122 protein-coding genes and 1 tRNA gene (2 of these 123 only partly in view) are annotated in these 108,916 nt (G+C 63.1%); 48 read left to right on the top strand and 75 right to left on the bottom strand.

Features of this window, described 5'->3' with window-relative positions:
* Positions 1 to 322 carry the 3' portion of a large conductance mechanosensitive channel protein MscL gene (gene mscL / locus M1D51_RS00830; RefSeq protein WP_172325968.1) on the top strand. Its footprint begins 137 nt before the window's first position, so only the last 322 of its 459 coding nucleotides appear in the window; its start codon lies off the left edge, out of view; its stop codon occupies positions 320 to 322.
* Positions 323 to 473: 151 nt separating this feature from the next.
* Positions 474 to 1,388, top strand: coding sequence for an amino acid-binding protein (locus M1D51_RS00825; RefSeq protein WP_458108154.1), 915 nt, complete (start codon positions 474 to 476; stop codon positions 1,386 to 1,388).
* 28 nt (positions 1,389 to 1,416) lie between these two features.
* On the opposite strand, the gene M1D51_RS00820 is transcribed toward M1D51_RS00825, so the two are convergent.
* From M1D51_RS00820 to M1D51_RS00805, 4 genes are all read right to left on the bottom strand, one after another.
* Positions 1,417 to 1,671, bottom strand: a complete 255-nt coding sequence (locus M1D51_RS00820) for a hypothetical protein (RefSeq protein ID WP_172325358.1) — start codon at positions 1,669 to 1,671, stop codon at positions 1,417 to 1,419.
* Positions 1,672 to 1,755: 84 nt separating this feature from the next.
* On the bottom strand, positions 1,756 to 3,129 hold the full coding sequence (locus tag M1D51_RS00815) for an NAD(P)(+) transhydrogenase (Re/Si-specific) subunit beta (RefSeq protein WP_458108153.1): 1,374 nt from the start codon (positions 3,127 to 3,129) through the stop codon (positions 1,756 to 1,758).
* Positions 3,126 to 3,542 carry an NAD(P) transhydrogenase subunit alpha gene (locus M1D51_RS00810; protein ID WP_458108152.1) on the bottom strand — a complete coding sequence of 139 codons (417 nt, stop codon included), beginning with the start codon at positions 3,540 to 3,542 and terminating at the stop codon, positions 3,126 to 3,128. The genes M1D51_RS00815 and M1D51_RS00810 overlap by 4 nt, the downstream gene beginning before the upstream one ends.
* Positions 3,542 to 4,738, bottom strand: a complete 1,197-nt coding sequence (locus M1D51_RS00805; protein WP_458108151.1) for a Re/Si-specific NAD(P)(+) transhydrogenase subunit alpha — start codon at positions 4,736 to 4,738, stop codon at positions 3,542 to 3,544. The genes M1D51_RS00810 and M1D51_RS00805 overlap by 1 nt, the downstream gene beginning before the upstream one ends.
* 198 nt (positions 4,739 to 4,936) lie before the next feature.
* Here M1D51_RS00805 and M1D51_RS00800 point away from each other — a divergent pair, with 198 nt between their 5' ends.
* On the top strand, positions 4,937 to 5,548 hold the full coding sequence (locus M1D51_RS00800; RefSeq protein ID WP_458108150.1) for an NADPH-dependent FMN reductase: 612 nt from the start codon (positions 4,937 to 4,939) through the stop codon (positions 5,546 to 5,548).
* Between the two features lie 124 nt (positions 5,549 to 5,672).
* Positions 5,673 to 6,122 (top strand): hypothetical protein, encoded by a 450-nt coding sequence (locus tag M1D51_RS00795; RefSeq protein ID WP_458108149.1) that lies wholly within the window; start codon positions 5,673 to 5,675, stop codon positions 6,120 to 6,122.
* Positions 6,123 to 6,291: 169 nt separating this feature from the next.
* Here the strand turns inward: M1D51_RS00795 and M1D51_RS00790 are convergent, their stop codons facing one another.
* Both M1D51_RS00790 and M1D51_RS00785 read right to left on the bottom strand, forming a co-directional pair.
* Positions 6,292 to 6,990 carry an HAD family hydrolase gene (locus M1D51_RS00790; RefSeq protein ID WP_458108148.1) on the bottom strand — a complete coding sequence of 233 codons (699 nt, stop codon included), beginning with the start codon at positions 6,988 to 6,990 and terminating at the stop codon, positions 6,292 to 6,294.
* Positions 6,980 to 7,261, bottom strand: coding sequence for a hypothetical protein (locus M1D51_RS00785; RefSeq protein WP_253951649.1), 282 nt, complete (start codon positions 7,259 to 7,261; stop codon positions 6,980 to 6,982). Before M1D51_RS00785 ends, M1D51_RS00790 begins: the two co-directional genes overlap by 11 nt.
* A gap of 114 nt (positions 7,262 to 7,375) precedes the next feature.
* Between M1D51_RS00785 and M1D51_RS00780 the strand changes: the two genes are divergently transcribed.
* Together M1D51_RS00780 and M1D51_RS00775 are read left to right on the top strand one after the other, a co-directional pair.
* Positions 7,376 to 8,017 carry an NADPH-dependent F420 reductase gene (locus tag M1D51_RS00780; protein ID WP_458108147.1) on the top strand — a complete coding sequence of 214 codons (642 nt, stop codon included), beginning with the start codon at positions 7,376 to 7,378 and terminating at the stop codon, positions 8,015 to 8,017.
* A gap of 211 nt (positions 8,018 to 8,228) precedes the next feature.
* A complete protein-coding gene (locus M1D51_RS00775; RefSeq protein WP_458108146.1) occupies positions 8,229 to 9,011 on the top strand; it encodes a VOC family protein in 783 nt (260 codons plus the stop codon).
* Here the strand turns inward: M1D51_RS00775 and M1D51_RS00770 are convergent, their stop codons facing one another.
* Positions 9,012 to 9,896 carry a PaaX family transcriptional regulator gene (locus M1D51_RS00770; RefSeq protein WP_458108145.1) on the bottom strand — a complete coding sequence of 295 codons (885 nt, stop codon included), beginning with the start codon at positions 9,894 to 9,896 and terminating at the stop codon, positions 9,012 to 9,014. It abuts the gene before it with no gap.
* 143 nt (positions 9,897 to 10,039) lie between these two features.
* Positions 10,040 to 10,420 (bottom strand): hypothetical protein, encoded by a 381-nt coding sequence (locus tag M1D51_RS00765; RefSeq protein WP_458108144.1) that lies wholly within the window; start codon positions 10,418 to 10,420, stop codon positions 10,040 to 10,042.
* Positions 10,421 to 10,613: 193 nt separating this feature from the next.
* On the opposite strand from M1D51_RS00765, the gene M1D51_RS00760 reads away from it, so the two are divergent.
* Positions 10,614 to 11,147, top strand: coding sequence for a hypothetical protein (locus M1D51_RS00760; RefSeq protein ID WP_458108143.1), 534 nt, complete (start codon positions 10,614 to 10,616; stop codon positions 11,145 to 11,147).
* A 79-nt stretch (positions 11,148 to 11,226) separates the two neighbouring features.
* Here the strand turns inward: M1D51_RS00760 and M1D51_RS00755 are convergent, their stop codons facing one another.
* The 7 genes from M1D51_RS00755 to M1D51_RS00725 are packed head-to-tail and all read right to left on the bottom strand — an operon-like array spanning position 11,227 to position 19,400.
* Positions 11,227 to 11,631, bottom strand: coding sequence for an acyl-CoA thioesterase (locus M1D51_RS00755; RefSeq protein WP_458108142.1), 405 nt, complete (start codon positions 11,629 to 11,631; stop codon positions 11,227 to 11,229).
* 8 nt (positions 11,632 to 11,639) lie between these two features.
* Complete coding sequence (locus tag M1D51_RS00750) at positions 11,640 to 12,998, bottom strand: MFS transporter (RefSeq protein WP_458108141.1); 1,359 nt, start codon at positions 12,996 to 12,998, stop codon at positions 11,640 to 11,642.
* Between the two features lie 2 nt (positions 12,999 to 13,000).
* Complete coding sequence (locus tag M1D51_RS00745) at positions 13,001 to 15,391, bottom strand: bifunctional salicylyl-CoA 5-hydroxylase/oxidoreductase (RefSeq protein WP_458108140.1); 2,391 nt, start codon at positions 15,389 to 15,391, stop codon at positions 13,001 to 13,003.
* 14 nt (positions 15,392 to 15,405) lie between these two features.
* Entirely contained in the window at positions 15,406 to 17,100 is a 1,695-nt protein-coding gene (locus tag M1D51_RS00740) for an AMP-binding protein (protein WP_172324179.1), read from the bottom strand.
* 58 nt (positions 17,101 to 17,158) lie between these two features.
* Positions 17,159 to 18,031: an acyl-CoA thioesterase gene (locus M1D51_RS00735; RefSeq protein ID WP_458108139.1), complete on the bottom strand. Its 873-nt coding sequence runs from the start codon at positions 18,029 to 18,031 to the stop codon at positions 17,159 to 17,161.
* A gap of 3 nt (positions 18,032 to 18,034) precedes the next feature.
* The gene (locus M1D51_RS00730) at positions 18,035 to 18,517 is read right to left on the bottom strand and encodes a cupin domain-containing protein (protein WP_026541145.1); all 483 of its coding nucleotides are present in this window, start codon (positions 18,515 to 18,517) and stop codon (positions 18,035 to 18,037) included.
* Positions 18,518 to 18,545: 28 nt separating this feature from the next.
* Positions 18,546 to 19,400, bottom strand: a complete 855-nt coding sequence (locus M1D51_RS00725; protein WP_458108138.1) for a fumarylacetoacetate hydrolase family protein — start codon at positions 19,398 to 19,400, stop codon at positions 18,546 to 18,548.
* 134 nt (positions 19,401 to 19,534) lie between these two features.
* Between M1D51_RS00725 and M1D51_RS00720 the strand changes: the two genes are divergently transcribed.
* Positions 19,535 to 19,933 (top strand): RidA family protein, encoded by a 399-nt coding sequence (locus M1D51_RS00720; RefSeq protein ID WP_024818696.1) that lies wholly within the window; start codon positions 19,535 to 19,537, stop codon positions 19,931 to 19,933.
* Positions 19,934 to 20,010: 77 nt separating this feature from the next.
* Positions 20,011 to 20,373 carry an iron chaperone gene (locus tag M1D51_RS00715; protein WP_458108137.1) on the top strand — a complete coding sequence of 121 codons (363 nt, stop codon included), beginning with the start codon at positions 20,011 to 20,013 and terminating at the stop codon, positions 20,371 to 20,373.
* A 4-nt stretch (positions 20,374 to 20,377) separates the two neighbouring features.
* On the opposite strand, the gene M1D51_RS00710 is transcribed toward M1D51_RS00715, so the two are convergent.
* The 12 genes from M1D51_RS00710 to M1D51_RS00655 all read right to left on the bottom strand — a co-directional run bounded on the left by M1D51_RS00710 (position 20,378) and on the right by M1D51_RS00655 (position 32,081).
* Entirely contained in the window at positions 20,378 to 21,181 is an 804-nt protein-coding gene (locus M1D51_RS00710) for an IclR family transcriptional regulator domain-containing protein (protein WP_458108136.1), read from the bottom strand.
* A gap of 194 nt (positions 21,182 to 21,375) precedes the next feature.
* Positions 21,376 to 22,044, bottom strand: coding sequence for a 3-oxoacid CoA-transferase subunit B (locus M1D51_RS00705; protein ID WP_458108135.1), 669 nt, complete (start codon positions 22,042 to 22,044; stop codon positions 21,376 to 21,378).
* Positions 22,045 to 22,046: 2 nt separating this feature from the next.
* Positions 22,047 to 22,730, bottom strand: a complete 684-nt coding sequence (locus tag M1D51_RS00700; RefSeq protein WP_458108134.1) for a 3-oxoacid CoA-transferase subunit A — start codon at positions 22,728 to 22,730, stop codon at positions 22,047 to 22,049.
* A 14-nt stretch (positions 22,731 to 22,744) separates the two neighbouring features.
* Positions 22,745 to 23,959, bottom strand: coding sequence for a thiolase family protein (locus M1D51_RS00695; protein ID WP_458108133.1), 1,215 nt, complete (start codon positions 23,957 to 23,959; stop codon positions 22,745 to 22,747).
* A 99-nt stretch (positions 23,960 to 24,058) separates the two neighbouring features.
* Positions 24,059 to 24,505: a 4-carboxymuconolactone decarboxylase gene (pcaC, locus tag M1D51_RS00690; protein ID WP_458108132.1), complete on the bottom strand. Its 447-nt coding sequence runs from the start codon at positions 24,503 to 24,505 to the stop codon at positions 24,059 to 24,061.
* Positions 24,502 to 25,305, bottom strand: a complete 804-nt coding sequence (locus M1D51_RS00685; protein WP_458108131.1) for an alpha/beta fold hydrolase — start codon at positions 25,303 to 25,305, stop codon at positions 24,502 to 24,504. The genes pcaC and M1D51_RS00685 overlap by 4 nt, the downstream gene beginning before the upstream one ends.
* Positions 25,298 to 26,719 (bottom strand): lyase family protein, encoded by a 1,422-nt coding sequence (locus tag M1D51_RS00680; protein WP_458108130.1) that lies wholly within the window; start codon positions 26,717 to 26,719, stop codon positions 25,298 to 25,300. The genes M1D51_RS00685 and M1D51_RS00680 overlap by 8 nt, the downstream gene beginning before the upstream one ends.
* On the bottom strand, positions 26,716 to 27,309 hold the full coding sequence (gene pcaG / locus M1D51_RS00675) for a protocatechuate 3,4-dioxygenase subunit alpha (protein ID WP_458108129.1): 594 nt from the start codon (positions 27,307 to 27,309) through the stop codon (positions 26,716 to 26,718). The genes M1D51_RS00680 and pcaG overlap by 4 nt, the downstream gene beginning before the upstream one ends.
* Before the next feature lie 4 nt (positions 27,310 to 27,313).
* Positions 27,314 to 28,183 carry a protocatechuate 3,4-dioxygenase subunit beta gene (pcaH, locus tag M1D51_RS00670; RefSeq protein ID WP_458108128.1) on the bottom strand — a complete coding sequence of 290 codons (870 nt, stop codon included), beginning with the start codon at positions 28,181 to 28,183 and terminating at the stop codon, positions 27,314 to 27,316.
* 53 nt (positions 28,184 to 28,236) lie between these two features.
* Entirely contained in the window at positions 28,237 to 30,111 is a 1,875-nt protein-coding gene (locus tag M1D51_RS00665) for a bifunctional sugar phosphate isomerase/epimerase/4-hydroxyphenylpyruvate dioxygenase family protein (protein WP_458108127.1), read from the bottom strand.
* Positions 30,111 to 31,016, bottom strand: coding sequence for a shikimate dehydrogenase (locus tag M1D51_RS00660; RefSeq protein WP_458108126.1), 906 nt, complete (start codon positions 31,014 to 31,016; stop codon positions 30,111 to 30,113). The genes M1D51_RS00665 and M1D51_RS00660 overlap by 1 nt, the downstream gene beginning before the upstream one ends.
* Before the next feature lie 294 nt (positions 31,017 to 31,310).
* A complete protein-coding gene (locus tag M1D51_RS00655) occupies positions 31,311 to 32,081 on the bottom strand; it encodes an IclR family transcriptional regulator (protein WP_172324571.1) in 771 nt (256 codons plus the stop codon).
* 205 nt (positions 32,082 to 32,286) lie between these two features.
* On the opposite strand from M1D51_RS00655, the gene M1D51_RS00650 reads away from it, so the two are divergent.
* Positions 32,287 to 33,624, top strand: coding sequence for an MFS transporter (locus tag M1D51_RS00650; protein WP_172324572.1), 1,338 nt, complete (start codon positions 32,287 to 32,289; stop codon positions 33,622 to 33,624).
* 132 nt (positions 33,625 to 33,756) lie between these two features.
* Here M1D51_RS00650 and M1D51_RS00645 read toward each other — a convergent pair whose 3' ends face one another.
* Positions 33,757 to 36,471: an FG-GAP-like repeat-containing protein gene (locus tag M1D51_RS00645; protein ID WP_458108125.1), complete on the bottom strand. Its 2,715-nt coding sequence runs from the start codon at positions 36,469 to 36,471 to the stop codon at positions 33,757 to 33,759.
* Positions 36,472 to 36,698: 227 nt separating this feature from the next.
* Here M1D51_RS00645 and M1D51_RS00640 point away from each other — a divergent pair, with 227 nt between their 5' ends.
* A complete protein-coding gene (locus M1D51_RS00640; protein ID WP_172324574.1) occupies positions 36,699 to 36,935 on the top strand; it encodes a hypothetical protein in 237 nt (78 codons plus the stop codon).
* A 23-nt stretch (positions 36,936 to 36,958) separates the two neighbouring features.
* Here the strand turns inward: M1D51_RS00640 and M1D51_RS00635 are convergent, their stop codons facing one another.
* Together M1D51_RS00635 and M1D51_RS00630 are read right to left on the bottom strand one after the other, a co-directional pair.
* On the bottom strand, positions 36,959 to 37,246 hold the full coding sequence (locus M1D51_RS00635) for a MoaD/ThiS family protein (protein ID WP_458108124.1): 288 nt from the start codon (positions 37,244 to 37,246) through the stop codon (positions 36,959 to 36,961).
* A gap of 7 nt (positions 37,247 to 37,253) precedes the next feature.
* Positions 37,254 to 38,501, bottom strand: coding sequence for a WD40/YVTN/BNR-like repeat-containing protein (locus M1D51_RS00630; RefSeq protein ID WP_458108123.1), 1,248 nt, complete (start codon positions 38,499 to 38,501; stop codon positions 37,254 to 37,256).
* Positions 38,502 to 38,858: 357 nt separating this feature from the next.
* On the opposite strand from M1D51_RS00630, the gene M1D51_RS00625 reads away from it, so the two are divergent.
* On the top strand, positions 38,859 to 40,067 hold the full coding sequence (locus tag M1D51_RS00625; protein ID WP_458108122.1) for a GGDEF domain-containing protein: 1,209 nt from the start codon (positions 38,859 to 38,861) through the stop codon (positions 40,065 to 40,067).
* 122 nt (positions 40,068 to 40,189) lie between these two features.
* Positions 40,190 to 40,969 (top strand): isocitrate lyase/PEP mutase family protein, encoded by a 780-nt coding sequence (locus tag M1D51_RS00620; RefSeq protein WP_172325433.1) that lies wholly within the window; start codon positions 40,190 to 40,192, stop codon positions 40,967 to 40,969.
* A 43-nt stretch (positions 40,970 to 41,012) separates the two neighbouring features.
* On the opposite strand, the gene M1D51_RS00615 is transcribed toward M1D51_RS00620, so the two are convergent.
* Positions 41,013 to 41,936, bottom strand: coding sequence for a LysR family transcriptional regulator (locus tag M1D51_RS00615; RefSeq protein WP_458108121.1), 924 nt, complete (start codon positions 41,934 to 41,936; stop codon positions 41,013 to 41,015).
* A gap of 181 nt (positions 41,937 to 42,117) precedes the next feature.
* On the opposite strand from M1D51_RS00615, the gene M1D51_RS00610 reads away from it, so the two are divergent.
* Both M1D51_RS00610 and M1D51_RS00605 read left to right on the top strand, forming a co-directional pair.
* Positions 42,118 to 42,474, top strand: coding sequence for a CBU_0592 family membrane protein (locus M1D51_RS00610; RefSeq protein WP_172325435.1), 357 nt, complete (start codon positions 42,118 to 42,120; stop codon positions 42,472 to 42,474).
* A gap of 135 nt (positions 42,475 to 42,609) precedes the next feature.
* The gene (locus tag M1D51_RS00605) at positions 42,610 to 43,641 is read left to right on the top strand and encodes an LLM class flavin-dependent oxidoreductase (RefSeq protein WP_458108120.1); all 1,032 of its coding nucleotides are present in this window, start codon (positions 42,610 to 42,612) and stop codon (positions 43,639 to 43,641) included.
* A gap of 6 nt (positions 43,642 to 43,647) precedes the next feature.
* Here the strand turns inward: M1D51_RS00605 and M1D51_RS00600 are convergent, their stop codons facing one another.
* Positions 43,648 to 43,848, bottom strand: a complete 201-nt coding sequence (locus tag M1D51_RS00600; protein ID WP_458108119.1) for a hypothetical protein — start codon at positions 43,846 to 43,848, stop codon at positions 43,648 to 43,650.
* Between the two features lie 191 nt (positions 43,849 to 44,039).
* Here M1D51_RS00600 and M1D51_RS00595 point away from each other — a divergent pair, with 191 nt between their 5' ends.
* Genes M1D51_RS00595 through M1D51_RS00585 form a run of 3 tightly spaced genes read left to right on the top strand, consistent with a single transcriptional unit; the run spans position 44,040 to position 47,551 of the window.
* On the top strand, positions 44,040 to 46,649 hold the full coding sequence (locus M1D51_RS00595; protein ID WP_458108118.1) for a CHAT domain-containing protein: 2,610 nt from the start codon (positions 44,040 to 44,042) through the stop codon (positions 46,647 to 46,649).
* Positions 46,646 to 46,987, top strand: coding sequence for a CU044_2847 family protein (locus M1D51_RS00590; RefSeq protein WP_172325439.1), 342 nt, complete (start codon positions 46,646 to 46,648; stop codon positions 46,985 to 46,987). Before M1D51_RS00595 ends, M1D51_RS00590 begins: the two co-directional genes overlap by 4 nt.
* Positions 46,988 to 47,044: 57 nt before the next feature.
* Positions 47,045 to 47,551, top strand: a complete 507-nt coding sequence (locus M1D51_RS00585) for a universal stress protein (RefSeq protein WP_458108117.1) — start codon at positions 47,045 to 47,047, stop codon at positions 47,549 to 47,551.
* A gap of 339 nt (positions 47,552 to 47,890) precedes the next feature.
* Here the strand turns inward: M1D51_RS00585 and M1D51_RS00580 are convergent, their stop codons facing one another.
* Complete coding sequence (locus M1D51_RS00580; RefSeq protein WP_458108116.1) at positions 47,891 to 49,192, bottom strand: LssY C-terminal domain-containing protein; 1,302 nt, start codon at positions 49,190 to 49,192, stop codon at positions 47,891 to 47,893.
* A gap of 55 nt (positions 49,193 to 49,247) precedes the next feature.
* Complete coding sequence (locus tag M1D51_RS00575) at positions 49,248 to 50,237, bottom strand: NAD-dependent epimerase/dehydratase family protein (protein WP_458108115.1); 990 nt, start codon at positions 50,235 to 50,237, stop codon at positions 49,248 to 49,250.
* Between the two features lie 286 nt (positions 50,238 to 50,523).
* On the opposite strand from M1D51_RS00575, the gene treS reads away from it, so the two are divergent.
* The gene (treS, locus tag M1D51_RS00570) at positions 50,524 to 52,815 is read left to right on the top strand and encodes a maltose alpha-D-glucosyltransferase (protein WP_172324984.1); all 2,292 of its coding nucleotides are present in this window, start codon (positions 50,524 to 50,526) and stop codon (positions 52,813 to 52,815) included.
* A 68-nt stretch (positions 52,816 to 52,883) separates the two neighbouring features.
* Here treS and M1D51_RS00565 read toward each other — a convergent pair whose 3' ends face one another.
* The 7 genes from M1D51_RS00565 to M1D51_RS00535 all read right to left on the bottom strand — a co-directional run bounded on the left by M1D51_RS00565 (position 52,884) and on the right by M1D51_RS00535 (position 57,840).
* Positions 52,884 to 53,609: a hypothetical protein gene (locus M1D51_RS00565; protein WP_458108114.1), complete on the bottom strand. Its 726-nt coding sequence runs from the start codon at positions 53,607 to 53,609 to the stop codon at positions 52,884 to 52,886.
* On the bottom strand, positions 53,602 to 54,132 hold the full coding sequence (locus M1D51_RS00560; protein ID WP_458108113.1) for an RNA polymerase sigma factor: 531 nt from the start codon (positions 54,130 to 54,132) through the stop codon (positions 53,602 to 53,604). Before M1D51_RS00560 ends, M1D51_RS00565 begins: the two co-directional genes overlap by 8 nt.
* Before the next feature lie 60 nt (positions 54,133 to 54,192).
* A complete protein-coding gene (ppk2, locus tag M1D51_RS00555) occupies positions 54,193 to 55,128 on the bottom strand; it encodes a polyphosphate kinase 2 (RefSeq protein WP_172324978.1) in 936 nt (311 codons plus the stop codon).
* 80 nt (positions 55,129 to 55,208) lie between these two features.
* Entirely contained in the window at positions 55,209 to 55,886 is a 678-nt protein-coding gene (locus tag M1D51_RS00550) for a hypothetical protein (protein WP_458108112.1), read from the bottom strand.
* A complete protein-coding gene (locus tag M1D51_RS00545) occupies positions 55,883 to 56,341 on the bottom strand; it encodes a hypothetical protein (RefSeq protein WP_458108111.1) in 459 nt (152 codons plus the stop codon). Before M1D51_RS00545 ends, M1D51_RS00550 begins: the two co-directional genes overlap by 4 nt.
* Positions 56,338 to 56,928, bottom strand: a complete 591-nt coding sequence (locus M1D51_RS00540; RefSeq protein ID WP_458108110.1) for a GNAT family N-acetyltransferase — start codon at positions 56,926 to 56,928, stop codon at positions 56,338 to 56,340. The genes M1D51_RS00545 and M1D51_RS00540 overlap by 4 nt, the downstream gene beginning before the upstream one ends.
* Positions 56,929 to 56,937: 9 nt before the next feature.
* On the bottom strand, positions 56,938 to 57,840 hold the full coding sequence (locus M1D51_RS00535; RefSeq protein ID WP_458108109.1) for a MurR/RpiR family transcriptional regulator: 903 nt from the start codon (positions 57,838 to 57,840) through the stop codon (positions 56,938 to 56,940).
* 173 nt (positions 57,841 to 58,013) lie between these two features.
* Here M1D51_RS00535 and M1D51_RS00530 point away from each other — a divergent pair, with 173 nt between their 5' ends.
* Together M1D51_RS00530 and M1D51_RS00525 are read left to right on the top strand one after the other, a co-directional pair.
* Positions 58,014 to 59,306: an exo-beta-N-acetylmuramidase NamZ family protein gene (locus M1D51_RS00530; RefSeq protein WP_458108108.1), complete on the top strand. Its 1,293-nt coding sequence runs from the start codon at positions 58,014 to 58,016 to the stop codon at positions 59,304 to 59,306.
* 59 nt (positions 59,307 to 59,365) lie between these two features.
* A complete protein-coding gene (locus M1D51_RS00525; protein ID WP_458108107.1) occupies positions 59,366 to 61,378 on the top strand; it encodes a glycoside hydrolase family 3 protein in 2,013 nt (670 codons plus the stop codon).
* A gap of 6 nt (positions 61,379 to 61,384) precedes the next feature.
* Here M1D51_RS00525 and M1D51_RS00520 read toward each other — a convergent pair whose 3' ends face one another.
* The 3 genes from M1D51_RS00520 to M1D51_RS00510 form a co-directional block, all read right to left on the bottom strand.
* Positions 61,385 to 62,395, bottom strand: coding sequence for a YdcF family protein (locus tag M1D51_RS00520; RefSeq protein WP_458108106.1), 1,011 nt, complete (start codon positions 62,393 to 62,395; stop codon positions 61,385 to 61,387).
* A 218-nt stretch (positions 62,396 to 62,613) separates the two neighbouring features.
* On the bottom strand, positions 62,614 to 62,937 hold the full coding sequence (locus M1D51_RS00515; RefSeq protein WP_458108105.1) for a prevent-host-death protein: 324 nt from the start codon (positions 62,935 to 62,937) through the stop codon (positions 62,614 to 62,616).
* Between the two features lie 235 nt (positions 62,938 to 63,172).
* Positions 63,173 to 63,829 (bottom strand): alpha/beta fold hydrolase, encoded by a 657-nt coding sequence (locus tag M1D51_RS00510; protein WP_458108104.1) that lies wholly within the window; start codon positions 63,827 to 63,829, stop codon positions 63,173 to 63,175.
* Positions 63,830 to 64,001: 172 nt separating this feature from the next.
* Here M1D51_RS00510 and M1D51_RS00505 point away from each other — a divergent pair, with 172 nt between their 5' ends.
* From M1D51_RS00505 to M1D51_RS00495, 3 genes are read left to right on the top strand one after another with little or no spacing between them, the layout of a single operon-like run.
* Positions 64,002 to 64,367 (top strand): metal-sensitive transcriptional regulator, encoded by a 366-nt coding sequence (locus tag M1D51_RS00505; RefSeq protein ID WP_458108103.1) that lies wholly within the window; start codon positions 64,002 to 64,004, stop codon positions 64,365 to 64,367.
* Between the two features lie 49 nt (positions 64,368 to 64,416).
* Positions 64,417 to 64,650, top strand: coding sequence for a heavy-metal-associated domain-containing protein (locus M1D51_RS00500; protein WP_026541102.1), 234 nt, complete (start codon positions 64,417 to 64,419; stop codon positions 64,648 to 64,650).
* 8 nt (positions 64,651 to 64,658) lie between these two features.
* Positions 64,659 to 66,992 carry a heavy metal translocating P-type ATPase gene (locus M1D51_RS00495; RefSeq protein ID WP_458108102.1) on the top strand — a complete coding sequence of 778 codons (2,334 nt, stop codon included), beginning with the start codon at positions 64,659 to 64,661 and terminating at the stop codon, positions 66,990 to 66,992.
* A gap of 25 nt (positions 66,993 to 67,017) precedes the next feature.
* On the opposite strand, the gene M1D51_RS00490 is transcribed toward M1D51_RS00495, so the two are convergent.
* Positions 67,018 to 67,290: a DUF2277 domain-containing protein gene (locus tag M1D51_RS00490; protein WP_026541100.1), complete on the bottom strand. Its 273-nt coding sequence runs from the start codon at positions 67,288 to 67,290 to the stop codon at positions 67,018 to 67,020.
* Positions 67,291 to 67,448: 158 nt separating this feature from the next.
* Between M1D51_RS00490 and M1D51_RS00485 the strand changes: the two genes are divergently transcribed.
* On the top strand, positions 67,449 to 67,712 hold the full coding sequence (locus M1D51_RS00485) for a WXG100 family type VII secretion target (protein WP_011776688.1): 264 nt from the start codon (positions 67,449 to 67,451) through the stop codon (positions 67,710 to 67,712).
* Positions 67,713 to 67,844: 132 nt separating this feature from the next.
* Here M1D51_RS00485 and M1D51_RS00480 read toward each other — a convergent pair whose 3' ends face one another.
* Complete coding sequence (locus M1D51_RS00480) at positions 67,845 to 68,864, bottom strand: EamA family transporter (protein WP_458108101.1); 1,020 nt, start codon at positions 68,862 to 68,864, stop codon at positions 67,845 to 67,847.
* 71 nt (positions 68,865 to 68,935) lie between these two features.
* Between M1D51_RS00480 and M1D51_RS00475 the strand changes: the two genes are divergently transcribed.
* Entirely contained in the window at positions 68,936 to 69,484 is a 549-nt protein-coding gene (locus M1D51_RS00475; RefSeq protein ID WP_458108100.1) for a CGNR zinc finger domain-containing protein, read from the top strand.
* 91 nt (positions 69,485 to 69,575) lie between these two features.
* Here M1D51_RS00475 and M1D51_RS00470 read toward each other — a convergent pair whose 3' ends face one another.
* The 3 genes from M1D51_RS00470 to M1D51_RS00460 form a co-directional block, all read right to left on the bottom strand.
* Complete coding sequence (locus M1D51_RS00470) at positions 69,576 to 69,920, bottom strand: hypothetical protein (RefSeq protein WP_172323457.1); 345 nt, start codon at positions 69,918 to 69,920, stop codon at positions 69,576 to 69,578.
* Positions 69,921 to 69,988: 68 nt separating this feature from the next.
* Positions 69,989 to 70,570: a DUF308 domain-containing protein gene (locus M1D51_RS00465; RefSeq protein WP_458108099.1), complete on the bottom strand. Its 582-nt coding sequence runs from the start codon at positions 70,568 to 70,570 to the stop codon at positions 69,989 to 69,991.
* Between the two features lie 9 nt (positions 70,571 to 70,579).
* Positions 70,580 to 71,920, bottom strand: a complete 1,341-nt coding sequence (locus M1D51_RS00460) for an MATE family efflux transporter (protein WP_458108098.1) — start codon at positions 71,918 to 71,920, stop codon at positions 70,580 to 70,582.
* Between the two features lie 41 nt (positions 71,921 to 71,961).
* On the opposite strand from M1D51_RS00460, the gene M1D51_RS00455 reads away from it, so the two are divergent.
* From M1D51_RS00455 to M1D51_RS00430, 6 genes are all read left to right on the top strand, one after another.
* The gene (locus M1D51_RS00455; protein WP_458108097.1) at positions 71,962 to 72,561 is read left to right on the top strand and encodes an antibiotic biosynthesis monooxygenase; all 600 of its coding nucleotides are present in this window, start codon (positions 71,962 to 71,964) and stop codon (positions 72,559 to 72,561) included.
* Complete coding sequence (locus tag M1D51_RS00450; protein ID WP_458108096.1) at positions 72,558 to 72,968, top strand: GNAT family N-acetyltransferase; 411 nt, start codon at positions 72,558 to 72,560, stop codon at positions 72,966 to 72,968. The genes M1D51_RS00455 and M1D51_RS00450 overlap by 4 nt, the downstream gene beginning before the upstream one ends.
* Before the next feature lie 68 nt (positions 72,969 to 73,036).
* A complete protein-coding gene (locus tag M1D51_RS00445; RefSeq protein WP_458108095.1) occupies positions 73,037 to 73,471 on the top strand; it encodes a DoxX family protein in 435 nt (144 codons plus the stop codon).
* A gap of 153 nt (positions 73,472 to 73,624) precedes the next feature.
* Positions 73,625 to 73,957, top strand: a complete 333-nt coding sequence (locus M1D51_RS00440; protein WP_458108094.1) for a PEP-utilizing enzyme — start codon at positions 73,625 to 73,627, stop codon at positions 73,955 to 73,957.
* A complete protein-coding gene (locus tag M1D51_RS00435) occupies positions 73,954 to 74,526 on the top strand; it encodes a hypothetical protein (RefSeq protein WP_458108093.1) in 573 nt (190 codons plus the stop codon). Before M1D51_RS00440 ends, M1D51_RS00435 begins: the two co-directional genes overlap by 4 nt.
* Before the next feature lie 62 nt (positions 74,527 to 74,588).
* Positions 74,589 to 75,563 carry an acyl-CoA thioesterase gene (locus M1D51_RS00430; protein WP_458108092.1) on the top strand — a complete coding sequence of 325 codons (975 nt, stop codon included), beginning with the start codon at positions 74,589 to 74,591 and terminating at the stop codon, positions 75,561 to 75,563.
* A 71-nt stretch (positions 75,564 to 75,634) separates the two neighbouring features.
* On the opposite strand, the gene M1D51_RS00425 is transcribed toward M1D51_RS00430, so the two are convergent.
* Positions 75,635 to 76,372: a VOC family protein gene (locus M1D51_RS00425; RefSeq protein ID WP_458108091.1), complete on the bottom strand. Its 738-nt coding sequence runs from the start codon at positions 76,370 to 76,372 to the stop codon at positions 75,635 to 75,637.
* A 99-nt stretch (positions 76,373 to 76,471) separates the two neighbouring features.
* Between M1D51_RS00425 and M1D51_RS00420 the strand changes: the two genes are divergently transcribed.
* A complete protein-coding gene (locus tag M1D51_RS00420) occupies positions 76,472 to 76,852 on the top strand; it encodes a DUF1304 family protein (RefSeq protein WP_458108090.1) in 381 nt (126 codons plus the stop codon).
* 221 nt (positions 76,853 to 77,073) lie between these two features.
* On the opposite strand, the gene M1D51_RS00415 is transcribed toward M1D51_RS00420, so the two are convergent.
* Positions 77,074 to 77,805, bottom strand: coding sequence for a hypothetical protein (locus M1D51_RS00415; RefSeq protein WP_172323442.1), 732 nt, complete (start codon positions 77,803 to 77,805; stop codon positions 77,074 to 77,076).
* A 95-nt stretch (positions 77,806 to 77,900) separates the two neighbouring features.
* The gene (dnaB, locus tag M1D51_RS00410) at positions 77,901 to 79,289 is read right to left on the bottom strand and encodes a replicative DNA helicase (RefSeq protein ID WP_089597011.1); all 1,389 of its coding nucleotides are present in this window, start codon (positions 79,287 to 79,289) and stop codon (positions 77,901 to 77,903) included.
* Between the two features lie 591 nt (positions 79,290 to 79,880).
* Here dnaB and M1D51_RS00405 point away from each other — a divergent pair.
* Both M1D51_RS00405 and M1D51_RS00400 read left to right on the top strand, forming a co-directional pair.
* The gene (locus M1D51_RS00405; protein ID WP_172323472.1) at positions 79,881 to 80,354 is read left to right on the top strand and encodes a hypothetical protein; all 474 of its coding nucleotides are present in this window, start codon (positions 79,881 to 79,883) and stop codon (positions 80,352 to 80,354) included.
* Positions 80,355 to 80,360: 6 nt separating this feature from the next.
* Entirely contained in the window at positions 80,361 to 80,936 is a 576-nt protein-coding gene (locus M1D51_RS00400) for a hypothetical protein (RefSeq protein WP_172323440.1), read from the top strand.
* Positions 80,937 to 80,942: 6 nt separating this feature from the next.
* Here M1D51_RS00400 and M1D51_RS00395 read toward each other — a convergent pair whose 3' ends face one another.
* The 5 genes from M1D51_RS00395 to M1D51_RS00375 form a co-directional block, all read right to left on the bottom strand.
* The gene (locus M1D51_RS00395; protein WP_458108089.1) at positions 80,943 to 81,311 is read right to left on the bottom strand and encodes a TFIIB-type zinc ribbon-containing protein; all 369 of its coding nucleotides are present in this window, start codon (positions 81,309 to 81,311) and stop codon (positions 80,943 to 80,945) included.
* Positions 81,312 to 81,397: 86 nt separating this feature from the next.
* On the bottom strand, positions 81,398 to 82,024 hold the full coding sequence (locus M1D51_RS00390) for an FMN reductase (RefSeq protein ID WP_458109640.1): 627 nt from the start codon (positions 82,022 to 82,024) through the stop codon (positions 81,398 to 81,400).
* Between the two features lie 91 nt (positions 82,025 to 82,115).
* Positions 82,116 to 83,069 (bottom strand): alpha/beta hydrolase, encoded by a 954-nt coding sequence (locus M1D51_RS00385; protein WP_458108088.1) that lies wholly within the window; start codon positions 83,067 to 83,069, stop codon positions 82,116 to 82,118.
* Positions 83,070 to 83,129: 60 nt separating this feature from the next.
* Positions 83,130 to 84,206, bottom strand: coding sequence for an alpha/beta hydrolase (locus M1D51_RS00380; protein WP_458108087.1), 1,077 nt, complete (start codon positions 84,204 to 84,206; stop codon positions 83,130 to 83,132).
* Positions 84,207 to 84,268: 62 nt separating this feature from the next.
* On the bottom strand, positions 84,269 to 84,781 hold the full coding sequence (locus M1D51_RS00375) for an N-acetyltransferase family protein (protein ID WP_458108086.1): 513 nt from the start codon (positions 84,779 to 84,781) through the stop codon (positions 84,269 to 84,271).
* 99 nt (positions 84,782 to 84,880) lie between these two features.
* On the opposite strand from M1D51_RS00375, the gene M1D51_RS00370 reads away from it, so the two are divergent.
* Both M1D51_RS00370 and M1D51_RS00365 read left to right on the top strand, forming a co-directional pair.
* A complete protein-coding gene (locus M1D51_RS00370) occupies positions 84,881 to 86,131 on the top strand; it encodes a CaiB/BaiF CoA transferase family protein (protein ID WP_458108085.1) in 1,251 nt (416 codons plus the stop codon).
* Positions 86,128 to 87,096 carry a hydroxymethylglutaryl-CoA lyase gene (locus M1D51_RS00365; RefSeq protein ID WP_458108084.1) on the top strand — a complete coding sequence of 323 codons (969 nt, stop codon included), beginning with the start codon at positions 86,128 to 86,130 and terminating at the stop codon, positions 87,094 to 87,096. Before M1D51_RS00370 ends, M1D51_RS00365 begins: the two co-directional genes overlap by 4 nt.
* 9 nt (positions 87,097 to 87,105) lie before the next feature.
* Here M1D51_RS00365 and M1D51_RS00360 read toward each other — a convergent pair whose 3' ends face one another.
* Entirely contained in the window at positions 87,106 to 87,555 is a 450-nt protein-coding gene (locus tag M1D51_RS00360; protein ID WP_172322427.1) for an SRPBCC family protein, read from the bottom strand.
* 86 nt (positions 87,556 to 87,641) lie between these two features.
* A complete protein-coding gene (locus tag M1D51_RS00355) occupies positions 87,642 to 87,935 on the bottom strand; it encodes a DUF4287 domain-containing protein (RefSeq protein WP_172322426.1) in 294 nt (97 codons plus the stop codon).
* Positions 87,936 to 88,107: 172 nt separating this feature from the next.
* Between M1D51_RS00355 and M1D51_RS00350 the strand changes: the two genes are divergently transcribed.
* Positions 88,108 to 88,458 carry a hypothetical protein gene (locus M1D51_RS00350; protein ID WP_458108083.1) on the top strand — a complete coding sequence of 117 codons (351 nt, stop codon included), beginning with the start codon at positions 88,108 to 88,110 and terminating at the stop codon, positions 88,456 to 88,458.
* A gap of 146 nt (positions 88,459 to 88,604) precedes the next feature.
* Positions 88,605 to 89,456: a hypothetical protein gene (locus M1D51_RS00345; RefSeq protein WP_458108082.1), complete on the top strand. Its 852-nt coding sequence runs from the start codon at positions 88,605 to 88,607 to the stop codon at positions 89,454 to 89,456.
* 3 nt (positions 89,457 to 89,459) lie between these two features.
* Here M1D51_RS00345 and M1D51_RS00340 read toward each other — a convergent pair whose 3' ends face one another.
* Positions 89,460 to 90,359, bottom strand: a complete 900-nt coding sequence (locus tag M1D51_RS00340; protein ID WP_458109639.1) for a diacylglycerol/lipid kinase family protein — start codon at positions 90,357 to 90,359, stop codon at positions 89,460 to 89,462.
* A 191-nt stretch (positions 90,360 to 90,550) separates the two neighbouring features.
* Here M1D51_RS00340 and M1D51_RS00335 point away from each other — a divergent pair, with 191 nt between their 5' ends.
* From M1D51_RS00335 to M1D51_RS00325, 3 genes are all read left to right on the top strand, one after another.
* Positions 90,551 to 90,760 carry a hypothetical protein gene (locus M1D51_RS00335; RefSeq protein ID WP_216659679.1) on the top strand — a complete coding sequence of 70 codons (210 nt, stop codon included), beginning with the start codon at positions 90,551 to 90,553 and terminating at the stop codon, positions 90,758 to 90,760.
* 142 nt (positions 90,761 to 90,902) lie between these two features.
* Positions 90,903 to 91,580: an ABC transporter ATP-binding protein gene (locus M1D51_RS00330; protein WP_458108081.1), complete on the top strand. Its 678-nt coding sequence runs from the start codon at positions 90,903 to 90,905 to the stop codon at positions 91,578 to 91,580.
* Between the two features lie 19 nt (positions 91,581 to 91,599).
* Complete coding sequence (locus tag M1D51_RS00325) at positions 91,600 to 93,111, top strand: DUF6297 family protein (RefSeq protein WP_458108080.1); 1,512 nt, start codon at positions 91,600 to 91,602, stop codon at positions 93,109 to 93,111.
* A 13-nt stretch (positions 93,112 to 93,124) separates the two neighbouring features.
* Here the strand turns inward: M1D51_RS00325 and M1D51_RS00320 are convergent, their stop codons facing one another.
* Positions 93,125 to 93,976: a PhzF family phenazine biosynthesis protein gene (locus M1D51_RS00320; protein ID WP_458108079.1), complete on the bottom strand. Its 852-nt coding sequence runs from the start codon at positions 93,974 to 93,976 to the stop codon at positions 93,125 to 93,127.
* A 71-nt stretch (positions 93,977 to 94,047) separates the two neighbouring features.
* Here M1D51_RS00320 and M1D51_RS00315 point away from each other — a divergent pair, with 71 nt between their 5' ends.
* Positions 94,048 to 94,470 carry a DUF1801 domain-containing protein gene (locus M1D51_RS00315; RefSeq protein ID WP_172322420.1) on the top strand — a complete coding sequence of 141 codons (423 nt, stop codon included), beginning with the start codon at positions 94,048 to 94,050 and terminating at the stop codon, positions 94,468 to 94,470.
* A gap of 97 nt (positions 94,471 to 94,567) precedes the next feature.
* On the opposite strand, the gene rplI is transcribed toward M1D51_RS00315, so the two are convergent.
* The 4 genes from rplI to rpsF form a co-directional block, all read right to left on the bottom strand.
* On the bottom strand, positions 94,568 to 95,020 hold the full coding sequence (rplI, locus tag M1D51_RS00310) for a 50S ribosomal protein L9 (protein WP_024818808.1): 453 nt from the start codon (positions 95,018 to 95,020) through the stop codon (positions 94,568 to 94,570).
* 18 nt (positions 95,021 to 95,038) lie between these two features.
* Complete coding sequence (rpsR, locus tag M1D51_RS00305) at positions 95,039 to 95,278, bottom strand: 30S ribosomal protein S18 (protein ID WP_003800144.1); 240 nt, start codon at positions 95,276 to 95,278, stop codon at positions 95,039 to 95,041.
* Positions 95,279 to 95,406: 128 nt separating this feature from the next.
* Complete coding sequence (locus tag M1D51_RS00300; protein WP_011776754.1) at positions 95,407 to 95,988, bottom strand: single-stranded DNA-binding protein; 582 nt, start codon at positions 95,986 to 95,988, stop codon at positions 95,407 to 95,409.
* Positions 95,989 to 96,038: 50 nt separating this feature from the next.
* Entirely contained in the window at positions 96,039 to 96,344 is a 306-nt protein-coding gene (rpsF, locus tag M1D51_RS00295) for a 30S ribosomal protein S6 (RefSeq protein ID WP_011776755.1), read from the bottom strand.
* Between the two features lie 266 nt (positions 96,345 to 96,610).
* Between rpsF and M1D51_RS00290 the strand changes: the two genes are divergently transcribed.
* The gene (locus tag M1D51_RS00290) at positions 96,611 to 96,949 is read left to right on the top strand and encodes a YnfA family protein (protein WP_458108078.1); all 339 of its coding nucleotides are present in this window, start codon (positions 96,611 to 96,613) and stop codon (positions 96,947 to 96,949) included.
* A gap of 70 nt (positions 96,950 to 97,019) precedes the next feature.
* Here the strand turns inward: M1D51_RS00290 and M1D51_RS00285 are convergent.
* A tRNA-Leu gene (locus M1D51_RS00285) sits at positions 97,020 to 97,102 on the bottom strand.
* A 120-nt stretch (positions 97,103 to 97,222) separates the two neighbouring features.
* Between M1D51_RS00285 and M1D51_RS00280 the strand changes: the two genes are divergently transcribed.
* On the top strand, positions 97,223 to 97,375 hold the full coding sequence (locus M1D51_RS00280; RefSeq protein ID WP_172322418.1) for a hypothetical protein: 153 nt from the start codon (positions 97,223 to 97,225) through the stop codon (positions 97,373 to 97,375).
* 28 nt (positions 97,376 to 97,403) lie between these two features.
* On the opposite strand, the gene M1D51_RS00275 is transcribed toward M1D51_RS00280, so the two are convergent.
* The 3 genes from M1D51_RS00275 to M1D51_RS00265 form a co-directional block, all read right to left on the bottom strand.
* On the bottom strand, positions 97,404 to 98,816 hold the full coding sequence (locus tag M1D51_RS00275) for an amino acid permease (protein WP_458108077.1): 1,413 nt from the start codon (positions 98,814 to 98,816) through the stop codon (positions 97,404 to 97,406).
* 225 nt (positions 98,817 to 99,041) lie between these two features.
* Positions 99,042 to 100,349 (bottom strand): M18 family aminopeptidase, encoded by a 1,308-nt coding sequence (locus M1D51_RS00270; protein WP_458108076.1) that lies wholly within the window; start codon positions 100,347 to 100,349, stop codon positions 99,042 to 99,044.
* A 37-nt stretch (positions 100,350 to 100,386) separates the two neighbouring features.
* Entirely contained in the window at positions 100,387 to 101,268 is an 882-nt protein-coding gene (locus M1D51_RS00265; RefSeq protein WP_458108075.1) for an intradiol ring-cleavage dioxygenase, read from the bottom strand.
* A gap of 164 nt (positions 101,269 to 101,432) precedes the next feature.
* Between M1D51_RS00265 and M1D51_RS00260 the strand changes: the two genes are divergently transcribed.
* Genes M1D51_RS00260 through M1D51_RS00250 form a run of 3 tightly spaced genes read left to right on the top strand, consistent with a single transcriptional unit; the run spans position 101,433 to position 103,431 of the window.
* Entirely contained in the window at positions 101,433 to 101,879 is a 447-nt protein-coding gene (locus M1D51_RS00260) for a hypothetical protein (RefSeq protein ID WP_458108074.1), read from the top strand.
* Entirely contained in the window at positions 101,876 to 102,616 is a 741-nt protein-coding gene (locus tag M1D51_RS00255; protein ID WP_458108073.1) for a cyclase family protein, read from the top strand. Before M1D51_RS00260 ends, M1D51_RS00255 begins: the two co-directional genes overlap by 4 nt.
* A 47-nt stretch (positions 102,617 to 102,663) precedes the next feature.
* Positions 102,664 to 103,431, top strand: a complete 768-nt coding sequence (locus tag M1D51_RS00250; RefSeq protein ID WP_458108072.1) for an IclR family transcriptional regulator — start codon at positions 102,664 to 102,666, stop codon at positions 103,429 to 103,431.
* Here the strand turns inward: M1D51_RS00250 and M1D51_RS00245 are convergent.
* The 6 genes from M1D51_RS00245 to M1D51_RS00220 form a co-directional block, all read right to left on the bottom strand.
* Positions 103,428 to 104,243: an IclR family transcriptional regulator gene (locus M1D51_RS00245; RefSeq protein WP_458108071.1), complete on the bottom strand. Its 816-nt coding sequence runs from the start codon at positions 104,241 to 104,243 to the stop codon at positions 103,428 to 103,430. The two genes, M1D51_RS00250 and M1D51_RS00245, sit on opposite strands and share 4 nt — an antisense overlap.
* A 36-nt stretch (positions 104,244 to 104,279) precedes the next feature.
* Positions 104,280 to 105,428: an alanine racemase gene (gene alr, locus M1D51_RS00240; RefSeq protein ID WP_458108070.1), complete on the bottom strand. Its 1,149-nt coding sequence runs from the start codon at positions 105,426 to 105,428 to the stop codon at positions 104,280 to 104,282.
* Between the two features lie 93 nt (positions 105,429 to 105,521).
* Positions 105,522 to 106,964, bottom strand: a complete 1,443-nt coding sequence (locus M1D51_RS00235) for an amino acid permease (RefSeq protein WP_172322409.1) — start codon at positions 106,962 to 106,964, stop codon at positions 105,522 to 105,524.
* Positions 106,965 to 107,222: 258 nt separating this feature from the next.
* Entirely contained in the window at positions 107,223 to 107,681 is a 459-nt protein-coding gene (locus tag M1D51_RS00230; protein WP_458108069.1) for an Lrp/AsnC family transcriptional regulator, read from the bottom strand.
* Positions 107,682 to 107,781: 100 nt separating this feature from the next.
* The gene (locus M1D51_RS00225) at positions 107,782 to 108,474 is read right to left on the bottom strand and encodes a response regulator (protein ID WP_172322407.1); all 693 of its coding nucleotides are present in this window, start codon (positions 108,472 to 108,474) and stop codon (positions 107,782 to 107,784) included.
* On the bottom strand, positions 108,471 to 108,916 hold the end of the coding sequence (locus tag M1D51_RS00220) for a sensor histidine kinase (protein ID WP_458108068.1). The gene runs 844 nt beyond the window's last position; the window shows 446 of its 1,290 coding nt (coding positions 845-1,290); its start codon lies off the right edge, out of view; it ends in the stop codon at positions 108,471 to 108,473. Before M1D51_RS00220 ends, M1D51_RS00225 begins: the two co-directional genes overlap by 4 nt.

Here is a 108,916-nt window from a genome sequence, read left to right as displayed (position 1 = left end):
CGGCGGCATGAATGCCGAGGGCCTGGGCTTCAAAATCTGGGAGAACAACCCGGCAACGTTCGTCGATTTCGGCGCCGTACTGACCGCACTGGTGACGTTCGTGATCACCGCTGCCGTGGTGTACTTCATCTTCGTGGCGCCCATGAACAAGATCAATTCCCTGGTCAAGGACCGCCTCTCCACTGAGGAACCCGAGGAAGAGCCGCTGCCTGCGGACACCGCCCTTCTTGCCGAAATCCGCGATCTCCTCAAGGATGCCGCTGCCGCGCGCAACGCAAGCCAGGCCTCGGACCCGGACTTCGATTCCGACCGCACCCGCTAAGCGCAGCATCCGTGCTGCTTGGCCGGAGCCCGGCGTTCTCCCACGAGGACGCCGGGTTCTTGCGTTATGGCGCATCCGCAGAAACCTGCCCGCCCCCGGAACGTGACGCTCAGGCAATCGGCCCGAAACAGTGGCAGGGCAGCATGAAATCATGAAGCGCAACCCGAGCACTCCCGTCACCGCGGATCTCCTTTGTGATGCCTGCGGTCAGCTGCCCGAACCGCCCAAGGCCCGGCTCACTCTTGCGAACATTGCAGTGATGCTTCCCATTGAACTGCTGGTTCATGCTGCCGTGGTGGGAACCCAGCTGCCGTATGTGGCCAAGGTTCTGCTCCTCGCGGTCACCGCCACCGTGCTGGTCATCTGGGTGGCCGAGCCTTCGGCCTCCAAGGTTCTCCGGCGATGGTTGCACGCGCCGGCCCTCCGCCACCGACGCACTTTGAACATGGCACCTTCTTTGTGGCGCGCGCGGACCGTACTGCCTGATCAGCCGGGGTCGCTGCAAAAAGTCACCCACGCCCTGGCCAAGCTGAACAGCAACATCCTCAGCCTTCACATCCACCCCATCACTGGGACTGGCCATGCCGCCACTGACCCCGGCGGAACGGTGATGGATGAATTTGTCCTTTCTGCCCCCGGTGAAGTCACCGAGCTGGATCTTTTGAAGGCACTGCACGACGGCGGCGGGCTTGAGTCGCACGTTTGGCCCACCACCGCGTTGGCCATGGCCGACGGTCAAACCAAAGCACTGAGCCTCGCCACCCGTGTGGCCGTAAACCCGCAGGAACTTCCACTCGCCGTGGCCGAACTTCTTTCCGCCAAAGTAGACCCCATGGACCCCGAGCGGTCCGCACCCCAGGCGGCTACCGGCGTCGGGCCCTCAACTGACATCCTCAAGATCCCAACGGCCTGGCACGGTCCGTTGGTCTTTTCGCGGCCGGGCGAGCCGTTCTCGCCCGCAGAGTCCGCGCGTGCACACAGGCTGGCTGAGCTCGCGGAGATTTTGGCGCACACTCCGGCTGCTCAGTCTTCTTCGAATTTCTTGAGCAGCGTGAAGTCAGCCTAGGATTGCGCCGTTCGGCCCGGAAAAGCGTTCAGTCCAGCATCCGTATCCGGAGACCGGTTCCGCGTTCTTTCTCCACCAGGCGCCGCTCTATGGGCCCGCTTTGGGCAAGCCAGAGCACCCTGCCGTCGTAGGTCACGGACTCCACGCAGCCCTGGTCCACAACCTCGTTGTACCGCCACACCTGGACCGTTTGGCCCACGAGGATCCGCCAATTGGTCACAGCCCGGCCTTCTGCTTCGGCGAAGCGCGGCCCGGGTGTCGGCTTCTTCTTACTGTCCTGCACGTCATTACTCCTAGCCGTTACAAGCTTCCTGTAAAGACTTGTGCCGCCACGGCTCAGTACATGACGCGATTCGGGGGACTTTCGCTAGAGTCCCTTCACTGCGCCCAGGACCTTGGTCAGGGAATCCTTGGCATCTCCGAACAGCAGGGTGGTTTGCGGTTCGTAAAGGAGTTCGTTTTCAATACCGGCAAACCCGGGGCGCATGGAGCGTTTGAGGAACACCACCTGCCGGGCGTCGGCCACTTCAAGGATGGGCATTCCGTAGATGGGCGAGCCAGGGGTGGTCTTCGCGGCAGGGTTGACGACGTCGTTGGCGCCCACCACCAAGGCAACATCGGCAGTCTTGAACTCGGAGTTGATCTCGCCCATTTCCTTAAGCGACTCGTAGGGCACGTTGGCTTCAGCCAGCAGGACATTCATATGCCCCGGCATTCTTCCTGCCACCGGATGGATGGCGAAGTCGACTTCGATCCCCCGCGCTTCCAGGGCTGAGGCGAGCTCGGCTGCGGTGTGCTGCCCTTGGGCGACCGCCAGGCCGTATCCCGGCACAATAATGACCCGCTGCGCATAACCGAGCAGCACTGCCACGTCTTCTGCACTGGAGGATCGAACCGGCCGTTCGCTCACGGCTGTGGACCCGGCCGTGGAGCCGCCCTTGAAGGCACCGAACATGATGCCGGCAACGCTTCGCCCCATCGCCGCGGCCATGGCCCGGGTCAGGATGGTGCCCGACGCCCCAACCAGCGTGCCGGCCACAAGAAGGAGTACATTGCCCAGCACCAGCCCCGATGCCGCGACTGCCAAGCCGGTGAAGGCATTCAGGAGGGAGATGACAATCGGAACATCGGCACCGCCTACGGGCAGCACCAACAGGATTCCGGCAACCAGACCCAAAACCAACAGGACCAACGCCAGCACGAGCGAGCCATTCAGGATCACCACAACCCCGGCTCCCACGGCAGCCAACAGCACCACGGCCATCAGGACGGGCAGGCCGGGGAAGGTCACAGGCCTGGTGGTCATAAGCCCCTGAAGCTTGGCAAAAGTGACCCCGGAACCGGCGAATGACACGGCACCCACCAGCAGCGTGAAAACGATGGCCAGTCGAACCCAGGGCTCATCTGTGTGGGAAAGTTCCAGCAACGCCACGAGTGCCGCAGCCCCACCACCTACACCGTTGAAGAGTGCCACGAGCTGGGGCATCTGCGTCATCTGCACCCTGCGGGCCACGGGCGCTGCCACGCCGGAACCGACGGCGATGGCTCCCAGTATCCAGGGGATGTTGTCCAGCTTGACGGAGAGGAACACCGTGACCACGGCCACCAGGGCGCCGAGGGCTCCAATCAGGTTCCCGCGCCGCGCGGTACGTGGTGAATTGAGGCCCTTGAGGGCGAGGATGAAGCACGCGGCTGCGGCCAGGTAAAGGAGTGCAGTCCAAGTGGGGTTGAGCAGGGTCACGGACGGCGCTCCTTAGCCGCGGCGTCCCGCGGGGTGCCACCTCCGGAACCAGGGCTGCCAGCGCTGCCGGGACTGCCCGCGCTGCCGGGGCTGCCAGTGCTTCCGGGGCTGCCCGCACCAACGTTCGACGGCGGCCGCTGCCTTCCGCGGAACATCTCCAGCATGCGGTCGGTCACCACAAACCCGCCCACGAGGTTGGCCGTGGCAAGGACTACAGCCAAAAGGGCGACCGCCAGAACCCACGGATCTGCGGCCTGCCCGGCAACGATGATGGCGCCCACCAGGATGATGCCGTGGATCGCGTTGGCCCCGGACATGAGGGGCGTGTGCAGGGTGCTGGAGACTTTGGAAACAACCTCGAAGCCCACAAACACTGCCAGCACAGTGATCGTCAACAGGCTCATGCCATCCATCAGCGCACTCCTTCAGTTCCGGGGCGGGTAGAGCCAAAGGGTGCTGTCTCGCCTGCGAGCGCCGTGAGTGCCTCCGCGGTGGGTGGGTGCCGGACTTCGCCGAGGTGCGTGAGGCAAGTACCCGCCACTACTTCGTCATCGAAGTCCGGGCTGACCACGCCGTCGCGGGTCATCAGGGCCAGCAGGTTGGCCACGTTCTTGGCGTAGAGGCGGGAGGCGTCTGCGGGCATCGCGGAGGCAGCGTCCTTGATCCCCACCAGTGTGACAACGCCTTGGCCGTCGGCCGTGGGGACGGGAATGTCCTGCCCCGGGATGCTTCCCTCAACGTTGCCGCCGGATTCGGCAGCCAGGTCCACCACCACGGAGCCCGGTTTCATGCCCTGCACCATGTCCCGGCTAACCAGCAGGGGTGCGCGCCTGCCGGGAACCGCGGCCGTTGTAATCAACACGTCCGACTGGGCAACGTGCGGTGTCAGGAGTGCCCGTTGCAAGGCGCCGCGGTCTGCACTGAGTTCCCGGGCGTATCCACCGGAGGCCTCAGCGTTTTCGAGGTCCAGTTTGATGAACGTCCCGCCCATGGACGCTACTTCGTCTGCCGAGGCGGGTCGAATGTCGTTAGCGGAGACCCGGGCGCCGAGCCGTTTCGCAGTTCCAATTGCCTGCAAGCCGGCAACACCTGCGCCCAGCACCAGCACCCGGGCTGGTGGGATGGTCCCCGCCGCGGTCATATACAGCGGGAAGAACCGGGGCAGGCGCATGGCCGCCTCAAGGACGCACCGATACCCCGCCACCAAGGCTTGGGACGTCAGGGCGTCCATGGATTGGGCGCGGGATATCCGGGGAACCAGTTCGAGGGCAAAGGACGTGATCCCGCCGGCGGCGAGCGCGCGCACGGTGGGCAATTCCGAGGACGGTGATCCCAAACCCACGGTGACCGACCCCCGGCGGAGGGCTCCCGCCGTCGACGGTGTCATGGGACGGACGTGGCAGTAAACATCCAGGGCCCCCAGATCCAGGGACTGCACCACGGAGGCGCCTGCTCGGCCGTACTCATCGTCACTGTGTCCGGCGGCTAATCCGGCCCCGGATTCGATTTCCACTTCAAGGCCCAGGCCCGCCAATTGCTTGACCGTTTCCGGCGTGGCGGCCACACGTCGCTCGCCGTCGAGCGCCTCGCGCGCAATGCCTGCTTTCACCCGCCACCCCTCTTCCCGAACTCTCCCGGACTCTCCTCTGAACCAGTTGGCATGAGTCTATGACTGCAAGGGTCTGCGCGGGAGTAGGGGGCTGCGCTATGTGCACAACTCCACTAGGGTCGGTGGAAGCTGGAAGCAACCAGCCACCACACCGTCGACGAGCCGGTTCCGGCCGCGCCGTCGGAAAGGAACGCCACTATGGACACCTTCAAAATCGGTTACTTCGTGGGTAGCCTGGCAAGCAATTCCATCAATCGGGTCCTCTCCAAGGCCCTCATCAGCGTTGCGCCCCCGGAGCTCGAGTTCCACGAGATCGCCATCAAGGACCTTCCGCTCTACAGCTCCGATTACGACGCCGACTTCCCGGCGGCGGGCCGCGAACTGAAGGATGCGATCGCGGCATCGGACGGCATCCTCTTCATCTCCCCGGAATACAACCGTTCCATCCCGGGCGCCTTGAAGAATGCCATCGACTGGGGTTCCCGCCCCTGGGGCACCAACTCGTTCGCCCGGAAACCCACCGGAATCATCGGCGCATCGCCGGGCGGCATCGGGACCGCCGTGATGCAGTCGTCCATGCGCAGCGTGTTGAGCTTCCTGGACGCGCCGCAGCTGAACGCACCTGAGGCTTATATCCGCTTCGTCGCAGACGCGTACGACGACGACGGTTCAGTTAAGGATGAAGGAACCGCTTCCTTGTTGCGGCATTACATGGAGGAATACAGCGCGTTCGTGCAGCGTGTCCTCGCCGCCAATGCGCCCGGCCACATCGGGGACCAGGAGCCGGATTCCGCCAAGCTCACCCGTTAGTGCCGGCGGGGTGCCGCTCCTGTTTTAGGGCGGCACCCACGAAAAACACCCACCTCCGCAGCTTAGTCAGTATCCTTACTAGTATGAGGATTCGTGACCACGCCCTAAACCCTTGGAGGTAACGATGTTTCGAAGACTAGCCACCACCGCCGCGGCGTTGGCCCTTTGCGCAGGGTCCATGCTGTCCACCACGGTTGCTGCCAACGCCGCCCACGCCGGCACGGCGCAAATGAGCACGGCGCAAATGAACACGGCGCAAATGAGTGCGGCCCAAGGCAATGTAGCCGCTACGACGCCGACGCCCACCCCGGATTCCACCAATCCGTCCGGGCCCTCAACACAAACGCCAACCAACCCGGCGCCTTCGTCCGGCGCGCCCAGCACGCCGAACCCCGCAGGCAGCGGGCCCGCCAACCCAGGGACGGGAGAGTCCGATCCCCAGGAGCAGACCCGTACAGACGCCACGCCGTGGGTGCTGGCTGCCGTGGCGGCCGTCATCATCATCGCCTTGATCATCTGGACCGCCCGCAACCGGCGCGGACGGGACAAGGGCATCAGCGATACACCCCGCTGATCGTCCGGCCCGGGATCAGCGGATCAGCCGGATCAGCCGGATCAGCGGATCAGGAATGCAGCCGAACCAGACATATGATCAGGCCAGGCATGCGGGTAAGCCAGGCATGCGGGTAAGCCAGGCATGCGCGTAAGCCAAGCATGCCGGCAGGCCAAGCAACCAGCCAGGCCTAAAGCGTTCCCGCTGCGAGCCGGCCAATGACGCTGGATTCCAGGTGCTCCAGCAGGTGCCGCGGATTGTCGTAGACCTCCGCGGCACCTGCGTCACGCAATTCCGCCTCACTGATTCCGCCGCAGGTCAGGGCGATCACGGGCATGCCGATTGCCGCTCCAGCCTTCACGTCCCATACTGCGTCGCCCACAAAGACCGCGTCCTCCGGGCTGACGTCAAGTTTCTCCAGGCAGGCTATGAGGATGTCCGGCGCGGGCTTACTTTCCTTGGCATCGTTTGAGCTGGTCCAGGCATCGATCGATGATCCGGCGTCGAGGATGTGCCGGCTGACCTCAAGGTCGCGCTGTTGTGCTGACGACGCCAAGCCGACGGCGAGTCCGGCGTCGGAGCATGCCGAGAGAAGGTCCCGGACAGAGTCGAACGACCGAAGCGTCGGCCAGAACGTCGCAAAAACCGCGCTGTGGGCGTTCTTCAGGTCTTCCTGCAGGTCCTCGGAGCACTCGGGCAGGAGGCTTTGGATCAGCCTGTCGCCTCCCATGCCCACGCGCCGGTGGATGGCTGACATCTCGATGTCCAAGCCTTCGCGACGAAAGGCCTGCCACCACGCCATGGCATGGAAATAGCTGGAGTCAATCAGCGTCCCGTCCACGTCAAAGAGGACTCCACGCCGCTTTGATGCCTTTGAATCAGCTCCCACAGGTGTCCGCCTTCGGCCCGGCCCCTGCGCTCACGCCCATCGGAGCCGGTTCATGATCGGACGCCTCCTGCATGAGTACTTCATACCGCTCCGTGGACCCCGTTCGCAGCAGCCCGGTGCCCGCTACTTCCCTCATGGCGGCGACACCCTCAACGGCATCGTCCAGCGAAGAAAAGCGCTTCGAAAGACCCATCAGCGCGTCTCCGCCGTCCAACACCAGGATGCGAAATCCTCCATCAGGGGTCTCCACCAGTTCCAAATGACCGGCCATACCGACCTCCTCGTCTCAACAACTTCCCCACTAGTAAGACTCCTTAGTATACGGCCGATCGACATATTTTGTAACGCGGGAATGAGGCGTGTGCAACTTCTTGTTGTCCACTGCATGACAACAATTGGAATCATCGGTGCAGGACACATTGGCAGCCAGGTCGCCCGCAAAGCGGTTGAACTTGGCTACGACGTAGTCATCAGCAACTCCCGCGGGCCGGAAACCCTCGGCGAACTGGTGGCCGAACTGGGGCCACGCGCTCGGGCCGCGACAGCAGCCGAAGCAGCAGCGGCGGGTGATTTCGCCGTCGTGACCGTTCCCCTCAAGAACTATCAAGACATCCCGACTGAGCCGCTCGAGGGCAAGATCGTCATCGACACCAACAACTATTACTGGGAGCGCGACGGCCGCATTCCGGAGCTGGACAACGGCGAGGCCACCACCTCCGGCCTGCTCCAGAAGCACCTCCCCACCTCCAAGGTAGCCAAGGGCTTCAACCACATCCTCGCCCAGGACATCACCACCGACGGCGCCCCGGCCGGCACGCCCAACCGCCGCGCCCTCGCCACCTCCAGCGACTTCCCGGAAGCCGCCGGGCTCGTCACCAAGCTCTACGACGAATTCGGCTTCGACACCGTCAACGTCGGCCCGCTGGAAGACAGCTGGCGCGTTGAGCGCGACCGCCCCGCGTACGTCATCCGGCAGACCGCCGTCGAACTTCAGGACAACCTCGCCAAGGCGACCCGCACGGTCTAACCCTTGGAGCACGACGGCGGGCGGGCGGCTCACGCCCGCCCGCCGGTTGATGTGGGCAGGCACACGGCACGGTGCCCTGAAAAGTTGATGAAAACAGTGTCATGAATCGGGCCCGAGTGGCACTTTATGGGTGGCTGCTTCCTCGGGCGCTCGGCGCATCGAGCGCCTGGGGAGGCAGTCCCGCCCCCAGCGCCACGACCCGAGGAGTCCCATGTCCACGAAGATTTCGACCTGGCCCGCCGCAACCCCCATGTGGGTGGACCTGGGAGTGGATGACCTCCCCGCCGCAAAAGCCTTCTACGCAGACCTTTTCGGCTGGGACTTCGCTTCAGGCGGGCAGGACGCCGGGGACTACCAGCTGGCTCAACTCAGGGGCCGCACTGTGGCCGGACTGGGGCCGAAGCAGGATCCGGCCACGCCCACAGCCTGGACCACCTTCCTGGCCTCTGACGATGTTGATCTCACGGCCAAGAAGATCGACGCGGCCGGAGGGCAGCTCCTTGCAGCTCCCTTTGATGTGATGGACTCCGGCCGCATGGCCCTGGCCGCTGACAGCGGTGGTGCAGCGTTCGGGATCTGGCAGGCCGGCACGCACATCGGAGCCGAGCGCGTCAACGAGCACGGCACCCTGTGCTGGAACGAACTGCATACCCGCGATTACACTGCCGCCCGATCTTTTTACTCGAAGGTCTTTGATGTCAGCTACCAGGACGTCACGGAAGAAGGTCTCATCTACTCCACGGTCCGCCGGCCACTGGATGGCCGGGAAGTGGGCGGTATTCACCACGACACCGCACTTCCCGATCACACCCCGAATCACTGGATGACCTGGTTCGCCAGCGATTACGTTGCCGGCACCGCCACCCGGGCAGTGGAGCTTGGCGCCACCTTGCTGGGCCCGGTGGAGGAAAGCGCACTGGGGCGGATGGTGGTGGTCCGGGCACCGCAGGGTGAAGTGTTCGGTGTCATTGATGCACCGCGGACCAGCGACTAGTCATGCCGCCGCGGGGTCCAGCGCTTCTGCGATGACCTCATGCGCATGGGCCGCGGCCAAGGGAGCGGCCAGGCGATGAACTGCCTGGAACGTCCTGCGGACCGCGGGCCCGTGCCACTCAGGTGGGAGGTAGTCCGTGGGCAGATTGGGGTCCCGGTAGGGGAACTTCCGCCACATGGTGAGCATCGGAATGTAATAGCGGAAGGCGTCGCGCCGTAGCTCCTCGGTGGACTCGGCCAGCGCCCTTTCGGGATCGTCGCCCACCCTCCCGGTCCATTGCTGTTCCGCATCTTCGTAGAGCCCAAGGAACTCGGTGAATTGCTCATCGAGCTCCTTGAGGTCCCACCATTCGGAGATTTTGGGCCGCATGGGGCCGTCAAAAACGTAGTCGCTCCGGAACAGGTCCACGAACTCAATCAGCCCACCTGCAGTGAGCCGCTCCCGGGCTTGCTCCAGCTTGTGCGCCGGGGCAATCCACACCCCGTTGGCCACCGAACCGAAACCCAGGGCCAGCAAGGCGGAACGCAGCTGGTGCCTGCGGTTTCGCATGGACTCAGGAACTGAAAAAACAGCGAGCACCCAGGTATCTACCGGGGCGGGCGGTTCGGGTGCGAAGATCCGGCGGTCACCTTCACGGAACACATCGCTGATGGACTCGGAAATCTTGTATTTGGCAATCCCGCCCTCGCGGACACTCTTGAGCACGCCCTTGGCTTTGAGCCTGGAGACCGAGGACCGCACACCCGGAGCATCGTAGCCGAGGGAGCCCAGCATGGAGATCAGCGCAGAGACCGGCAAGGCATCTCCCGCGTTCCGGCCGTAGAGGCCGAAGATCGTAACAAGCAGCTGCTGGTGGCGCACCGGGGGTGCCGGGACGGCGAACATCGAAAGAGCCTCATTTCCGCGCCCCCAATCAGGCGCCAGTCCAGTTCATCATAGGTTCGCTGCTAGTCCCCGCCGATTGGCAGCACACCCCCATGCGCCGGCACAACATGGGGGTTAACTGGAGTCTCGCAAGGCGTTCGGGATCAACCCAAGGAAAGAAGCAGGAAGAGAACGGCCAGGACCAACGCCACCGGGGTCATGACAAAGCGCTCAGGCTTGCTCCGGGAGATCGCGTTCATGAACACGCCCACGGTGAAGTAGGCAGTAAGTACCCACATAAAGACGTCGGTGAAGCCTTCGCTGATGAGCGCAGGTACCAGCTCCGCCTTGGCCAACGCCGTGTAGCCGAAGAGGGCGTAGAGCACTACCGAGACCACGCTGCCTACCCTGAGCTTCTGCGGCAGGACATCGTGCTGCCCACCCCAGGCGAACCGCCCAAGGGGCGCGCCAGCCACCAGGGCCACCTGAAAAACGGCCAAACAACCAAGAATTATGCACGCAGAAATCGCGTAGAGCTGCTCCACCCGCTAAGCGTAACCGTGGGGCGCCACCGTATCGGCGAACCTGGCATGAACGTCAACGGAACCATCGCCCAAACCCCAAAGACCCGCTCCAGCTAGCCGCATCTTAGTAAGCATGCTTACTATAGAAGCACGCTGTTTAGAGGCTGACATCGCCTCGAAAGGTCCTTTCCGTATCAACGATAGGAAGCACATCATGGCAGGAAATCTCGTAGCCCGCTCCATTCACGACCTCACAGCCGCAGCCTGGTTCGGCGGCTCGCTGATGGGAGCCATCGGACTGAACGGCGCGGCAGCTGAAGCCAAAGATCCCACCGAGCGAACCCGACTTTCCAGCAAGGGCTGGGGCAAGTGGGCTCCCGTTCAGACAGCAGCTTTCGCCGGCCACCTGGCCTCGGATCTGGCCATCGCTTGGGAAAACAAAGGTCGGATCGCCAAGCAGGACAGCGTCGCCGCCAACACCATCTACAAGACAGTGGTGACGTTGGCCGGAGCCGCCGTCACCCTGTACGCCGGCGTTGTGGGCAAGAAGGTTGATGAGCTCTCGGAGGAAGGCGCCGAGGGTGCCACCGAACCGCGTGCCGGGGCATCGGATGAATTGAAGGCCGCCCAAACGCAGCTGAAAGCACTCCAGTGGGCCATCCCGGCCTTCGCAGCCTGGGTGATCATCCTGGGGGCCAAGCACGGTGAGATGCAGCGGCCCAAGAACATCCTTAAGGGCCTGCGCTAAACCGACCCACCCCTGACGCCGAGACGGCAGTTAACACCACCCCCTCCAACATTGGTGTTATCTGCCGTCTCGTGGGCGTTTAGGACTCTTGCACAGCCCCGACGGCCCGGATCAGATGCTCCGGCCACGGCTGGGCAGCCGTCCCGCCGTTGGGAACGTGCACCGTGGTGACCGTCCCATACGCGGCGACGTCACCGGCGTCGGACGTTACATCGAAAGCCATGGTCAGCGAGGTCCGGCCGAGCGCCTGAATCTTCACCGTGGCGGTGATGCGCTGGCCGAACCACAGCTTGGCCTTGTAGTTGATCACTTGCTGTACCCGCGGAGCATTCGGAAAATAGTCCGGCAACTCCAGGCTGCGGAAAAGTTCAGCTTCCGCAGCCTCCACCCACCGCAGGATTGCCGAGTTGTGCTGGTGTCCGGAGGCGTCGGTATCCACCCATTCCACCGTTCGCTCGACGCTCGCCTCCCGAAACCTGTCCACGATCACGCCTAACGGGCGCTGACGGTTGCGTCGTCGGGGTCAACGTCGACGGCGGCAACGGGCACCTCGGGTTGTGGCTTGGGAATCATCGCCACTGCTCCGGCGGCGAGCACTGCGATGCCTGCGAAGATCGCAAAGTTAGCCTCGAAAGGCAACTTGGAGCCGGCGATCCACCCACCGATCAACGGTCCGGAGATGGCACCCAGCCGGGCGAAGCTCAAGGCCCAGCCCGTCGCCGTACCGCGGACCTTGGCCGGGTAGTAGTCGGCGATGTAACCGGTTAGGACCAGCGATGTGGAGATGGAACCGACACCCGCGAATGCCACGAACAGCAGGTTGACCACCATGGTGTTGGGGAAAACCAGCAGCATGATCCCCAGGCCGCCCAGGATGTAGAACACCACCAGGATGAGCTTCTTGCCGTATTTGTCAGCAGCACGGCCCAGGAGCAGGCCGCCGATTGCGGATGCGAGGCTGAAGACCAGGAGGAACGTCAAGGAAGAGCCGAGATCGTAGCCGGCCTTCTTCATAATGCTCGGCAGCCAGGTGTTCAGGCCGTAGACCAGGACCAAACCGCAGAAAAGCGAGATCCAAAAGAACACAGTGGAGCGCAGGTACTTACGGGAGAACATGGTGGTGATGGTCTTCCACCACGGGTCTGCTTGGACGCCAGCAGCAGGAGCCACGGGAACAACAGGCCTGTAGTTGGCGATGTTCAGCTTGGCAGCCAAGGCCTTGGCCTCGGACTTCCGGCCCTTTGTCTCCAGGAATTCCAAGGATTCAGGCAGGAACTTCCAGATGATGGGAATCAGGACCACCGGTGCTGCACCGATCGCAACCACCGCACGCCAGCCGCCCATGGGCAGGACGAACAAGGCGGCGAGGGCGGCTGCCACGATGCCCAGCGAGTAGCCGGAATACATGAGGCCGTAGTTGTACGAGCGCTTGTTCGGGGCCGAGTATTCGATGGTCAGGGCCGCTGCCACCGGAATGACACCGCCCATGCCCAAGCCGCCGATCAGCCGGAACAGGCCGAAGAGCTCCGGCGTCGGAGCCCATGCAGCGCCCGCCTGGGTGAGCGTGAAGATTGCCATGGAAGCCAGGAGCATCTTCTTGCGGCCCACAAGGTCACTGAGCGTACCGATGAACAAGGCTCCGATAAGCATGCCGATCAGGGCATATGAGCCGAGGCCTCCGAGGGCGAGCGGGCTAAGGTTCCATTCCTTGTATTCGGCGAGGGCGGGAAGGATGGCTCCCAGGACGCCGACGTCGTAACCTTCTGCGAGGATCGCGAGCCAGCAGCAGAACAACACCAGGCCGGTGGTCTTCTTGGGGACGTTCCAGTCGTTGACGGGTGCAGTTGCCATGGCTACTTCACCAGCACAGATGCCGTGGCGGACTCGGGAGTCCAGCGCAGGTGGGTATTGACCTCTTCAATGTCTGCTTCCTTGAGCAGCGACAAGCGGGGACGAACGGCGTCAGTACGCGAGCTCGGTGGCTTACGACGACCAGCGCGGAACTGCGGAATCCACTCGGCACCGGGGCCTTGGTACTCCTGTTCGGCGGCAGCGTGCAGCGTCCACTGGGGATCGTAAAGGTGGGTACGGCCCAGGGCGATCAGGTCAGCCCGGCCCGCGAGGAGGATCGAGTTCACGTCGTCGTAAGTGGAGATGGCACCGACGGCGATCACCGCCACGCCTGCCGGAGCGGCGACTTCCTGACGAATGCGGTCCGCGAACGGCGTCTGGTAGCTGCGGCCGAAGGCGGGCTTCTCTTCCTTGGCCACCTGGCCGGTGGAAACATCCAGTCCGGCAGCGCCATGCTCAACAAAAGCCCGGGCTATTGCCACGGAATCGTCCGATGTGTTGCCACCCTCGATCCAGTCCGTGGCGGAGATGCGCACCGTCACCGGCTTGCCGGCCGGCCAAGCCGCGCGAACGGCGTCGAACACTTCCAGCGGGAACCGCAGCCGGTTCTCCAAGCTGCCACCGTACTCGTCGGTCCGCTTGTTGGACACCGGCGAGAGGAAGGAGGAGAGCAGGTAGCCGTGGGCGGCGTGGATTTCCAGGAGGTCGAAACCGGCCTCGTCCGCACGGACAGCGGAAGCGACGAACTCAGCCTTGATGGCATCCATCCCCGCGCGGTCCAGCTCCACAGGGGTCTGGTTTTCGGGGCTGTACGGCAGCGCAGAAGGGCCGACGGCGGTCCAGTTGCCGGACTCGAGCGGCTGGTCGATGCCCTCCCACATGAGCTTGGTGGAGCCCTTGCGGCCTGAGTGACCCAGCTGGGCGCCGATCTTGGCAGTGGAACGGCCGTGAACGAAGTCCACGATCTCCTTCCAACTGTCCCGCTGTTCGTCCGTGTACAGGCCGCTGCAACCCGGGGTGATCCGGCCGGTCTCGGAGACACAGACCATCTCGGTCATGACCAAACCGGCGCCGCCCAGGGCCTTGGAACCGAGGTGGACCTTGTGGAAGTCACCGGGAATGCCATCCGTGGCGGAGTACATATCCATCGGGGACACCACGATCCGGTTCTTCAGCTCCAGCCCACCGATACGGAAGGGCTGGAACATTGCCGGAGCAACCTCTGAGCGTCCCTGTGAGGAAGCGAAGCCGCGATCCACGGCCTCCGCGAACTCGGGATCACGCAGGCGCAGGTTCTCCTGGGTGATGCGGCGGCTGCGGGTGAGCAGATTGAACGCAAACTGGGTGGGGTCCTGGTCCTTGTACTGCCCGATCCGCTCGAACCACTCAAGGGATGCCTGGGCTGCCCGCTGTGTGGACGCCACAACCGGCCGGCGCTCGGCCTCATAGGCTGCCAGGGCGGACTCGACGTCTGCGTGCTCGTGCAGGCAAGCGGCCAGCGCCAACGAGTCTTCCATGGCCAGCTTGGTGCCGGAACCGATGGAGAAGTGGGCCGTGTGGGCTGCGTCGCCCAGCAGGACCACGTTGTTGTGGCGCCAGTTCTCGTTCCGGACCGTGGTGAAGTTGATCCACTTGGAGTTGTTGGTGAGGACCTCGTAGCCGTTCAGTTCCTCGGCGAAGATCTCACGGATCTTGGCGATTGCCTTCTCATCCGAGACACCGGGAGGGAAGACCTCGTTGGCGGTCTCATCGAAGCCGGCAGCGTGCCACACGTCCTGGTGCATTTCCACGATAAACGTGGAGCCCTCATCCGAGTACGGGTAACCGTGGATCTGCATGACGCCCCACTCGGTTTCCTTCACGAAGAACTTGAAGGCCTCGAATACCTGGTCCGTGCCGAGCCACATGAACTTGTTGGTCCGCATGTCCAGGTTCGGCTTGAACGAGTCAGCGTATTTGGCGCGGATCTGGGAATTGATGCCGTCCGCAGCAAGAACAAGATCGTAATTGGCTTCGAGTTCCTCAACGGCCGGGGCCAGGGTGCTGAAACGCACGTCCACGTTCAGTTCGATGCAGCGGCGCTGGAGCAGTTCCAGCAGTTCCTTGCGGCTCATGGCAGCGAAGCCTTGGCCGCCCACCGTCATCATCTCGCCACGGAAGTGGATGTCGATATCGGACCAACGGGCAAAGCGGCGGCTCATGTATTCCGCCACCACCGGGTCAGCATTACCGATGCCGCCCAGCGTCTCATCGGAAAATACGACGCCGAAACCAAAGGTATCGCTGGCAGCGTTGCGTTCCCAGAGGGTGATGTCGTGTGACGGATCCAGCTGCTTCATCAGTGCTGCGAAGTAGAGGCCGCCGGGGCCGCCTCCAACAATTGCGATTTTCATGGTGTTGCTCCTTCTCAGGCCTGGCTCTGGCCGGCAGGGGTAAGTTGTTCGGTCTGGCTCGCGTTGGTGGTGGCATCCTCAGCGAGGACCTTGTCGCGGAGCTTGAAATGCTGGAGCTTGCCGCTGGGATTGCGCGGAAGTTCGGTAACGAAGCGGACGTCCCGCGGGTACTTGTACGGGGCGATGGTTTGCTTGACGAAGTCCTGGATTTCCTTGCGTTTGGCGGCGTCGCCGGTGACGCCTTCACGCAGGACGATGAACGCGCAGACGATGCTTCCGCGCTCCTCGTCAGGGACTCCGATCACGGCGTTTTCCACAACGTCAGGGTGCTGGTCAATGGCCGTTTCAACCTCTGGCGCACCGATGTTGTACCCGGATGAGACGATCATGTTGTCCGAGCGCGCCTGGTACGTGAAGTACCCGTCGGCATCCATGCCGAACGTATCGCCCGTGACGTTCCAGCCCTGGACCACGTAGTTCGCTTGGCGGGCATCGTCCAGGTACCGGCATCCGGTGGGACCTATGACGGCCAGGCGTCCGATGTTCCCGGGGCCTAGCTCGTTGCCGTCCTCGTCCAGGATGGTGGCCCGGAATCCCGGAACAGCGCGTCCTGTGGTCCCGGGCCGGATGTCGTCCCCGGCAGCGGAGATGAAGACGTGCAGCATCTCCGTGGCACCGATGCCGTTGACCAACCGCAAACCCGTCGCCTCATGCACTGCTTCCCAGGTTTCCTTGGAGAGGTGCTCACCTGCGGAGACTGCGATGCGAAGGCCACGGAGGAGATCGCCGCGCTTCTCTTTCAGGATGGCCCTGTATGCAGTGGGCGCGGTGAAAAGGATGGTGGCCCCTGCCGCGGCCGCGTTTTCCGCGAGTTCCACGGGGCCGGCCTTCTCCGTCAGGAGTGAGGACGCGCCGAATCGGAGCGGGAAGACCACCAGTCCGCCCAGGCCAAACGTGAAGGCCAGCGGCGGCGAACCGGCGAAGACGTCGTCCGACGTGGGCTGCAGGATGTGCCGGGCGAAGGTGTCCGCGTTAGCCAGGATGTCCCGGTGGAAGTGCATGGTCACCTTGGGCACACCGGTGGTGCCCGACGTCGGGCCCAGCAGGGCAACGTCGTCCGCTGAGGTATCCACAGCCGTGAACATGCCGCTCTTATGCCCGCAGCGGGAGGTGAGGTCGCCGTCGTCGTCGAACCCGTTGCCGGCGCCGTACGTGAGGACCTGTACCGCGTCCCCGGCAGCGACCTTGAGCTCATCCACAAACCGGTGATCGGAGATGGCCACCACCGGCTTGGTGAGGGCGATCAGGGTGGAGACCTCGGTGGAGCGCAGCATGGGCATAGTGGTGACCACCACGGCTCCCGCTTTCAGCACACCGAGCCAGGCAGCAACGATCCAGGGGTTGTTCGGCCCGCGCAGCAACACGCGGTTTCCCGGCACAACACCAAGGTCTTCGGTGAGGACCTGGGCCACCTGGTTGGAACGCTGCTGGAGCTGACCATAGGTCCAGACCGAGCCGTCAGGGGTCCACAGGGCGGGGCGGTCTGCGCCGTACTGTTCGACAGCGTCGTCGATCAGTACCGCAGCAGCGTTAAGCCGTTCCGGGTAGTGGAGTTCAGGGAGGGTGAATTCAAGCGCAGGCCAGGTATCGGCGGGCGGCAGGTGGTCGCGGGTGAACGTGTCCACGTGGGCCGATGGCATCATGCTCATGGCCGTTCCTTTCAGTGGTGCGTCGTTGAAGCTGATGGTTGGGGAGGTGGAAAGCTATCTAGGCGCCGGGCCGGATCATGCCCTCTTGGGCGACTGTGGCGAGGAGTCGTCCTTGGCGGTCAAAGAAGCGGCCCATGGCCAGGCCCCTGTTGCTTTGAGCGGAAATGGCGTCCTGGGCGTAGAGCACCCATTCGTCGGCCCGACCGTCGCGGTGGAACCACATGGAGTGGTCCAGGCTGGCGGTGGCGAGTCCGGGGCTGGACCAATTGAGCCCGTTCACGCGGAGCAACGGCTCCAAAATCGTGTAATCGCAGACGTAGGCGAGAGCGGCGCGGTGGAGGTCGACGTCGTCGGGCAGGGCATCAAACGCCTTGACCCAGATGGCTTGTTGAGGCACCGCACCGCCCTCGAGATCGATGTATACCGGTCCGGGAATATGCCGCATATCGAAGCTTCGCCCCGTGGACCAATAGTCTGCCGCCGCGCCCTCGACCCCGTCCAGTGCTTCAGCTGCCGTCCGCAGCGATTCAGGCTCGACGGCGGCAGGGGCCTCCGGCTGGAAGTCCGGTCCCTCTTCGGGAACCTGGAAGGAACCCATGGCGGCATAGACGGGTTTGCCGTTCTGGAAACCGCGAACCGTGCGGGTGGAGTACCCGCGGCCGTCCCGCAAATGTTCCACTTCGTAACGGACGCTGGAACCGATATCCACTGGACGCATGAAGTAGCTGTGCATCGAATGCAGGATCCGGTCGGCACCCACCGAGCGCATCATGGCCGCTGCTGCCTGCGCCACCATGTCTCCACCGTAGGCTTTTGGCCAAGGCACGTACTGGGTGGTTGCTTCATACGCCTCATCGAATACTTCGGCCGTTACGGGCGTGAGCTCCATGGCCTTGAGGAAGGTCTCCGAGGTCAGGGTTCCAGTGATCATGGCTTAGGCCCGGCGGTAGTCGGCGAGGGTTTCGTCTGCGACATCCTCGAGGTTGACCACGAGGTTCTCCGGCGTGCGGGCCGTCAGCCATACGAGTTCTTCGGTGACAGACATGTTGGCCTCCACGTGGGGCATGAACGGCGGCACGAAAACCCAGTCGCCGGCCTTCATGTCAAGGAACTCGGAGTAGTTCTCGCCGAAGTAGATCCGGCCGTGGCCGCGAAGCACGTAGCCACCGGTTTCGGCCTCACCGTGGTGGTGCGGGAGCGAGCGGTAGCCGGGGGTGTTGGACACCTGGCCGAACCAGATCTTGGTTGCCGGGGTGTGCTGGATACTCACGCCGGAGACGCGGATGCAATCGCCGGACTGTGCCGTATTGGTGTCTTCCGCGCCGGCACGGGTGACCACAGGGACCACCTTGCCGTCAGCTTGCGCGTAGATGGAGTTGTCGCCTTCGAGGACGTATTCAGTGGTGCTCTGGCTCATGGGGTTCTCCTTTGGTGTGGTGTGACGTTCAGGCGTTGGCTGGAACTGAGGCGTGGATTCGGAACTGGTTCTCCAACCGGCCGATCCCGTCGATTTCAGTGATGAGGACGTCGCCGTCGTTGAGGTAGCGCGGCGGGGTCATTCCCATCCCCACTCCCCCGGGCGTACCCGTGAGGACGAGGTCGCCGGGACGCAGGACGGTGAACTGCGAAATGTAGGACAGGAGCTGCGCCGGACCGAACACCAACGTGCTGGTATTCCCCTGCTGCACCAGCTCGCCGTTGACGTAGCCGCGGACCTCGAACTCGTGACCGGATTCGTCCGCCGTGACCAAGACCGGGCCCACGGGGGTGGTGCCGTCCCAGGCCTTGCCCTGGAACCACTGCAGCGTCCGGCTCTGCCAGTCGCGCATGGAAACGTCGTTGGCGACTGTGTAGCCGGCGATTGCCTCGCGGGCCTCGTCTTCGTCCGCCCGGTACAGCTCAGTTCCGACGACGACGGCCAGCTCGGCTTCCCAGTCGACGCGGCCGCTGCCCTGGACTTCCACGGGGTCGTTGGCTCCTACGAGCGTGTCCGCGTACTTGGCAAACAGCGTGGGGTACTCGGGCAGTTCCCGGCCCATTTCCTGAATGTGGTCTCCGTAATTCAGTCCGCAGCAGATGACTTTCCCTGCGCGGGGAAGGAGCGGCGCCAGGTCGGCTTCACCGGCTGCGATGACTTTCTGCTCCTTGGATGCTGCGGCCTCTTTCACCACGTTCCGCCATTCCGGCAGGGCCAACAGGGCCCCGACGTCAGTAGCGGGCAGCGTGAGGTAGGAGTCGGCGCCCGTGGCGAGTGCCGCCGTCGTACCTCCATTGGCCGTGCGCAAGGTGGCGAGTTTCATTGCGGTTCCCTTCGAGTTTTGTGATGTGTCGACTTTTTTACGATCGTCACATATGCTCAACGTAGCACGGCGGAAATGATCTGCACAGAGGCTTTCCAAAAGTTTTTGCAGTTGCCACAACGAGGAGGAACAGCATGAGCCACACAACGATCAACCCGGAATCGCTGCCCAAGCCATCGGGCTTTGCGCACGGCATCCTGGCCGGCAATACCGTTTTCCTGGGCGGGCAGACTGCCTTGGACAAGAACATGAACATCGTTCCCGGCGGCATCGTGGAGCAGTTCACGCAGGCGTTCTCCAACGTCATCACCACCCTGCGCGAGGCCGGCGGACAGCCTGAAGACCTGGTCAACGTCACCATCTACCTCACTGACGTGGACGACTACATGGCCAACGGCCGCGAAATCGGACGCATCTGGCGTGAAATGGCCGGCTCCCAGTATCCGGCGATGGCCGGCATCGGCGTCACACGGCTGTGGCAGAAAGAGGCCCTGATCGAAATTCAGGGCATCGCGGTGATTCCCGAGCGCTAAACACTCTGGAGTTTTTGTACAGATACCGCCCCTAAAACCGCTTCTAAAGGTCATTAGCTGTACAAAAACTCCCGTGTATGGCGCAGGATTGGGCCATGGGAACCGTCACCGAATATCTTGAGGGCGTCACTGAGGCCAACCGAGCAATCCTGGAGCGGATTGTGGGGATCGCCCGCGAGTTGGCCCCGGACGCCGAAGAGGGTGTCAGCTACGGGATGCCCGCGCTGCTGGTTGACGGCAAGGGCTTCCTCAGCGTGCAGGAAACCAAGAAACACCTGGCCCTGTACCCGTTCAGCGGGCAGATCCTGCCGGAGATGTCGGAGGAGCTTGGGGGTTATTCGTGGTCGCCGGGGACGTTGCGGTTCTCGGCGGACAACCCCGTGCCGGACTCGATGGTGCGGCGGATCCTGGAGACGCGGCTGGCGTCGATTCGGAAGTAGCCGGTTAGTGCTTCGCCGACACGTCCTGCGAGATCGCCTTGGCTGTGGCCACCACTTCGGCCCGGACAGAATCCAGGTACTTCTCCGGGTCGGGCTGGGCCGCGACGGCCTGGGCCTGCAGGGACACGTTGATCGCAGCCACGTTGTCGCCGTTGTTGTGGTTCCACACCGGAGCCGCGATGGACATCAGCCCGATCTCCAGCTCCTGGTCCAGCAAGCACCAGCCTTGCGCACGGACATGCTCGACGGCGGCCCTCAAGTCGGGCACGCTGGCCACGGTTCGCGGCGTGAGCGGGGTGAGTTCCGCCGTCGTGAGGTATGCCTCCAGCTTGGCCTGCGGCAATCCGGCCAGCAGCACTCGGCCCATGGAGGTGGCATACGCCGGGAAGCGGGTGCCGACGGTGATGCCGACGTTCATGATCCGGCGGGTGGCGACGCGGGCAACGTAGAAGATATCCGGGCCGTCGAGGACCGCTGCCGACGTCGACTCCCCCAGTTTCAGGCTCAGTTGCTCCAGGTGCGGCTGGGCGAGCTGGGGCAGGGAAAGCGCGGAGAGATACGAGTAGCCAAGCTGCAGCACCTTCGCCGTGAGTGCGAACGTCTTGCCATCAGTACGAACGTAGCCGAGCTCAACCAGGGTGTGCAGGAACCTCCGGGCAGTTGCGCGGGTCAGGTCCGTGCGGGCTGCGACTTCGCTGAGCGTCATCACCGGGTTGTTTGCGTCGAAGGCCCTGATCACAGCGAGACCCCGGGCCAGCGACTGGACGTACTGGTCGCTGGCCTGCGGGGTAACTGTGGAGTCGGTCATGGTTACCAATCCTAGATTGCGTTGCGGGGCTCCCAACTTGCGGGGCCTACTCTGCGCCCCAAACCCGGAATCACGCACGCAAAGCGGGCCCCACAACGAGGGGCGCCCAACTTGCGGGGCCTACTCTGCGCCCCAAACCCGGGATCAAGCACGCAAAGCGGGCCCCACAACGAGGGGCGCCCAACTTGCGGGGCCTACTCTGCCTTCTTCAGCGGAAGCGGTACGAGCTCCTGGATTTCCTCGAAGGTGCAACCGAACGTCTCACGGACGGTGACGCCGTCGGACCCTGTCAGGAAAACAGCTTTGTCCGTGTACACGCGGGTGACGCAGCCGACGCCGGTGAGCGGGTAGGTGCACTGCTCCACGAGCTTGGACACGCCCTCTCGCGTCAGCAAAGTCATCATCACAAACACGTCCTTGGCCCCCGTGGCGAGGTCCATGGCACCTCCGACGGCGGGGATGGCGTCCGGTGCGCCGGTGTGCCAGTTGGCGAGGTCACCCGTTGCGGAAACCTGGAAGGCGCCGAGCACGCAGATGTCCAGGTGTCCGCCGCGCATGATCGCGAACGAGTCGGCGTGATGGAAGTAAGAGGCCCCGGGCAGTTCCGTGACGGGAATCTTCCCGGCATTGATCAAGTCACCATCGACGTCATCCCCAACAGCGGCCGGGCCCATTCCGAGCATCCCGTTCTCCGTGTGGAGCGTGATGTTCTGTTCCTCGGTGAGGTAGTTGGACACGAGTGTTGGCTGGCCGATGCCCAGGTTCACGAAGGATCCGGGGACGATGTCGCGGGCCACCAGTTGTGCGAGTTCGTCGCGGCCCAGCGGCTTTTCGGAGGTCTGGAGGCTGGTTTGGGTGCTCATGATCAGGCCACCTGTTCTGCGTTGGAACCGCCGACGCGGACCACGCTGTTGACGTAAATTCCCGGGGTCACCACGTTCTCCGGATCCAGGGAACCGGTAGGCACGATCTCCGAGACCTGCACGATGGTGTGCTTGGCAGCGGCAGCCATGATGGGCCCGAAGTTCCGGGCTGTCTTGCGGTACACCAGGTTGCCCTTGCCGTCGGCCTTGAGTGCTTTGATCAGGGCAACATCGGCGTGGATTGGTGTTTCGAACACCTGCCACTTGCCGTCCAGCAGCCTGGTTTCCTTGCCCTCGGCCAGCGTGGTGCCGTAGCCGGTGGGCGTGAAGAATCCACCAATTCCAGCGCCCGCGGCGCGGATCCGCTCAGCCAGGTTGCCCTGCGGGACCAGCTCCAGCTCGATCTCGCCGGCGTGGAACTTGGCATCGAAGTGCCAGGAATCGGACTGCCGCGGGAAGGAGCAGATCATCTTGCGGACCCGGCCTTCCTTGATCAGCAGCGCCAGGCCCTGATCGCCCTGGCCGGCGTTGTTGTTCACCACCGTGAGGTCCTTGGCGCCGCAATCCATGAGGGCATCGATCAGTTCGAACGGCTGCCCGGCGTTGCCGAACCCGCCGATCATCACCGTGGAGCCGTCCTTGATGCCGGCGACAGCCTCGCCAACAGTGTCAATGAAATTCAGCATGACTCAACCCCTTCTTATGCCGATGCGCCGGCAGTGACGTTCTCCAACACAACCGCCAGACCCTGGCCCACGCCGATGCAGATTGCCGCAACGCCCCAACGCTGCCCGGACGCCTGCAGTGAACGGGCGAGCGTACCGAGAATACGGGTACCGGAGGCACCGAGCGGGTGACCCATCGCGATCGCACCGCCGTGCTGGTTCACGATCGCGGGATCGATCCCCCACGCGTCAACGCACGCCAGCGATTGGGCGGCGAACGCTTCGTTAAGTTCGACGGCGCCAACTTGGTCCCAGCCGATGCCCGCCTTTGCGAGGGCCTTGTTTGCGGCCTCCACCGGGGCGAACCCGAAGAACTGGGGATCGTTGCCGTGCGCACCGCGGCCGGCGATGCGGGCCAGGGGCTCCATGCCCAGCAGCCCAGAAGCAGCCTCCGAACCGATCCATGCAGCCGAAGCACCATCAGACAACGGCGAGGCATTCCCGGCGGTGACCGTACCGCCGTCGGGCCCGTCAGCCTCGGGACGGAAGACCGTCTTCAAACCTCCCAGCTTCTCCGCGGAAGAACCAGCGCGGATACCCTCATCACGGACCAGATCCGTGCCCGGAACCTGTGTCACCAAAGAATCGTAGAAGCCTTCGTGCCACGCAGCATCGGCCAGATTATGTGAATCCGCTGCAAAAGCATCCTGGCGTTCCCGGGTGATGCCGTACTTCTCGCGCAGGCGCTCGGTGGCCTCGCCCAGGGAGATGGTCCAGTCCTTGTTCATGGCAGGGTTCACCAAACGCCAGCCCAACGTGGTGGACGCGAGCGTCATGTCACCGGCCGGGTACGGTTTGGAGGTCTTCGGGAGGACCCAGGGCGCACGGGACATGGATTCGGCGCCGCCTACGAGCATGAGGTCGGCGTCGCCGGCGTTGATCTGCCTCGAAGCAATGATGGCCGCGTCCAGGGAGGAACCGCACAGACGGTTCACCGTGGTCCCCGGAATAGAGACCGGGAGCCCGGCCAGCAGCGTGGCCATGCGGGCAACGTTGCGGTTTTCCTCGCCGGCACCGTTGGCGTTGCCGAACACCACCTCGTCGATCCTCTCGACATCCAGGCCGGGAGCACGCTTTACGGACTCGCGGACCACGTGGGCGGCAAGGTCATCGGGGCGGACAGCAGCAAGGCCGGAGCCGAACTTGCCGAAGGGCGTGCGCACGGCGTCGTACACAAAAGCCTGATTCATGGGTTTTCCTTTGTTCTCTTTCCCAACTGAGTAACAGCAAACGTCGCTATGAGCCCCCAATGGGACGTTTGCTGTTACCTAGTTGGGTGGCGGTGGGGACTAGTTGGGTTCGTTGGCGTCGATCTCGGCGAATACTTTCTGGGCCGTCTTGAACGCCGAGTTGGCTGACGGCACGCTGCAATAGATGGCGGTCTGCAGCAGGATTTCCTTGATCTCGTCCCTGCTCAGGCCGTTGTTGAGGGCTGCCCTGATGTGCATGGCGAGCTCCTCCCAGTGACCGTGCGCCACCAGTGCCGTGAGGGTGACGGCGGACCGCATTTGCCGGCTCAGGCCCGGCCGCGTCCAGATGCCTCCCCAGGCGATCCTGGTGATCATGTCCTGGTAGTCCTCGGTAAAGGAGTCCTTGCCGGCGTTGGCACGGTCCACGTGCGCATCGCCCAGCACTTCGCGGCGAACCACCATGCCGGCGTCGTACAGGTCCTGGATGGTGGAGTCAGGCTGCACGGCACCATTTCGTTCGAAATTGTCCGGGGACAAAGCGCTCACAGTCCGTTCTCCTTCATGAAAGTGCGCATCACGTCGGCCACTGCAGCCGGCGCCTCCGCAGGGGCGAGGTGGGCGACGCCGTCGAGCACTACAACCTCAGCGGTACCGCCGCCGGCGTTGATGCCCGCGGCAACAGCTTCGGCCATCGACGGCGGTGCTACTGAATCCTCGACGCCGGCGATCACCTGCGTGGGGACGGTGATGCTGCCGAGCTGCTCACGGACGTCGAACGCGGCGAGGGCCTCACAGCAGAACGCGTAGCCGAAGCGGTCGGCGTCGCGGAGGGCGTGCAGCAGGCGGCTGCTGATGTCCGGTTGGCGGTCCATGAAACCCGGGCCAAACCAGCGTTCCGCCGAACCCTGGATCATCACCGGAGTCCCTAGTTTGCGAACCGTTTCGGCACGTTCCAGCCAGCCTTCCGGCGTGCCCAGCTTGGCGCCGCTGCACTGGACGGACAGGCTGCGGAGCCGGTCGGCGTGCTTGATGCCAAGCTGCAGCCCCGTGGCCCCGCCCAGTGAGACGCCCGCGTAATGGAAGCTCGCACCCGGCAAAACCGAGTCAACAAGATCGACGACGGCGTCCGCCAGTTCCGCGACGCCGAAACCTTCCGTGACGGTGGGCGAGATGCCGTGGCCGGGGAGGTCCCAGCCGATGACGTCGTACTCGTCGCCCAGGAGTGCCGCGGTTTCGGTCCAAAGAATGGTGGAGGTACCCAACGACGGACCTACCACCAGGAGCGGCTTGGTTCCGAGTTCGCGCTGCGGGGAGAGCAGCACGGCCTTGACGATTGGTTTAGCCACGAGCGGCTCCCTTCGATGATGATGCTGCAAAGTTCGGGTAGGCCGCGAGGATCCGGCGGCTGATTTCCTGAGCTTCTCCGAGGTAGCTTGCCGGGTCCAGGAGCGCCTCAAGTTCAGCATCGGAAAGTTTGTCCGCGGGGACGGCTTCGCGCAGGAGTTTGGCGTAAATCCGGGACTGTTCAGCGGCGGGCGCTTTGAGGGTTTCGTCGACGACGGCCTGCAGCTTTTGCTTTCCCTCCGCACCAAGGAGCGGGGCGACGGCGGCCGAGACGCCTTCGCTTACTAGGAGGGCTCCCGAGATCTCGAGGTTCCGGCGCATCGCATCGGGGAAGACCCGGAGGCCTTCGCTGAGTTCGCGGAGGTGTCCGGCAGCCCCCAAGGCCAACGCCAAGAGCTGCCGGAGCGCGGGCCATTCGCTATGCCAGGCACCGTCAGGGCGTTCATCGTTGAAGGTGGCAGCAGCGAGGTGCAGTTGGGACGCGAGCCCCGGGGCCTGCAACGCTGCACTGCGGATCAGGACGGAGAGAACGGGGTTCTGCTTTTGTGGCATGGCCGAGGAAACTCCACGTCCGGCGGTCAAGGGTTCGCCGAGTTCGCCGACTTCCGGACGGCTCAGGAACAGCAGGTCGGCGGCGATCTTGCCGAAGGAATCCAGCAGCGCCGCCAACGCGTCGCCCAGCGAAGTAACGGCCAGCCGGTTGGTGTGCCACGGGGCGGGAGCGGGTGCGAGGCCCAACCTTGCGGCCAGTGAGTCGGCCAATGTAAACGGCGTTGCGTCCGAACCAGCAGTCAGCTTGGTCCCCGAAGCCAGAGTCCCGCCAGCCCCACCGAACTGAACCGGCAACTCCAGCGACTCCAATCGAGTGGCAGCAGCGGCGACGCCTTGGAACCACTGAGCCGCCCTGAGCCCGAACGTGTACGGAAGGGCATGCTGTGTCAGGCTCCGGCCCACACACAGCGTTCCCGCATGCTGTTCCGCCAAGGTGGCGAGCGCCGTCGTCGTGCCCTTGACGTCCAGTACCAAGGCAGAAATAGTGCGGCTGGCGAGGAGCATGAGCGCGGTGTCGAGGACGTCCTGGCTGGTCAGCGATGTGTGCACAGCCGAGGCCGCACCGATTCCGGCAGTGTCCAAGTCCCGGACGCGGGCACGTAGGTCGCCAAGCAGCGGAATCACCGGATTGCCGCCGCCCTGCGCGTGTTCCGCTATGGAAACGACGTCGTAAGAGCCTGCACTGGCGGCTTCGGCCACCACAGCGGCGGATCCGGCGGGAGCCAGTCCCGCTTCCTCGAGGACAGCAGCCCAGGAGGCTTCGACGTCGAGGATTGCCGCGATCACGGCACGATCACCGGTCAGCGCGGCCACAGCGGGCGACGCCGAGACGGGGCTGAGGAGGCCGAAGTCGCCGTTGGTCATGCCTGGTTTTCCGTATTGATGTCCAGCGAGCCGTCCTGCTGGAAGTCCAGGAACACAGTCTCGTCGACGCCCTGAAGACGGATGTCCCAGGTGAGGCCGCCGTCCGGGTCGCGGCGGGCAATGAGCGTCTTGCGTCGCTCGGGATCCAGTGAGCTCAGCAGGGGATCGTTGGCCAGCGCTTCCTCATTTTCCGGGAGGTATACACGGGTGAAGAGGCGGTTCATGAGGCCGCGGGCGAAGACGGCAACGGAGATGAACGCTGCCGCCCCCGGAGCCGTGGGACCCGGGTTGACGGTGGTGAACGTGTACACGCCCGAGTTGCCAACGGAGCCGCGGCCCCATCCGGTGAAGGTGTAGCCGTCGCGGACCAGGGAGCCGGTGCGCTGGACGATGTTGCCCTCGGAGTCAGGCTGCCAGATTTCCAGGATGGCGTCCGGAATGGCGGTGCCGGAGCCGTCGTAAACAGTGCCCTGGAGGCGGATGCTGCCGGGGCTTCCCGGTGCCAGGAGTTCGTTGTCCTTGTTGAAGGGGAGGGCGTAGCCGTAGAAGGGGCCTACGGTCTGTCCCGGTGTGGGTGCCAGCTTGCTCATGCGCTTACTCCTCGTCCCCGGCGTCGCCGAATGCTTCGTTCTCGGTCCAGGTCCGCTTGGAACCGGTCAGGATGATGTCCCATTTATAGCCGAGAGCCCATTCGGGGCTGGTGAGCTCGTGGTCATACTGTGCCACGAGACGGTCGCGGGCGTCCTGGTCCACGATCGACTGGTAGATGGGGTCCAGCGGGAACAGTTGGTCGCCCGGGAAGTACATCTGGGTGACGATCCGCTGCGTGAACTCCGAGCCGAACATGGAGAAGTGGATGTGCGCCGGACGCCAGGCGTTCAGGTGGTTCTTCCACGGGTAGGCGCCGGGTTTGATGGTGGTGAAGCTGTAGGAGCCGTCGTCGCCGGTGATGCAACGCCCGACGCCGGTGAAGTTCGGGTCCAGGGGTGCAGGGTGCTGGTCGCGCTTGTGGATGTAGCGGCCTGATGCGTTCGCCTGCCAGATTTCCACCAGCTGGCCGGCCACCGGGCGGCCGTCTCCATCGAGGACCCGGCCCGCGACGATGATGCGTTCACCCTGCGGTTCGCCGTTGTGCTGGATGGTCAGGTCCGACTCCAGTGCGTGCACGTCCTGGTGTCCGAACGCCGGCGAGTAGAGCTCAATGGTTTCCGGGTCCGCGTGGTGCAGGCTCTTGGTGGGGTGGCGAAGAATGCTGCTGCGGTAAGGAGCGTAGTCCAGCCGCGGCATGGTCTCCGGGCCTTTGCCGTTCTTCAGCGCCTCGGCGTAACGGTCCCCGATGCCCTTGATCTCGGCGCTGAGATCCGCCTGGGTTTCCACCTTTTTGGCTTGGTGGGCGGCCTGCGGCTCTGCGGGCGGCACGAGTTCCTCGGATTCGAGCGCCTGTGCTGTCTGTTCGTGTGGCACGGCCGGCTCCTTTCGGTTGATGGTTTCTCTTGGCTTGCGGGGCGGCGGTGGGTTTACACCCGGTGGAGCGAGTCGTATTGGACGGCGTGGCGCACCGGAGCGTTGGGCGCCCCGTAGCCGTCGTAGTTGCCCCGGCGTTCCACCATTTCGAAGAACACACTGCCCACGGTGGCGGTGTAGAAGTGGAGGAATTCGCCGTTGGCGTCCCGGTCATACAGGAGGTTGAGCTCCTTGAGGGTGGCCAGGAATCCGGGTTCAAGATCGAACCGGGCGTCCAGGTCCTCGTAGTAGTTGGCCGGAATCTGCAGGAACTCAAGGCCTCTTTGATGGGCGGACCGGGCGGTGGCCACGAGATCGTCCACGGCGAAGGCGATGTGTTCCTGGTACGTTTTGCGGGATGTTTCCTGGGCTTGTTGCGCCGGCGCCAGGTTCAGCACCAGGCGGACTGCCCCGTTGCCGGTCTCCATGACCTGCGAGCGGACCAGGCCGCTGGGGCTTGGGACTTCAGCGAAGGGCTGCGGTTCCAGGGCAAGGGCGCTGGTGTAGAACAGGACAGCTTCGTCAAAGTGCTGCCACGGTTGGGCGAGGTTCACGTGGTCGATCACGGCGTTCTGCGTTGCCGTGGACCGGTCCAACCCCTCACCGAATTCGTGCGTCCAGGCCGCAGTGCCGTCCGGGCTTCCCTGGCACAGGAAGATCTCCGTGGAGTCCGGAGCGGAGATGCCTTGGAAGACTTCCTCATTGGCCTGGACCTTGCGGGCCACCACGGGTGCCTTGAGCTGCTGGGCGCGGGCGGAGGCAATCACTGGGGAGTCGACGTCGAACCCCAAAGCGGCGATAGCCGGTTCCGCGTGGGATGCCGCTTGCTCGTTGATGATCAGGCGGGCCTGGCCCATGGTCCAGAGCTGGACGTCCTTGGTGCGGTGCCGCCCCTCGAACGCGAACCCGAGTTGGCCCAGGAGCTTCTCCAGCTGTGCGGTGTCGTCAGCTTTGACCTCGGCGAAGTTGAAGCCGGCGGGCTCGTCCACTTTGGGCAGCGTGGCAAGTTCCATGGGATAACGACGGCGGAGCCCGGCTTTTGCGTCGGTTCCCCCTTCCGCGGAGGTGCTTGCGAGCCATGCGGCACTCTGCTCCTCAAGCCAGATCAGGGAGCGCATGGCGTCCACGGCCGTGCGATCGGTGTCCGACTGGCGGAAGACGTCGTTGAACACTTCGAGCGAGACCGGGCCCGTGTAGCCTGCGCGGACCACATGGCCCATGAACTTGGCGAGCTCAAACTGGCCCTCCCCGGGGAAAACCCGGTAGTGCCGGCTCCAGGAGAGCACGTCCATGGAGAGCTTGGGGGCATCCGCTACCTGGACGAAGAAGATCTTCTCCGCGTTGATGTCCTCGATGGGCGCGGTGTCCCAATCGCGGGACAGGATGTGGAACGAGTCCAGGCAGGTGCCCAGGTTGGGGTGGTCCACCATCTCCACCAGGCGGTACGCATGCTCGTAGTCGTTGACGTATTTGCCCCAAGCCAGTGCTTCGTAGGCAACTTTGACGCCGTGATCCCCCGCCAGCCCGGCGAGTTCGGCCAGCTGTTCAGCCCGGAGGTCATCATCGTCGATGGTTGCCGTGGCAACGTTGGAGCAGACCAGGATGGTGTCCATGCCAAGGCGTTCCATCAGGTTGAACTTGGCCTCTGCCCGCTTGAGGTTGGCCTTCAGCAGGTCCGGAGTGACGCCGTCGAAGTCGCGGAACGGCTGGTAGAGATCGAGGCCCAAGCCAAGATCCGCGGCCATTTTGCGGACTTCCTCAGGGCTGAGCGGCGAGGTGACCAGGTCCTGTTCGAAGATCTCGATGCCGTCGAACCCCGCAATGGCGCAGGCCTGCATTTTCTCTTTCAGAGTGCCGGACAGGCAGACCGTTGCGATTCCTGTGCGCATCAGCGGCCCGCCTTCGCAAGCTGCGGGGCGGCTGAGTCTTCCGCCGCGATCAGCTCAAGGAAGTGTGCCCGCATCCGCTCCCGGTCGGCTTTGCGGCCGGTGATGAGTTGGAAAGCGTCGGCCGCCTGACCGACCGCCATCCGGCCGCCGTCGAGGACGTCACAGCCCTTGGCGCGCGCCTGGCGAACCAGCTGCGTTTCGATGGGCCGGTAGACGATATCCGCCACCCAGTGGCGCGGTTCCAGCATTTCGATGTCCAAGGGAAGTCCGGGGTGGGCGGCCATGCCGATCGGGGTGCAGTGCACCAATCCATCAGCCAGCGGCATGATCCCCGGCAGCTCTGCAGTACTCCGGGGCGTGACCGTGGCGTCCGGGAAGAGAGCACCCAGTTCCGCAGCGCGTTCTGCTGCACGGGCCGGGTCCATGTCTACAAGGTCCAGCGTACTGACGCCGGCGGTGAGGAGGGCGTAGGCGACGGCGGAGCCGGCACCTCCCGCACCAAGCTGGACCACGCGATCCAGTGTGGCGTTCGGGAGCCCCTCAGCGAGCGCCGAGCCGAAACCGGAGAAGTCTGTGTTGTGGCCGATCAGCCGGCTGTCCTGGATCAGGACTGTGTTGACGGCACCCAGCCGACGGGCGTCGTCGGAAATTTCATCAAGGTGCTCAAGCACCAACTGCTTGCACGGATGCGTGATGTTGAGGCCGTTGTAGCCCATGCGCCGGGCGGCGGTCAGGAGATCCCCGACGGCGGTGGCCGGTAACGCGAGTTCCAGCAGGTCGATGGGGCGGTACAGCAAGCGAAGGCCCTGCACATCGGCTTCGCGTTCATGCATGGGCGGCGTGAGCGAGGGCATGACGCCTTCGCCTATGAGGCCCACCAGAACGGACTCGGCTCGGTTGCTCATCCTAAAGCTCCTTTGACTTCAGCACCGCGGGCATTTGGCACTTTTGGAGGGCGCCGCCTGACCGGGTGTTATTGAGGTTACTACAAGTGTTCATATTCCGCACGCTTGTTCTTATCGCGAACATCTTGGCGATGGATAGTTGGTGTGATGGTGCGTTGCGGGGCCCGCTTTACGTGCCTGCGGGCGGGTTTGGGGCGCAAAGCGGGCCTCGCAACGAAGGGGGGGTGCGTTGCGGGGCCCGCTCTGCGTACCTGCGGGTGAGTTTGGGGCGCAAAGCGGGCCTCGCAACGAGGGCTAGCGCTGGGGCAGGCGGGCCGACAACTCAGCCGCGGCTTCCTGCAGCGTGGGGACGTGTGCGATCAGTTCTTCCATGCTCATCCGGAACACCGGCACCGCCGTGGCGACGGAAGCAAAGGCGTGCCCCTGGGAGTTGAGGACAGGGACTGCGACGGCGCGCATCCCGATTTCGTTTTCTTCGTCCATGACGGCATAGCCCTGGCGGCGAACCTGCTCAATTTCCGCCCTAAACGCGTCCCGATCCGTGATGGAACGCTCGGTCAACGGCTCCAACGGGAGCTCCTCAAGGAGTCGCTTCCTCTCAATCTCATCCTCGAACGCCACGATCGCCTTGCCCACCGACGTCGTGTGCAGCGCACCCAGATGACCGGGATCGCTGGTCACCCGGAAGGTCTTGGGGCCGTCCACCTTATTGACGGTGAGGTGATGGTTTCCATCCCGAACGGAGAGGATGGTGGCCTCATGCGTGCTCTCCGTGACCCTCTGGAGGACCGGCAATGCGGTGGCCGCGAAGCCGTGATGATTCGAGACCCGCTGGCCGAGCTGGAAGACACGCAATCCCAGGTGATAGCGCCGTCCGTCGGGCTCGTAGTCAACAAAGCCATCTCGCGTCAGGGAGCCCAGCAGCCTGTACGTGGTACTGAACGGAAGGTTTGCACTCCTCGCCAGATCTGCCGCGCTCGCCCCGCGCGGTTCATTGCCCAGTAAAACCAACAGGCTCAAGGCCTTGCCGACCATGTCGGTCTTTGTGTCCTCTTTCACACTCATGACTTGATGCTCTCACAATGTGAGAGCTATTTCTAGATGGTGGTGACATCTCTTGACAAGTGACCCCACTCACAGCCACTATTGCTGTATTACACAAGTAGCTCTCACCATGTGGTTACTTGTGAGGGATCGACCGGCCGCACCTCGCTTGGGTCTCCCCCTAGAAGCCAGATTCGCGACATCGTCGTCACAGAAGGAACCACCCATGAGCCAAACAATGCCGTCAGCGACGCCAGGCACTGAAACCGCCGCCGGAACCCCCAAGAAAGCAGCGCTTGCCAGCTTCCTGGGCAGCGCGGTCGAGTACTACGACTTCTTCATCTTCGGCTCTGCCGCGGCCCTGATCTTCCCCCATGTCTTCTTCCCCTCCGCCGATGCCAATGCGGCCATCATGTCGTTCGCGACCTTCGGCTTCGCCTACGTTGCCCGCCCCGTGGGAGCAGTGATTCTGGGACACTTTGGTGACCGGATCGGCCGGCAAAAAGTCCTGATGTTCACTCTGGTCCTCATGGGCGCAGCCACCTTTGTGATCGGCTGCCTCCCGGACTTCAAGACCATCGGCTGGTGGGCGCCGGTCCTGCTGGTACTTGCCCGCTTGTGCCAAGGGCTTTCTGCCGCCGGCGAGCAAGCAGGTGCCTCTTCCATGACACTGGAACACGCCCCGGACAACCGTCGATCCTTCTTTACGTCCTGGACCCTCACTGGAACCCAGGGAGGCCAAATCCTGGCCGCGCTGGTCTTCATTCCCGTAGTGGCACTGCCCGACGACATCAAATACAGCATCGGCTGGCGCATCCCGTTCTGGCTCAGCGCTGTGGTGGTCCTGGTGGCCTTCTTCATCCGCCGCACCCTGCACGAGCCCCCGGCCTTCGCTGAAGCCAAGAAAAACAACCAAATCTCCAAGCTCCCCGTAGCCGATCTCCTCAAGCTGCACTGGCGCGATGTTCTCCGCGTGGTCTGCTGCGCCTTCATCGCCGCAGTCAGCACAGTCTTTGGAACGTTGGCCATCAAGTACGCCCAGGATGTTGCCGGCGTCAGCAGCACCATCACCCTGTGGCTGGTGGTTGTGGCCAATGTGGTGGCCCTCGGAACCCAGCCGCTGTTCGGCATGCTCGCGGACAAGATCGGCCGGAAGCCAGTGTTTATCTATGGCGCCTTCGCCAGCGCCATCATGACCCCGGTCTTCCTGCTGACCCTCGAAGGCGGCAATGTACCGCTGATGTTCCTGGTCTCCGTGGTGTTCTTCTCCTTCGGCTACGCTGCAGCCAACGCCGTCTGGCCGTCCTTCTACGGTGAAATGTTCAGCACCAAGGTCCGTTTCTCCGGCCTCGCCATCGGAACCCAGCTCGGCTTCCTTATGGCAGGGTTCGCCCCCGCAATCGTGACCGCACTGGGCGGAACCAAACCGGGCGGCTGGGTGCAGATTTCCATCTTCACCGCCGTGATCTGCGTGATCGCAGCCGTCTCTGCCATGACTGCCCGCGAATCAGCCAAAACTCCCACCGCCGAGCTCGGCCTGCCCAAGCAAACGCAGCACGCGTAAGCCCTGCGCTCAGCCCCGCTGGGCTGAGACCAGGGAAGCAGCGAAAAGCCCGGAGTGTCACCAGACACTCCGGGCTTTTCGCTCGTCTTGAACCCGTGGGAAGGCTCTCCTGTGGACAACTCCGTGGGCGGGCTACCGCGGGTCCAAGGCCACTGGCTTGAACTTCCCCGTCCCTGTGCCTGAATAGAGCAGCAGTGTTCCATCACCGGCCACGCCCACAAGGGACGGATCGCCTGTCCCCGTGAAAGCGTTGCCAAGGGCGGCGAAGGAACCGAAAATGTTCCAGCCGGAGCCCAAGTACTGCCGGGCAAGGAATCCACCGTTGCCATTACCCGGGTAGAGCCACAAGGCGCCGTCTGTCCCGCGGGCCAGGACGTCCTCCCGGCCGTCACCGTTGAAATCACTGCCCTGCATCACGGCGTTGAAGATATTCCAACCCGTACCGATCTGCTTCCATGGCTGGAATCCGCCGGCACCGTTGCCCGGGTAGAGCCACAAGGTTCCGTCCCCGGCGCGCGCCAGAATGTCGGACCGGCCATCCCCGGAGAAGTCACCCGGTGCCAGCAGCTGCGTGAACCCTTGCCAGCCCGTGCCGATCTGCTTGCGGGCGAGGAACTGCCCCTTCCCATCGGTGGGGTACAGCCACAAGGTCCCATCGGAGGCCCTGGCCGCAAGATCCGGGTGCCTGTCGCCGTCAAAATCGCCGACGCTCAGGACTGAGGTGAACATATTCCAGCCCGTCCCCACCTGTACGCGCGGCAGGAATCCACCTGAACCGCTGCCCGGATAGAGCCACAAAATACCGTCGGCGCCGCGAGCCAGAATGTCGGCGGCAGCATCGCCGTCGAAGTCGCCTGCCTCCCATACCTGGCTGAACTGGTTCCAACCGCTTCCGATCACCAGGCGGTCCGCGAAGCCTGTCCCGTCACCCGGGTAAAGGGTCATCCGCGCGCCGACGGCAAGGACGTCAGCTTTGCCGTCACCGGTAAATTCCTGCCCACCGACGATGTCGCCGGCCAGGTTCCAACCACTTCCGACGGCGGTACGCGGCAGGAGCCCGCCCGCGCCGTCGCCGGGGTAGGCGAAGAGGGTGCCGTCCGACGACCGGGCCAGGAGGCCTGCCGTGCCGCCACCGAAAGTGCCCGCCGCGGAAAGACTGGTGAACACGTCCCAGCCCTGGCCGATCTGACGCTGGGCAAGGAACCCGCCGGAGCCGTTTCCGGGATAGAGCCAGAGGCGGCCGTCGGCGCCGGCAGCGATGAGGTCGGCCCGGCCGTCGCCGTTGAAGTCACCCGGAGCTACCAATTGGGTGAAGCCCTGCCAGCCAACTCCCGCCTGGCTGCGCGGGAGGAAACCGCCCTTGCCATTGCCCGGATAGAGCCACAACGCACCGTCACTGCTGCGGGCCACAATGTCCGCGAAGCCGTCGCCGTTGAAATCGGAAGTACCCAGCACTGCGTTGAAAATGTCCCAGCCCGAGCCGATCCGCACAGGGACTTCAAGGCGGTTTCCGGGCAGGCCGGCGTAAAGGAGGAGTGAACCGTCCGATTCACGGGAAAGAACATCGGCCAGCTTGTCGCCATCGAAATCACCGGCGGAGAAGCTCATCCGTGTCTTCAGTTTGGGATCTGCATTGATGGTGACGGTGGCGGAGGTGGCACTGACCGAGTTAATGGTCACCTTGGTGCCCGTGTAGGTGGTGAAAGTGCTGCCTGCCTGCCAGGCGTGGTTCTGGCTGTACCACCCGTTGAACGGCTTGGTACTGGGCATGAGAACCAGCGAGGAAGCGATGGTGGCTCCGCCTCGTTGGACGATTTTGACGCCCTTGTTTCCGCCGGAGAGGTAGTTGTCGTAGTCCCCTACCGGCTGCCGGAGCTCAAGGTAGTAGACCTCCTTGCTCACGGGATCGGTGAACTTGATGGCTCGCTGCGCCTCGGTTCCTCCCCAGGGCTTCAGCGTGTAGCTCTTGACGCCTGTGGCCACACCGGTATCGCGGATTTCGTCGCCCCGCCCCAGTCCGCCGTAGTCCCAGAAGGTGGAACTGATCACGGGCGAATTCCACTGCGCGGCGCCCATGATGTCCGTAGTATCGCCGTATTCGCGAATGTAGCAGGACGGATCCGTGAATTGGCCGTTGCTGTTGACTCCGACATCGGAGGCTCCACTGGTGCACTGCAGCGCATCAGCATGCATCATGCCGATCACGTGGCCGAACTCGTGGCTCATCACGTTGTTGGAAAAGTTGCTGATCTGCGGCATCAGGACCCGGCCGCTGTAACTGCCGCTGCTGTAGCCGGCGCCCAGTGCGTTCCCGGACAACGTAGTGGTGGGAACGAAGATCACCAAGGCCGTGTAGGGGCTGGCGGACCATTTCAGCTCGCTGGTAATGGTGGAGATGATGGAGCTGTAACTGTCGCTCGACTTCGCCTTGGACTGGTGCCCGGCAACCTTGCTGTTCACGGACATGGACAATTTGTTGGCCGTCATCGCCTGCCAGTACTTGCTGGTGGCCGCCACCGTCCTTTCGGCGTCTGCCATGGAGACAGTGTTGGCATTGTCGGCGAGCTTTGCCGTGACCAGCCGGACACGGATATCCCCGCCGGGGCCGGTTGCTGCCGCACCGTCACGCAGGAGGGAGTCGACGTCGGCCTGTCCCTTGGGTGCGTCGTTCGCCGGTGGCGATTCGAAGGTGTGGTCCGAGCGCGGCGTGCCCTCGATGAACCGGACATTCGGATTGTCCGGGCCTGGTACCGGAACGGCAGTTGCAGGGGCCTGGACGAAAAACAGGCCGGTGGCAAACACCATCAAGCCTGTGGACAGCGCGATGGATCGCCGCAAAACACCCATTGAATCTCCCGGGGACGGAGCCTGTGGCTCCTGTGAGTCTCAAGAACCGAGATCAGGCTACAGCCGCGGCCCCGCCACGCCCGGAAGGCGGGGCTGGGTCGCCTGAAATGCAACCAACCCGGAATGCTAACCGGACCCTAACCGGACCGAAATACCGTGGCAACAATGCCGCGCCACACTGGAATAGCCGGCAAGTGCAGGCACAAGCTCCAGCCCAGGAGGCCACCATGTTGAAGGAAGTCACCACTCACACAACACGTATACGCGCGATCAGCCAGCTCCACCGTGGAGACGAGATCGAAGCCCGCCTGTCCGTAGGACCTGCCTACGATGACGTGGTCATCCGCCGCGGACTGGTCCAGGAGACCGCTCCCGGAATCGGCGTCGTGTGGATCATGGACCACGCCTCAGGGATGAGGAAAGCCATCAATACCGACGAATGCAGTGTTTGGCGCGTCGCCTGAACCGGCTTGACCCCAAACCCCGCTCAGCCACCGGCCACGGACTGGACAATCAAGATCTCCTGGCCGGCAGCAACCTCCGTTTCAAGCCCCTTCAGCCGCCGGACCTCATCACCGTTCACGTAAATATTCACGAAACGGCGGAGGGACCCGGTTTCATCACGCAAGCGCCTGGCCAGCACCGGATAATCTCCGGTCACCGCATCCAGTAACTGTCCTACGGTCACAGCCCCGTCGGCGGACGCAGTCAGATAGGACTGTCCGCCGACGAGGGGCTGCAGGACACCAGGCAGCAGGACCGTAAAGTCAGCCACAACGGGCCTAACCAGGTACCGGGGCGCTGGATTGATCGCCCGGAGTGGGGTCAATCTCCTGGGCCGCTGCCTCCACTATCACTGCGGCTTCGGCAATCACAGTGGCTTCCGCCGCAGCCAGTGGGACCTCCAGTCCTGCGGCGTTGTCCACCACGACGGCGGCCCTAACGCACAGGACATCCGGCAAGTGCGAGGCCACTTCAGTGAAGGTGCCGCCCTCGTCGGCGCTGGCGTACACGGTGCCCCCACGGGTTCCGAAATACACCCCGACGGGCTCGGCCGTATCCACGGAGGCGGCATCGCGAAGGACGGCGTTGTACTCGTGGTCCGGCAGGCCTGTGTGCAGCTCTGTCCAGGTGTTGCCGGCGTCATTGGTGCGGTGAACGCTGAGCCTGCTGTCCGGCGGGATGCGTTCGCCGTCGGCCTTCAACGGAATCACCCACGCGGTTCCTTCGCGTCGCGGGTGCGTCAGCATGACGAAACCGAAATCGGCAGGCAACCCGTCAGCAATCGACTCCCAGTTCTCCCCGTTGTCATCCGAGCGGTACACGCCGTGATGGTTCTGTGCGTATAAACGGCCCTCGACGGCGGCGTCCGCCGCGATCTTGTGGACGCATTGCCCGAACTCGGGGTTGGGATCGGGCATGAAATAAGCCGAGATCCCTTTGTTCCGCGCTTCCCAGGAAGTCCCGCCGTCCAGCGATCTGTACACGCCGCCGGTGCTCATGGCGATGTGGACTTTCTCGCCGGACGGATCAACCACAATCGAGTGCGCCGCCGCGCCACCATAGCCGGCACCCCACTCGCTGCGGTGGGGGTGGTCCCACAGTCCACGGTTCAACTCGAAGTGTTCGCCGCCGTCGGTGGATTTCCACACTGAAGTTGGCTCGCACCCGGCCCAGACAACCCCGGGGCGCGAGTCGGCGTCGGGGTAGATCTGCCAGACGCGCTCCAAAGCGGCGTCCGTGCCCTCCGGGAATTTGATGGCGCCTTGCTCCGGCTCGGTCCAGGTGGTCCCAAGGTCGTCGGAGTGGGCCACAGTGGGCCCCCAGTGCTCGGATCGGACTCCCACCATGATCCGGGTTTTGCCGTCCCGCGTGTCTATCCCGATGCTGGGAATCTCGCTCATCAGGAAGTGCGGACCGGAGAGGGACCAAGCTCGGCGGTCCGGGCTGGTTGCCAGCCACAGGCCTTTCTTGGTCCCGATAGCCAGGACATAACTCTCTGCGGTATCTGCGGTTGCCATGAGTCCCATCGAACCACCGGGGTGAGTGGGTGGCAACGGTTTTTTGGGCGTATGTGGATAGTCGAAGTTTTGGGATGCCCGCAGTCGGTTCGGCCGGACTTTCCATCGAGTTCAAACTCTGGGCACAGGACTCCTTACGGTTACAGTGTCGCCAAACTCCAGATCGTGACGCGAAAACTGAGAAAAAGTTTTCCGGGGCTAGAAACGCCGTCGTCCCCCTTCTCCGGGGAAAACGTGCTTGACTGTGCTTTTGCGGCCACGAGGCCGGAACAACATTGTTGGGGGAACAGATGTTTTGCGAGGTCAGAGAACCATGAAGCCGTCACCAGAGATCTCCGCGGTCCTAGCGCGTTAGCGGGCCGCACCATGGTTGCAGTTTCGCTGCAAGAGGGAGCAATAGTCCTGGACCCATTCTCCGTAAGGATGGTCCTCGGCCTGGTCACCCTGACCCTGATCGTCATTTCCTGTGTGTCGTCCCAGCGGAGACACTCGGCCTACGCCAGGTGGTGGCGGGTTGCCTTATGCCTCTTCTTTGTTGGCAACGCCGCCTTCCTCCTGAACGGGACGGCCTCGCAACTGTGGGCCAACCCCTTGGGCAAGGCGTTGGTTGTCGCAGGGACCTATTGCCTCTGGGCGGGAGCCCGTACCCTAAGGGACCGCCGCGCCCCCTTGTGGCTCTTGGTGCCGGCACCCCTGCTCAGTGGACTTGCCTCGACCCTGGATGACCCGGGAGCCGGAGTATGGTCGGGCGGCTTGACGTACCTCAGCCTGACCACGCTGGGAATCACCCTGGCTGCCGTGGAACTGTGGTTCGCGAGGCCCGGACGCTCGCGGATCACCACGTTCCTGTCCGTGATCGCCGGGCTGACTGCCGTGTACTACTTGTCCCGCGTCATCACCTTTGTGGCAGCCGGGCCCAACAGCGCGGTGTTCCTCGACTTCTTTGGTTACGCGCCGGCGGCCCTCATGCATTTGATGCTCCTGGTGTCCGTGTCCTCCACCATGAATACGCTCAGCAACAAGCAGTTGATCAAACGCCTAAGGGAACGTGCCGAACGTGACCATCTGACGGGCCTGCTCAACAGGGGCGCATTCCTGGACCTGGCAGCCCGCTCCCTTGCACGGCCGTCCGGCCGAGGGGCAGCTTTGATCCTCGCCGACCTGGATCATTTCAAGGCAATCAATGATGAGCGCGGGCATTCAGCCGGAGACGCAGCCCTTCGCGCCTTTGCCGCCGCCTGCACCGCCTCGGTGAGGTCAACAGACCTCGTTGGGCGGTACGGCGGGGAAGAGTTTGTCCTCTTCCTGCCGGGAGCCACCCAAGAGAGGGCCGAGAATATTGCCTCGGAAATCAGTGCCCGCCTGCAGTCCATGAGGGGGCCCGACGGATTGCCCTTCCCGACGGTGAGCTACGGCGTGACCTCCACGGGAACCGACGTCCAGGACCTCGCTTTCATGATCAACGTGGCGGATGCCGCCCTCTACAGCGCCAAGGCGCAGGGGCGGAACCGGGTAGTGGGAGCCGCGCCCTTAAGTACGGAACCCGCGCCCGAAGCCAGCCGCCCGCCGTCGTAATCCACATAGGCAGCAGCTGCGTTGGTACCGCGTTGTGTGACGTTATGCCTAGGCTGTGGGTGGCAAGTGAGAGTGATTCCCACCCGTGAATCACGGAGGACAAACATTAACGGAGAGCGACCATGACTGAAGCGAACACCAATGCACGTGCACAACAGCTAAAAGCCCTGCACGAGGCACCCGAAATCCTGAGTGTGGTCAATGTGTGGGATGCCATCAGCGCCCGGACCATCGCTGCGCTTCCTGAGACGCAGGCAATCGCCACTGCAGGACATTCGATTGCTGCCTCCTACGGATATGCCGATGGAACCATGCCCTTGGACGTCGCGCTGGACGGGGTGAAGCGCATTGTCGACGCCGTGGACCACCCTGTTACCGCAGACTTGGACGATGGCTACGACAACCCGGCTGAAACCATCCGCCGGGCGATTGCCATTGGAGTGGTCGGCGCAAACGTTGAGGACCGGCTCCGCCCGTTCGACGAAGCCGTGTCGCGTGTGCAGGCCATCATTTCGGCCGCTGCCGCAGAGGGCATCCCGTTCCAGCTCAATGCGCGTACTGACGCGATTGCCCGTGGTGGCGATCGCCCGATTGAAGAGAGCATCCAGGACGCCATCGCGAGGGGACGCGCTTTCCTTGACGCCGGCGCCTCCCTGGTGTTCGTGCCCGGCGCCATGACCCGCGAGGTCATCGAGCCGCTGGTTGAAGGCCTCGGCCAGGGAAAGCTTTCCGTGATCGGCGCACCGGGTGCCCTTCCGGCTGCCGAACTCCAGGCCCTAGGCGTGGCCCGCGTGTCCTACGGTCCGTTCACCCAGCGTGTGGCCCTAAGGGCACTGCAGGATCTCGCCTCGGATCTTTACGGCTCCGGCGTGATCCCCTCGGACACTCCGGCGCTGAACTAGCCGGGCCGGTCCTGACCTGTTTCTCCCGTGAGGGCGGGACTGGTCAGGACCCTGAGCGGGTGTCGAAAGCAGCCGCCGATTCCCTGAGCAACCGGGCCACGGTGTCCACGGGCAGGCTCGCTGCCCGTCGCCGGTCGAAGCGTCGCAGAGCGATGTGCCGGGTGCCCAGGCCAGGAACGTCCAGGATGTCCACGTGATCGTGGACCACGCCGGTGAGCGCCAGGGTGGGCACGATGGCCACCCCCTCCCCGGCGGCGACGAGAGCCAGTGCCGTCAGGGTGTCGTGGTACTGATGAACAGTTTCAATCCGGGCTCCTGTGGAGTGGCGGAGGCGACCAAGAACTGCAGTGTTTGCTGCTGAGGGCTCCACTCCCAGCCACGGCAAATGCAAACGGCTCAGGTCAATGTTGTCCGTGCCCAGCAGGCTTCCGGCGGGCACTACGAGCTTCCATGGCTCGTCCAGCAGGGGTTCCTGGACCATGCCGGCGGCCATGGGATGCTGCTCTGCCGCCGTCGAGTCCTGTTCTATGACCACAGCATCGAGCTGGCGCTGGCGCAGGAGCCGCATCACCGCAGGGAAGCTGTCCTCCACTATCTGAATCTGCAGCTGGGGGTATTGGCTGCGCCACTCAGGAAGACGCGGGATCACCACTGTGCGCATGAAACTCGTGAATCCGCCCACCCGAACAACGCCCGCAATATTGACTTCGCTTTGCATCCTGGCCCGGGCAACGTTGAGCGCCCGCTCTATCTCTTCCCCTGCCTCTGCCATCGCCAAACCTGCGGGCGTCAGCACCGATCCTTTGGGGGTGCGCAGCAGCAGTGCCTGCCCCGCCTCGGCCTCGAGTTTGCTGAGCTGCTGGGACACTGCGGAAGGTGTAATCCGCAGTTCGTCGGCCGCCGCGAGGACGCCTCCGGTGCGGGCGACGGCAAGAAGAACCAGCAGTCTGCGGGGGTCTACATCCATGTTAAGTACTCCTAAACACGGTCTTCAGAAGATTGCAATTGATCTAAAGGTCATACTCGCTCAATATTGACTCAAAAGCACGATTCAGCAGCGCAATAACGACGAGCGAATCAAGCCTCCACTACGGATCACAGCCGCCCCGCCGGCTTCTTCCGGGTGCCCAAATCCTGAAAGGACTCCCATGGAACTGCTGTTCGAAATCACCGGCTGGGCCGGCGCAGTGGCAATGCTTGGCGGCTACATGGCTGTGTCCATGGGCTGGCTGCAGGCAGGCACCACCTTCCAGACCGTGAACCTCTTTGGTTCCTGCGCCTTCATCGTCAACGGCACGCTCCATGGGGCTTGGCCCTCCGTGGTGACCAATGTGGCGTGGTTCCTGATATCGGCCGTGGCACTCCTCCGGATGCGGGCAAAGGAACGCCCCGAACGCGAAGCGCACCAGGTTCAGGAACAGGCTCAAGAAGCCCCCTCGCTTGGCCCGGACACCGCTGCCCAGGTCATCGTCGCGGCCGCCCGCCCCAGCGCCATCGCCGCCTAGCCGCCATCCGGCCTCTGGTCTCCGCCCGGCACCGCCTGACCTCCCCCGGCATCACAAAAGGTAACCTCCCGCCGTCGTGCCGTGACCCGGAGCCTATTCTGGGCAGTAGCCGCCGCCCTACTGTGAAGGAAGCCCATGCCCACCCCTGAACATCCCCTGCGCAAGCTGGGTTTCCTCACGATTGGCCTGTTTGATCCCGCGGATCCCGCGGCCGGACACCAATCCACGTTGGAGATCATCGAACTCGGGGAGCGGCTCGGCTTTGACAGTGCGTGGCTTCGGCACCGCCACCTGCAGTTCGGCATTTCCTCCCCTGTTGCGGTGATGGCCGCGGCAAGCCAGCGCACCTCCAGGATCGAGCTGGGAACCGCGGTGACACCGTTGGGTTGGGAAAACCCCCTGCGCCTGGCTGAGGACCTGGCCACCGTGGACCTGCTCTCCGGGGGACGGATCAATCCGGGGCTGAGCGTAGGCGAGCCCATGAATTACGACACTGTCAAACATGAGCTTTACCCTGACACTGCCGACGTCGAGGACTTCAGTTACGCCCGCGTGGACCGGTTTGCCCGGCTGGTCGCCGGCGAGAAGGTGCGGGATTTCTCCGGTAAACAGGGTGTAGTTGAAGAATTTTCCAACCGTGTGGAACCGCACTCTGCCGGGCTGCGTGCGAGGCTCTGGTATGGCGCCGCGAGCATGAAATCTGCTGTCTGGGCCGGGGAGAACGGCTTCAATCTTCTCTCCAGCAGCGTGATCTTCCCGGATAAGGATCAGGAACCGGACTTCGCCCTGGTCCAACAATCACAGATCCGGGCTTGCCGCGAAGCCGCGGCCCAAAATGGGAACCCTGCCCGCGTCTCGCAGGGCCTGGTAGTGATCCCCACGGACTCGGCCTCACCTGGCCAGCGCCGGAAATACCAACGGTATGTGGACGAACGGACGCCACGAACCCTCGCGCCCCAAGGCCCGAAGGGGATGATGTTCGCCCAGGACATCATTGGAAGCAGCGACCAGATTGCTGAGCAGCTCTACGCCCACCAAGGATTCCAGGAAGTCGACGAAGTGGCTTTCGCACTGCCTTTCAGCTTCGACCATGAGGACTACGTGCAGATCCTTACCGACATCGCGGGCAAACTAGGGCCGACCTTGGGGTGGACGGCCGCCACCTAAGCGGCGTCAGTCCACAAACTCCGACTGCGTCTCGATGAAGTCCCAATCCGCGTCAGTCAGTACTCCACTGACCTTGTCCGGGTGGGGACCGCCGGCCTCGGCAATATGCTGCAGCACGGGCAGCGGAAGTTCCTCTGCACGCAGGTTCTCCCGGAGCCATTCCTTGCTGTCCAGGTGCAGATCGAGCCACCACATGAAAATTTCCATCGCGGACCGCCTTCCTTCACATGAGCCGCGGGTCCTGATGCCATGGGCCCGGATTAACCGTAGGCCCGGGCCGGAACGTCTACAAGGGTCCAGGTCTTGTGGCTGGCCAGGGTTAGGGCCAATCTATTCCTAAGGGAATTCCCGGTGCACCCGTTGTGCGGCCGGATTGCCCGTCACACAAGGGATCCGCGATGGACTGTGACATTGAGCTGGAGATTGATTCCGGCTCTGCGCGGGGCGAATATGCGGTGCACGTAGTCCGTGCACCGGCGGGCGGCCACGCTTCGGGCACGTTCACCCTGGACGTGGACGGCATCCTTGAACGGCTCCCCCAGCTTGAAGCTACCGTCCTGGCATCGGCCGTGGCTGCCCGGAGGACCATGCCGGTGGCCGAGCTGGCCGTCCGTGAAGTGGGCCAGCAGCTGTTCCAGGCCCTGTTCACCCGCGAGGTTTATGGCACGTACCGGGCCAGCCTCGGCGCGGCACAACACGCCGGCCAGCAGCTCAGGGTGGTCCTGAGGTTGTCCGCACCTGAGCTGGCCACCATGCCCTGGGAAACCCTGTTCGACGCCGAAACCGAAACCTACCTCTGCCAGACCGAGCCCCTCCTCCGGCACATTCCCGCCCCCGATTACAATCTGAATCCTTTGGATGTGGCCCCTCCCCTGCGCATTCTGGGAATTGTCGCCTCGCCGCGGGACCTGCCCACCTTGGACGTCACTGCCGAGAAAGACCACCTGAGCCGGGCCTTGGCGGGTCCCGTCTCCGAGGGCAGGGTGGAGCTGGTGTGGGCAAAAAGCGGCACCTGGGATGATGTGCAGTCACTGCTGCTGGCCGGCCCCTGGCATGTGGTGCACTTTGTGGGCCACGGCGACTACGACTCCCGCACTGACGAAGGCAGGATCGCCCTGGTGGGGCCCGACGGCAGGGCCGCCATGGTGCGCGCCGTCCGGCTGATGGCCCTGCTCAGCGTCGCCGCGCCCCGCCCGCGACTGGTGGTGCTGAACTCATGTTCCTCCGGCGAAATGGGCCAATCAGACCTCTTCTCAGGCACCGCGTCGGCCTTGGTCAGGAGCGGCATTGGTGCTGTGGCAGCCATGCAATTCGCCATCAGCGACTACGCCGCCATCGCGTTCGCCCACGGCTTCTACGCCGCAATCGCCAACGGCCGCACCGTTGATGAGGCGGCGCGCGTCGGCAGGATCTCCGTCATGGCCAGCCCGGACGGAACCCTGGAATGGGTCACACCCGCCCTTTACGTCCGTGGCGGCACCACCCAGTTGTTCACGCTGAAGGGAACGCCGCGCGCACCGGGTGTTGGTGCAAGCACGACGACGGGTGAAAGTTCGACGACGGCACGGGCCTCGGGCGGTCAGGCCGCGGCACCAGCCCCCGCAAGTCCGCCGGCCTCACAGCCGCAGGTTCCACAGACGCAGGTTACACAGACGCAGGCCGCGCAGACCCAGGTTCCACAGCCGTCGGTTTCACAGCATCAGGCCACCACCGACGCCATGAAACGGGCGCAACTGCGGGCGCTCTATGTCCAAGCATCGGCCGAGCTGAGGGCCAGGCGCCTGGAACAAGCCGTGGAACTGTTCGAGGACCTCCTGACGCTGGAGCCCGGATACCGGGACGCGGCAGCGCTCAAGGACACGGCACAGCACCGGCTGAAACTGGGCCGCACGTACCGGGAAGCACTCGAGGCAGAGGAAGCAGAGGATTGGTTGGCCGCGGCTGACGGCTTCGCCGCGGTTCAGGACGATCCCGCGTTCCCTGACGCCGCTTCCCGACGACAGGACTGCGAGCGCCGCCAACGGATCTCCGATCTGCAAGGTGAGCTTCGGTACCACTCCGCCCTCGGCTCCTGGGAAGCGGTGCTGGATGTGTCGGCAGAACTGGCAGCCCTGGACCCCGATGCCGCAGATCCCGAGGGGCTCGCCACGGAAGCCCGGGATGAGCTGGAGCGGGCCAAAGCAAAGGAGGCAGCCGCCGGGGTGGTTCTCGATCCTGAGGAGGATCTGAAAGCCCAGGGCTCGTACACTGCGGCCACCCCGTCACTCCGGCCACCACGGAAAAAGACCACAGACAGTCCCACGGCCGGGGCATCACAAAACCCGGCCGCCACCAAAGCCGAGGCACCCGGCGGGGTTCCGGCGTCGAGCGTTGATGGAGTCGCCAAACGGCCCGCAGCGAGGGACGCGCCGGCACCCCGGCACGACGGATCCGCGCTTAGCTGGCAACCCCTGGCCTGGGGAGGCGCCGCGTTGGCGGTTGCGGGCGGGGTGGGCGCGTGCTTCGCGGTGTTCTTCATGTGGTTCGACGTGGAGTTCTGGCAGGACAACGGCGGCGACATCGTTCTGAGGATCCTCTACGGACTGCTCGCCCCCATCGGATTCCTGTCACTGACTGTCGCAGGGCTTCCGGAGCGATCAGCCCAAGGGCGGTTGGCTATGACGGGCGTTGTTGTTTCCCAGGCGGTTTTTGGCCTGGCCGGCCTGAACTACACGGTTGAAGTAACCGCGGTCGTGTTCAGTTTCGCTTTGTGTGTTTTCGGGCTATGGGCAGGAATCCTCGCGCTCAGGAATCCGGCTCAACGGACTCTCGCATGGCTTCTGCTGCTACCCCCTGTGTTGCAGCCCATCATTTGGATTCAAGGGAAAGGCGTGTTCATGGAGAGCTGGTATATGACGCAGGCGCTGCCGTTGCTGTTGCATCTGCTGCTTCTTTGCTCGGTGGGCATCATGTTCGTGGTCACCGCCCGCAGGCTGCGGCCGGCTGTTCAAGCGGGGGCAGCAGGATGAGCAGGCTGGTTGAATTCACCACCGACGACGGCGGCACGGTAGTTGTGGAGGTCGCGAACGCGGCCGGAAGCCTGGTGACAAGGGGAGGCGATCACGCCGGGGACCATTCGGGGGTCTTCGCGCGGGCCCAGCAAACCTTCGAGCGGGCCTTGGCGCATGTGCGTCCGGCGGTGCAGGGCGTGATCGACGAGCTGCTGAGCCTGGAGAACCGTCCGGATGAGGTGAGCGTGGAATTCGGGATAGATCTGCACGCGGAGGCGGGCGCGTTCATCGCTTCGGCCAGCACGGCGTCCAATTTCAAGGTGCGGCTGACGTGGAACAAGCCGACGGAAAGCTGACATTCCAACCCACCGAACAGCCTGTTCATTGGATCGCCCCGGCGCAACAATAAGGGTATGGCTGCGGAAAATTTCAGCGGACCCATTCCCTTGGTGGTGGGGGTTCTCCCCGACCAGCATGTGGAGGTCCTCCAGACCGCCCGGACGTTGGCCGAGCGGCTCGGCGTGCCGTTGGTGTGCGCCTATGTGGACGAGGCCAGCTACCTCGTGGAGTGGGACCCGTCCCGGGAGGCACACCGGATGTCGCTGCATCCCGAAAAGGACGACGTCGACGTCGAAGCTGTCCGGGACGACCTCGGCAAGGTGATTGCGGAAGCCATGGATGGTGGAACGGCTGAGTGGACCTTGCGATTGCTGGCGGGAGATCCGGCACGGGCCTTGGGCCGGCTTGCCTCGGATATCAACGCTTCGATGATCATTGTGGGCACGCCGGAGCCCGGATTGGGGCACCGGATTTCCGAGGCTCTCAATGGATCCGTGGCTGCGTGGTTGAGCCATCATCAACGCCGGCCGGTCCTGATTGTGCCCCAAAAAAAGCGTCCTGAAGCTGCTCATCGAAACTAAAGCGAAAGTACTTATTCCAGGTGGTGGCGAAGGGGTTCCACGCAACGTAGAGTGATTACTGCAGGGTAGCGAAAGCCCCTGCTCAAAGACCGCTCCGGAGTGCGTATCCCCCAATAACGCACTCCGGAGCTCTTTTGTTTAACCCCGACGCTCTCCCACATCCCGCGGAGACGGAACGACGGCGGCGCTCGGGTGAGTGCCGTCGTCGAGCCTCGGAAGGGCGGCCTTCAAGGAGTGGCTGGCTTCATGCCCGTGCCTTCACCACCCACTTTGGGTCCGAAACCACCTCGACACGCCACAAAGGACGGCGTGTCAGACGGAACCAACACCCAAAGAAGGTCAGGAAGGCACACGCCGAACCACCACAGACGCAGGGACGGCCGGGACGCGCTGACGCTTGGCATACACTCTGGCCCGTTGGCTGGATAACGCCAGCAGGACGAGGATGTCAGAGGCCAGGCCGGAGAGGCCCGCTTCGAGGGTGAGGTTGGCGGTCCCGGTGGAGTAGTCAACGGCCTGCACCAGGATCGAAATGGAGCTCAGGGCCATGGCAATCACCCTGGCTCCGTTGCTGCCCAGGAGGATCCGCCACGCCAGGAAAACCTCGCCGAGCCCGAAGAGCAGGACGATGACCGCCATGGTGACGATCACCGTCGTCGTGGTTTCCGCATCCAGTGGGACATCCTCAAGGCCGATGTCGCCGCCAGAGGCCAGGAGCGTCATGGCCAGGGTGAATGCCGCAACGGCGCGGATGGCAACGAGGACAGCACCGGTCACTATGGGCGCCGGCCGCCGGTCGCGGCTGTCGATCCGCCCGGTTGGCCGGCCCGCTGGCACCGGGACGCGCCGGGCGTCGATGATGGGCAGGTCGCCGTCTGTGGAAATGGAGTCTCCGCCGCCGTTGCGCGTGTGATAGCCCGTGGAGAAGTCCTTGATGATGTGCACGGAGACGGCAGGTTCGGCAGCCGAAACGGTGGAAACGATGTGATCCCGCTCCACGTCGGTGTTCTGCTCAATCTTGTGGGTGATCTGCAGGGTGAAGAGTGAGAAGCCGACGCTGCGGTCATACGTTCCGGCAGCGAGCCAATCCACCTGATGCCCGCCCGGGAGGAGCCACCCCTCGGGGCATCGCCAGAAACGCACATGGTGGCGTTTGCCCGGAGTGTTGTTCACTTCCTGTTGGTAGGCGAAATCTTGTTGCCGGTCGAACAGGTACAGCGGGCTGACCGGCGCCTCCGTGTAACTTTGCCGGAAAATGGTGGAACTGACGATGCGGCGGCTGCTGGCGAAGGTGACGTCGTCGGCCATGGTCCAGCCGGCGGCCCTCATGATCGCGTGGACCTGGGGTTCGGCTCCCAGCAAAGCGACGTTGACGGGGTCACCCAACAGTCCGTCGCTGGTCCGGGCCCGGCCGATGAAGTAGCCCGGAACGTAGATGGTGGTCAGGATGCGGTGCAGCCGGGGCAACAGCAGGTACGCAAGGAACGCCCAGAACACCACGGAGAACCACAACTGCCCCCAGCCCAGATGGAAACTCTCCCCCACCAGCAGGAAGGCCAGCCATACCGTGGCGGCGCCACCGAGGACGAAGAACCCGTGATCGAGCCGGCTGTCCGTCACATCCTTCTGCGTTTTGTCCATGAAGCTCCCCCTGTGGCCCCTTAAGCTTCGGGCCTCGGGTGGCCGTTGTACAGGCCTAGGCCAGCGGTTTCGGGACGTTGAGTTGGCCGTTGTCGATGAGCCATCGCACGGATTCGAGCACGGCTTGCTCGGGTTCATAATGCGGGGCATAGCCGATCAGGGACGTCGCCTTGTGGATGCTCATGCAGTGATTGCGGGAGAGGTGGGCCCAGCTGATGTCGGCAGATTCCTCGGTGGTGCTCCGGCGGAACTCCTCCCAGCTCACGGTTTCCATACGGGGTTCCTGCCCGAACCAGGAAGCAGCGATGCTCACGTAACCCCGCACGGTCAGGGCAGTGGGGGCAACAATGTTGAAATCCTCCCCGGCTGCCGCGTCCCGCTCCAGGATGGCTTTCTCGAAAGCCTGCGCCACGTCGTCGGCGTGCACGTGGTGCATCAACTCCGTCCCGCTGCCCGGAACCCGGAGTGGCAGGCCGGCGGCGATCGTTTCCCACACGCCGGGATCCAGGTTGCCCAAGGGCCCGATCGGCTGCCAACCCGGCCCCACAATATGCCCCGGGTGAATCGATGTTGTGGCCAACCCGCCTGAGGCCGTCTCTTCCTTGAGCATGCGGGCGATGTCACGCTTCTGGATCCCGTACTCATCAACCGGCTCCGCAGCGGAGGGTTCCGGGGCGGAATCAGCTCCTTCAACAAGAGGCAACTTCAAGCTGACGCCGTATCGCCAGATGGAGCCGCAATGCAGCAGGTGGCCTGTTTCGCCGCGAAGGCGCTCCACCAGCGCAGTGGCTGATTCGAGCGTGAAGCAAATGAGGTCAATCACGACGTCGGCACCCAGCTTCGCTACCCGGTCACCAAAGCTGCCGTCCCGGTCCTCCTGCTGCCGGTCCGCTGAAACCATGCGGACCTGCTGCCACTCGGGCACGTCGGTGTAGGACTTGCCGGTCCCGCGGCTGATGGCGATGACCTCATGCCCGGCACGAACGAGCCTTGGAACAAGGAAGGACCCGATATGGCCGCTGCCGCCGATCACAACGATTTTCATAGCTCTCCGATCTCCACGAGCCCACGGTACTGGCTGGTGAGGATGGATCGGTAGGCCCGACGTCGGCACTCACCCAGGTGCCGCCGTCGGGCTTCTCTGCAGTTGACCCCAAAGTACTGAACGTCAAGCCGCCTGATAATAACGAGACTTACTTGTTCCTGGGTTCGACAAACAGCAGGCCAACGTGACTAGCATGAATAGTCCGGGCAAGCCCGGGTACGTGACCTCTTGAACGACCCCCTCGGACGGTCGGCGTTGACGCGGCGACCACGTAAAGGAGCAAACTGTGCGGGAGCCTGCAGTCAGCGAGAGCGTGTCAGAAACCAGCGGAACTCCGGAAGATCATTCGGAGGAAACGCCACAGATAACGCCCGATGAAAGCGTGAGCGAACCGGCGGAAATCACCTTTGACGAGCAGTTTTATCCGGCCCGCCCCAAGGCGCTTCGGCCGATTGCCCGGAGGCGGCAGTTCTTCGCGGCCCGCCCTTCCTTGGAATTCGATGGACTGAACTCCACCTACGTGGATTGGCTCCGGAACCAGTCCATGCTGGGCGATGCCAACACCTTGGCGCGGCAGCTTTCCGGCCAGGCGAGCATGTGGCAGAACTCGTACGCCAGGCCCAACCCCAGATCAGCAGTAGAGCGTGCACCCGTGTGGTTCACGGCCTACCCGCTGTCCTTCATCACCAAAGACGGACAGTCCTTCCTTTCGGCGCTGGGTGACCCCGCACTCTGGGATGCGTTCAGCGAGATCGGCATCCGCGGGTTGCACACCGGCCCTGTGAAGCTGGCCGGCGGTATTCGCGGCTGGTCCCAGACGCCAAGTGTGGACGGGCACTTTGACCGGATCAGCATGGCGATCGACCCCGCGTTCGGCACGGAAGAAGAATTCCGCCAAATGTGCGAGGTCGCCAACGACCACGGCGGCACCATCATTGATGACATTGTCCCCGGGCACACCGGCAAGGGTGCGGACTTCCGGCTGGCTGAGATGAACTTCCGGGACTACCCCGGGATTTATCACATGGTGGACATCCCCGAAGAGGATTGGCACCTGCTCCCGGACGTTCCCGAGGGCGCCGATTCGGTCAACATCAGCCCTGCGGCCGAGGAGGCCCTGCAAAAGGCGGGCTACATCATCGGGCGGCTGCAGCGGGTTATTTTTTACGAGCCGGGTGTGAAGGAAACCAATTGGAGCGCCACCAAGCCCATTGTTGACACCACCGGCAAAACCCGCCGCTGGGTCTACCTCCACTACTTCAAGTCCGGCCAGCCGTCCATCAACTGGCTGGACCCGACTTTCGCCGGCATGCGCCTGGTGGTTGGTGATGCCCTGCATTCATTGCTGGACCTCGGCACCGGTGCACTGCGGCTCGATGCCAACGGATTCCTCGGCGTGGAAAAGAGTGCGGAAGAAGAACCGGGCTGGTCCGAGGGCCACCCGTTGTCCGAGGCGGCAAACCAGCTGATCGGCTCCATGATCCGCAAGGTGGGCGGGTTCTCCTTCCAGGAGCTCAACCTCACCATCGACGACATCAAAGCCCAGTCGGAATCCGGCCCCGACCTCTCCTACGACTTCATTACGCGGCCGGCCTACCACTACGCCTTCGTCACCGGCGACACCGAGTTCCTGCGCCTGACCCTTCGCCTGTCCATGGAGATCGGCGTGGACCAGGCTTCCTTGGTCCACGCCCTCCAGAACCACGACGAACTGACGTACGAGCTGCTGCACTTCGCCGCCGGGCACAGGGACGACATTTTTGAGCTTGGCGGTGAAGAACTGACCGGGGCCGAAGTTGCCGAGAAGGTCCAGGAAACCCTGCGGGAACGCCTCACGGGCGAAAATGGCCCGTACAACGCGCTGTTCACCACCAACGGCATCGCCTGCACCACGGTCAGCTTCATCATGGCCTCGCTGGGTATCACGGACCAGGATGCCATCACCCCGGAGCAGGAAACCCAGGTCCTGGACGCCCACGTGCTGTTGTCCATGTACAACGCGCTGCAGCCGGGCGTCTTCGCGCTTTCCGGCTGGGACCTCACCGGCATCACGGCACTGGACCGCGAGACCGTCAAGGAGCTCACCTCGCAGGGTGATACCCGCTGGATCAACCGCGGAGCCCACGACCTCATGGGCACCAGCCCCGAAGCGAAGACCTCGCTGGCAGGCATGGCCAGGGCTCGCAGCCTCTACGGTTCACTGCCCGAGCAGCTCAAGGATTCAGCCTCCTACGCACGTCGCCTCCAGCAGATCCTCACGGTGCGGGAGGAATCGGGCATTGCCACCAGCACCTTGTTGGACGTGCCGGACGTTTCCAACCGGGGATTGCTGGTGATGGTCAACCAGCTCGCCGACGGAGCACTGCAAGTAACGGTCCTGAACTTCTCGGACCAGGACATCGCGGGCAGCATCCAGTCCTCACATCTGGTGCCCGGAGCCACCGTGCATGACTTGTTCAGCGGCGAGGACGTCGGCCAGGTGGATGATCTGTGCAGCTTCTTCCTCGAACTCCGGCCGTTCCAAGGCACGGCGCTGTTGCTGAAGGACCCGGTTGTGGAGGAAGAGTCCGCCGAATAGAACGCACGACGTCGGCACTCACGGTGAGTGCCGACGTCGGGGTTTGGTGTTATTCACCTGGGCCATGGCTAATTGCCGACGTAGGGACGCACGTCCTCCATTAAGACAAGCTGGCGGCCGTCTGCGCACGGTCCCACGTCTTTCGACTCCACGTCCAAACCCCCAAATGAGATGACATCACCCATCCGGAAGAGTGTTCCGTCGGGCATCATTAGCCCGGTGTCCGTGACTGTGGTTCCAGTGGGAAACAGTAGGCCGTTGCCGATGCAACCGTCCTTGTCCGCTTCGAGTTTCAGAATCCGGAGAACATCCGGGCGCGCGTAGATACCCTCGGAGATACGACCGTCGATTTCATTCGTGGAAACGGCCACCTTACCTGACCCGCCCGTGACGATGTCGGCTTGCACCGTCGGAGTCGGGGAACCGGTTATTAGGGGCGGTATCCCGCCGGGGGAGCTTGTCGAGTCATCTTCCGGCACAGTGCCGGGTTGCGTTGCAGCCGGCGCAGCTTGCTCGGTGGGGGGAGCCGGCATGGAGGACGTCAGGACGACACCCACAACAACTGCTGCTGCCGCTGCCGCCAATCCTGCACCGGCCAGCATCCGGAGGCGGCGTACATGGGGCGGCCGCCGGTGGGAATTTTCTACGGAGCCACCGACGGAAAGCTGCTCTGCATCGGTAGCCGTAACCGCCAGGCTCTTCTCCCGGCTGCGGGCCAGTTCATCTTCTGTGACCCTCATGGCGGGATCGGCCGCGGTCAGGCGATCCAGGGTGGATGTTTGGTGGTTACGCATTGCTGGGATCCTCCGTGGTGTGGTCTGTCCGAAGCAGTTTGCTGAGCTCTTTCCGCGCCCGGTGCAGGCGCATTCTGACAGCCGTGGCGGTGACATCGAGCAGGTCGGAAACCTCGGCGGAACTGAAGCCGTCCCAGTACGTCAGGAGAAGGACCTCCCGTTCCTCGGGCTTGAGCCGGTCCAGTGCTTCCATCACCTGGCCGTCGTCGGATCCCAACTCAGCGGTCCGCTCCCGCTCCAACTGCTGCGTGAGGTTCAGGGAGCGGGCGGTAGAACGGTAGTGATTGCGGAGGACATTGCGGGCGATGCCAAACACCACAAGCACCGAGAGTTCCTGGTCCTGACGGGACTTTTCCCACGCAATCCGGAAGACATCGGCTGTGAGGTCCTCGGCCGTGGATGCACCATCGGTTCGACGCCGGAAATAGCGGTACACCTTGTCGTGGGACGCCGCGTGTGCCGCCAGGAAATGCTTCTGCCTGGCCGACTCCACACGGTCCCCCTGATCCGTTTGCAAGCTCATACCCCGTTAATGTCCGGCAATCAGAAAAATGTAACCGATTCCGGGAAAAAGCCCCGCGAGTTAGTCCCCGACGGCGTCGCGGCCGCGGCGGAGGATCAGGGGGTCGGCGTCGTAGACCACCGAGGTGTCCTTGTCCTCATAGTCGAACTGGTTCAGGAAGTACCGCATGGCATTGATGCGGGCGCGCTTCTTGTCGTTGGATTTGATGGTGATCCACGGCGCGTGATCGGAGTCCGTGTGCAGGAATGTCTGTTCCTTGGCATCGGTGTATTCCTCCCAGCGGTCCAGTGACGCGAGGTCCATGGGAGAGAGCTTCCAGCGGCGTACGGGATCGATCTGGCGGATGGCAAAGCGTGTGCGCTGTTCCTGTCGGGTGACGGAGAACCAGAACTTGGTTACGTGGATGCCGGCGTCAACCAGCATCTTTTCGAAGACCGGCGCCTGCCCCATGAAGGTGCGGTATTCGTCCTCGGTGCAGAAACCCATGACTTTTTCCACGTTGGCCCGGTTGTACCAGGATCGGTCGAACATGACGATCTCGCCGGCCGTGGGAAGGTGCTGGATATAACGCTGGAAGTACCACTGGCCCTGCTCGCGGTCCGAAGGCTTGGCGAGGGCCACAGTCCGGGCGGAACGGGGGTCCAGATGCTCCGTGAAGCGCTTGATGGTTCCGCCTTTGCCGGCGGCGTCCCTGCCCTCGAAGACAATCACATGCTTCAGACCGCGGTCCTGGCCCCAGTACTGGAATTTCAGCAGCTCGATCTGGAGGCGGTATTTTTCGATCTCGTACTCGTCGCGGGTCATCCGCTGTTCGTAGGGATAATCCTCGTTCCACGTCTCCACTGCGGATCCACCGGGATCAATCAGGTCCGGGTCTTCCCCTTGCCCGCCACTGATGGTGTAACCCAGTTCCACCAGGTGATCGATGGTCTCCCGCAGGTTGTCCCTGACCCACCAATCGTCCAGTGATGTGGATAGTGGATTTGCCTCCGTCATGCGGTCCTCCTGGTCAGCTGTGTGGTGCCCGGCAGCCTAACAATGGTTGGTGACGGGAACATGAACAGGCCTGCCGCCCATCAGCCGTGGTTGCGGCGGGACTCTGCCTTGGTGAAAAGCAGCCAGATCAACCAGACACCCACAAGGATGGCGGCACCCGGAAGCATCTCCTGGACGGTGGGGGCGTCGCCTGCCGGAAGGAGGAGGAATCCCATCCACAGGGCGATCGCCACTACAACCGTACTCAGGACCTGGGGAGCAATCTCCAGCGTCCTGCGGCGGACAAGCTTGACCACCAACTCCAATACCATGATCAGCACAATGGCCGCACCCATTCCCAAGGGGTACGCACTGAAACCGGGGACGAAGTCCTGCCCGGAAGCCCAGACCATGAACACCACCAGCCCGGCAAGGAGTGCCAGCGAGGTGACGAGCGCTGCGCTGATCCTCAGGCCAGGCAACCGCCGCTGCCGGTCATGCCGTTTCCGTGGGATGTAGTCCCAGGCGCCGCGGGTGAGTCGGGAACCGACCCATCCGGCAGCCACCACCAGGACCAGCGGAACCAGCACGGGTGTGACGTAGTTGTTGCTGACGGCCCAAAAGAAGGCCAGAAGCGCCGTGTAGACCTGGGGTGTGGCGAAGACTCCCAACCACCAGCCCAGCAGGAACTCCTTGCGGGCTGCCGGCAAGTCGAGGGGATGGACCAGAAAGTGGGTTTGCGGGTCCGGTAGCTGGACCTTCTCTTCGATCGGATTCATTGTGTCCTCCAAGGGACCTGCTCAATGTAGGGCGGACGAAGACCTGCCCGTGCGATTTCGTATACCTTCTGGCGCGCCACTCCCAGCTCTCCGGCCACCGTGACGGCACTGTATTCGTCCAGGAGTTCGGCAACAGCCGCTGACCTCACCCCGGACGCCCTGGAATTCAAATGTGCGGCAAATGCACTGACTTCCGCAGAGAGCAGGGCCACGGCCAAAGGCCCTCCGAATGCTTCGGCCCAGCCAGGACTGCCCTTTGTGGCTGCGGCGTACAGGGCATCTCCACCATCGTTCAGGACGGCGCGGACCTGCTCCGGGGTGATACCGCGTTCTGCAAACCTCTTGGCTGCGGCTTCGCGGGAACCGTCGTCGGCGGAACGGTGTGTGAGCACCTTCTGCCACTGGGAATCAGCGGCTTGCCACGACGCACTGTCACCCCGGGGTTGACTGATCATGCCTCCATGGTGCCCCTACTGCACCACCCCGTCAACCCCTGGGTGACAAAATATTGACCAGAGGCGGCAAGCTCAATCCAGTAGCGCCGGAAGGGCTGGCCTTCACCATCCAAGCGAACGTCTTCAAGCTGGCCGCCATTTCGCTCGATGGTCCTGGCGGACGCTGCATTACTGTCATCGCACGTCAGGAGCACCCGATCAGGCCCTCCTCCTGCGGCCAAACTGGAGCACATTTCCCGCAGCGCCCACGTTGCCACGCCACGGCCGCGGGCAGAAGGGCGGACACCGTACCCAATGTGCCCGCCTGAGTTCAGCAGCGCTGGAGTCAGGTGATGACGGAAGGCGATGGCCCCCACATACCGGGAGCCCTCGGTTATCCAGCGATAAGTGCAGGGGACGATGCCGTTCACTTCTTCGGCATGCTCAGAAGCAAGCAACTTATCCACCCATGCAGTGAAACCCTCGGCCGTACTGATGTCATCGTCGGCAAACAGCCCGGCACCGTCCTGGTGCGTCCCGTCCCATTCGCGGTGGGACTCGATGAATGACTCGTAGAAGGATACGTCCGGGGCAACAAGCGTCAGCATCCCCCGACCCTACCTCAGCGGATTGGGCAATTTCCGCCCCTGAACCGCAGCGTGTGTCTTCTGCAGAGCCGAGACTGATGCCTCGTAGGAATGCTGGGCCACGCCGACGAAGAGGCAGTCCACCACCATCATCTGGGCGATGCGGCTGCCCATGGCCCCGGACCTGAAGGGGGTCTCACGTGCGGCGGTGTTCAGCACAATGTCAGCCGCCCGCCCCAGTGCCGAATCGGCATGGTTGGTCACCGCAATAGTGGTTGCCCCGGCCGCCTTCGCCGCTTTGAGGAAGTCGACCGTGTCCACGGTGGTGCCCGAGTGGGAGACGGCGACAGCAACGCCGTCGTGATCCAGGAGCGCCGCAGAGGCCAGCGCCGCATGCGGGTCAGACCAAGCAAAGGACGTCCGGCCGATCCTGTGCAGCTTCTGCTGCAGGTCCTCGCCCACCAGGCCTCCCGCACCAACACCGAAGATGTCGGTCTTCCGCGCGGCGGAAATGGCCTCCACGGCCCGGGCAAGATGGTCGACGTCGAGCACTTGGGCTGTATCTGCGATGGACATGGTCTCGTTGAACGCGATTTTGGAAACAATGTCAGCCAGCGAATCGGAGGTATTGATGTCTTCGTAGACCCCCGCCGGCACGCTGTTGGCGAGGCTTTCGCGGGCGGTTTCCCTGGCGAGGTCCAGACGAAGATCGGAATACCCGCTGTAGCCCACTTTCTTGTAGAAGCGGACCACCGAGGTAGTGGACGTTCCACCCTGCTCCGCGAGATCACCAATTGACATCATGGCCGCGCGGGAAGGATCAGCCAGGACCAACTCAGCGATGGCGCGCTCTGAGGGGCGCAGGGCGGGCAAGGCGGAACGGATCCGCACCAATACGGTGCGCGACAACTGCACGTTCAGCGCCTCTTCCATCGCGTTTCCTCCTTGGCGGGCCTGGCGGGCCGCAGTGGTCGTCCACCCATGTAAATAATTTACCTAAATACAGTTGCATAGGTAAACCATTGACGCAATCATCGACAGCGAATACGGTCGATGTAAGCGACATCACAAAAGTTGTCATGCCCTGATCATCGGAAAGGCACCCCATGACACTGAACCGCCGAAACCTCATCCACGCCTCGGGACTGGCTGCGGCGGCCGCCGTCGTCGGGCCCTTTGCCTCCAGCGCCACCGCCGCCATCCCTCAAACCCGGCCCGGCAAGCCCGGCACCACCATCAACGGCGCCGACGTCGCCGCCACTGACAACTGGAACATTTTTGCCGGCCGCCGTGTGGGAGTCATCACCAATCCCACTGGAGTGCTGGCCAACTTCCGGTCAATCGTTGACGACATGGCCGATAAAGGCGTCGACGTCGGGGCCGTTTTCGGCCCCGAACATGGCTTCCGGGGCACCGCCCAAGACGGCGCCAGCGAAGGGACCTCCGTGGATCCCCGTACCGGCATCACCGTCTACGACTCCTACGGTGCCGATGTGGATGGCTACGTGGGCTTTTACGAAAAGTCCGGTGTGGACACTATCTGCTTCGATATCCAGGACGTGGGTGCGCGGTTCTACACCTATATCTGGACCATGTGGGGTGCCATGCAGGCCGCTTCCCGGACAGGTGCCAGGTTTGTGGTCCTGGACCGCCCCAACCCGATAGGCGGCCAAGCGCGCGGTCCCATCCTGCAGCCGGGATTCGAGTCCGGGGTGGGAAAGCTTGGGATCGCCCTCCAACACGGCATGACCGTGGGCGAGCTGGCCAAGTACTTCAATGCAGTGCACTTGCCCGCAGCCGGCCTCACTCCCCTCCAGGACCTGCAGGTGGTGGAAGTACAGGGGTGGCGCCGCGAGATGACCGGCCCGGACAACCGGGCATCGTGGATCCTGCCCAGCCCCAACATGCCCACCCCGGAGACCGCGCTCCTGTACCCGGGCACGGCACTTTTTGAGGCCACCAACATGTCTGAAGGCCGCGGCACCACCCGCCCCTTCGAGCTCATCGGCGCCCCTTACGTGGACCACCGCTGGGCGGAGGCACTGAACAGCAAGGGCCTCGCCGGCGTCACGTTCCGCGAGGCATACTTCCAACCCACCCTCTCCAAGAACCAGGGAATCATCTGTGGTGGAGTCCAGGTGCACATCACTGACCCTGCCCGTGTAGAAGCCCTGGAAATCGGCACGCACATGCTGGTGGAGGCAAAGCGGTTGTACCCGGGCTTCGGCTGGCGCGGCGACGCCGGACGCTGGATGGGGCTGCTGAGTGGGTCGGCCCGCTTCGGCGAACAAATCGACGCCGGCTCGGACGCCCGCACCATTATTGACAGCTGGCGGGCTGAACTGAGCCAATTCGTCCGCGACACCCGCCAATACCTCCTCTACAACGGACCCCGCTAGGCCATCCGGAACTTCAAATGATTGGGATGAAACGCATGCTCAGAAAAGGAACTACGTTGATGACGGCGGCCGCCACCGCGCTTCTCATGACAGGCGCGGGAGTGGCGACGGTGGGCGCCGCCGCAGCCGCCCCCACCACCGCGCGCACGACGACGGTCGCCGCCTCCCCGGATATCGAGGCCATGATTTCCGGCATGTCGCTGGACGAGAAGATCGGCCAAATGACTTGGACGCACGTCTATGGTTCCTCGGCAGAGGACACATCCATGGCGGCCAGCAACCAGGCTCGCTACGGCGTCAATACCCCCGCTGAAGTCGTAGCCAAGTACAACCTTGGCGGAGTCCTCTACTTCGCCTGGTCCGGGAACACCAACAACCCCCGGCAGGTGGCCGGTCTGTCCAACGGCCTGCAACAAGCTGCCGTAGGCCAGGACGGAACCGGCATTCCGTTGGCAGTCACCATCGACCAGGAAGGCGGCCTGGTTGCGCGCATCGGCTCGCCGGCCACCGTCCTCCCCGGCAACATGGCTTTGGGTGCCACGGCAGACGCAGACCTTGCAAGGGCACAGGGCGAAATCCTGGGCTCCGAGATGCGTGCCATGGGCATCAACGTGGACTTCGCACCCGTCCTGGACCTCAATTCCAACCCCGACAATCCCGTGATCGGCATCCGCTCCATGGGTGAAGATCCGGCGCTCGTCAGCGCACTGGGTGTGGCACAGATCCACGGCATGCAGGAGCACAACGTGGGTGCGGCAGCCAAGCATTTCCCCGGCCACGGCGATACCTCGGTGGATTCCCACTACGGGCTGCCCACTGTCACCTATGACCGCGAGACATTGAACCAACACCTGAAACCCTTCAAAGCCGCCATTGACGGTGGCGTGGATATGGTCATGACGGCCCACATCATTGTGGAGGCCATCGACCCCGAGATGCCCGGCACCCTGTCCCCCAAGGTTCTGACCGGTTTGCTCCGGGAAGAGATGGGATTCAAGGGCCTGATCACCACGGATGCGTTGGATATGGCTGCAATGGCCGCCGAATGGCCCCAGGAAGAAATCGCGGTCAAGGCCATCCAGGCCGGCTCTGACATCCTGCTCAACTCCCCCGATGTGGATGCCTCATTCGCGGGGGTTCGCGCCGCCGTCGAGTCCGGTGAACTCAGCGAAAGCCGCCTTGACGAGTCCGTCCGCCGGATCCTTGAGTGGAAGGTCAAGCGGGGAGTCTTCGAGCAGCCGATGGCGGACCTCAACGCCGTGGACCAAACGGTGGGAACCGCCGCCAATCTGGCTACCGCCAACCTGATTTCGGACCGCGCGGTGACCATGCTCCGCAACGAGGAACGGATCCTGCCCCTCGCCTCCGGCAGCTCCGTACTGATGGTGGGTGCAGGTTCCGGCAGGCCTGAAAATGCGGGACCGCTGCTCAAGGAACAGGGATTCGCGGTGACGGAGGACTACGAGAATGGAAGCTCGCCCTCTGCCGCCTATCGTGCCCGTGCGGTTGCCGCGGCGGGCGGAGCCGACGCGGTGGTGTTCACTTCCTACAACGCCACCACCAATGCGGCCCAGCAGCAGATGGTGGCGGAACTGGCGGCCACCGGAACCCCGGTAATCGTCATTGCCACCCGCAATCCCTACGACGTCAGTGTCTTCCCCGGAGCAGCCGCCGTGCTGAACAGTTACGGAGTCAATAAGGTCAACTTCCACGGCGTGGCCCGCGCCATCTCGGGTGCGGTGAACCCCGGCGGCAAGCTGCCGGTCAACATACCCGAAGCAGACGGCGACGGCGTCCTGTTGCCTTTGGGATTCGGCCTCCACTACGACACCGCGACGCCGGCGGCCGTCACCTTCACTGACCGCCCGGGTCAGGGACAGGACGCCTACACCGTTCCAACGGTGGACGGCGTGACCTACCTGCTGGACGGCAAGGAGATCACGGCCGGGACCTACAGGAAGCCGTCCGGAACCGTGGCTGTCGTTGCAGTCCCAGGCAAGGGGTACGTGTTCACCGAAGGCGCGGTTACTGAATGGAGCCACACGTTCACCACGGGACTTCCCAAACCGTAGAAGGACTTACACCACAGAGGAGTTCATCAGTGCGACCGTGATGAGCAGGGCAACCCCGAACATGGGCAGGCAAAGGACCACGTTTGTCAGCCGGTTGTCCCTCATCACGGCCACGAACTCACGGAGGAAGGCGCTTGGCACGAAGTACCTGGCAGTGGGAGCACCCACTACCTCGGCGTTGATTTTCTGGCGCCGGGACAAGAGGGCCGCGCGGAGAACATGGTAGTTGTTGGTGCACACCAGCAACGGTCCCTGGATGCCTTTGTCGGCAAGCAAGGCAACCGAGTACGCCAGGTTCTCGCGGGTGGTGGTGGCCTGGTTTTCTTCCAGCACATCGACGGCCGAAGCACCCTTGGCCACCAGGTACTCCTTCATTGCCGTGGACTCGGGCCGGGGTTCGTCCGGGCCTTGGCCCCCGGAAGGCACCAGTACGGGCCTGGCCGGTGCGCCGCCGTCGTAAATTTCCAAAGCCTTGTTCAGGCGCGCGGCGAGCAATGGCGGGACTTTGCCGTCGATCAAACCGGAGCCCAGGACAATCACCGCCGCCGGGTTCGCGCTGAACCGCATCCTTGAATACACCAGCGCATACCCAAGGAACACCACAAAGGCGCAGCCCAGGTAAGCGCAGAGGAAGAACGCCAACGCGGCGAGGCCGGCCAGGACCGGTTGCCCGCTCAGTACAAAGAGGAAAGCGACAACCGGAGCGAGGAAGACTGCCAGGCCCACGGCGATGGGCAGGAAGCTGCTGATGCCGGGGCCTTCCCTGCGGACCATGGTGATGCCGTTGGCGATCAGGAAGCCGGCAAACACGAAGATGCTCACCACCGGGACCACAACGACCACCAGGTTCAGCCACTCGAACCACGGATTCAGGTCGATCAGGAAATCCAGGAGAGCCTGAAGCAGCAACCACGCCGCCACCAGCAGGAAAACCCCGTTGCGGAGCCTGCGCCGATCGGACTGGTAGGAGGCAAGGAAGAGCCCCGCAAAGAGAAGTCCAAGGACCAGGTTCAGCATGGTTCAAGCCTATGCGTTGAGGATGGCGCCCTGGTCTGGCCACCGATGCCACGGTAGTCGGTCGCCGCGTGAGTAAAGTTCGACGTCGGCCACCGGGTGGGTGCCGACGTCGGGCTTTTGGGTGGGATTCAGCTCTTGGTCTCGTTGGGGTGGCTTGTTCGGAGTTCGTACTCGCTCTACTTGGTCGGACGCTCAACCTTTTCGTTCTTCGGCATTCGCTATGGACGCTCTACAGCTTCCGAGGCTTCCAACCACTCCACGGGTACCCTGCCCAGCCCCGCCGCGAGGGCTGTCGCCGTTTCGCGCCATGATGTCAGTTCTGCAATCGCCAGATGAGGCTGATTGGTTGCAAAGGACGCCCTTGCCGCCGCTAGCACCTTTTCGGCACACGCCACCCGGTCATCCGGACTCAGGGCCAGCATCCAAGGAAAACGATCGCTCATCCGGTCCGCGAGCGTTCCCTCCATGCTCGTCGAAACAGCGACCAGTTGTGCCGCGAGTTCGAGCAGGGAAACGCGTGCCGCATTGGCGCTTTCCGACATCAGTACCAGAGATTCGCCATCACGACGCGTGACCTTAACGGGATGGTCTGCGGCAGCCGCAAAAACGTCCGCCGAGGATCGGCTCAGTTCAGAAGACTGAAATGACGTGCGGGCTCTGAAGGACTCGGACGCTGCCGTAGCCCGGGAAGGTCGGGTTGTTCTTTCAGATTTTGTGGCTGCACCCATGCAATAACACTAACTCAGAACGTATTCTGAAGTCCAGACCAGCTGGCACTCACGCTGGTCGTGTTAGTGCGATCCCCTGGGCAAACTGGTTCAACGCCGCAGCCACTTCACCCGGATGACTCAGCGTGACGTAATGGCCGCCCGGGATTTCCACCGGTTCGGTTCCCAACCGGTCCTGTACTTGGCGCCGCATGAACGACGCCGGGAAGAACTGGTCGTCACGGCACAGAATGGCCAGTGTGGGCACGTCCGGATGGTGGCCAGGCCAAGGTCCAGACATCCAGGCCCCCCGCTGATCGCGTTCCTTGTTCCGGGCCTGCTGTTCAAGATCGTCAGGGACGAGGTTGAAGAACGCCTCGTCGGGGATAGTCTCGCGATCATGTCCGGTATTGGTCCACCACTCACCGAAGGCCTCACCCGGCATGGGAATCATTGCCGAGAGGTACACCAGGCCGTCCGAATTGAGTTCATCGCAGACCAGGGGCGCCGTGAAACCGCCGAGCGAGTGGCCAACCACGATGGTGTGCCGGGCGTCGTCGGCCGCCTCCGTCGCCGCGCGGGTGTAGTCCTCAAGCATCGCGTCCTTGTCTTCGATGGGCAGGTCCACAGCAATAGCCTCATGGCCCGCAGCCTCGAGCAGGGGCTGGACCAAGTGCCAGTCCCACGACGTGGAGCCTCCACCATGAATCAGTACGAAAACCGCCATCTTCCTACTCCTTCCGACATCGCTCCCCCGGTGCATGCGCCAGCGATTAACCAGCATCGACGGCGCCGACTCCAGTATGGGACGAGTCAGGGCTTTACCCCAGGCCCAATTCCCGAAGGGATACCCCTAGGGGGTACTTGACGCATACCCCCCATGGGTATAGATTCTAAGTATGAGCACGCCAGACCTGAGCATGAGCCAACCGGATGCACCCGCCATCGAGGTGGAACCGGAGCACACCGCACCCCACGGGTACACCAGCAACAAGGACGCGTACCTCAAACGCCTGAAACGCATCGAGGGGCAAGTCCGCGGAATCGCGCGGATGGTGGAGGACGACAAATACTGCATCGACATCCTCACCCAAGTGGCTGCCGCCACCAAGGCCCTCCATGCCGTCAGCCTGGGACTCGTCGAGGAGCACATCGGCCATTGCGTCGTTGGGGCTGCTTCCGAGCCCAACCCTGAAGCCCGCGCCGAACAGATCGACGCCAAAGTGAAGGAGGCCACCGATGCCATCGGGCGCCTGCTGCGGTAATTCCGCCAACAACCACCACACCATCCAACTCACCACCAAGGAGACCACCATGAGCCAGACCATCCAGACCAACGTCAACGTTTCCGGCATGACCTGCGGCCACTGCGTCTCCAGCGTGAGCGAAGAACTTGAGTCGCTCAACGGCGTCGAAAATGTGGCCGTAGACCTCAACCCCGGTGGACTGTCCACCGTGACCATCACCTCAACCAAGGAGCTCTCGCCGTCTGAAATTGGCGAAGCCGTGGCAGAAGCCGGCTACCTGGTGGTAGCCAACGAAGCTTAGGAGTCCTCTTGAGTAGCCAGGAGACTTTCAACCAACCTACACACAGGATCATCGAACTGGACATCGAGGGCATGACCTGCGCCTCGTGCGTCAATCGAGTGGAACGAAAACTGGGCAAACTTGAAGGAGTCGAGGCCAGCGTCAACTTGCCCCTCGAATCAGCCCACGTCACCGTCCCGGCAACCGTGACAGACCAGCAAATCGTGGACACAGTCAACGCGACAGGCTACAAAGCCACCGTCCGCCAAGCCCCTGCGCCACACACCCGCGAACCCCGCCCCCACGAGCACCACCACGGAAGCGAGGCGATGGAAGTTGGACACGCTTCCGGCGGCGCTCAGCACGAAAATCACATGGAGCATGGGCCCTCCGCCTCGACGCTCCGCCCGCGTCTGATCGTTGCGGCGCTTCTGACAATTCCAGTGTTTGCCATCTCCATGATCCCCGCCCTCCAGTTCGCCAACTGGGGCTGGGTTGTGGGGGCAATGGCCTTGCCGGTGGTGAGCTGGGCGGCCTGGCCGTTCCACCGCGCGGCCGCCGTCAACGCCCGTCACTTCGCCTCCACCATGGACACTCTGGTCTCCATCGGCGTCATCGCCGCGTACCTGTACTCGGCGTGGCAGTTGTTCACGGATCCCCGGATGACTGAACACCCCGGCATGGAAAACATGTCCGGCGGCGGGCTGTACTTCGAGGTCGCCGCGGTGGTCACCACGTTCCTGCTGCTGGGCCGCTACCTTGAGGCGAATGCGAAGGCCAAGGCCGGCAATGCTCTCAAGGCCCTGCTGAATTTGGGCGCCAAGGACGCCACTATCCTGGTGGACGGCGTGGAGCAGAAGATCCCAGCCGATCAACTCCTGGTGGATGACGTGATTGTGGTCCGCCCCGGCGAGAAGATCGCCACCGATGGTGTGGTCACGGATGGTGCTTCCGCCGTCGATGCTTCACTGGTGACCGGCGAGTCGGTGCCGGTGGAAGTCGGTCCCGGCAGCGCTGTGACAGGTGCAACGATCAACACTTCGGGACGCCTGCTGGTGCGGGCAACCCGCGTTGGCTCTGACACGACGCTCGCCCAGATGGGTCGACTGGTCAGCCAGGCGCAGACCGGAAAAGCGCCCATTGCGCGGCTGGCGGACAGGATCAGTTCGGTGTTCGTGCCGATCGTGCTGGTTATCGCCCTGGTGACGTTCCTGCTGTGGCTGTTCTTCTCCGGTGACCTCAATGCAGCCTTCACGGCCGCCGTCGCGGTCCTGGTGATCGCCTGCCCCTGTGCCTTGGGCCTGGCGACTCCGGTGGGGCTGCTGACGGGAACGGGCCGAGGAGCCCAGCTGGGCATTCTCATCAAGGGGCCGCAGGTTCTTGAGGATACCCGGCACGTGGACACCATCCTGCTGGACAAGACGGGCACCGTGACCAGCGGAAAGCTCGCCGTGGACCACACTGTGGGCCTCAACGGCTACTCCCAGGCCGCCGTCCTGACGCTGGCCGGAGCGGTTGAAGCCGCCTCTGAGCACCCGATCGCCCACGCGATTGCGGCCTCGGCGCAGGAAGCAAGGCACGACGGCGGCAGCCTGCCTCACGTCGAGGGCTTCAGTTCCGCTCCGGGCGGCGGCGTCCGGGGAACCGTTGCTTTCGAGGGAACCACCAAGACCGTGGTTGTGGGACGCTCCGGTTGGCTCGAGGAGAACGGCATCACGCTCGACTCCAGCCAGCGGGAAGCACTCGCTGCAGAGGAAAACGCGGGTGCCACGGCAATTTGGGTTGCCGTTGACGGCCAGCCGGCCGGCATTATCAGCCTGAGCGATACCATCAAGCCCGGTTCGGCAGCGGCAATCCAAAAGTTGAAGGACCTGGGCATCCGCCCCATCCTGTTGACCGGCGATAACCCTGCAGTGGCCGCGCAAGTAGCGGCCGCCGTCGGGATTTCAGCGGACGATGTCTTCGCTGGCGTCCTGCCCGAGGGCAAGGTCGAGGCAGTCCGGAAACTCCAGGCCTCCGGCGCCACGGTAGCCATGGCCGGTGACGGCGTGAATGACGCTGCGGCCTTGGCACAGTCGGACCTTGGCATCGCGATGGGCTCAGGGACGGATGTTGCCATCGAGGCATCCGATCTCACGGTGATGGGCAGCGACCTTGGTCAGCTGGTGCAGGCGATTGAGCTGTCCCGCAAAACCCTCTCCACCATCAAGACCAACCTGTTCTGGGCGTTCTTCTACAACGCGATCGGCATCCCGGTGGCAGCACTGGGATTCCTTAACCCCATGATCGCCGGCGCAGCGATGGCAGCGAGCTCGGTGCTGGTAGTAGCCAACTCGCTGAGGCTGCGCTCCTTCGGGAAGTAGACCCAGGAACGGAAGCAGGGCCCGGCTAGGCTGTCCCGAAACGGACGGCCGACCGGGCCTTTGCCTTGGCTGCTTCCTCATCCCGGTTCTTCGCCGGAGCATTGCTCACCAAGGAGTCCAGGAGATGCTGCGTAATATGCGCGATCTCGTGGACAGCCTCTGCGAAGGCTTCCTCGTTGGCCTTGGAAGGCTTGGTGGATCCGCTGATTTTGCGCACATACTGCAGCGCTGCGGCCTCCACTTCGGCATTCGTGGCATGCGGTTCGAAGTTATGCAGGGTCCTGATATTGCGGCACATAACCCCATGCTAACTATGGGCAGTGCTGCATGGGGAGGGGTGCCCATCGACGGTTTTTGGATTCCCGGGATAGGTTTTAGTTATTGGATCTTCCGGATGAGCCGGAGGCCGCTGGGGATGCCGAAGAGCTCGGGTCCGAACAAATGAAGGAGAATCTCATGGCTATTTGGGGTGCAGATGTTGATCAGCTTCGTCAGCTCGGTAACAAGCTGAAGGCAGGTGCCGAGAACATCGAGCAGCAGCGTTCACAGCTCAAGGGCGCGCTTGATGGCACCGACTGGAAGGGCCCGGACGCTGACAAGTTCCGCGGCGAGTGGGACAGCCAGCACGCTTCGAACCTGAAGAAGGTTGCCGACGCACTTCGCGAAGCCGGCGACCGCGCTCAGAAGAACGCTGAGCAGCAGCAGCAGGCTTCCAACTAAGACAGTTGGGAAGAACCCGGACGCACCAGCGTCCGGGTTCTTTGCTGTTAAGGGAGCAACGAGTCCCGGCGTTGTTCGCACACGCTGCCGTTGTTCGGCGGAGATTTCGAACAAGCCCGGGATTCCTCCGGCTTAGCCGCGGGGCGCTTCGGTGACCGAACCGCTCGGGACGGGTTCGACGTCGTTCGGGTGGTCCAGGACCCGGGCGGCGCGGCGGTCGCCCCGGAGCTCGTCAACCCGGACCAGGACCACGCCGCCCACAATGAGGAGGCCGCCCAGCAATTGAATTGGCCCCGGGAGTTCTCCCAGCAGCAGCCACGCCCAGATCACGGCGAACAGCACTTCGGTCAGCGAGACGAACGACGCTACTTTGGAGCCCAGGCTGCGGGCCGCCATGATCCCGGAAACATAAGCGAGCACTGTGGCCAGGATAATGAGCCCGACGGCGGATACCCACCACGGAGTGGTCCACGGGCCAAGGGTTGTGTCCGCAGCGCTGAACGTCATGGGCAGCAGCCCCAACAGGCCCACCAGCCACATCACCACTGCACCGACCAGGAGGCCGCCGGAAGCGAGTACCAGTGGAGGCAGGGTGTCATTCTCCTTGGCGGTAATGAAGAAGTAGATCACCAGGCACACGGCCGCAGCCATGCCCCACAGGACCCCGATGAAGTCCACCTTCACGGCACCGGTCAGGTCAAGCACCAGGACCAGGCCGCCAAGGGACAGCAGGGCGCCGGCAGCTGTGAGCGCGCGCGGCCGTCGTCGGCTGGCGATCCAGAGCCACAGCACAATCATTACTGGCGCCAGGTACTCGAGAAGCAGTGCTACGCCCACAGACAACCGCGCCACGGCGTTGAAGTAAAACAGTTGGCAGCCTGCCACGCCAATCAGTCCGAAGAGCAGGATGGTGAGCCAGTTGTCCTTGAGCTGGAGCCAGCGGCCACGGAGAACCACGACGGCGGGTATCAGCAGGATCAGCGCGGCACCTGTAAGGCGCACGGCAACTGCGGCGCCGGGTGACCAGCCGGTTTCCAGCATCGACTTGGCGAAAGAGCCGGACGTGCCAAAGACAGCGGAAGAAAAGAGTGCGATGCCGAGTCCTGATGCGAGGAAACCTTTTGCATCAGCCTTCGTCGTTGGAGCTGACACAGCAGCCTCCTGTCAGGAGTAAAGTGGGCTTATGGTCATGACAGTACTCCCGAAACTTGTAAGGAGTCAAAGTGCTTTTTGCGCCTGACACCGAAGTTGCCCTTCGCAGCGTCGTCAATCTGATCAACACGGCAGCCAATGGGCAGGAATCACTCGTCACCCTTGAGGACCTCGATGCGTTCCTGAAAGCGGAAGAGTTCACGGGTTCGCGGGTCAATTCCCCTGCCGAGCTGAACAGCATCAAGCGACTTCGGAGTGAACTCACGGCACTCTGGAGCGCCGATGAGGACAGGGCCGCAAAGTCCGTCAACAAGATCCTGGCCGACGCCAAGGCACTGCCCCAACTGGTAAAGCACGATCACTGGGACTGGCACCTCCACGCCACCACCCCCGAAGCTCCCCTGGCAGACCGGATGGGCACCGAAGCCGCCATGGGCATCATCGACGTGATCCGCAGCCGGGAAATGGAGCGCATGCGGGTGTGCGCTGCAGAGGACTGCGACGCCGTGGTGCTGGACCTCAGCCGCAACCGCTCCAAGCTCTACTGCGACACCGGCAACTGCGCCAACCGCGCCCACGTCGCCGCGTACCGGGCCAGGAAGGCTGCCGAGGGCGAATAGAAGGGCCAGGTGTGCACAGCGTGACGCAGGCAGAGACCAGCAGCGCCAACAAAAAAGCGCTCCCCCACCAAGGTGAGGAAGCGCTGGTAGGTTAGCGGCCGGCGTCGGGCGCTTCAGTCTCGTCGTCCGGAGCCCCCGGACCACCGTGCCCGGGACGCTTGGAACTGAGGTTGACTCCGGATCCCTTGCCGAGGTGGTCGGCGTTTTCCTTGTGGCTCATGGACAACATGGCCGCCACAACGAGGCTCACGATGAACGCGATGCCGGCGCCGGTGAAGGCGAGGTCGAACCGCGGGGCCTTCGCGCTGCCGCCGGAAGCGAAGATGAGAACAGCCACGAAAGCCAGTACTGCAAAGAACGCGGAGAACATGAGCGGTCCCTTGACCGAGGTCCGCATCTTGCGCGGTTCTCCTGGTGTCTGGTCAGCCACGGTCATTCCTCCAATGATGGCGGTTCGTGCCCGCCGGTCTGCAAAAGTTCTACAACGAGTAGAACGTCCAGCTACTAGTTTACGGCCTCGGGCGAAGCGCCGGGAGCAGCGGCCTGGGAAGTGCCGGAGGCTGTCTTGGCATCGTGCCGCAAAGTCAGTCCGGACAGAATCCACAGCACACCGGAAATGATGGCCCCACCACCGGCAACCCCCAGCAGCGCATGCGCCCCGAGCGAGGTGAAGAACGGCATCAACACTGCGGTTCCCACGGAAATGACGCCGGAAACGAGCCAGTCGCGCGCCAACATGTCCCGTTTCCGGAAACCATGGGCGAACTCAAGGAGCCCCAGCACCAGCAGGGCCAGCATTGCCGACAAAGCTACACCCGCGTCCGACTGCGTTACCAACGCGCCAACGCCACCCAGAGCCACCACCACAGGTACCGCCACCGGCAAAGCGCGGGCCATCCACACGGCCCCGGCGGTGGCGAGCAGATACAAGCCCACGGCCCACGCCAGGACATGCACCGAGGGGGTAGCCCAGAAGATCGTGACCGCGCCGAACACCAGTGCCACGGTGGCACGGATCAGCACGGGTTTCCAGAGTCCGTCCGCGGAGGCAGAAGGAGTCTGGGCAGAAGTCGCTGGGAGAGTCACCCGTCCAGTTTAGTGCGAACCCAGCACCATCCACCGATCCGTACGTGCACGCAGCCCCAAAGTCACCCCGCGGGCCAGCATGTAGCCCAGCGCAAACGCCGCCCACAGCCACAGGAGCCCCGCCTCGCCGTCGGGCCTTAGCTGGTGGACTGCCACCAACAACGGCACATAGACGGCAAGATTTACGACGCCGGCAATCGCCAGATACCGCGCGTCGCCGGCGCCGATAAGGACTCCGTCGAGGACGAAAACGTAGCCTGCCAGGGGCTGTCCCAGCGCGAGCACCCAAAGGGCGACGGTGAGGGCCGAGCGGACACCGGCGTCAGGGGTGAAGAGGTACCCGGCCCAGGGTGCGGCAATGGCCAGGAGCACGCCGGTGATCACGCCGAATCCGAGGCCCCAGCGGATCATGGTGCGCGTCAGTTCCCGGACCCGGCCGGCGTTCCGGGCGCCAAGTTCCTTGCCGATCAACGCCTGCGCGGCAATGGCCAGGGCATCCAGGGCGAAGGCGAGGAACGAGAAAATCGTCATGGCCAGCTGGTGGGCCGCGAGGTTCACGGCGCCTTGGGCTGTGACCACCAAGACGGTGGCGAGGATGGCGAGGCGAAGGCTGAGGGTGCGGAGCATGAGCCACGAACCCACCTTGGTCATGGCGCGGATGCCATGCCAGTCGGGTCGCAAGGACACGCCGTGTTGCCGGGCGTTGCGGCTGACCATCACCAGATAGACGGCGGCCATGGCCCATTGGGCGATGCTGGTGCCCATTGCGGAACCAGCCACAGACATGTTCAATCCGTACACGAAGAACAGGTTCAGGGCGATGTTCACGGCAAAGCCCGCAGTTGCCACGACAAGCGGGGTCCGGGTGTCCTGGAGTCCGCGAAGAACACCCGTGCCGGCAAAAATGAGGAGCATCGCGGCCAGGCCAGGCATGGACCAGCGCAGATAATCGACGGCGAACTGGCGAACGTCTCCAGTAGCTCCCATGAACCCCACCAGGGGCTCGGCCGCCACAAAACCAACCACTGCGAGCGCCAATCCGAGCAGCAGCGCCAGCCACACGCCGTCGCGCCCTGCCGCCAAAGCCTTCCCCAGCTTGCCGTCGCCGATCGCCCGGGCGACTGCCGGCGTCGTTGAATATGCCAGGAAGACCATCAGCCCCACGGCGGTGTGGAGGATGGTGGACGCGAGACCTACTCCCGCCAGTTGGTCGACGCCCAGGTGCCCGACGATTGCCGAGTCGGCCAGCAGGAACAGTGGCTCAGCGATGAGCGCGCCGAAAGCAGGAACAGCCAGGCGGAGGATCTCGCGGGCGTTGGAACGGGTGGGAGTGGTTGTGGTTTGAGGCACTAAACCAGACTAGTCCGCCGCGGGCCGGGTACATTTGGGCCGTGTCACATGAGCATCCCGTCACCGTTTCCGTCGCCCGCACCATCCTCCCGGGCTACACCCGCCAAGCCAACGCCTGGGCCCATGCCGGCCAGGAACTCGCCCGCGAATGGCCGGGGTATCTGGGATCGGGCTGGGTTCGCAACGGCGTGGATTCCACTGAATGGCACATGCTTTACCGCTTTGCCGACGCCGATTCCCTGCAGGATTGGGAGGATTCGGAGGAGCGGCGCTGGTGGATCGACAGCGCCAGGGACATGATGGAAACCACCCGCGTGGAACGCCACACGGGGATTGAAGGTTGGTTCTCACGGCCCGGCGACGTCTCCGTAGTAGTGCCCGAAACGGTAGTGCCGCCGCGCTGGAAGCAGGCCATCAGCATCTTCCTGCCGTTCTTCCCCCTGAGCCTGCTGGCCAATTTCCTGCTGCACCCGTTGACGCAGGACTGGCCGCTGGTGTTCTCGGTTCTCCTCAACATCGTGATCCTCACGCCGCTGATGACGTACATTTTCCTTCCCATCACCACCAGGCTGCTGCAGCCGTGGCTTCAGGCGAAGCCCCGCCGTAGCCGTTCGGTTCGTGCCAGGGGTGCCCGGAAATGACCTACGTTCTCTCGGCGGATAAGGACCGCGTGGATCGCGAGTGGCTCTGGGCGGAACTCTCCACCAATGTCTACTGGGGGAAATGGCGTACGCGCGACGACGTGGAGGCCCAGTTGGATAACGCCTGGCGGATTGTGGGCGCCTATGATGCCGTCACCGGGGCCATGGTTGGTTATGCCCGGGCCTTTTCCGACGGCGTCGCCATCGCCTACCTGGCCGATGTTTACGTCCATGAATCCGCGCGCGGCCAGTCGCTGGGCAAGGCCATAGTGCAGGAAATGATCGACGACGGGCCGGGGGCAAACTTCCGCTGGATGCTTCACACCGGCGATGCCCATGGGCTGTACAAACAGTTCGGATTCGCGGAGCCGGATGCGCGCTATCTTGAGCGGCGGGAAAACAGGTAGCTGGGAATTTGGTCATAAAAAGCCATGATTAGTTGACACTTCAAGTTATCTCTTGGATGGTTGAAGCTATGAACAAGTCCAGCTTGACCACCACAGCCCTGACCATCCTGCGCGTTATTGCAGGATTTCTCTTCGCCGCGCACGGTTGGCAGAAGTTCAACGAATTCACTATCGCAGGCACCCAGGCCTCCTTCGCGCAGATGGGCGTCCCCGGCGCTTCAGCCGTTGCCCCGATTGTTGCAACGCTGGAACTGGCGGGCGGCATCGCATTGATCATCGGGCTTCTGACCCGGGTATTTGCAGCCCTCCTGGCCGTCAACATGCTCGGCGCACTCTTCCTGGTGCACGCGCCGGCCGGCGTCTTCGTCGGCAACGGCGGGTACGAACTGGTGCTGCTCTTCGCCGGTGCAGCTTTGGCCCTGGCACTGGCCGGAGCAGGCAAAATCTCTGCCGACGCCGCACTGTTCGGCCGCTCCGGGTCGAAGCTGCGCGTCCTCGCGTAGTCAGGCCCCCGCCCGCGTCCCCCGACGCTCTATCACATAACAGCCCCTAAACGCCGACGCTCTCTCCCTTGCTTCAAGAAAGGGAGAGAGCGCTGGCGTTTAAGGCAGGGGACGTGAAAGAGGGTCGGACGTTTCGATGGTAGAAATGGCAGCATGAAGACCATCCTCACCGGCGTCGGTGCCAGTACCGGAACAACCCAGGGACCGGCACGACTCATTCACGGACCCGACGAATTCAGCCGCTTCCGTTCCGGCGATGTTCTGGTCTGCCGCACCACGGACCCTGCATGGACACCCCTCTTTGGCATGGCCTCCGCCGTCGTCACGCAATCCGGGGGGATGCTGTCCCACGCAGCGATTGTGGCCAGGGAGTACGGAATTCCTGCCGTGCTGGGCGTACGCGACGCACTGGAACTGCTGACCGACGGCGGCCTGGTAGCCGTGGATGGCGCGCAGGGGACCGTCACGGTCGCGGACAGCAAATGACACTTCTCACCCTTCATGCCGTGCGCCTTCTCGGCTTTGCAGATACGGAGGCTGTAGCGGAACGCTTCAGCCAGGATCGCGGGACGGTGGAGTCCCAACTCATCGACGCCGGTGTGAACGGCTTCGTTTCGTACAGCACCTTTGCGGGGAGCAGCGGTTGGTCTTTGTCGAGCCTGGGCAGGACCGAGAACGAGCGCCTCCTGGCCGCTGAACTGGACACCGCGGGTGCGCGCGAAACGGCTTTGGCTGTGCACGACCATTTCGCGAACATCAACACCAGTGTTGTGGAGGCTTGCAGTGCCATCCAGCTGCACTCTTTAGCCAAGGCCGAAGCCAACGACGCCATGGACCTCCTGGGTGGAGCCTTGGCTGCGTGGCGTCCTTTGGAAGACCGGCTGACTGCCGTTCTCCCACGATTTCACGGCTACTCCGAACGCCTGCGCCACGCACTTGCGCTCGTTCCGGATGACACGGCCTGGGTCACGGCAACGGATCGTGACTCGTTCCACCGCGTCTGGTTCGAGCTGCACGAGGACCTCATCGCCAGCCTGGGAATTCAGCGCAGCTAACGCGTACGGGCCCTCACGTCTTAGTCACGTAACAGAAACCTGCCGACAGTAAGATTCCAAGCATGAGCGATGACGCCGCCAATTCAGTGACCCTCCGCTTCCTGGCGGCACCCATGGACGTCGGACACAGCGGGTCCGTCGACGCCGGCACCGTCCTTGAGTGGGTGGACAAGGCAGCGTACGCAGCAGCAGTGGGCTGGTCAAAGTCGTACTGTGTCACCGCCTACGTGGGCAACATCCACTTCACGGATCCGGTCAACAGCGGCGACATGGTTGAGGTGACCTCCACCATCGTCTACACCGGCCGGTCCTCCATGCATATCCACACGGTGGTCAGCTCGCGTGATCCCAAGGGCGGTCCCGAGACCATGCACAGCCAATGCATGGTCATCTTCGTAGCCGTCGGTCCGGACGGCAAACCGATTCCCGTCCCCCAGTTTGAGCCGTCAACACCTGTTGAGATTGAGCAGCGCGACCACGCCTTGGCGCGCATTGAGGTCCGCGAGCAGATCGTTAACGCGATGAATGCCCAGGAATATACCGACGCCGGGACCGCCGAGCGCGTCGTCCTGCGGTTCATGGCGTCCCCCACCGACGTGAACTGGGGTGGCAAGGTCCACGGTGGCATCGTCATGAAGTGGATCGATGAGGCCGCGTATGTGTGCGCCTCGCGGTACTGCGGCAAGGACACCGTGGCCGTCTTCTCCGGCGGCGTCCGCTTCTACCGGCCATTGCTGATCGGCCACGTAGTGGAAGTCGAGGCCCGCCTCGTCTACACCGGCGCCAAGGGCATGCACATCGCAGTCCACGTCCGTTCCGGCGATCCGAAAACCCGTGAAATGAACCTGACCACTTACTGCCTCACAGTGATGGTGGCGCGCGATGAAACAGGAACCTCGGTGCCCATCCCGGCTTGGGAGCCGGTGTCCGATGAGGACAAAAAACTGCACGCGCACGCCCGCGAACTCCTGGAAATCCGTGGCCGGGCGCCCGGAAACCGGCTGCCGGACCACCTGCTGAAGGCCGCTGGCAGCTGATGGATGCCGTTATTGTGGTGGCCGTCTTCGGGGCGGTGTTTGCCGACAACCTGATCGGCTGACCTTCAGGATCACCCTGGCCCCAGCACGCAGAACTCGTTTCCTTCGGGATCCGTAAGACACCTCCACGGCACGTCTCCTTGGCCGATATCGGCATCAGAGGCGCCTAGCGCATGCAGCCGCTCCACTTCAGTCGTCCGGTCGTCTCCGGGATACGGCTTCAGGTCCAGATGGATGCGGTTGTGCAGTGCATCGGGGTCCGGCGTGCGGAGCAACTCCAAATATGGGCCAACCCCCGACGACGACCGCAGCCTGGCATGGTCATCGTTCACCTCATGGAGGGTCCAGTCTGTGGCCCCACTCCAGAACCCGGCCATGGCCCGCGGATCGGTGCAGTTGACCACCACAGTGGCAATCGGTCCTGTGTCCTGATAGATCGGGCGGGGTTCCAGGACGCAGAACAGGTTGCCCTCGGGATCGGCGAGTACCGTCCATGGAACGTCTCCCTGACCGATGTCCGCCGGAGTCGCGCCGAGTTCCTTGAGTCGCGCGACCAGTTCTGCTTGGTGGGCGGCAGAAGTGGTAGCGAGGTCCAGGTGCACCCGGTAATTCACCGCATCCGGGTCTGGAACTGTCACGACGTCAATGCAGACGGCTGAAGGGTCCGGCCAGCTGAAACCCAAAGGCTCAAGGTTGGTCACGCCAGGGCCCTCACTGGAAATACCCCATCCGAGGGCGTCAGCCCAAAACTTCCCGAGAGCAGAGTCATCCCGGGCTTTGAAGTTCACCTGAACCAGTCGCAGTGCCATGCCGCACAACCCTATACCTCTTGCTGGCCGAAGCCTCAGCGGCGTATTCTCCACGAACAGGCAGGTGGGTGTCCTGGCTTCCGTCCGGAGGGCGCGCTCATGAATCTACTGAGTCAGGTGTTGGCAGGGGCTACGGCCTTGGCCTTAATCATCGTCGGCTTGATGGAGATCTTCCGGCACGGCGATCAGCGCCTTCACCGTTTTTTCCTCATAGAACCTGGCGATGTCCGTGCCGCGCGCATGTGGGCCATGAACGTTGGCGCCTACAACATCACCTTCGGGGTTGGCATAGCGGTGGGATTGTGGATGCTGAACTCCGGCAACACCGCCGGCGGTACAGCCATTGTTCTTTTCTGCTGTGCGAGCCATGTCTTCTTGGGATTCTGGCTCTGGGTGACGGAAAAGCGCTTGCTCTTGAGCGCCATCGGGCAAGCCCTCTTTCCCGGCCTGGCAGTGGTCTTCTACCTGATTTTGGGGTGAAGTGGCAGGTCTCCCGGGCAGCACATCCCGGACTGGCCTACAGTGACCAAGGTCCGCTGCCTGACCCGCGGCTGGGAAGAAGATTTCCAGCGCGCGGGAACGTTGGTCCGCCCGCGCCGGCTTCCGCGAAATCGTTCTGATGGCTGCCCTGCCCCATAGGCACCAAAAAAGGCCGCCCAGGGCAGGAAAGCACCAGCCTGAGCGGCCTCCGAATGCAAGAACTACTTGATCAGCGCGGCTGCCTGGTCCATGAGTGCCCCGGCCGCTTGCGGTCCACCGTCCACACCGTCACTAGCAGAGGCCGTGGCGGAGATCAGGACACCATCTTTGACCGCATGGGCGATGTAGATTGCACCCACCCTTCCGTCAGGGAGGGCCATGACGGTCTTGTAACCCACTGTTCCGGGTACTTTGCCCACACCGTCGACCTTTTGAGTAGAGGTGGTGAGGGTTTGCCCTTCAGCGGAATACGTCACCTTTTTGCACTCCTCCGCCTGGGACTTGCTCTTCTCCAAATCGTCCTGGAGACGGGCAGCATCGACGCCGGATGTCATGGAGACACTGCTGATGAAACCGTTGGCCTTGGTGCGGGTGGTGCCGGCCACCGCGGAACCATCGATGGTGCGCGGCGCCCCGAGCAGGAAAGGATCCTTGCAGGCGGCGGGTTCAATGGTGGCTCCCGCGAATCCCTTGACCACCGAGTCATACTGCGCCAGCAGCTCGTCGCCGGAGAGGACGGCGGGGGTGGTGCCATCAGCCAGCTTGACCTGCCCGACCAATCCGATGAGCTCTTCCTTGGTGTACTGCTTCACGGGCGTCGGCGCCGGAGCAGCAGCCTCGCTGGCCGGGGCGGACTTTGATCCTTGTGGGGCCGCCGTCCCACCACCACAAGCCGTGAGAGCCAAAATCACCAGTGCCGATGCCCCGAATCCGAGCAGCGAATTTTTCTTCATGTGTTTCCCCAATAATTCTTAGCGATGCGCCCGCAAACACGGACTCCACTCAGACTACTGGCCTTATTTGGTCGCCCTGGACCAGACCGTACGGTCTAGAAGCCGCCCCCACCAGCGCCTGCGTCGCCTGCCATATTGGCAAAGCGCGAGTAGTGGCCCTGGAAGGCAACCACTATGTCCTTGGTGGGACCGTTACGGTGCTTGGCGATGAGGATGTCGGCTTCGCCGGCGCGGGGCGATTCCTTGTCATAGACATCCTCGCGGTGCAGCAGGATAACCATGTCAGCGTCCTGCTCGATGGAGCCGGATTCACGGAGGTCGGAGACCATGGGGCGCTTGTCCTGACGCTGCTCGGAACCGCGGTTCAGCTGTGACAGGGCAATGACGGGAACTTGCAGCTCCTTGGCGAGCAGCTTGAGTGCACGCGAGAACTCCGAGACTTCCTGCTGGCGGGATTCCACCTTTTTGCCGGAGCTCATGAGCTGGAGGTAGTCCAGGATCACCAGCTTGAGGTCGTGCTGCTGCTTCAGGCGGCGGCATTTTGCCCGGATCTCCATGAGCGACATATTGGGGCTGTCATCAATGAACAGCGGAGCGTCGTTCATGCGGCCCATGGTGGTGGCGATCTTGGACCATTGCTCGTCCTTGATGGTGCCCTTGCGGAGGTCCTGCAGGCCAATAGTGGCTTCCGCGGAAAGAAGGCGCATCGCAATCTCGTTCCGGCCCATTTCCAAGGAGAACATGACGGTAGCCAGGTTGTTCTTGATGGCCGCAGAACGGGCAAAGTCCAACGCGAACGTGGACTTACCCACGGCGGGACGTGCTGCAATGACGATCATCTGGCCGGGGTGGAGGCCATGTGTCAGTTCGTCCAGCTCATAGAAGCCGGTAGGAACACCGGTCATGCCTTCGCCGCGGTGGCCGGAGGCCTCGATCTCGTCCACCGTGGACTCCATGACGTCCTTCAACGCCACGTAATCCTCGGCAGTGCGCTTTTCCGCTACCGCATAGACCTCTGCCTGGGCCTGGTTTACCAGGTCTTCCACTTCGCCGTCCTGGCCGTAGCCCATCTGGACGATCTTGGTGCCCGCGTTGACGAGGCGGCGAAGGACCGCGCGTTCGGCAACGATCTCGGCGTAGTACCCGGCGTTGGCCGCCGTGGGTACGGTCTGGATGAGCTCATGCAGATAGGCAGGACCGCCGATCCTGTTGATTTCTCCGCGCTTGGTGAGTTCATCGGAGACGGTGACGGCGTCGGCAGGTTCGCCACGGCCGTAGAGGTCGATGATGGACTCGTAGATGGTCTCGTGCGCGGGACGGTAGAAGTCGTGCCCACGGACGATTTCAACCACGTCCGCAATCGCGTCCTTGGACAGCATCATGCCGCCGAGCACGGACTGTTCAGCGGGGATATCCTGGGGAGGTTTCCGGCTCGAGTCCGAAGCGCGTGTGCCCTCGATTGAGTCCAAGTGCGTAACTGACAAAGCCGTCCTCCATTTGTGTACCGCTGCAGAGATCTACTCCCTGGCGGCCCGTAAAGCGCAGTGTGTGGCTACGGAGTCCGCCTGGTGCCTCTGACAATGCCAGACAGGGCGGACAAAATAACGTATCCACAAGTTATCCACAGCCGATATCGCCGGCCTGCTGCCAGTAGTGGATTTTGCAGGGCTCGGAGAAACTCAAGGGGGGATATCCGCGTCCAAAATGGACACTCCAGACACGTTACAGCAGGTGCCGGGCACCCCCTGTGGAAAACCTGTGGAATACCTGCCCAGCGTTGTGCACAGACTGTGGGTTACTCTGTGGATAGAGAAATTCTTTTACGGGAAACAAGCCTCTGACCTGCGAAAACACGGCTCACATGCTGTGGACTAAAGAAAGTTTTGCGGGGAATTAATCCACAGCCAACAGTCGCCATCGGGCGTTATGGAGAGCGGAAAGCACGCCAAACATGCCGCAAATGTGATGCATCTTACAAAGGCTGTCCGGATTTGACACCACCCTCTCGGAAGCTTATGCCGTTCGTGGAATGTGCTGTGGATAACCAAGTTCTGGCATAAGCTCTAAGCATGGGGATGAACTTTGGTGACGTGTTGACGATTGCCCTTCCGCTTCTAGTCCTCGTAGGCCTGTTGTGGGGACTCACAGCGGCTTTCAAACCGCGCGATACCGGCGTTTCCGACGCGGAACGGTACCAGCGGGAACTCGCGGCCCGTTCCGCTGCCCACCAAGCGTCCCAAGTGCAGGAGGCGCTGGCATTGCGGGCCCGGATCGAAGCCACCACCAAGCCGAGCCAGAACGAGGCCAGCCACCGGGAGCAGGCGGAGAACGCCAGGACCGCCATCCAGGCCCAGGCCGCACGCTCACACGCAGCCAACCAAAGCGGCCACCAGCCCGCCGTCCTTCCCAACGGCCAACTGAACCCGCAGCTTGCTTTGGAGCTCCAGAACCTGGTCCGCAGCGGGAAGAAGATCGAGGCCATCAAGGTCCTGCGCCAAGCAACCCACTCAGACCTCCTTACCGCCAAGAACTACGTAGATCGGCTCTGACAACGCATGGATTCCATCCTCATCCCGCTCCTGATCCTCGTTGCGGTCATTGCGGGCGTGCTCCTGCTCATTCGCTCCTTCTCCAAGCGCTCCGCTGAATCCAAGGCGGACGCAGCAGTGGCGAACGCCCCCAAGGATCCGGTGCAACTTGCCAGGGAGTCTGCTGCCAAGCTCAATCAGGAGCAGCACCGGCAGCTGTACTCCCTGATCGCCCGCGGACAGGGCATGGCCGCCATCAAGCTTTACCTTCAGGCGACCGGGGAAGGCTTGCGTGCGTCACGTGACGCCGTGGGCGCCCTCGCCGCGCACCCGCAGCCGTTCACGCCTGAAGCCCCCGCCAAGGACCTGTTGGCGGACGACGATGACGAGCCGGAGCGCTTCCCCTACCGATACCGGGCCATCGTCAGCAAGGGCGAGGTGACGCGGGAAGTGAGCAGCAACATGCTCAATGACGAGATTTACGGAAGAATCCGGACGCTCGCCAAAAGCGGTGATGTCGAGGGCGCTGCCATTGCCCTGACGCGCCACTCGGACATCACCATCAAACAGGCCCGGGAGTTCATTGAACTGCTGGACGACTAGGAAACCCTAGAAGTCGAACAGGTCCCCAAGGAAGCCTTCCTTTTTCTTACGCTTGCGGCCATATCCGTCGCGATCGTAACTGTCACGCCGATCGCCGTCGCGCCGGTCATAGTCGCGCCTGTCCCTATCGTCATAACGCGGCTGCTGGGGACGGGATTCGAACGGATTGTAGAGGGGCGGCGGCGCAATGGGGGGCTGGGACGGTGCAGCCGCCGGACGGGCAGGACCAGGACCGGTTTCTGCCGCGACGCGATCAATGATCTTGTCCAGCTCCCCACGGTCCAGCCATACACCCCTGCATTGCGGGCAGTAGTCGATCTCCACGCCGCTTCGTTCGCTCATCACCAGGTCAATGGAATCCACAGGACATTTCATGTTTGCCCCAACGATCAACCCCGCAAAATAGTTCGGGCCAACCAAGGACCGGGATTCGCCAGGCGTTCACTTCCCGTGCTTCGGGGCTACCTGCCGGCTGAGATCCCTGCCAGGAGCTGCTCGAACGGCAGTGACTCGAGGGCATCGTTCTTGCGGTTCGGCTGCGGGCCGCTGAGCAGTTGCACCAGTTCACCAGCTGCCCTGTCCACGCGCGCCGAGAGGGGGGAGCCGCCGTCGTCGGTGTTTCCCCAGTCCTGTGGCCCGGCGAAGACGCCGGTAGCCGCAATCCTGGTGCGGAGGTAGGTGAACAGCGGGCGCATCGCGTAGTCGAGCACCATCTGGTGGCGGTCGGTGCCACCGGTAGCGCCAAGGAGAACCGCTTTGCCGTCCAGTGACTTCGGGTCCAGGACGTCGATGAAGGATTTGAAAAGTCCGCTGTAGGAGGCGCTGAAGACGGGGCTGACGGCGATGATGGCATCGGAATGGTCGACGCCGGCAATCACCTCAGCGAGGCGCGGCGCGGCATAGCCGGTCACAAAGTTGTTGGCGATATCCACGGCGAGGTCGCGCAGTTCGACGATCTCGATCGTTGCGTCGTAGCCTGCCGCCCGCAGCTGCCGCTCGGCGGATGCGGCCAGCTGGTCGGCCAGCAGGCGGCTCGACGACGGGACACCGAGTCCGGCGGAAAGAACGGTGATGCGGCGGGTTTCCATGGCATTCTCCTGTTGCTTGTTCATCCAGCGTACATGCGTTTGCATCTAAATCAATGAACAGGGCCCCGCCCGGAAGTATTCCCGGCGGGGTCTAACTCATCCCAAATTGAGCCAGAAACGCCACCGTAGCCGCGGAAATCTGCCCTTGGGCAACCTCACGGCCCACGGAAGGTTCTCCATCACCGGGCTGGGCCCCATAGCTCCCGAAGAATGCGTGATTGCCGCCCTGAACCTCCACGAACGTGGCATCCAGAGGCAGGAGTTCGCGGGAGGCGTTGATCTTTTCGGGCGTGCTGAGGCCGTCCTCGGAACCGGAGATGGATAGAACCTTCAGCCCTGCCCGGTCACGCATGGAATCCAGCGGATAGGAGGCGTACAGGAGCAGGCCGTCAACGTCCTGGTTACCCAGCGCGAACGAACTTGCACTGACTCCACCCAGCGAATGGCCCCCAACCGCCCACGTTGAGATCTCCGGATGCGCTGCCAAGGCACTACGCGCTTGGTTCCCGTCCAGCAAACTGAGGTTGAGGGGTGTCTTGAGGATGACCACCAGGGCACCGGCTTCCGCAGCCGGCTTGAGGATATCCACATAGGCCCTGGCCTCAACGCGCGCCCCCGGGTAGAAGACCAACCCCTTGGCGGCCGGTCCGCCGTCGGGCGTCAGGACAATCGCCGTCGGCTCTTCAGCAACAGAAACGCCGGCCGCTGTGGCAGCCCCTGCCGGTTGATAGGCGAAAGGGTTCAGCCAAGCCAGCATTGCCACAAGCGCCAGAACAACCAGGCGAGCAGCCCACGCCCCTACCGCCCTGGGGACAGAACGCTTCAAGGGAACGCGGCGGCGCCGCCACAGCAGGACACCCCAAAGAAGTCCGACGACGGCGGCACTCACCAACACGGCGGGCAGCAGCGGGTGACCACGCAGAACGGCTGGATTCCCGATCAGCATCCACAGCGGCACCAGGACCAACGCCGCAGCACACACCGCCGAGGCCCAATAGAGAACGGGCCTGCGAGTTGCCGGAAGGACGTCAGGAGAGGAAGTCATCCTCCAATAATAGTTCCATCATGGAGATAGTTTCGACCGAGCGGGTCGGTTCCAGCCCAATCAACTACGAGGAGCGTGCGTGGACAGGAAGGCAAACGTCTTGTCCCGCGCCTCGCGTGCCTCGTCAAAGTTCAGGTGGAATTGGTATTCGTGCGGAAGTTCAGGCTGGTGGTTCGCGGGCCAGAACAGCTCAGTCACCGGGACGCCGGCGTCCTTGAGGCGGTTGCTGTAGGGCACGGACTGGAGCCAGGTGAGCTCGTCACCGTTGCCACCGCTGATGAAGGTCGGCGGAAAGTCGTCAGTGACGAAATCGACGGTGGACATGGTGGCCCCGGCGTAAGTGGCAGACCAATCCTTGGTGCCCGTGTAAGCCCAGAGGGAGGTCTTGAAGCCCCAGGCTACGATGCCGCTGAGATCAGCCATGGCCCGGAGGTCGTAGACGCCGCAATGCAGGATGGTGGCCGACAACTCCGATTTTTGGAGGGCCGGCTCGATCCCCATCAGGTTGGCGTAGGCGGGGTTTACAGTGAGCGTGGTCATCTGGCTGGCCAGTTGGGCGCCTGCAGAGTCACCGGCCAGCACAATGCGGCTGGTATCCACGTTGAGTTCGGCGGCGTGTGCCTTGATGTAGGTGAGGGCTTCATTGATGTCACGCACGGCAGTGGGATACGTGGCCTCGGGGGCGATCGGGTAGCTCATGCCAATGGTGGTGTAACCCTCGGCAGCGATGATTTGGAGGTACGGATTCACATCCCGCTGCGCTCCGGAAATCCAGGCTCCTCCGTGAATCCACACCACCGTGGGAAGTGGCGTGGTGGTTCCCTCGGGGCTGAAGACGTCAAAGGTGGAACCGGGCTTGTACACCACGCCGGCTTGGGTTTGCAGCGGTGTATCGGGAACGTATGGCGTCATTTCATCGATGGTTGCCTGCGCACCGCGCTCAAAGACAGTCCGGATCAACATGGCGGAAGGCCACGGAGTAGCGGACAGCGCCACGGCAATGATCAGCACCACCAATATCGCCAACTCAAGTTTCCGGTGCCGGGTGGAGCGCCTTCGCCGGCTCTTCGAGGGAGAACCCGCCTGGGCTGATTCATCCCGCCTCGTACTGGCTTGGATCGATTCCAACGGCCCCATTGCACACTCCCCCGGTCGGCGTATCTCTGGACCATGGTATGGCGCAAGGGCGTCCGCGAGCATCAGGACAGCGGTCGCGCCGCCTGCAGCAGGACGCCTTCGCCGCCGTCGAACCTCACCGTATGAAAACCGGGGCGCCGCGCAACCTCCCTGAAGCCCCACCGCGCGTGCAAAGCCAACGACGCTTCATTGCGCGCGTTGACCACGTACCAGGCACTCTCCGCCCGCTCCCACACCCACTGGAGCCGGTCCCGGGTCAGCTCCACCGCCACTCCTTGACGCCGGAAACCGGGCCGAACGGTGACACCACCCAAATAGTGCCCCGCTGGTGCCGGACCGTCGCCATGGTCCCAGTAGTGCGTTTTCGCCCAGCCCACGACGCCGGAACCTCCATCCGCCGCCACGTTCGCTTGAGTTTCTGCCACCAGGACCAGACGCGCGGGGTCCATGATTGCGGCGGTCATATTGGCGGCGAACCGCTTCGAGCCGGTGGCGGAAATACCACCCGCCTCCAGCTCCACAGCCAGTATGCTCGCCACGTCAGCGGGCAGGGCGGGCCGGATGGTGAAAGACATCGGCTCAGTCTAGTCAGCAGAAGCGCTTGCAGAATGAGTGGCAACTCATAGAGTGGGATCTGGCCACTGATCCCTGTCCGGCACGTACGAAAGCAGACCATGACACACCCAGCAATCGCCCCCTTGGACGGTGTCCGGGTCCTGGAACTCGGCAACTACATAGCGGCTCCCACGGCAGGACGCCTGCTGGCTGACTTCGGAGCCGAGGTCATCAAGGTGGAGCGGCCCGGAACGGGGGATGAGCTGCGCAACTGGCGCCTGCACAAGGGCAACACCTCCATGCTCTACCGCACCCTTAACCGCAACAAGAAGTCCGTGGTCCTGGATCTACGCACCGACGCCGGCAAGCAGGCAGTGCTGGAGCTCGTTGCCAAGTGCGACATCCTCCTGGAGAACTTCCGCCCCGGCACTCTGGAGAAGTGGGGCCTGGGCCCGGAAGTCCTCAACGAAGCGAACCCGGACCTGATCGTCACCCGAATCTCCGCTTTCGGGCAGACGGGGCCGCTGTCCGAGCGACCCGGTTTTGCCGCCGTCGCCGAAGCCTACGGCGGGTTCCGCAACCTGGTGGGCGATCCTGACCGCGCACCGGTCCGGGTGGGCGTCTCCATCGGAGACTCGATCGCAGGCCTCTACGCCGCCTTCGGCTCCATGATGAGCCTGTACCAGCGTGAAGCACGACGCCGGGACTCGGCTGGCGCCGTTCCGCTCACCGAGCGGATCATCGACGTCGCGTTGAACGAGGCCATGTTCTCCATGATGGAATCGCTGATCCCGGACTATCAGGCGTACGGCGTGGACCGGCAGCGCGTGGGTGGCCGCATGGAAGGAATCGCCCCGTCCAACGCGTACCTGTGCAAGGACGGTTCCAGCATTGTGGTGGCCGGCAATGGCGACTCGATATACCAGCGGTACATGCAAACCATTGGGCGCCCGGACCTGGCGGAGGACCCTTCCCTGCAATCGAATGCCGGGCGCTGGGCAAAGCGTGAGGAACTGGACCAGGCGATCGGCCAGTGGGCGGCGACGCTTACAAGCACCGAGGCCCTCGCGGTTCTCGAGGCCGCCGAGGTTCCGGCCGGGCCTATCTATACCGCTGCTGACATCAGCACGGACAGCCAGTACGCTGCCCGGAACATGATCCAGAAGTTCGATGTTTCCACAGGAGAGGAGATCCTCCCCGGCGTCGGTTTCCCCGGCATTGTTCCGGTGATCGGGGACCAGTCCCTGCCCATTCGGAACCTGGGCCCGGACCTGGGCGAGAACACCCGGGAAATCCTTGGCGGGCTCCTGAACATGGACACGGCTCAGATCAATGCGGCTACCGGCCGCGAGGAAGCCACCCGAGCATGAACCACTATGAAAGCCCCCTCGCCTCAACGCCGGGCAACGTCATCCTGCGTGACGTCACGCTGCGCGACGGACTCCAGCTCACGGGCAAACTCCTGCCCACCGAGCAGAAGATCGAGATGGTCCGCGAATTGCTGCGGCTGGGAGTGCCGGCCATCGAGCTCGGTTCCATGGCCCGCGCAGACTTGGTCCCCACCATGGCCAATACGCTTGAAGTGGTTCAAGCCCTCACCCCGGAGGAATTGGAAAGGTGTTGGATCTGGGTAGCCACCCCCGGCCACGTAGCCAAGGCTTCAGCGGCGGGTGTCCGTAATTTCCAATACTGTTTATCGGCCTCGGATTCGCATAATAAAGCGAATATCGGCCGGACCACGGACCAGAGCTTGGCCGCTCTGCCTGAGGCTGTTGAGTACACGCGCGCCGTGAATGGTCGGATCCAGTTGTGTATTGCCACCTCGTTCACCTGCCCGTTCGAGGGATATGTCCCGGAGGAACGCGTTCTCTCCATCGCCAATGACCCCCGCGCTGAAGGCACCACGGACATCGTCATCTGCGACACCCTGGGCCAGGCCTTCCCCGCCCAGGTTTCCCGCCTGATCGCGCGGGTCCGGGACGAGTCTCCCGCTCGACGGATCGTCTATCACGGCCATGACACCTGGGGCCTGGGGGTGGCAAACACCTTGGCTGCCATCCAGGCCGGTGCGGCCATGGTTGATGGCGCTCTTGGTGGTTTGGGCGGTTGCCCGTTCGCGCCCGGCGCCAGCGGCAACACCGCCAGCGAGGACATTCTCTTCGCCACCCGCCCGGAGTGGCTGACGCGGGAGGTGTTCGGCGGGCTCGTGGTTCTTTCCGAAAAGCTGCTGGCCGAATTGGGTGAGCCCAACCGCTCCAAGGCGGCCCAGGGTGCACGTTCCAAGGCAGAGGCTTTCGACTGGGTCATTCCTGCCGCTGTGCAGCCTGCGCCCTAGAGCTGCATCCTAGCCTTTCCTGCCCGCTCCACCGGCAGCCATCAGTGCCAGCCGCCTCAGGGTCTCTCGGTTCCGCACAGCTATCACCGGGTCCCGCAGTGCCTTGGGTATCACTTTTCCAGGCCCTCGCACGGCGTCCTCTTCAATGGAGACCCTGCACTGGTTACCACCGAGGTCTTCCAGGGTGATCAGCACTTTGGCTTCGCCCAGAGGCCAGCCCCTGGCCACAATTTCCAATGACTTGCCCGGATCCATGCCGGTCACCCTGCTGCTGTCATCGAGCAGGAAGGGCCATGACCCCACCGAATGGTGCAGCTTGGAGCCTACCTGCGGCCAGTGATCGTCCACGGCACGGATCCTTGAGGCACCCACCACCCAGCCGGAATATAGCCAGCCGTCCTCAATGACCTTCCAGACCTCGACGGCGGGAGACGTGAACAACTGCGTCACGGTGGACATGTGGATCCTTTCTGAGCAGATGCGGCCGCGGCGATGACATTAAGCTAAGCATGCTTATTGTTCACTTGCCATAGGCTGCAGCTTTGTCAGGAATGCGGCTTGGTGGCTTTGCCGTCCAACCAGAGCATGTCCGACTCGTCCCGGTGAGTCCCGTCCGACCCCACATGCTTGCTGTCGATCTGTGGCCCCTTTTTGATGACGTGAACCAAGGCCATTCCATGGCCACGGCCAAGATCGTAGTCAGCTTTGAGCCATTCAAGGATGGTCCCGGCCTTCACGGAAGGATCATTGAAGCCCTTGGATTCGGCGATCTCAACCAATTGCCGCGGCGTGAGCCCGGTCTTGTCTTCAACGGCATCGAGGTAAGCCTGGAATGACATCAGTGTGGCCCTTCAGAGTTGGTTCACCGCGAGGAATTGTTAACTGCGTGCGGTCATCCTATCGGCCGGAACGCATGGCCACGGCCAAGGTAGGCTGAGATCTTCAATCCGGGGGAAATACATGGCTGAATCGCTCCACGTTCAAACGCGCCCGCGCAAAGGATGCATCTCCGTGCTGATTAGCGGGGTTGTCCTGGTTGCGTGGCTTTGCTCAATTCTGTGGACCGCAATAGATGAAGGCGGCGTCCCGTCCGATGCAGGATTCCCCGCAATTCCCGCACCCAGCACAGTAGGCGCGATTTCCGAGGAATGCGGGTCGGGAGGCTGTTGGCGCGAAATGGTTGTAGACGTCAAACCACCGCAGACCGCCAGCTCGCTGGCAGTGGAAATGGACCTGGCTTCGGAACGTTGCGAACCCGTGAATTTATGGACCCTGCGAAAGACCTGCACCGGGATCGCCAACGCCGGCGGCAAGGATTTCCGGATCTACCTCCGCTACTCCCCCGCACTCTCCAAGTATTAATGGTGCGAATGACCGAATCCAAGGAAGCCACTTTATGACGTGGCACCGGGTATCTGCGCAGGTATCGGGTTGCTCGCACGCGCCCCTACACTGATCGCATGATGTGCCGGGGGTGGCGATTGTTTGTGGCGGGTATGGCCTTCGCTGTGGCCACCCCGCTTTTGGCCGCCTGCGACTACGGCGGCCCCGGTTCCGTCGGTTCTGGTTCCGAGGCGACCAGCGCAAGCCCTGGCACCATCACCGTCGAGGTGAACCAATCCCGGGACCAATACGGCAAACAGGCCATCCTGCTGCAGCTCACCAACACCACGGATTCACCGGTGACCGTCACCGGCGGCCGGTTGCGATCCGTGCTGTTCCAGAGTGACATCTCCTGGGAACCATCAGAGGGCAGCCTTGAATTGCCGCCGCGTCAGCCTAAAAGCCTTCCCGTAACCTTGCCCGCGGCCGCCTGCGAAACACAAGAAGCATCAACGGAACTTTCCGCCGGCATCACCTACTCAGTACCGGGCAAGGCGCCTGTGGAGCAGAACACCAGGGCTTCAGATCCGTTCGGAGTGCTGAGCAGAAACGCCGGCGAGCTGTGCCTCGCAACTGCAGCAGCCGCCGTCGTGACCATAGTCTTGGATTCGGGACTTGAGGTCGCCGCGGACGGCCGCACCGCCGTCGTACGCCTTCTCATGACCCCGGCCGGACCGGGATCCGGCACGGAACAACTCACTATTGAATCCATCGATGAGACCCCATTGCTGGCCCAAACCCCCACGGCTCCCTGGCCCCGGAATGTCACCTTGGGCGCCGCCAAGCAGGAACTCCCGCTGACCATCCGCCCTGCCCGTTGCGATCCGCACGCTGTTGCCGAGGACAAAGTGGGGACGCTCTTGCCGCTGCGGGTGGCAGTGGGCAACCGGAAGGGTGTGCTGAAGATTCCGGCGCCGGATGAACTGCGGGGCCGGATCTACGACTTCGTCACGGCATCCTGCGCCCCTGCAGGCTAGCGGCTAGCCGAGGGTGGCAAGGGCGCGCGGAGCGCACTCCACTTTCACCTTGACGTTGGCCTCGACGGACTTCACTTCGCCGTCCATTTGATACGGCAGCGGCTTGAGCGTGGTGAATTCGTAACTGCTCACGCTCGGTTGATCGCCCAGGCCCTGCGTGGTGGCCTTCAGCGCAGTCAGGAGAGTGCGCCATTTGGGCATGTGCGGGAAGACGATCACCTCGAATTTCCCATCCGAGGGGTGGTCATCAGCTTCGCTCAACGTGGCGTACTTGGCCATCTCATTGATATTGGCGAAAACGAGGCTGTCGAACTTCCGGCGTTTACCGTCGGCCATACGGATGCCAAAGGGCTCGAACTTGGAGAAGGTCTGGATCACGGTGACCATTTCCTTCAGGGCACCCTTGCTGCCCTTTTCGAGTTCGGTGGCCACCACCGGGGTGAGGCCGAACCCGATATATGAGTGTGCGTATTCAAGGGGCTCGTTCTCCGTTTGGCCCGTGTGAATCCGGAGAAGGTCGATGTGATGGACATGTCCCTCCGCAATGGCCTCTTCCAAGGGCTTGGTGGCCATGATCCGGCTATGGTCGTTGGCGTTGCCGGCAGCCCTGACTGCGCAGACGGCTCGAGGATTCCCGGCCTGCATCACACCGTTGACCACCTCGTTGTAACCGCCGTCGCCGCTGACGGAAACCACCAGGACATCACCGCCCTTGGAGGCTGCTTCCCGTGCAAGATCGACGGCGTGACCGGCATGTTCAGTGGGCTGGAGGGTGATCTCGGGCTGGTACTTAAGGAGTTCCTTCAGCCGGTCATGCAACTGCTGAGCCAGTTCGGGTGCATCCCCCGTGCTGTTCGGGTTGAAAATGATGACGATCGACTCAAAGGTCCGGGCAGAATCCACAGTGTGCTCCTGATTCATTGCGAGGTCCCTTTTCAGGCGGTAGTTTTCCTCGGAAGTTCCATACTATTCGCAATGCAATGGGGTTCCGGATGAGTCCGGAACGTGAAACCATGAAAAAGGGTTTCCAGAAGCGGAGGCCCAAACAATCAGCCTGATGCGGTGTGTTGCTGTATCAGCAGCGGGGAAAACCCATGGAAGACTCACGCCAGACGGCGCGCACGCTGGTCAGGGAGCATGAGATCACCCTCGACGACCTTTGGGCCTGGTATTGGGCCAACGGTGGGAACGCGAGGCTTTGGGATTTCGACGCCTACATTTTCGGCATTCAGGAACGCGATCCGTTCGACCTGAAGATCCTCACTTGGGCGATGGAAGACCTGGACGCCCGGACACTGCTGTAACGACCGGGATCAGGGTTTCCGCCTTCTTTCCGCTGCCAGCGAAGTACACCACGTAGCGTCCCTCGATGGTGACAGTGGGAATGTCATAGCTGATCATCTCGTTCCAACAACGACCCGCCAGTCCCGCCGGTAGGGTTGCACCATGGGGACAGTTTTGGAGGCCGAAGGCCTGTCGGTTGGTTACGCGGGGGCTCCGGTTTGCGGCGAAGTCAACGCCTCGGTGGCCGCAGGGGACGTCTTGGGAATCGTCGGTGTCAACGGCGCAGGAAAGTCCACGGTGGCCCGGACTCTTGCGGGGCGCCAGGCTTCCCTGGCAGGAGACGTGAAAGTCCATGGCTTGCTTATCGATCCGGATGCCGTCCCCTTCCGACGGCAGGTCTCTGCCGTTTTCGATGACGACCTCTTCTTCCCGTCCCTCACAGTCCGGGAGCATTTGCTGCTGGTTGCCCGGGGGCACTCGCTGGATGACCCGGAAACGCGGGTGGAGGAGGAGTTGGAATTCTTCGGGCTTGTGGGCAGGTCGCATGCCATCCCGGATGCGTTGTCTTCCGGTCAGCGGCGCAGGCTGCTGCTCGCAGCGGGAATGATCCGCCCGTCGTCGCTCCTGATCCTCGATGAGCCTGAGCAACGGCTGGACCCCCGGATGCGGGTGGCCCTCAGTGATCGCATCGCCGCCCACGCCAAAGATGGTGGCGCGGTGGTCCTGGTAACCCATGATCCCCAGCTGCTGCTCGCCACAGCCTCCACGTGTTTGGTCATCGACGAGGAAGTCCGGGAATTCGATCCGGAGCAGGGGGCCTCGATCATTGCCGGCTCCTGACATGCTCAATCGTGAATCGTTGGCACAAAGCAGTGAATTGGCCGCTGACGTTGTCCGCTTCACCCGCCGCTCCGCCCGGCGTTACAAGCGCAGCCGGACCTCGTGGGGTGACCGTTTTGTTGACGCCTACAGCTGGGGCCTTGGGATCGGCGTCTCGTTGACCATGGCAGCCTCGTTCGTCCTGGCGCTGCGCACCGAGATTGCCGGGCGGGCATCCACCGGCAGCATCATCGGAAAGCAGTGGCTCCTCCTTCCGGAACCCGTCCTGTGGACGTCTGTGTCATTTGCAGTCCTCCTGGTTATCAGCAACCTGGCGCGCAAGCTTGGACCCATGACGGTTAGCGGCGCAGAGAGTACCTGGTGGTTGTCGCTGCCGGTGGACCGCCGACCCATGGTCCTGCCCCCGTTCTTCCGTAAAGTGGCTCTCACGGCGGGTGGTTCGGCCATCATCTACCTGCCCTTCAGCTTGGTGACCGCCGTTGACCGCACCGCGGTTGAGCATATTCTCGCTTCACTTACCTTCGCCGGCGCAGGCACGGTTGCCGTGCTCCTATCGGCCATGCAGCAGCTCGGCTGGTGGAGCCGGCGCACAGCCAAAATCACGACGACGGCCGCCCTCCTCGCCTGCGCAGTCCTTCCCGCGCTGTCCTGGTCTCTTTGGCCGCCGGCGCTGGTGGCCGCTGCCGCCGTCGGACTCCTGGCGTTGGTGGCTCGCCGCGCCGGGCGAGTGCGGGGTGAAGAGTTGGTTCGCGGTGGTGCCGTTGCCGGGCACGCCGGCGCTTCACTGTTCATGATGGACGCCAACGAGGTACTGCGTGCTCTGGGCAGCGGCCGTCCAAGGGTCGACGGCGGCCGGGCGGCCCGCTTTTACGCCCGGCCAACGCGCGGCCCCCTGCGGGCGCTGATCCGTGCTGATGCCGTTGCCTTCCTCCGGCTGCATCCCCCGCTTGCCCCATCCATCATCTGGCTTGCAGCCTGCATGGCGATACTGCTCGTAGAAGGCGGACTGCCCGAATTCGCCCAGCTGGCGGTTATCGTGATCGCCGGATGCGCCACAGCGTCCGGCATGGGAACCGTGGCCCGCAAAACCGCCCTGGTTCCAGAGCTCGACGCCCTGCTGCCACTGCATCCGGCCCTTGTCAGGACCAGTCGCACGCTGATGCCCTGCCTGGCAATGGCACTGTGGATGACCGCGCTCAGCGGGCTGCTGGTTCTTCTCGGTGCTGCAGATCCCTTGCTGATGGCGGTGGGCGCCCTTGCAGGTGTGGGCATGGGTGCTGGGACTCTCCGCGCCGCCACCAGGACTCCGCCTGACTGGACAGCTCCGCCGGTTGAGACTCCGTTCGGCCCTGTTCCCCGCGCCCAACTGGGCTCCCTGCTCCGCGGGCTGGACGTGACCATCCTGGCCACGATTCCACTCCTGGTGGCCCTTTACCTGGGCTACGTCCCGTGGTCCGTGCTGCTGGTTCAAGCCGTGTTCAGTGCAGGGATCTTCCTGGTGGTTGTGCTGTCACGGCCCAAGCGGACCTGACGACGTTAAGGATTTAGAGCCGGACCGTTCCCTCGATGCACGTGGCCGACGCTCCACCCACCCAGATCTCCCCGTCCTCGGCTTTGATGTGCACCCTCCCGGCCCTCCCGAGCACGGTGCCTTGGGCCGCCACGTATTCCTGGGGTGCCCTGCCGGAGCCGATCAGCCACTGGGCCGCACCGGCATTGAAGCTGCCGGTCACAGGATCTTCCACCATGGCATCTCCCGGAATGAACGTACGGACTTCAAAGTCCACGGGGGAACCTGGCTGGTGCGGACCGATAACCCCGACCTTCAACTCACCCATGGCGACGAGGTCCGGATCGATAGCCAGCACCTGCTCCGCCGAGCTGAGGAGCACGCCGATCCAGGTGGGTCCATTCACCAGCCACGAAATGTCCAGCAACTCATCTTGCGGAAGACGCAGGGCTGCCGCGAGCCGGGCCTTGATATCGTCTTCAACCGGACCAAAGCGCGTCAGCGGCGGCGCAGCGAAAGCCAGCCGCCCGGCGTCGTGCTTCAGCCTCACCAAACCGGCGCCGCACTCCTGGACAAGGACACCGTCAGTCTTGGGCACTCCCCCGGCCTGCAACCACGTGTGCGCCGAGCCGAGGGTGGGGTGCCCGGCGAACGGGAACTCTTCACTGCCCGTGAAGATCCGCACCTTGTAGTCCGCCAGCGGGTGGGTGGGAGGGAGCAGGAATGTGGTCTCGGAGAGGTTTGTCCAGTTGGCGAAGTGCTGCATTTTCTCGCTGCTGAGACCCTCGGCGTCCACCACCACGGCAAGCGGGTTGCCCCGATACGGCTGATCCGAGAAGACGTCCACTTGGTGGAACGGGCGGCTGCGCAGGGCTTCTGAAGTCACCCGTGAAGGCTACCATCGGGCGTTGCCGGGTAGTGCTGACTAACCTGTCCCCCGTCTGCGAAACTACCCCTATGGCAGAGAACAAGACCCAACCCACGGCAGTGTCCGTGGAAGAATTCCTGGCCGCGGTGGAACACCCGACACGGCGCGCGGACGCCTTCGAGCTGCTGGAGATGATGCGGGACATCACCGGTCAGGAACCCGTCATGTGGGGACCCACCATTGTGGGCTTCGGCAGCTATCACTACAAATACGAGACCGGCCGCGAGGGTGACTCGGCCGCCGTCGGGTTCTCACCACGGAAGGCCAACCTGGCACTGTACGGGCTGACCTACGGCCCCGACGCCGACAGGCTGCTTCCCGACCTCGGCAAACACAAGACCGGGGCCGCCTGCCTCTATGTCAACAAACTGGACGATGTGGACAAGGACGTCCTGGCGCAGATGATCCGCACGGGATACCGGCACGTCATGGACGAGCTCCACACCCCGTAAATCACCCGTCGAGTTGGGCACACAAAAGACCCCCACCACCGGAATCCGGTAGCGGGGGTCTTCAGTTGCAGTCAGAGACTACTTGCGCTGCGCAAGGTTACTTGCTTGCTACGACCTCGAGGTCGATGACAGCGGAAACGTCCTCGTGCAGGCGAACGTTGGCCGTGTACGAACCGACAGACTTGATGTGGTTCGGCAGTTCAACGTTGCGCTTGTCGATGGCGCCGAGGCCAGCGGCCTCGACAGCAGCAGCGACATCAGCAGGCTTGACGGTGCCGAAGAGACGACCGGACTCGCCGGCCTTCACCTCGAGCTTGACCTTCTTGGAGGACAGAGCCTGGGCCTGTGCCTGTGCAGCTTCAACAGAAGCGTGCGCACGAGCGGCGCGGGCAGCCTTGATGGACTCAACCTGCTTCTCGCCACCCTTGGACCAGGTCAGAGCGAAGCCGCGGGGCAGCAGGAAGTTACGTGCGTAACCGTCCTTGACCTCCACAACGTCGCCAGCAGCACCGAGACCGGTTACTTCGTGGGTCAGAATGAGCTTTGCCATGTTAGTTAATCCCTTCCCTTAGCCGCGGCCAGCGCCGGAGTAAGGCAGCAGAGCAACTTCGCGGGCGTTCTTGATTGCCTGGGCGATCTTGCGCTGTTCCTGGACGGTAACGCCAGTGACGCGACGAGCGCGGATCTTTCCGCGGTCGGAGATGAACTTGCGCAGCAGTGCTACGTCCTTGTAGTCGATGACAGTGATGTCAGCGGCCTTCAAGGGGTTGGACTTTGGTTTGGGCTTACGGAGTTCAGCCTTAGCCATCGTGGAGCTCCTTTTCTATGGAGCCCGTGGATATTGATCCACGGGATGGTGGTGTTCGACGGCGGTTGTCACCTTGGTGCCTTGCGGCAGTTCCGGTGAGTGTCCGGCGTCGGACGTTTATGTTTTGTTTAGAAGGGAGGTTCGGAATCCGGGCCGTTGCCCCAGCCGCCAGCGTTGCTGACACCGGGCGTAGCCCAAGGGTCATCCTGCTGTTGTGCGGGCTGGTTGCCGCCCCAGGTTCCACCGGAGTTGCCGCCGCCCTGGTTTCCACCAGGAGCGCCACCTCCGAAGCCACCGGAATTACCGGCGTTACCGCCACCAAAGCCGCCCTGCCCGCCGCCGGAGCGCTGGGTGCGGTTGACCTTGGCGTTTGCGTAACGCAGGCTGGGGCCGATTTCGTCGACCTCAAGCTCAATTACGGTGCGCTTTTCGCCTTCTTTTGTTTCGTAGGAACGGCTCTTCAAACGGCCGGAAACGATGACGCGCATTCCCTTTGTGAGGGACTCCGCTACGTTCTCGGCTGCTTCGCGCCATACAGATGCGCGGAGGAACAGGGTTTCCCCGTCCTTCCACTCATTGGACTGGCGGTCAAAGGTCCGGGGAGTAGAAGCGATGGTGAAGTTCGCTACTGCCGAGCCAGACGGGGTGAACCGCAGCTCCGGGTCATTGGTGAGATTACCGATGACCGTAATAGTGGTTTCGCCTGCCATCTACTGCCTCCTTGTTCGTTCCTTCGGGGTAAAGATCTGGAAGGGGCTGATTACTCAGCAACGACCTTCTGGTCTTCAGGGCGGATGATCTTGGTGCGCATGATCGTCTCGTTGAGAGACAGCTGGCGATCAAGTTCCTTGGCGGTAGCCGGTGCTGCGGTGAAGTTCACCACTGCGTAGATACCTTCGGACTTCTTCTTGATGTCGTACGCCAGACGGCGACGGCCCCAGATGTCTACCTTTTCGATGGTTCCACCATCGGTGGTGATGACATTGAGGAACTTCTGAAGCGACGACTCTACGGTACGCTCTTCGACCTCGGGGTCGATGATTACCATCAATTCGTAAGGACGCATATGTGAACCCACCTCCTTTGGGCTAAGCGGTTACGGTATTTCCGTAACAGGAGGTTCATTTGCGATGCTGCGTCGGCGCTCCCCCACCGAAGACACGGCAAGAGGGCGTAACACAGACTTCAATATCTTAGTGCATCTCCTGCACTCAAAGCTATTCGAGGGCCTGCACGGCTGGAACCGGCCACTTGGCGTATGTGGATAACCCGGGCGCCCTGCAATGAATAGGCAGGAAACAAGGCGGACATGGAGCACGGAATACTGGATCCATGACCGTCCTGAAGTCCACCATCCTCTTTGTTCTGGCCGCAGTTGCAGAGATCGGCGGCGCCTGGCTGATCTGGCAGGCCGTCCGGGAGGGCAAAGCCTGGTGGTGGGCCGGCCTGGGCGTGGTCGCCCTGGGGATCTACGGCTTCTTCGCGGCGTTCCAACCCGATGCACACTTCGGCAGGGTCCTGGCCGCCTATGGGGGCGTGTTCATCGCGGGCTCACTTGCCTGGGGAATGCTGGTGGATGGCTTCCGCCCGGACCGCTGGGACGTGATCGGCGCGGCAATCTGCATGGTTGGGGTGGGCGTCATCATGTTCGCGCCCCGCCCCGGCGGCTAGGCATCAACGCGGCCCGCGAGCCCGGATAAGGCAAAACCCCCGGAAGGTGACCTTCCGGGGGTTTTCTTTGTGCGCGGAGGGGGACTTGAACCCCCACCCCCTTTCGAGGACTAGCACCTCAAGCTAGCGCGTCTGCCATTCCGCCACCCGCGCAAGGTGATCAGGAGAAACAGTGTTTCGTTTTTCTCCTCGACAGCGACAAAGACAGTAACACGAACCTGCCCGATCCGTGGATTCCTGTTCCCTTGGGAGCCTCCCGCTAGGGTTGGGCCCATGGATGCCACACCTGTTAGTGCCTTGCTTTTGACCATCACCTTCTCGGCAATTGGACTTTACGCCCTGTACTTCGTGGTCCGCTCAGGTGTACGCGACGGCATCCTCCAGGCTGACAAGAAGCGAAACGGGGCAACCGACGTCGAACGTTGACGCTGGCTGCCCCGCTGCTGAAGGACGTCTACGACGCCGGTCCCCCACCAATGGTGGCCTGCTCGGCTTCTTTGGTGGCCTCAGGTGTATTTGCGCCACGCTTGCGGTAGCGCCACACGCCGATGCCCACCACGATCGCGGCCAAAGCCAGCGACAGGAAGAGCGACTCGCGCGTGGATTCGATGATGACCATGCCGATGATCAGGGCCACAATCGCGCCGATGGCGATCCACGTGAGGTACGGGAAGAACCACATTTTGAGGTCGAGCTCCTTGGCCGCAGCACCCATGCGCTTGCGCAGGATGAGTTGCGAGGCTGCAATGACCAGCCACACAAAGAGCGCAATGGCTCCGGAGGTGTTCACGAGGAACAGGAACACAGTGTCCGGTGCGATGTAGTTCAGGCCCACCGTCACGAACCCCACCACGGTGGAGGCCAGGACTGCTGCCGCCGGGACACCACGCTTGGAGATCTTCATCCATGATTTCGGGGCATCGCCGCGCTGCGAAAGCGAGAACAGCATGCGGCTGGCGGTGTAAAGGCCGGAGTTCAAGCAGGACAGCACGGAAGTGAGCACAACGATGTCCATGATGGTGCCAGCGCCCGGGATTCCGTAGAGCTCGATCACGGCAACGTACGGGCTCTTTGCAACAGAAGCGTCGTTCCACGGCAGAAGCGTGACAACAATGGCGATGGAGCCGATGTAGAAGATGAGGATGCGCCACACAGTGGACTTCACGGCCTTCTTGACGGCGTCCACGGGGTTTTCCGATTCACCGGCCGCGATGGTGGCGATTTCGGCGCCGAAGAAGGAGAAGACCACCACGAGGATGCCCGCAAGAACCGCGCCCGGACCGTTGGGCATGAAGCCGCCCTGGTCAAGGAGGTTGGCGACGCCCGGCGCGGAAACGCCCGGCATGAGGCCCAGGATGGCAACGATGCCGGCCAGCAGGAAGATGACGATTGCCGCCACCTTGATGGACGCAAACCAGAACTCAAACTCGCCGTAGGACTTCACGGAACCAAGGTTGGTCAGCGTCAGGAGCACCATCAAGATCAGCGCCCAGATCCACTGGTCCACGCCGGGAACCCAGCGGTGCATGATCGCGGCGCCGGCGGTTGCCTCGATGCCCAGGACGATGATCCAGAACCACGCATAGAGCCAGCCAATACTGAAGCCCGCCCAGCGGCCAAGGGCTTTGTCTGCGTAGGTGGAGAACGAGCCGGTCTCCGGGTTGGCTGCAGCCATCTCACCCAGCATGCGCATCACCAGGATGACCACCAGGCCGGCAGCCAGGTAAGCCACGAGGATGCCGGGACCAGCCTGCTGGATGGCAGCGCCGGAGCCAACGAAGAGTCCTGCGCCAATGACGCCGGCGATGGCAATCATGGAGAGGTGACGGGGCTTCAGGGATTTTGAAAGTTGTTGGTCAGCGTGCATGGATCTGCGCCGTCCTTTAGGTGTTCGCGGGGTGGCCGGCGTGGTGTGCCACGGGCCACATGACTCATTCACGCTAACCTGCTAAACAGGCACCACGGCTGTGCAGCCGAACATTTTTACATTGCCAAAAAGGGCTTTGTGCACAAAATGTAATCCTCTGGGCATCTTTTGTTTCGTGCAGAGAACTTTTGAAACAGCCCTGAAATGAGTGTTTGAGGCTTCAGCTCACACTGAAGTGCGGAAGAACAACTCAACAACAGTGGTCAGGAACCGGGGATCCTCAACGCCGCAAAGCTCGCGCGCAGAGTGCATCGACAACAAGGGGATGCCCACGTCTACCGTGCGAATGCCAAGACGAGTAGCAGTCAGGGGCCCAATGGTGGACCCGCACGGGAGATCGTTGTGGGACACATATTCCTGGTAGGGAACACCGGACTCGGCACATAGCCGGGCCCAGAACGCAGCGCCGGTGGCATCAGTGGCGTAGCGCTGATTGGCATTGATCTTCAGCAGCGGCCCGCCGTTCAACACCGGCTTGTTGGCAGGGTCATGCTTCTCCGCATAGTTGGGATGGACAGCGTGGCCCGCATCCGCGGAAACGCAGAACGACGCCGCCAGGGCCTGCCGCCGCTGGCTCACCGAGGCACCGAGCCCGTCCGATACGCGGACCAGAATGTCTTCGAGGATGGGACCGCAGGCGCCGGAGCGTGAGTTGGAGCCGATCTCTTCATGATCGAACGCGGCCAGCACAGCGATGGGGCCCTCTTCCGGTGCTGTTGCAGCGTGGCTGATCAATGCCACCAGGCCCGCGTGGGTGGAGGACAGGTTGTCCATTCGACCTGAAGCGAAGAACTCGCTGTTGGCCCCGAAAACCGCGGGTGGCTGCGTGTCTGCCACCACGACGTCGTACCCGCCAATGTCAGCGGCATCCACCGCGGCACCCTCAACGCGATCCGCGAGCAATGCCAGGAGGTCCTCCCCAACCGGGTCCCCCTGGCCGAAGATCGGGTTCATGTGCTGCTGCTTCGACAGATGCAGCCCATTGTCGTTAACCCCGCGGTCCAAGTGGATGGCCAGCTGGGGGAAGCGAAGAAGAGGGCCAGTGGATGTCAGGTGCTGCGTGCCGTCACGCATGACCAGCCGGCCGGCCAGCTGCAGTTCCCGGTCCAGCCAGGAATTGAGCAGGGGTCCCCCGTAGACCTCGACGCCGGCCTGCAGCCAGCCGAATTTGCCGGTGGTGGGTTTGGGCTTCAGCTTGAAGGACGGTGAGTCCGTGTGCGCGCCGAGGATATTGAAGGCAGTAGTGGGGCCCGCGCCCTTCGGCGTCACCCACGCGATCAGGGCGCCGTCGCGGAGTACGTAGAACCCGCCCGCTCCGCCTTCCCAAGGCTTCAGCTCATCCAGTGCCGTGAAGCCTGCCTCATCCAGGCGACGCGCGGCCTCGTGGACTGCATGGAAACTCGACGGCGAGGCCGAAACGTAGGCGCCGAGGTCCTGGATGTGGTCAATTGCTGAGGAGGCGTTCGAAGGCATGACCCCGAGTCTAGCCCCGCTTGGGGCCGTGATCGGGCTAGACGGTGACGTTCAGGGCAGCCGTATATCCGCCTGCAACCGAACCGGATATAGTCGCCAACTGGTATATGCCTCCGTCGTCACCAAAGACGTTATCCGAGGTCAACGTGGTGTTGGGGAAGTTTCGGGCGCTGGATTCATAGCCGTCCGTGGCGTAGACCTCCTTGCACGCCGCCTCAGTGAGGGCAATCTGGGAGACCGCCAGCACCTGCCCCGCCGTGGTTGTGTTGCTCATGGACTCGAATACCTCAAAGTGAATATGTGGCCATCGCCCGTTGTAGGCACCCGGAAAGACGGTGCTGAAGGTCAGCTGCCCATTGGCGTCAGCCTCCTGCACGCCCCTCAGATAGTTCTCGTTTTCGAGGCCGGAATCGTAGAGGGAATACTTGCCGTTCCGGTCGCAATGCCAGGCGTATACAGCGGCACCAGCCAGTGGCGAGCAACCGTTCGCGTTGTCCAGGAGCGTCAGGGTCACTGTCAGGGGTACTCCCTCAGCGGTTGTTGTGGACGTTCCGAAGCTGGACCTGATGTCCCGGCGGACTACTCCCGACGTTTCAAGCACGTTGGGGCCATTGGAACCATCGGCAGGGTAGGGGCCCAATGTCTCCTCGGGAATCTCCACACCGCACTCCGCGAACGCCCGGGTCACAGTGCTGGTAGCGGAAGGCGAGGCCGCCGTCGTCGAACTTTGACTCGCCATAGCGGCGGCACTGCCAGTGCTCGACGGCGTTGCGCCGCCGCCTCCCGTACCGGGCGTGCAGGCGGCGAGGGCTGCTGCTGTTCCGGCGCCGAGGAGGACGCCTAAAGTGCGCCGCCGGCTGAGGAGCGTGGAGAGATCGAACTCAAGGCCGCGGTCGTGGTCCGGGTGGGGAGTAGTCATGTCTCCATGTAACGCGCGGGGCCTGTGTCCTGTACATGGGGCAGCTGTGGCACATCTGTGAAGAGCGGAGCCGGCGTGCAATATAAACATTTTCATATGCTTGTAATGCGCGTCACGTCATGGCACGATGACTGAACGGACATAAAGACGGAAGGTCACTCGCCATGAACATTGAACTCAAACCGGTGCGCAAACTCCGGATCCACTGGCCAATCCCGGTGGAAACCATGAAGCAACTGGCCGGCGGCGACCTTGGAGCCCTTGACGCCGATGCCGGCATCACCTCCCTGTTGAACGAACTGCAATCTGCGCCCGAACTGGGGGGCTTCGGCAATTACCACCACGTATTCGAGTCCTCTGCGGGTTTCGAGGGCTTCACTGTGGCTGAGGGAGCCAAGCCCACGCTGGGCACCGTAGGACAGCGGACCATCTCGCCGACGTTTGTGTTCACCACCTACTTCGACGACTCCCTGGATCAGCACACGGTCCAGGAGCTGGTGCAAAGGATCGTCGATATCCACCCTTGGGAAGTCCCGGTCATTGAAGTTTCCGGGCCGCTCAACGTCTCCAGCAGCTCCGCAGCGCACGCCGATGTGCGGGTGGCATCATGAGTACTCCACTGTGGCAGGAATTGGCGCCGCTGCTCCGGAACCGGACCTTCACCGACCTGACGCACGCGTTTCATACAGGACAACCGCATTTCCCGGCCTTTCCTGACGAATCCAGGGAAACCCTTTTTGACCTGGAAAAGGGAGACGGATTCACGGCCCACAAGTACTCGATCGTGGGTCAGTGGGGCACCCACGTGGATCCGCCGTCGCATTTTGTCCGCGGCGGCCGCACACTCGACCAATTGCCGGTGGAGGACATGATCCTGCCACTGGTGGTCCTGAATATCAGCGAACGCGTGGCGGCTAATCCGGATGCCACCCCCACCCTGGAGGACGTCCACGGCTGGGAGAGCCGCAACGGGGACATTCCGGCGGGGTCGTTTGTAGCCCTCCGCACCGGATGGAGCCACCGCTGGCCGGACAGTGCCGCCATGGCCAACGTTGACGACGCCGGGATCAGCCACACACCCGGATGGTCGCGGGAAGTACTGGAGTACTTGATCGAAAAGCGCTCAGTCAGCGCGGTGGGGCACGAACAGACTGACACCGACCCCGGCATGGCCACCTCCCGGCAGGATTTCAGCCTGGAAACCTACGTCCTGGCCCAGGACAAATGGCAGATTGAACTCCTTGCCTCCATGGACCATCTTCCGGAAGCCGGAGCCGCACTGGTGGCTACATGGGCCAAGCCGCTCGAGGGCAGCGGTTTTCCGGCCAGGGTTTTCTCCATCCACTAGCCCCTACAGTGACGCCTGGGCAGGCCGAGGGTAGCTAGAATCGATCCATGTCAAAGACCTCCAGCATGGGCCGCGGCATGATGGCCCTTCTTGCAGTGGGGGCGCGTCATGCGGAAGGTTTCGACGGCGGCACGGTGGCCGACGTCGCAGCCCGCCTCGGCAAAGACCGCAGCCAGGTGTCGCGAAGCCTCAAGGGCGCACAGCAGGAAGGCTTCCTGTCACGATCGGAACAACGCGAGTACAGCCTGGACTGGTCAATCCTGACGGACGCCCAACTGGTCACCGAGCAACGGCTGAAGACCGACGGCCTCACCGCCTTGGAGGGGTTGGCCACCGAAACCAACGAGGCCTGCTTCCTGGGCGTACTGAGCGGAAACAGCACCGTCACCATTGGCGAGCAAGTTCCCGAGAGCGCAAACCTTGTGGGTTCCTGGCTGGGCCGTCCCTACCCCGCCTACTGCAGTGATGCCGGCCAGGCGCTCCTGTGGGACGCCCCGGAGTCCGAGATCCGGAAGATCTTTGGCACAGTCGAATTCGTGAAGCACGGGCCCAACACACCGGTATCCGTGGATGATTTCCTTGAACGGCTCAACAACGCCCGCGTCCGCGGATACTCGATTGTTGATGAAGAAGCCGAACCCGGGCTCTACTCGCTGTCCGCGCCCATCCGGGACTTCAAGGGAGATGTCGCGGCGGCCTTGCAAATCGTCGGGCCAAAATCACGGGTGGAACCCCAGCGGGAGGCTTTCGCCGTGGCTCTGGCCTCCTGGCGGACGTGGCTCGAGTCCAGGGTTGGCGGAGTTGCCCGCGCCTAAACGTCCGCCGCCGGCTGGCCGCTGAGGCGTTGGGCGTCGGGTCCCTGGGTGCCAAGGCGTTCGGCGCCGAGCCTCCGGGCGCTGGCGTGAAGAACGGCAGCAATTTCCGGGGCTGCAAGCTCCACCGCGGACTTGCTTCCCAGCACGCTGAGGGCTGCGATGATCCGGCCATCCTCAGCCCGAACGGGAACGGCCAGCTCCCACACTCCATGCTCAAATTCTTCAGCGGCCAGGACATAGCCTCCAGGCCTATCGCGCTCCATCAACTGTGAGACTTCGGGGGCTGTGTGCGCCGCGGCTGGCCCACCAACGCCTATGAAGTTGACATCCCTCAGCAAGGAACTGATTTCCTGTTGCGAATGGTCCCACAGCAAGGCCCGCCCGGAACCTGTGCACCACACCGGCGTCACCATGCCCGGTTTGGCGAACCCACCCAGGACAGAGTTGTTGGTGGACGAACGCAGCAAAAGAACACGGACGCCCTCCCTGACGGACAGCCTGGACCGGAGTCCGAAAGCGGACACCAGTTCTTCAAGCTCAGCACGTGACTGCTGGACCCAAGTGCTGTTAAGGGAAGCTGCCAGGCTGAAGAATCGTGGTCCTGTACGGAAGGGGCCGCGGTCCACCCGTTCCAACAGTCCCAAGTCACACAACTCCTGAGCCAATCGGGAGACCCGGCTTTGCTCCATGTCCAGGCCTGCCGCGAGCTGCGAGACGCCCAGGAGTTGGCGTCCCTGCTTTTCACGGTCCGTGACCATTCGGACAAGGCGAAGTCCCTGGGCCAAGGATGACGCCTCCGGTGACACCTCCACGAAATCCGCTCCTTCCACCAAGCGCTCACGCCATTCTCACACGCTGACACCTGCGGCAAGGACACGGGACCGGTTGGCCCACACCGTGTACAGGTCAGCGAGGATCGCAGCATTCGCGGCTTCAAGTTCCCCTACGGAGACCGTCCCGCCGTCCTGCCCGCCGAAGAGGACTACCTCGTCCCCGGGGCGGACATGCTTCACTGCAGAGACGTCCACAACCATGGAGTTCATGGAGATGATGTCCACCACCGGCACCCGCTGTCCACGGACCAGCACATGCCCCCGCCGGCCAAGTGAGCGTCGATACCCATCGCCGTAGCCCACGGTGACTGTTGCGAGGCGGGAATCCCTGGCAAGGGTATGGGTAAGCCCGTAACCAACGCTGCTTCCGGCCGGGTAGCTGTTGACTGACCCGATCCTGGCCTTGAATGTCATGCAGCGTCGGAACATGGCGTGCCGCGGATCCGAGTCGCCGTACAGCGCAGCGCCTGTGCGCACCATGTCCAACCACGCGGCTGGAACGTTCAGCGTTGCGTAGGAGTTTGCGGCATGCAGCAGGACGTCATGCCGGGGTATCCCTGCTGCGTGAAGGACTGCGCTCGATTCGGCTTTGAAGCGGTCCAGCGCATGCGCCACGTGGTCCACATCGTCCTGCGGAAAGTGCGTCATGATGCCGGCGAGCTCCAATTGCGGATGGCTGATGATTTCCACTGCAGATGCCAGTCCATCAGGGGAGGACACATCGAGGCTGTGTCGGCTGATTCCCGAGGAATTGATGTCCAAGTGCACGCGCAGGCTCCGTCCCTCACCGTCGGCGATCCTGCTCATTTCCCAGGCACTCCGGGGATCAGCAACGAGCTCCTCGATGCCATGGCGAAGTCCGGCCTTGATCTCCTGCGGCGCCGCGGCCCTGACCCGCAACAACCTCCCGGTGAAGCCATGTGCCCGGGCAAGTCCTGCTTCTGCGTTGGTGCCCACCCCTATGTACGGAACACCTGACGCCACCAGGAAAGGCAACAGCAGGTCCGCGCCGTGCCCGTAGGCGTCGGACTTGATCACGGCGCACAGCATGGCCCTTCCCTGGAGCATGCCCAGCATGGACCGGACATTTTCGGAGAAGGCGGCGCCGTCAATCTCAAGCCAACTGGAAAGATCATCTGTCTCCGCAGAGAGTGTTTCCTTCACTGTCATTCTGTTGTCCCCCGGAATTGGCGAACACGGCCGGGCGTGACGCCCGGCCGTGTTCGATGGCCAGTGATGGATCAGGCCAGTGGTGGATCAGGCCGAACGCTTTGCCTTGGCCTTCGGGCCGTAGCGGAAGTGGAAGAACAGGTAGCACGCTGCGACGAAAGGCACGCCGAAGTACAGCGCAGCGATCTGGGTGGGGTCGAATGCAATGCCGATCAGGGACACCAGGCACAAGGTGAAGGCCAGGATGGGCAGGACCGGGAAGAACGGTGCTTTGTAGGCCAAATCGGACACCTTTCCGCCATTGCGGATGAATGCCCTGCGGTGGAAGAAGTGCGAGGCCGTGATGGACATCCACACACCCACCACGGCGAATCCTGCAATGGACACCAGGGCCAGGTAGACAGTCTCCGGTGCAGCCACACTGCTGACCAGTGATGCCAGGCCGCCCACCATGCTGACGGACAGAGCCACCAAGGGAATTCCGCGGCGGGTCAGCTTCTTCAGGGCCCTCGGGCCGTGTCCTTCATCGGCCAGGGAATAGAGCATCCGGGCACAGGAGAACAATCCGCTGTTCCCTGCTGAGAGCAGTGCGGTGATGATGACAAAGTTCATGATGTCCGCTGCGAAGGGGATACCCACTGAAGAGAAGACCGTGACGAACGGGCTCTCATCCAACCCCACTTGGTCAAAGGGGACAGTTGCAGCAATGACGGCGATGGCACCCACAAAGAAGATCAGGAGCCGGATGACTGTGCTGCGCATTGCTTTGGGGATGTTCTTGGCCGGGTCTTTGGTCTCTCCCGCTGCGACGCCGATCAGCTCAGACCCGGAGAAGGCGTAGAAGACGGCCAGGGCGGTTACAAGGACACCGGTGAAACCGTTGGGGAAGAGACCGCCTGAGGTATTGAAATTCTCGAAGAGGAACGGGTGGTTGCCGGATTCCGCAAGGGGGTGGAAGCCGAACAGCGCAGCTCCGCCGAAGACGATCAACGCGATGATTGCCCCCACTTTGACGATCGAGAACCAGAACTCGGATTCCCCGAAGAACTTGGAGGAGAACGCGTTGAAGCCGAAGAGGATGGCAGCGAAGACGAGGCACCACACCCAGACCTCCACGTCGGGGAACCAGCGCTGCATGAGCAAGCCTGAGGCTGTGAACTCAGACCCTATGGCCACTGCCCAGCAGAGCCAGTAAAGCCAGGCCGTGGCGAAGCCCGTTGCCGGACCGATCGAACGGGATGCATAGATGTGGAAGGCGCCGGAGACGGGGTAGGCAATGGCGAGTTCGCCAAGGCATGCCATCACCAGGTAGACCACAAAGGCGCCGACCAAGTAGGCGATCACTGCTCCCAGGGGGCCGGCTTGCGAGATGGTGTAGCCAGAGCTCAGGAAGAGGCCCGAGCCGATTACACCTCCCATCGCAATCATGATCAGATGCCGTGGTCCCATGGACCGGCGCAACCCGGGTTCCGCAGGAGCCAAGGGAGTATCGGCTGGATGATCCAGTTTCAGGGGTGTTGAAGATTCCATGTCTTGTCTCCGTTAAGTGACAGATGCGAACGGTACGCCGATGACTTCCGGAGCAGGGAGCCGTTGGGGGCGCTTGTAGTGACGAAGGTAACACAGATTCTGTGACTTTAGTCATTAAAGACATTTGTGAATGCGAATAACGCACACTATGCCTTCCGCGCATGTCGAAGTGACCATGGAAGAGTCAGAATGCCCCGCCTGGGGCCGGATCAGTCACGGAGGGTGGGGGCGCGGGAAACCGGGAGCCCCACCCCGGCACTACGTCTCCTGGTGGGAGGCCCGCCGGACCACGTTGGACAAGGTTATTGCCGTCACGGTGTCACTCACTCCGGGAAGAGCCGCAATCTGCTCCCAGATCTCCTGGACACGGCCATGGGAACGCGCTTCAACGCGGACAATGAGGTCAAAGTCGCCGCTGAGGACATCACACAAGACCACTTCAGGAATGGATCGGAGCTCGTTCAGTACGTCGGCCCCCCGCATCCTGTCCTTGCGGTACACCATCAGGAAGGCGGAAACCAAGGAATCGACGTCGACTCCGGCTACCACCGTGTAGCCCTGGATATACCCCTGCCGCTCCATGCGATCAATCCGCTGCCTCACCGCATTTCTGGACAGGAGGACCTTGCCGGCAAGTTCAGCGTGCGGGATGCGGGCATTCTTGGTGAGTTCCGCAAGGATTCTCTGATCGATGCTGTCCAGACCAGCCCGCTCCATGTGTCCCTTTCCATCTACATCTGCAGGAACAGCAAGCTCCTGCCCGGACCGAAAGGGCCGCGAAAGACATGATACGTCCCCGCATCCCGGAAGAATGTGCTCAGTAGTCCGGGTTGCTCGGCACCACAAGCCCGGTCTCGTAGGCATACACCACAACTTGCACCCGGTCGCGCAACTGGAGCTTGCTCAAGATCCGGCGTACATGGGTCTTGACGGTCGCTTCCGAGAGGAAGAACTTGTGGGCAATCTCCGCGTTGGACAGGCCCTCGGCAATGGTGGTGAGGATCTCGGTTTCGCGTGGGGTGAGATCGTCAAGCAACGGATCACGGTGGGCTGTTGGCGCCTGCCCGGGTACCGCTCCGCCGCGAACGTACGTTTCCAGAAGCCGTTGCGTCACCCGGGGAGCCACCACGGCATCACCGCTGGCCACGAGCCGCACAGCGTGGACCAGTTCCGACGGAGCTACGTCCTTGAGCAGGAAGGCCGAAGCGCCGGCCTGCAAACCCGTGAAGGCATACTCATCGAGGTCGAAGGTGGTGAGGATGATGACCCGTGCCTCGGACCCTGAGTCCGAGATGCGGCGTGTCGCCTCGATCCCGTCCATGGTGGGCATCCGAACATCCATCAGCACCACGTCCGGTGCCAGCGCTTCCACCTGGCGAACGGCTTCGGCGCCGTCGGACGCCTCACCCACCACGTGGAAGTCGTCCTCGCCTTCCAAGATGAGCCGAAAGCCCATTCGAAGCAGCGGCTGATCGTCCACGAGCAGCACTTTGATGATGTCTTCTGTCATGATTCCCCCTTGTCGCCGGCCCAGTGGAGCTCGGCGTGAACTGCCCAGCCTCCCCTTTTGCTGGGCCCGGCCGTAACGATTCCAGCATAAATTCCGGCGCGTTCATTCATCCCGGCAATGCCCTGGCCAGTGCCGAGGCTGCCCACGGGGTCGCTGCTGCCATCCACGGTTCCGCGGCCGTCGTCGTGCACGTCAATGGTGACCAAATCGGCGTCGCGGGCCACTTGGACGTCAACACGGCTCAGCGAACGGCCGTACCGCAGGACGTTAGTCAGGGACTCCTGGACAATCCGGTAAACGGTGAGTTCAAACGCGGGATCGGCCGGCAGCCCAGGGCCTGAGTGCGCATAATGCAGCGGCAGGCCGGCGGTCCGGAAGCCATCCAGCAGCTTGGCGAGGTTGTGCCCGGATTCCAAGGGCGTGAGCGGCGCCGGCCGTCCGG

It is taken from the genome of Arthrobacter sp. R3-55, assembly GCF_054161505.1.
Note: the sequence above shows the minus strand (reverse complement) of the source record. Positions and strands in the feature narration are given on the sequence as shown.

Bases quoted from the DNA above. Each gene is read 5' to 3' on its own strand.
- M1D51_RS00825 (WP_458108154.1), top strand. From the start codon at position 474: ATGAAGCGCAACCCGAGCACTCCCGTCACCGCGGATCTCCTTTGTGAT.
- M1D51_RS00810 (WP_458108152.1), bottom strand. From the start codon at position 3,542: ATGGATGGCATGAGCCTGTTGACGATCACTGTGCTGGCAGTGTTTGTG.
- M1D51_RS00800 (WP_458108150.1), top strand. From the start codon at position 4,937: ATGGACACCTTCAAAATCGGTTACTTCGTGGGTAGCCTGGCAAGCAAT.
- M1D51_RS00795 (WP_458108149.1), top strand. From the start codon at position 5,673: ATGTTTCGAAGACTAGCCACCACCGCCGCGGCGTTGGCCCTTTGCGCA.
- M1D51_RS00785 (WP_253951649.1), bottom strand. From the start codon at position 7,261: ATGGCCGGTCATTTGGAACTGGTGGAGACCCCTGATGGAGGATTTCGC.
- M1D51_RS00780 (WP_458108147.1), top strand. From the start codon at position 7,376: ATGACAACAATTGGAATCATCGGTGCAGGACACATTGGCAGCCAGGTC.
- M1D51_RS00775 (WP_458108146.1), top strand. From the start codon at position 8,229: ATGTCCACGAAGATTTCGACCTGGCCCGCCGCAACCCCCATGTGGGTG.
- M1D51_RS00770 (WP_458108145.1), bottom strand. From the start codon at position 9,896: ATGTTCGCCGTCCCGGCACCCCCGGTGCGCCACCAGCAGCTGCTTGTT.
- M1D51_RS00760 (WP_458108143.1), top strand. From the start codon at position 10,614: ATGGCAGGAAATCTCGTAGCCCGCTCCATTCACGACCTCACAGCCGCA.
- M1D51_RS00750 (WP_458108141.1), bottom strand. From the start codon at position 12,998: ATGGCAACTGCACCCGTCAACGACTGGAACGTCCCCAAGAAGACCACC.
- M1D51_RS00745 (WP_458108140.1), bottom strand. From the start codon at position 15,391: ATGAAAATCGCAATTGTTGGAGGCGGCCCCGGCGGCCTCTACTTCGCA.
- M1D51_RS00740 (WP_172324179.1), bottom strand. From the start codon at position 17,100: ATGAGCATGATGCCATCGGCCCACGTGGACACGTTCACCCGCGACCAC.
- M1D51_RS00735 (WP_458108139.1), bottom strand. From the start codon at position 18,031: ATGATCACTGGAACCCTGACCTCGGAGACCTTCCTCAAGGCCATGGAG.
- M1D51_RS00730 (WP_026541145.1), bottom strand. From the start codon at position 18,517: ATGAGCCAGAGCACCACTGAATACGTCCTCGAAGGCGACAACTCCATC.
- M1D51_RS00725 (WP_458108138.1), bottom strand. From the start codon at position 19,400: ATGAAACTCGCCACCTTGCGCACGGCCAATGGAGGTACGACGGCGGCA.
- M1D51_RS00720 (WP_024818696.1), top strand. From the start codon at position 19,535: ATGAGCCACACAACGATCAACCCGGAATCGCTGCCCAAGCCATCGGGC.
- M1D51_RS00715 (WP_458108137.1), top strand. From the start codon at position 20,011: ATGGCGCAGGATTGGGCCATGGGAACCGTCACCGAATATCTTGAGGGC.
- M1D51_RS00710 (WP_458108136.1), bottom strand. From the start codon at position 21,181: ATGACCGACTCCACAGTTACCCCGCAGGCCAGCGACCAGTACGTCCAG.
- M1D51_RS00705 (WP_458108135.1), bottom strand. From the start codon at position 22,044: ATGAGCACCCAAACCAGCCTCCAGACCTCCGAAAAGCCGCTGGGCCGC.
- M1D51_RS00700 (WP_458108134.1), bottom strand. From the start codon at position 22,730: ATGCTGAATTTCATTGACACTGTTGGCGAGGCTGTCGCCGGCATCAAG.
- M1D51_RS00695 (WP_458108133.1), bottom strand. From the start codon at position 23,959: ATGAATCAGGCTTTTGTGTACGACGCCGTGCGCACGCCCTTCGGCAAG.
- M1D51_RS00680 (WP_458108130.1), bottom strand. From the start codon at position 26,719: ATGACCAACGGCGACTTCGGCCTCCTCAGCCCCGTCTCGGCGTCGCCC.
- pcaG (WP_458108129.1), bottom strand. From the start codon at position 27,309: ATGAGCAAGCTGGCACCCACACCGGGACAGACCGTAGGCCCCTTCTAC.
- M1D51_RS00665 (WP_458108127.1), bottom strand. From the start codon at position 30,111: ATGCGCACAGGAATCGCAACGGTCTGCCTGTCCGGCACTCTGAAAGAG.
- M1D51_RS00660 (WP_458108126.1), bottom strand. From the start codon at position 31,016: ATGAGCAACCGAGCCGAGTCCGTTCTGGTGGGCCTCATAGGCGAAGGC.
- M1D51_RS00655 (WP_172324571.1), bottom strand. From the start codon at position 32,081: ATGAGTGTGAAAGAGGACACAAAGACCGACATGGTCGGCAAGGCCTTG.
- M1D51_RS00650 (WP_172324572.1), top strand. From the start codon at position 32,287: ATGAGCCAAACAATGCCGTCAGCGACGCCAGGCACTGAAACCGCCGCC.
- M1D51_RS00645 (WP_458108125.1), bottom strand. From the start codon at position 36,471: ATGGGTGTTTTGCGGCGATCCATCGCGCTGTCCACAGGCTTGATGGTG.
- M1D51_RS00640 (WP_172324574.1), top strand. From the start codon at position 36,699: ATGTTGAAGGAAGTCACCACTCACACAACACGTATACGCGCGATCAGC.
- M1D51_RS00630 (WP_458108123.1), bottom strand. From the start codon at position 38,501: ATGGGACTCATGGCAACCGCAGATACCGCAGAGAGTTATGTCCTGGCT.
- M1D51_RS00625 (WP_458108122.1), top strand. From the start codon at position 38,859: ATGGTTGCAGTTTCGCTGCAAGAGGGAGCAATAGTCCTGGACCCATTC.
- M1D51_RS00620 (WP_172325433.1), top strand. From the start codon at position 40,190: ATGACTGAAGCGAACACCAATGCACGTGCACAACAGCTAAAAGCCCTG.
- M1D51_RS00615 (WP_458108121.1), bottom strand. From the start codon at position 41,936: ATGGATGTAGACCCCCGCAGACTGCTGGTTCTTCTTGCCGTCGCCCGC.
- M1D51_RS00610 (WP_172325435.1), top strand. From the start codon at position 42,118: ATGGAACTGCTGTTCGAAATCACCGGCTGGGCCGGCGCAGTGGCAATG.
- M1D51_RS00605 (WP_458108120.1), top strand. From the start codon at position 42,610: ATGCCCACCCCTGAACATCCCCTGCGCAAGCTGGGTTTCCTCACGATT.
- M1D51_RS00600 (WP_458108119.1), bottom strand. From the start codon at position 43,848: ATGGAAATTTTCATGTGGTGGCTCGATCTGCACCTGGACAGCAAGGAA.
- M1D51_RS00595 (WP_458108118.1), top strand. From the start codon at position 44,040: ATGGACTGTGACATTGAGCTGGAGATTGATTCCGGCTCTGCGCGGGGC.
- M1D51_RS00590 (WP_172325439.1), top strand. From the start codon at position 46,646: ATGAGCAGGCTGGTTGAATTCACCACCGACGACGGCGGCACGGTAGTT.
- M1D51_RS00585 (WP_458108117.1), top strand. From the start codon at position 47,045: ATGGCTGCGGAAAATTTCAGCGGACCCATTCCCTTGGTGGTGGGGGTT.
- M1D51_RS00580 (WP_458108116.1), bottom strand. From the start codon at position 49,192: ATGGACAAAACGCAGAAGGATGTGACGGACAGCCGGCTCGATCACGGG.
- M1D51_RS00575 (WP_458108115.1), bottom strand. From the start codon at position 50,237: ATGAAAATCGTTGTGATCGGCGGCAGCGGCCATATCGGGTCCTTCCTT.
- M1D51_RS00565 (WP_458108114.1), bottom strand. From the start codon at position 53,609: ATGCGTAACCACCAAACATCCACCCTGGATCGCCTGACCGCGGCCGAT.
- M1D51_RS00560 (WP_458108113.1), bottom strand. From the start codon at position 54,132: ATGAGCTTGCAAACGGATCAGGGGGACCGTGTGGAGTCGGCCAGGCAG.
- ppk2 (WP_172324978.1), bottom strand. From the start codon at position 55,128: ATGACGGAGGCAAATCCACTATCCACATCACTGGACGATTGGTGGGTC.
- M1D51_RS00550 (WP_458108112.1), bottom strand. From the start codon at position 55,886: ATGAATCCGATCGAAGAGAAGGTCCAGCTACCGGACCCGCAAACCCAC.
- M1D51_RS00545 (WP_458108111.1), bottom strand. From the start codon at position 56,341: ATGATCAGTCAACCCCGGGGTGACAGTGCGTCGTGGCAAGCCGCTGAT.
- M1D51_RS00540 (WP_458108110.1), bottom strand. From the start codon at position 56,928: ATGCTGACGCTTGTTGCCCCGGACGTATCCTTCTACGAGTCATTCATC.
- M1D51_RS00535 (WP_458108109.1), bottom strand. From the start codon at position 57,840: ATGGAAGAGGCGCTGAACGTGCAGTTGTCGCGCACCGTATTGGTGCGG.
- M1D51_RS00530 (WP_458108108.1), top strand. From the start codon at position 58,014: ATGACACTGAACCGCCGAAACCTCATCCACGCCTCGGGACTGGCTGCG.
- M1D51_RS00525 (WP_458108107.1), top strand. From the start codon at position 59,366: ATGACGGCGGCCGCCACCGCGCTTCTCATGACAGGCGCGGGAGTGGCG.
- M1D51_RS00520 (WP_458108106.1), bottom strand. From the start codon at position 62,395: ATGCTGAACCTGGTCCTTGGACTTCTCTTTGCGGGGCTCTTCCTTGCC.
- M1D51_RS00515 (WP_458108105.1), bottom strand. From the start codon at position 62,937: ATGTCGGAAAGCGCCAATGCGGCACGCGTTTCCCTGCTCGAACTCGCG.
- M1D51_RS00510 (WP_458108104.1), bottom strand. From the start codon at position 63,829: ATGGCGGTTTTCGTACTGATTCATGGTGGAGGCTCCACGTCGTGGGAC.
- M1D51_RS00505 (WP_458108103.1), top strand. From the start codon at position 64,002: ATGAGCACGCCAGACCTGAGCATGAGCCAACCGGATGCACCCGCCATC.
- M1D51_RS00500 (WP_026541102.1), top strand. From the start codon at position 64,417: ATGAGCCAGACCATCCAGACCAACGTCAACGTTTCCGGCATGACCTGC.
- M1D51_RS00490 (WP_026541100.1), bottom strand. From the start codon at position 67,290: ATGTGCCGCAATATCAGGACCCTGCATAACTTCGAACCGCATGCCACG.
- M1D51_RS00485 (WP_011776688.1), top strand. From the start codon at position 67,449: ATGGCTATTTGGGGTGCAGATGTTGATCAGCTTCGTCAGCTCGGTAAC.
- M1D51_RS00470 (WP_172323457.1), bottom strand. From the start codon at position 69,920: ATGACCGTGGCTGACCAGACACCAGGAGAACCGCGCAAGATGCGGACC.
- M1D51_RS00450 (WP_458108096.1), top strand. From the start codon at position 72,558: ATGACCTACGTTCTCTCGGCGGATAAGGACCGCGTGGATCGCGAGTGG.
- M1D51_RS00445 (WP_458108095.1), top strand. From the start codon at position 73,037: ATGAACAAGTCCAGCTTGACCACCACAGCCCTGACCATCCTGCGCGTT.
- M1D51_RS00440 (WP_458108094.1), top strand. From the start codon at position 73,625: ATGAAGACCATCCTCACCGGCGTCGGTGCCAGTACCGGAACAACCCAG.
- M1D51_RS00435 (WP_458108093.1), top strand. From the start codon at position 73,954: ATGACACTTCTCACCCTTCATGCCGTGCGCCTTCTCGGCTTTGCAGAT.
- M1D51_RS00430 (WP_458108092.1), top strand. From the start codon at position 74,589: ATGAGCGATGACGCCGCCAATTCAGTGACCCTCCGCTTCCTGGCGGCA.
- M1D51_RS00425 (WP_458108091.1), bottom strand. From the start codon at position 76,372: ATGGCACTGCGACTGGTTCAGGTGAACTTCAAAGCCCGGGATGACTCT.
- M1D51_RS00420 (WP_458108090.1), top strand. From the start codon at position 76,472: ATGAATCTACTGAGTCAGGTGTTGGCAGGGGCTACGGCCTTGGCCTTA.
- M1D51_RS00415 (WP_172323442.1), bottom strand. From the start codon at position 77,805: ATGAAGAAAAATTCGCTGCTCGGATTCGGGGCATCGGCACTGGTGATT.
- M1D51_RS00405 (WP_172323472.1), top strand. From the start codon at position 79,881: ATGAACTTTGGTGACGTGTTGACGATTGCCCTTCCGCTTCTAGTCCTC.
- M1D51_RS00400 (WP_172323440.1), top strand. From the start codon at position 80,361: ATGGATTCCATCCTCATCCCGCTCCTGATCCTCGTTGCGGTCATTGCG.
- M1D51_RS00395 (WP_458108089.1), bottom strand. From the start codon at position 81,311: ATGAAATGTCCTGTGGATTCCATTGACCTGGTGATGAGCGAACGAAGC.
- M1D51_RS00390 (WP_458109640.1), bottom strand. From the start codon at position 82,024: ATGGAAACCCGCCGCATCACCGTTCTTTCCGCCGGACTCGGTGTCCCG.
- M1D51_RS00385 (WP_458108088.1), bottom strand. From the start codon at position 83,069: ATGACTTCCTCTCCTGACGTCCTTCCGGCAACTCGCAGGCCCGTTCTC.
- M1D51_RS00380 (WP_458108087.1), bottom strand. From the start codon at position 84,206: ATGGGGCCGTTGGAATCGATCCAAGCCAGTACGAGGCGGGATGAATCA.
- M1D51_RS00375 (WP_458108086.1), bottom strand. From the start codon at position 84,781: ATGTCTTTCACCATCCGGCCCGCCCTGCCCGCTGACGTGGCGAGCATA.
- M1D51_RS00370 (WP_458108085.1), top strand. From the start codon at position 84,881: ATGACACACCCAGCAATCGCCCCCTTGGACGGTGTCCGGGTCCTGGAA.
- M1D51_RS00365 (WP_458108084.1), top strand. From the start codon at position 86,128: ATGAACCACTATGAAAGCCCCCTCGCCTCAACGCCGGGCAACGTCATC.
- M1D51_RS00360 (WP_172322427.1), bottom strand. From the start codon at position 87,555: ATGTCCACCGTGACGCAGTTGTTCACGTCTCCCGCCGTCGAGGTCTGG.
- M1D51_RS00355 (WP_172322426.1), bottom strand. From the start codon at position 87,935: ATGTCATTCCAGGCTTACCTCGATGCCGTTGAAGACAAGACCGGGCTC.
- M1D51_RS00335 (WP_216659679.1), top strand. From the start codon at position 90,551: ATGGAAGACTCACGCCAGACGGCGCGCACGCTGGTCAGGGAGCATGAG.
- M1D51_RS00330 (WP_458108081.1), top strand. From the start codon at position 90,903: ATGGGGACAGTTTTGGAGGCCGAAGGCCTGTCGGTTGGTTACGCGGGG.
- M1D51_RS00315 (WP_172322420.1), top strand. From the start codon at position 94,048: ATGGCAGAGAACAAGACCCAACCCACGGCAGTGTCCGTGGAAGAATTC.
- rplI (WP_024818808.1), bottom strand. From the start codon at position 95,020: ATGGCAAAGCTCATTCTGACCCACGAAGTAACCGGTCTCGGTGCTGCT.
- rpsR (WP_003800144.1), bottom strand. From the start codon at position 95,278: ATGGCTAAGGCTGAACTCCGTAAGCCCAAACCAAAGTCCAACCCCTTG.
- M1D51_RS00300 (WP_011776754.1), bottom strand. From the start codon at position 95,988: ATGGCAGGCGAAACCACTATTACGGTCATCGGTAATCTCACCAATGAC.
- rpsF (WP_011776755.1), bottom strand. From the start codon at position 96,344: ATGCGTCCTTACGAATTGATGGTAATCATCGACCCCGAGGTCGAAGAG.
- M1D51_RS00290 (WP_458108078.1), top strand. From the start codon at position 96,611: ATGACCGTCCTGAAGTCCACCATCCTCTTTGTTCTGGCCGCAGTTGCA.
- M1D51_RS00280 (WP_172322418.1), top strand. From the start codon at position 97,223: ATGGATGCCACACCTGTTAGTGCCTTGCTTTTGACCATCACCTTCTCG.
- M1D51_RS00275 (WP_458108077.1), bottom strand. From the start codon at position 98,816: ATGCACGCTGACCAACAACTTTCAAAATCCCTGAAGCCCCGTCACCTC.
- M1D51_RS00270 (WP_458108076.1), bottom strand. From the start codon at position 100,349: ATGCCTTCGAACGCCTCCTCAGCAATTGACCACATCCAGGACCTCGGC.
- M1D51_RS00265 (WP_458108075.1), bottom strand. From the start codon at position 101,268: ATGACTACTCCCCACCCGGACCACGACCGCGGCCTTGAGTTCGATCTC.
- M1D51_RS00260 (WP_458108074.1), top strand. From the start codon at position 101,433: ATGAACATTGAACTCAAACCGGTGCGCAAACTCCGGATCCACTGGCCA.
- M1D51_RS00255 (WP_458108073.1), top strand. From the start codon at position 101,876: ATGAGTACTCCACTGTGGCAGGAATTGGCGCCGCTGCTCCGGAACCGG.
- M1D51_RS00250 (WP_458108072.1), top strand. From the start codon at position 102,664: ATGTCAAAGACCTCCAGCATGGGCCGCGGCATGATGGCCCTTCTTGCA.
- M1D51_RS00235 (WP_172322409.1), bottom strand. From the start codon at position 106,964: ATGGAATCTTCAACACCCCTGAAACTGGATCATCCAGCCGATACTCCC.
- M1D51_RS00230 (WP_458108069.1), bottom strand. From the start codon at position 107,681: ATGGAGCGGGCTGGTCTGGACAGCATCGATCAGAGAATCCTTGCGGAA.
- M1D51_RS00225 (WP_172322407.1), bottom strand. From the start codon at position 108,474: ATGACAGAAGACATCATCAAAGTGCTGCTCGTGGACGATCAGCCGCTG.